The following is a 115,343-nucleotide window of genomic DNA, read 5'->3' as shown; positions in this document are numbered from 1 at the left end:
TGAACACGAAGTCGCAATGCGGACGGGCCGCCTGGGCCGGCGCCGGATCGGCCTCGATGCCGGTGTAGTTGGCCAGCGGATTGCGCACGCGGTAGGCCTTGGCGAAGGCGCCGTCGCCGCAGCCCAGCTCGACCACCTTGACCGCGGCCGGCGGCATGAACTGCAGCAGGTCGGTGTTGACCTCGCTGGTGGCGCTGGGCAGGTCGTAGTGGTAGCCGCCGGTGCGGATCACCGTGCCCTGCCAGTCGTGCTTGATGTAGGTGCGGGTCGGCTCGCGGGCGAAGTCGCCGCGCACCCAGTCGACGCCTTGCATCAGCGCGCTCTGGCCGGCGCGGTGCATGGCCAGCATGGCCGGCAGCAGCGGCGCGCCGTGCTTGATCGGCAGCGGCCACTGGCGCATCACCTCGGCGTTCACCAGCATGCAGGCCGGGTGCAGATAGGGGATGCCGTCGGCCTCGCGGCTGTGGCCCTGCTCGTTGACCCACTGGACGTTGCCCACGCCATACATCTCCGGGCGCAGCGCGCCGTGCAGCGACTCCAGGAAGCCGGCCTTGAGGATCTCGACGTCGGAGTCGAGGAACAGCACCTCGCCCGACAGGCCCAGGTGGTTGAGCGCCCACGCCATGCCGGGGCCGTGGTGGATGTTGTAGCCGAACGGGATGAACTCGACGTTGTCGTAGCCGTCGGTGATGGCGCGGATTTTTTCCGCCACGTCGGGATTGGAGCCGTCGATCACGTACACGCGGTTGCCGTAGAACTGGCGCAGGGTGCGCAGCAGCGCCTCGATCAGGTCGGGCGCGTTGTAGGACACGGTGACGATGGGGATGTCGGCGATGCGCACCGGCTCGGCCGGGGGGTGCTCCGACGGTTCCTGCGGCCGCACCGCGTGTTCCGGCGCGGCCAGGCGCGGCGCGGCCGGCTTGGCGACCTTCAGCAGCGCCGCCTCCAGGTTGCGCACGAAGCGCGGGCTGTCGAACAGCGGGCAGGTCAGGCGGTTGGCGGCCAGCTGGCGCTTCATCGCGGCGATGCGGGCCGGATCGTTGGCCAGCGCCACCGCCTTTTCCTCGTAGTCGGCGAAGTTGTAGGTGATCAGCTGCGGCAGGTCGACCGCGCGCAGCAGGCTGCCGGCCATGCGCGAGGAGAAGGTCTGGCCGGCACAGGTGAGCAGCGGCAGGCCGGCCCACAGCGCGTCGCTGGCGGTGGTGCCGGCGTTGAACGGGAAGGTGTCGAGGAACAGGTCGGCCAGCTGGTAGCGCGCCAGGTACTCGGCCGGCACCGCGCGGCTGTTGAAGATCAGGCGGTTGCGGTCGATACCGGCTTCCTCGGCGTAGCGGTACAGGTTCTCGCGCACTTCCGGATAGTCGGCCACCAGCCACAGCACGCTGTTCGGGACGCGGCGCAGGATGTTCATCCAGATCGTGAACAGGTCGGGCGTGAACTTGAAGTTGTTGTTGAACGAGCAGAAGACGAAGGCGTCCTCCGGCAGGTTGACGCTGGCGCGGGTCGGCTTGGGCGCGATCAGGCGCTGGCGGTCGTTGATCTGGAAGGTGTCGGGCAGGTACAGCGGCTTCTCGGTGAAGTCCTTGGTCATCTCCGGGGTGATCAGGAACTCGTCGGCGATCACATAGTCGACGCCGGGCAGGCCGGTGCTGCCGGGGAAGCCGAGGTAGGTCAGCTGCACCGGCGCCGGGCGGTAGGCCAGGATGTTGGGGCGCGCGCCCAGGGTCAGGCCGTGCAGGTCGACCAGGATGTCGATCTCGTGGGCGCGGATGGTGCGGGCGGCCTGCTCGTCGGTCAGCTTGTCGATGCGGATGTAGTGGTCCATGGCCTTGACCACGCGGGCGCGGATCGGCGAGCCGTCCTCGCGGCTCCAGCTGAAGGCGTAGACCTCGAACTTGCTGCGGTCGTGCAGCTCGTACAGCTCGGCGGTGAGGATGGACACCGCGTGCGAGCAGAAGTCCGACGACAGGTAGCCGATGCGCAGGCGGCCGTGGCCGTAGCCATGCTGGCCGGTCAGCGGCGCGACGGCGGCGTTGACCTTCTCGTTGACGAAGCGGCGGGCGGCGGCCAGCTGCTGGGCCGGGTCGGCCGAGGCGCTGAGCATGGCCAGCGCCGAGGTGCCCTCCATCATGGTCGCGACCGAGATGTGTTCGAGGCCGCTGTAGACCGGCCACTCGCACTGTTTCTGGCGCAGATGGACCCAGTGGGTCATGACGTTGGCCTGCTGCGGATCGACGCGCAGGCTCAGCGCCAGCATGGCCTCGGCCTCCGGGTAGCGCTTGCGGATCTCCAGCAGGCGGCCCAGGTTGTTCAGGGTTTGCACGTACAGCGTCGGATTGGTCTTGATGTCCGGCTGCACCTCGTCGGAGAGGATGGTCTTCCACATGGCCAGCGCGTCGTCGGGGCGGCCGGTGCGTTCCAGCAGCGTGCCCAGGTTGAGGCGGGCCTCGACGAAGCCGGGGTTCTGGGCGATGGCCTTGCGCAGCACGGCCTCGGCGCCGGGGTCGTCGCCCGAGTTGGACAGCACCACGGCCAGGTTGAAGCAGGCAGCGTAGACCAGCGGCGAAGGGGTGTGGTCGATCCAGGCGCGGTAGAGGGCGATGGCGGCGGGCAGTTGTCCGCTTTCCTGCAACACGGCGGCGGCGCCGAACAGATCGCCGATGGACAGCGCGCCCTTGACGGCCAGTGCCATAACGGTGCCCAACGGGCTGGTATCGGTGGGAGCGGCAGGTACTTGAGCGGTCATAGCGGGCGTAGGATGGGATGAGCCATAAAAGGTACGCACTATCATACCTTTTTGTCGCTGGATGAGGGGCAACTTTTGGCACAGGAGCAAGACTGTAAAACGCCACCTGCTCAACGGATAGGCAGTGCTAACAATCAACTTGGGGTCAAGTCTGACATTCGGACACGAGCCCGGCTGTAGCGGCGTGGGGTCAAGTCTGACATTCGGACACGAGCACAACCGTAGCGCCCGCTACGGTTGTGCTCGTGTCCGAATGTCAGACTTGACCCCATTGTGACGGCAGAGGTCGTGTCCGAATGCCAGACTTGACCCCACCGGGGTTAGCGGTTGGGGACGCTGAACCAGTTGCCGGTGTTGTGTTGCTGGTCGTCGGGCTGCTTGGTCAGCGCGGCGGCGGCGCCTTGCAGCGCTTGCCGGCTGCGGTAGTGCTGCAGCGCGTCGGCCATCGCTTGTGCGTTGCTATCGATTGCCGCCGTGCCGGTCTCGCACAACGCCGCTTGTGGCGCCGGCGCTGCGGGAGCGTCGCCGGCATAGGCGGCCAGGGCGTTGCTCAGGCCGCTCACCTGCTGTTGCAAGGTGGCCGCCGCCGTGGCCGCGCTCTTCTGCGCCAGGAACCAGACGTCGGCGCTGGCGTGGCTGCTGCCGTCCGTGCCGGTGTAGCTCGATGTCAGGCCCACCACGTTGCCGTTCTGTTGCGTCAGCGCGTGCTCGGCGCTGGTGCTGATGGCGGCGATGCCCAGCTGCTCCAGCGTCTTCAACTCGCCGGCCTGGCTGATGCCGTCGGAGTTGCCATCCACCCACACCCGCAGCGCGCCGAACGCGCTGTCGGCGCTGGTGATCTGGCCGTCGCCATTGCTGTCGAGCGACTTCAGCGCGGCGTAGCCGTCGGCCGCCGTGCCGCCGTCGGCCAGCCTGGTGGCGCTGCCGAACAGTTCGCCGCCGTCGTTGATGACGCCGTCGCCGTTGCGGTCCAGGGCCAGCAGGCCGTCGTGGGCGTCGACCCAGCCGGTGTGCACGGCCTTGCCTTCGGCGCGGATGTCGAACTGCACCCCGGCCGCGATGCCCAGCGTCTGCACGCCGTTGCCGTCCAGGTCCAGCACCAGCGGCGTGGCGTAGTTGGTGGACGAGGCGTTCAGCGCCATGGTCTGCGTCAGCGACATCGCCGCCACTTGGCCGCCGGTGAAGGCGTTGGCCTGGGCGACGCTGAGCGCGCTCAGCCCCGCCGTGGTCAGCGACGGCACCTGGCCGGCCGTGAACGCGGCGATCTGGTCGGTGGTGAAGACGATCAGCTGGCTGGTCTTCAGGCCCGCCACCTGGGCGTTGCTCAGGCCGGCGATCTGCGCGGTCGACAGGTAGCCGATCTGCGTGGCCGTCAGCGAGCCGAGCTGGCTGGTGCTCCAGGCGCCCAGCTGGGTGGTGGTGAAGGCGTTGATCTGGTCGATGGTCAGCGCGGCGATCTGGGCGTTCTTCAGCGCCGCCATCTGCGTGGTGCTCAGCGCGGCGGCCTGGCTGCCGGTCAGCGCGTTGAGCTGGGTCGAGCTCAGCGTCTGCAACTGCGAGGTCGTCACGGCCTGCAGCTGGTCGGTGCTGAACGCGGCCATCTGGTCCACCGTCAGCGCGGTGATCTGGCTGAGCTTGATGCTGGCGACCTGCGCCGTGGTGAACGCCTGGATCTGCGTGTTCGACAGCGCGGCCAGCTGGGTGGTGCTCAGGTAGCCGATCTGCGTGGTGCGCAGGGCGGCGATCTGGCTGGTGCTCAGCGCGAACATCTGGTCGGCCGTCATCGCGCCCAGCTGCAGGCTGGTCAGCGCCTGGATCTGCGCGGTGTTCAGGCCGGCCAGCTGGCCGACGGCCAGGCTGGACACTTGGAGCGTGCCCAGCGCGGCCACGTCGGCCGTCTGCAGTGCGCCGATCTGGTTGGTCGACAGCGCGACCACGGCGTTGATGCTCAGCGCCGCGGCCTGCTGCGTGCTCAGCGCGCCGATCTGGTCGGTGCTGAGGACGTTGATCTGCGGCACGTCGATGGCGGCGATCTGCGCGGTCTTCAGGCCGCGCATCTGCGCCGTCGTCAGCGCGACGGTCTGGTCGGTGGACAGGCCGGTGAACTGGCTGGCGGTCAATGCGGCCACGTCCTGCGTGTCGAGCGCGGCCACCTGCGCGGTGCCCAGCGCGGCCAGCTGGCCGGCGCTCAGCGTCGGCATCTGCGCCACCGAGAAGCCGGTGACCTGGGCCGCGGCCAGCGCGGCGATCTGGTCGGTGGAGAGGCTGCTGGCCTGGTCGGTGGTCAGCGCGGCGATCTGCGCGGTCTTCAGCGCGCGGATCTGGTCGCTGGTCAGGGCCAGCAGGTTGTTGACGGTCAGGCCGTACGCCACCTGCGCGGTGCTCAGCGCGGCGATGTGGTCGGTGTCGAGCACCGGCACCTGGTTGATCTGCAGGCCGTTGGCCAGCTGGCTGGTGCTGAAGGCGGCCAGCTGCGCCAGGGTCAGCGCGTTGAGCTGGTCGCTGCCCAGGAAGGCGATCTGATTCGTGGTCAGGGCGGCGATCTGGCGCGTGGCGAACGCGGCCAGGTCGGCCGTTTCCAGCACCAGGATCTGGTCGGTGGTGAGCGCCGCCACTTGCTGCGTGCTCAGCGTGGACGCCTGCGCGGTGCTCAGCGCGACGATCTGGGCGCTGGTCAGCGCCTGCACCTGGGCCGTGCCCAGCGCGACGGTCTGCGCGGTGCGCAGCGCGGTGATCTGGTCGGTGCTCAGGGCGGCGATGGCGTCGCTGCCCAGGCCGTAGGCCAGCTGCGCCGTGCCCAGCGCGGCGATGTGGGCGGCGTCCAGCGTCACCAGCTGGGCGGTGCCGAGGCCGCTATTGAGCTGGCTGGTGGTCAGCGCGGCCAGCTCGGCCGTGGTGAGCGCGTTCAGCTGGTCGCTGCTCAGCACGGCGATCTGGTCGCTGCCCAGCGCCACCATCTGGCGCGTGGTGAAGGACGACAGGTCGGCCGTCTCCAGCGCGGCGATCTGCGCCGTGGTGAGGGCGGCCACCTGGCGCGTGGCCAGCGAGACCGCCTGCGCGGTGGTCAGCGCCACGATCTGGTCGGTGCCCAGGCCGCTGGCGACCTGGTCGGTGGTGAGGGCCGCCACTTGCGCCGTGCCCAGTGTGGCGAACTGGTCGGTCAACAGCGCCTGCAGCTGGTCGCTGCCCAGCAGCGTGACCTGGGCGGTGGTCAGCGCGGCCAGGTCGGCCGTCTCCAGCGCGGCCACCTGGCCGCTGGTGAGCGCGGTCAGCTGCACGCTGTTCAAGGCGCGCACCTGGGCGGTGCTCAGCGCGACGATCTGGTCGGTGGCCAGCGCGCTGAACTGCGCGGCCAGCAGGTGGCTGATGGCGCTGGTGCTCAGCACGGCGAACTGGTCGGTTCCCAGCGCGGCCAGCTGGTCGGTGCTCAGCGCCGGCGCCTGCAGCGAGGTCAGCGCGGCCACCTGCCGGGTGCTCAGCTGGGCGAACTGCGCCGCCGTCAGCGCGCCGATCTCCTGCGTGGTCAGGCCGGTGAAGGCGCTGGTCGACAGGGCGTTGAGCTGGTCGCTGGTCAGCGCGGCGAACTGCGCCGTGCTGAACGCGGCCAGCTGGTTGCTGTGCAGCGCCACGAAGTCCATGGTGCTGAGCGCGGCGATGTGGTTGGTGCTCAGGCCGCCGATCTGCAGCGTGCTCAGCGCGCCGACCTGGGCCGTGCCCAGCGCCTGGATGTGCTCGGTGCTCAGGGCGGCGATCTGGTCGCTGCCCAGGCCGGCGATCTGCGCAGTGGTCAGCACGCTGACCAGGTCGGTGGTCAGGGCGCCGATGTTGGCGCTGCCGATGGCGGCGATCTGCGCCGACTTCAGCGCGACGAAGTCGGCCGTCTCCAGCGCGTCCAGCTGGTTGCTGCTGAGGGCGGCCACTTGCGCGGTGCTCAGCGCGGCCACCTGCATGCTGCTCAGGCCCACCATCTGGTCGGTGGTGATGGCGCCGAACTGGCTGGCGTTGAGCGCGCCGATCTGCGTGCTCGACAGCGTGGCGAAGTTGTCGGTGCTGATGGCGGCGATCTGGTCGCTGCTCAGCGCGTTGAGCTGGCGGGTCGCCAGGTTGTCCATTTGCAGCGTGGTCAGCGCGGCGATCTGCGCGGTCGTCAGCGCGGCGGCCTGGGCCGAGGTGAGCGCGTCCATCTGCGCCGTGCTCAGGTTTTGCAGCTGGTCCATCGTCAGCGCGATCAGCTGGTTGGTGGTCAGCGCCTGCACCTGCGCGGTCTTGAGCGCCTGCAGCTCGTCGGTGCCCAGCGCTTGCAGCTGGTCGGTCGACAAGGTCGCCAATTGGCTGGTGCTCAGCGCGGCGGCCTGGGCGGTGGTCAGCACGCTGATGTGGGCCAGGTCCAGCTGCGAGATCTGCAGGGTGCTCAGGGCCTGGATCTGGTTGCTCAGCAGGGCGGCCAGGTCGGCCAGCTCCATCGTGGCCAGCTGGTCGGAACTGAGGGCGGCCAGTTGCGCCGTGCCCAGCTGGGTGTATTGCTGCGTGGTCAGCGCGACGATCTGGTCGGTGCTGAGCGCGCGGAACTGCGCCGTGCTCAGCGCGTTCAGCTGCGCCGAACCCAGGCTTTGCAGCTGGTCGGCGATCAGCGCGTTGAGCTGGTCGCTGCCCAGGGCGGCGATCTGCGTGGCTTTGAGCGCGTCCAGGTCGTCGGTGCTCAGGGCCTGGATCTGCGCCGAGCTCAGCGACAGCAACTGGCTGGTGGTCAGCGCCTGCGCCTGCGCGGTGGTCAGCGCGGCGATGCGGTCGGCCGCCAGCGCCTGCATCTGGCCGGTGGTCAAGGCGGCGATCTGCGCGGTCTTGAGCGCGGCCAGGTCTTCGGTCTCGATCACGGCCAGCTGCTGCGTGCTCAGCGCGGCGACCTGCGCCGTGCCCAGCGCCTGGAACTGCTGCGTGCTCAGGCCGACGATCTGGTCCGAGCCGAGCGACTGCACTTGCGCGCTGCTCAGCGCGTTCAGCTGGGTCGCGCCCAGGCTCTGCACCTGGGCCAGCGCCAGCGCGGCGATCTGGTCGCTGGTGAGCGCGGCGATCTGCGCGGTCTTCAGCGCCAGGATCTCGTCGGTGCTGAGCGCCTGCACCTGGTCGGTGGTCAGCGCGGCGACCTGGGCGGTGGCCAGGCTGGCGGCCTGCGCCGTGGTGAGCGCCTGCACCTGGTCGGTGGTCAGCTGGCTGATCTGCAGCGTCTTCAGCGCGGCGATCTGCGCGGTCTTCATCGCGGCCAGGTCTTCCAGTTCCAGCGCGCGCAGCTGGTCGCTGCTGAGTACGCTGACGCCGGCCGTGCTCAGGCTGCCGATCTGCTTGGTGGTCAGGGCAACAATCTGGTTGGTGCCCAGCGCGGCGATCTGGTCGGTGGTGAGGCCGCCGATCTGGGCCGGCGTGAGCGCCTGGATCTGGTCGGTGGTCAGGTTGTTCAGCATGCCCAGCGCGCTCAGCTGCGCGGCGCTCAGCGCGGCGAAGTCGGACGTGCTCAGCGCGCCGATCTGGTCGGACGACAGCGAGGACAGCTGGGCGGTCGACATGGCGCCGACCTGGCCGCTGGTGAGCGCCATGATCTGGTCCGTGCTCAGCAGCGCGACCTGGGCGGTGCGCAGCGCGTTGATCTGCGCGGTCTTCAGCGCGACGATCTCGTCGGTGTTGAGCGCGGCCAGCTGGCTGGCGCTCAGGCTGGCGATCTGGCCGGTGGCCAGCGCCGCCACCTGCAGCGTGCTCAAGGACGCGATCTGCGCGGTCTGCAGGCCCTGGAATTGCGCCGTGCTCAGCGAGGCCAGCTGGGCCGGGGTCAGCGCCTGCAACTGGTCGGTGCCGAGCGCGTCGAGCTGGTCGGTGCCCAGCGCTTGCAGCTGCGCGGTGCGCAGCGCGGCCAGGTCCTGGGTTTCCAGCGCCTGCACCTGGGCGGTGGTGATCGCCGCCAGTTGCTGCGAGGTCAGGCCGGACACCTGGGTGACGCTCAGGCCGGCGATCTGGCTGCTGTTCAACAGCACGAACTGGTCGGTGCTCAGCGCGGCCACCTGCTGCGTCTTGAAGGCGGCCAGGTCCTGGGTTTCCAGCGCGGCCAGCTGGCTGGCGCTCAGCGCGCGCACCTGGGCCGTGCCGAGGTTGGCCGCCTGCAGCGTGCTCAGCGCGACGATCTGGTCGGTCGTCAGCGCCTGGAACTGGGCGCTGCTCAGGGCCGCCATCTGCGCGATGCTCAGGGCGCGGAACTGGTCGCTGCTGAGCGCGTCGAGCTGGTCGGTGGACAGCGCCAGCACTTGCGCGCTGCGCAGCGCGGCGATGTCGCCGGTGGAGAACACCTGCCACTGCGCGGTGGTCAGCGCGGCCAGCTGGCGCGTGCTCAGGCTGGCCACCTGGGCGGTGGTCAGCGCGGCGGTCTGCGCGGTGCTGAGGCTGGCGATGACGTCGGTGCTCAGCGCGGCGAACTGCGCGGTGCGCAGCGCGGCGAAGTCCTGGCTTTCCAGCGCGTTCAGCTGGTCGCTGCCGAGGGCGGCGATCTGCAGCGTGCTCAGGTTGCTGACCTGGGCCGTGGTCAGCGCGGCCAGCTGGTCGCTGTTGAGGGCGGCGATCTGCGCGGTCTTGAGGGCGGCGATCTGCGCCGTCCTCATCAGCGCCAGGCCCTGCGTGCCCAGCGCCACCAGCTGGTCGCTGCTGAGCAGGGCCACCTGTGCGGTGACCAGGCTGCTCACCTGCACGGTGCTCAGGTTGGCGATCTGCGCGGTGGACAGCGACAGCAGCTGGCTGCTGCCCAGCGCGGCCAGCTGGGCCGTGGTGAGCGCCTGCACCTGCGCGCTGGTCAGCACGTTCAGGCTGTCGCTGCCCAGGCCGGCGATCTGCGCGGTCTTGAGCGCGGCCAGGTCGCGCGTTTCGATGGCGACGATCTGGCTGCTGCCCAGCGCTTGCAGCTGGCGCGTGCTCAGGCTGGCGAATTGCGCGCTGGTCAGCGCGACGATCTGGTCGGTGCTCAGCAGGCCGACCTGGTTGCTGCCCAGCGCGGCCAGCTGCGCCGTCCTCAGCGCGGCCAGGTCGTCGGTGCCGATGGCCAGCAACTGCTCGCTCGACAGCACGGCGATCTGCTGGCTGCCCAGGCCGCTGGCCTGGGCGGTGCTCAGCGCGGCGATCTGGTCGGTGGTCAGCGCGGCCAGCTGCTTGCTGGTCAGCGCGGCCAGCTGCGCCGTCTTGAGCGCCTGCAGCTGGGCGGTGGTGATGGCGGCCACGTCGGCCGTGGCCAGCGCGACGATCTGCTGCGTCTTCAGCGCGGCCAGGTCGGCCGTCTCCAGCGCCTGCAGCTGGTCGGTCGACAGCAGCGCCACCTGCTGGGTGGACAGCGCGCCCGCCTGCAGCGAGCTCAGCGCGACGATCTGGTCGGTGGTGACGGCGGCCAGCTGGTTCGAGCCCAGCGCGTTGAGCTGGCTCGATTTCAGCGCGGCCCAGTCGGTGGTGGTCAGCGCGGCCACCTGCTCGGTCAGCAGGTAGCCGATCTGGGCGGTGGTGAAGGCGTTCACCTGCGCCGTGTTCAGCGCACCCAGCTGGGTGGAGTTGAGCACGTGGATCTGGTCGGACGTCAGCTGGGCGATCTGCGCGGTCTTGAGCGCGGCCACCTGGCCCACCGTCAGCAGGGCGATGGCCTTGGTGCCCAGGCCCAGCAGCTGGCTGGTCTGCAGCGCGGCGAAGTCCTGGGTCTCCATGGCGTTGAGCTGGTCGGTGGTCAGCGCGTTGAGCTGGCCCGGCGTCAGCGCGCCGGCCTGCGCGGTGGTCAGCGCGACGATCAGGTCGGTGCCCAGCGCGGCCACCTGGGCCGTCGTCAGCGCGGCGATCTGCGCGGTCCTGAGCGCGGCGAAGTCCCGCGTCTCGAGCGCGTTCAGCTGGTCGGTCGACAGCGCGGCGATCTCGCGCGTGCTCAGCGCGGCGGCCTGCGCGGTGGTCAGCGCGACGATCTGGTCGGTGGTCAGCGCGGCGATCTGGGCGGTGGTGAAATTGCTCAGCTGGACGCTGGCCAGCGCGGCGAACTGCGCCGTGGTCAGCGCGGCCACGGCGTTGCTGCTCAGCGCGGCGGCCTGCTGCGATTTGAGCGCCACCAGGTCCTGCGTCTCCAGCGCGGCGGCCTGGTCGGTGGTGAGCGCGGCGATCTGCAGCGTGGCAAGCGAGGCCAGCTGCTGCGAACCCAGGCCGGCGACCTGGTCGGTGGTGAGCGCGGCGATCTGGGCGCTGCCCAGCGCGGCCAGCTGGGCCGTCCGCAGCGCGGCCAGGTCGCGCGTTTCCATCGCGGCCAGCTGGCCGGTGGCCAGCGCGGCGAGCTGGCGCGTGGTCAGCGACGCCGCTTGCGCCGTGGTCAGGCTGACGATCTGGTCGGTGCCGAGCGCGCCGGTCTGCTGCGTGCTCAGCGCGGCCAGCTGCGCGGTGCCCAGCGCGGCGACCTGGTCGGTGCTCAGGCTGTGGACGTTGTTGGTGCTCAGGCCGGCCAGCTGCTGGGTGCGCAGCGCGGCCAGGTCCTGCGTGTTCAGCGCGGCCAGCTGGTCGCTGCTCAGCGCCGACAGTTGCAGCGAGCTGAGGGCGTTCGCTTGCGCGGTCTTCAGCGCGGCGACCTGGTCGGTGCTGAGCGCGGCGATCAGGCTGGTGCCCAGGGCGGCCAGCTGCTGCGTCTTCAATGCGGCCAGGTTGGCGGTGCTCAGCGCGCCCAGCTGGTTGGTCGACAGCGCGGCCACCTGCTGCGAGCTCAGGCCGCCGACCTGGGCGGTGTTCAGCACGGCGATCTGGTCGGTGCCCAGCGCGGCCAGTTGCGCGGTCTTCAGCGCGCCCAGCTGCAGCGAGCTCAACGCGGCGATCTGGTCGCTGCCCAGCGCGGCGATGCCGTTGCTGGACAGGGCGGCGATCTGCACGGTGCGCAGCGCGGCCAGGTCCTGGGTTGCCATCGCGGCCAGCAGGGTGGTGCTCAGCGCGGCCAGCTGTTGCGTGGCCAGGCCGGCCGCCTGCGCGGTGCTCAGGCCGGCCAATTGGGCCGTGCCCAGCGCGTTGATCTGGGCGGTGGTGAAGGCCGCCACCTGCGCGGTCTTCATCGCGGCCAGGTCGCGCGTTTCGATGGCCGCCACCTGGTCCGAGCTCAGCACGACGATCTGCGCCGTGCCCAGCGCGGCCACCTGGGCCGTGGTCAGCGCGACGATCTGGTCGGTGGACAGGCCGCGCAGCTGGCCGCTGCGCAGCGCGGCGATCTGGGCCGTGGTCAGCGCGGCGATCTGGTCGGTGCTCAGCACGGCGGTGGTGGCCGTGCTCAGCGCGTTCAGCTGCTGGCTCTTGAGCGCGGCGAAGTCCTGGGTTTCCATCGCGGCCAGCTGGGCGCTGGACATCTGGCCCAGTTGCAGCGTGGTCAGCGCGGCGGTCTGCGCGGTGGTCAGCGCGACGATCTGGTCGGTGGTCAGGGCGGCGAATTGCCTGGTGGTCAGCGCGGCGATCTGCGCGGTCTTGAGCGCGGCGAAGCCGTCGGTGCCCAGCGCGGCCAGCTGGTCGCTGCCGAGGGCGCTGATCTGCTGGGTCGCCAGGCTGCTGCTTTGCGCGGTGCGCAGCGCGGCCATCTGCGCCGTGGTCAGCGCGCCCAGCAGGCCGGTGCCCAGCGCGAGCAGCTGCTGCGTGCCCAGCGCGGCGATGTCGTCGGTGGCTATGCTGGCCAGCTGGGCGCTGGAGAGGGCGGCGATCTGGCGGGTCTGCAGGGCGGCGGCCTGGCTGCTGCTCAGGGCGACGATCTGGTCGGTGCTCAATGCACGCACCTGCGCGGTGTTCAGCGCCACCAGCTGGGCGCTGCGCAGCGCGGCGATGTCGCCGGTGCCGACCAGGGACAGCTGCTGCGTACCCAGCGCGGCCAGCTGCACGGTCGCCAGCGCGGCGAACTGGTCGGTGGTGAGGCCGTTGACCAGCTGGTTGGTGCTCAGGCTGACGATCTGGCCGGTGCTCAGCGCCGCGATCTGTTTGGTGGTGAGGCCGTAGCCCAGCTGCTGCGTGGTGAGCGTCTGCAGGTTCTGGGTGGACAGCGCTCGTAACTGGCTGGTGCCAAAGGCGGCAAGCTGATCGGTGCTCCATGCGGTCATCTGCAAGGTGGACAGCAGCACGATGTCCGCAGTCGTCAGTAAAGCGATCTGATTGGTCTGCAGGCTGGCGATTTGGTCGGTCGTTAAACCAGGTACGAGTGATGGCATGTTAAGTAGTCTCCTTACGGAAATATATAGTACTTCCAAACGAACTCATACGGTAAGCAAAGGGCCAAAAGTAGTTTAAATCTTGGCCTGAAAACAATGACTTAGCGCGCTTTCGGTCATCAAATTGTCATCAATTCTCACGGCCAAAAGTAAGCATTTAGGAAACACTGTAAGATCATGGCTTGCGATAAAACCCGAGCCTCCCCGCCATGCTGCTGACTCCCGCCACATTTACCCCGCTGATCCGCCCCCACGACCATGACGATCCGCTAACTTTCGTGTTCCACCGTGGAGAGTTGCTTTTACGCAACGAAATCCTCGGCCTGCCCGACCATCAGGCGGTGGCTGCGCTGAATCTGCCGGCCGAGCGCTTCCACGCGCTGGGCCGGTGGGAAGGCCGCTACTACCAGCTGGCGTGGATCGACCGGCCGGAACTGCCGGGGCCGGAGTACGGCTACCACGGCCTGCGCTCGCTGTTCGGCGTGGCCGACGAAGGCTTCGTGGCGCTGGCCGGACGGGCCTGCCAGCTGGCCGAGTGGGCGCGCACCCACCGCTACTGCGGCGTCTGCGCCACGCCGATGCGCCAGCTCGAAGGCGAGCGCTGCTACCAATGCCCGGCCTGCGGCATGAGCGCCTATCCGCGCATCTCGCCGGCCATGATGGTGTTGATACGCAAGGGCGAGCAAGTGCTGCTGGCCATGCACGCCAACGCGCCGTACAAGCGCTACACGGCGCTGGCCGGCTTCCTGGAGGCGGGCGAGTCGATCGAGGAGGCGGTGCACCGCGAGGTGTACGAGGAGGTCGGGCTGCGGGTGCACAACCTCAAGTACTTCGGCAGCCAGTCCTGGCCCTTCCCGCATTCGCTGATGATCGCCTACACCGCCGAGTACCTGGACGGCGAGATCCGCGTCGACCCCGGCGAAATCGCCGACGCCCGCTGGTTCGGGCCGGGCGACGAGTGGCCGGACATGACGACCACCGTGTCGATCGCCGCCGAGCTGCTGAACGCCCACCGGCCGCGGCGCTAGCCGGTAGCCTGCCGCGGATTTCTATATACTGTCGGCAATCGTAAAAAAAAGGTGTTTCATCATGTCTCAAAAAGAATTTTCGGAAGGCGACTGGCGCCGACTGATCGCCAGTTTCGGTGAAGATCCCGACCGTCCGGGCCTGCTGGAAACCCCCGCCCGCGTCACCAAGGCGTGGAAACACTGGACCTCCGGCTACGGCCAGGACCCGGTCGAGCTGCTGAAAGCCTTCGAAGACGGCGCCGAGCAGTACAACGAATTGATCGTCGTGCGCGGCATCCCGGTCTACAGCCATTGCGAACACCACCTGGCGCCGTTCTTCGGCAAGGCCACGGTCGGCTACGTCCCGAACGGCAAGATCGTCGGCCTGTCCAAGCTGACCCGCCTGGTGGACTGCTTCGCCAAGCGCCTGCAGGTGCAGGAACGCATGACCATGCAGATCGCCAACGCGCTGATGGAAGTGCTGGAACCGAAGGCGGTGGGCGTGGTGGTCAAGTGCCGCCACCTGTGCATGGAAAGCCGCGGCATCCGCACGCCGGGCGAAGAGACCGTCACCTCCGCCATGCTCGGCGAGCTGCAGCCCAACCTGGCGATGCGCACCGAGTTCCTGGCCCTGGCGCGCGAGTCGTAGTCGGCATGGCGGCGATCGCATGGCAGCACGGCGGCCTCGACGCCGCCTTCGCACTGGCGGCCGCGCAGCAGCGGCCGCTGTTCCTGTACTGGGGCGCGGTCTGGTGCCCGCCCTGCAACCGGGTCAAGTCCGAGATTTTCGCGCGTGACGAGTTCATCGGGCGCACGTCGTCGGTGCTCTGCTACCACCTCGACGGCGACAGTGTAGGCGCGCAGGCGCTGGGCGCGCATTACGGACTGCGCAGCTATCCGACGCTGGTGCTGTACGCGCCGGACGGCAGCGAAATCACGCGCCTGCCGTGCGAACTGGACGGCGAGCTGTTCACCGCCGCCTTCGACACCGCGCTGGCCGTGCACGCGGCCGGCTCGTGCGCCTCGGCCGCGCTGGCGGCGGCCCTGTCCGGCGAGCGCAAGCTCAGCGCCGGCGAATGGTCGCTGCTGAGCCACTATTCCTGGGACACCGACGAAGGCCGCCTGCTGGGCACGCGCGCCTTGGCGCCGACGCTGCTGGCGCTGGTGCGCGCCTGCGACGACGCCGACGCCGGCGCGCGCCTGCAATTGCACGCGCAACTGGCCACGGCCGGCAAGGACATCGACGCCGAAGCCAACGCCGCCTTGCTGCTGAAGGTGTTCGCCGACGCGCGGCTGGCGCGCGCCAACATGGACATCCTCGGCAACAGCGGCATCCACCTGATCAAGTTCGCCACGCGGCGCGAAGAACTGGTGGCCGCGCTGGGCGCGGCTGCCGCGCAATGGGCCGCCGACTTCTGGCTCAGCGCGCCAGACCGCTTGACGGCGGTGCGCCTGCAAATGCGCCTGGGCCGCCTGCTGGCGCCGGCGCAAGGCTTGCAGGAACAGGTGCGCGCGCGGGTGGAGGCAGCGCTGGCAGAGTCGAGCGACCCGTACGAACGGCACACACTGGTCAACACCGCGGTGAGCGCCCTGAACGACGCCGGCCTGGCGGCGCAAGCCGAGCAAGTGCTGCTGGCCGAACTGCCGCGTTCGCATTCACCCTACTACTTCATGTTGAGCCTGGCCGCCAGCGCCAAGCGGCGCGGCGACACGGCGGACGTGCTGGCGTGGTACGGCAAGGCCTGGCAAGCGGCGGTGGGACCGGCGACGCGGCTGCAATGGGGCGTCAGCTACCTGAGCAGTCTGATGGAACTGGCGCCGCAAGACAGCGCCCGCATCGAGCAAGCGCGCGAAGGCCTGCGCGCCGACATCGCCCGCGCCGGCGCCGACGCCCACCACCAACGCAACCAAGCCCAGCTGCAAAAACTCGGGTGGGGTCAAGTCTGACATTCGGACACGTGCTCAGCCGTTGTCTCCGCGTTCGGCAGCGGCGACGGCGCGGCTCACCGTCTTGACCGAGACGCCGAAATGCTCGGCGATTTGCCGCATCGAAAACGCGGTGGAGCGGTAGGCCTCGGCCATCGCGATTTCGCGGGTGTATCGCAATGCATACTCGTCAAGCGACATGGCCAGCGCGCGCCGCTGCACCCGGGCGATTTCCGCCGACCTGGATTCCTTCGCAGATTCCCGGTGCCGGGCGATGAATTCGGCGTCGCCCAATATGCACCGGAAGCGCAACTGCTTGAGTGGGCTTTCCGCGCGCATGCCGGCCGTGACGAACTGCTGGTAAGCAAGCCGCGCCGCCATTTGGTCTTGGCCGAAGCAGGCCAGCAGCCAATGGGTCGCTAGCCACGCGGCCGCCGGCGCCTCGCCCATCATCGCGCGATAGCTGCTCCACTCCCAGTCGCCGGGTGCGCACGCCATGCCGGCACGCACGGGATTCAGAACGATGTAGCGCGCCAGTTCGCGCAAATAGCCCTCCTTCTGCACCAGGATGGCGTGATAGCGGCCCTGCATGACGTGGCCGACCAACTCGTGGCGGCGGTTGTAGTACTGGGAATACGCGCTGTTCAACTGACGCATGCCTTGCCCGAGATTGCCTTCGGGCGTCTCGATCAGCACGTGAAAATGATTCGCCATCTGGCAAAACGCGTGGACGACAAAATGAAAGCGTGCGCAGACGCGTTCGATTTCCGCGAGCCAGGCCAGGCGGTCGGCGCGATCGCGAAAGATGCGCTCGCGCCGGTTGCCGCGGCAAGTGACGTGATAAAGCGCACCGGGGAATTCGAGTCTGAGTGGACGGGCCATCGCCACAATGTAGCGCTTGCGCGCTGGCGCGGCGCTGATGCAACGCAGAAGTCGTCGCAGTCCCGGCCGCCAGATACGGCCGAGCCCGTGTCCGAATGTCAGACTTGACCCCAACGATCTTCAGCAGAGCTCGTGTCCGAATGTCAGACTTGACCCCAAATCAGCGCTTGAATTCGGCGTTGTCTTTCCACTGCGGGCGGTCCTTGCCCTGGGCCACCTGGTAGCCGGCTTTGAACAGCAGCTCGATGTCTTCCAGCGCGCCGCTGGTGTCCCATTTGGCTTGCACCGTGTCGTTGACGGTGTGGTACTGGTGGGCGCTGTAGTTGAGCAGCTTTTCGCGCCCGTAGCCGGCTGCCTTGCCGATGAAGTTGGAACTGCTGCGCAGGTACACCACCGGCACCCCGCCCCTGGCGAACTCGAACTGGTCGCCGCGGTAGAAGCTGCCGTAGTCGGCGTTGCTGTCCGGCCGCACGCTGCGCCCCTGGCCGCGCGCGATGGCCGTCACCAGCTCGTCGGCGCTGGACTTGCCCATGCCGCTGAGCTCGACGTCGCGCGTGCGCCCCCACAGGTTCAGGCCGTCCACGTTGATGTTCAGCAGCGTCTTGTTCAGCGGGTAGGCCGGATTGCGCGTGTAGTATTGCGCGCCCAGCAGGCCGCGCTCCTCGGCCGTGGTCAGCACGAACACGATGGTGCGCTTGGGCGCCACCGGCAGCGCCTTGTAGGCGCGCGCGATCTCCAGCAGCGCGGCGACGCCGGCCGCGTTGTCCATCGCGCCGTGGAAGATCTGCTGCGTGCGCGGCCCCGGCAGGCTGTCGTCGATGCCGAAGTGGTCCCAGTGCGCGCTGTAGACGATCGCTTCGTTCTTCAGCTGCGGATCGGAGCCGGGGATGCGCGCCACCACGTTGTGCGAGCCGACTTCGCGCCAGGCGTTCAGCGCCGTGACGTTGAGCTTGACGCCCAGCGGCACCGGCTTGAAGGCGCGCGACAGGGCCTGCTGCTTGAGCGCGTCGAAGTCCTGGCCGGCGGCCTTGAACAGCTCGCGCGCGCGGTCGCCCTGCAGCCAGCCGGGGATGGCCGGGAACAGCGGGTCGGGCGTCTTGCTCTTGATGGCGAAATTCTCGCGGCCCCAGCTGTTGCGCACCACGTCGTACGGATAGGTGGCCGGCTTGGTCTCGTGCACGATCAGCGCGGCGGCCGCGCCCATCTTGGCCGCCATCTCGAATTTGTAGTTCCAGCGGCCGTAGCGGGTGGTGGCGTTGCCGCCGAACATGGCCGGGTCCAGTTGCTTGGGATGCTTGGGGTCGGGCAGCTGCGGGTCGTTGATCAGCATGACCAGGGTCTTGCCCTTGAGGTCGGCGCCCTTGTAGTCGTCCCATTGGAATTCCGGCGCCTGCACGCCGTAGCCGACGAACACCAGCTCGGAATTGGCGACTTCGATTTTCTTGTCGGTGCGCGCGGTCCAGGCCACGTAGTCGTCGCCGAAGGTGAGCTGCTTGCTCTGGCCATCCTTGACATAGCTCAGCGTCGGATGGCTGGAAATGGCCACCAGCGGCACCGGCTGCAGGTAGGTGCCGTCCGGATTGCCCGGCTCCAGGCCCATTTTCTTGAACTGCTGCTGCAGGTAGTCGATGGTGACGGTTTCGCCATGGGTGCCCGGCGCGCGGCCTTCGAACTCGTCGGAGGCGAGCACGGTGATGTGCTCCAGCAGGCGTTCGCCGTCGATGCGGGGCGTCGCCGCCTCGGCCGGTTTTCCGGCCCGGGGCGCGGCGGCTTGGCCATGGCCGGTGCACAACGCCAGCAGCGCCATCGACAGTAGGTATCTCATTTGGAAATGATTGTTAAGAAGGAATCCCTCATTCTGACACATTTTGTTGCTCAAGAACACTAGCAAGCCAATCGACCACCAGCCGCACGCGCGGCGACAGGTGGCGGTTGTGCGCGTACACGATGCTCAGCGGCATCGGCGCCGGCCGCCATTGCGGCAGCACTTCCTCCAGTTCGCCCGAGGCCAGCAGCGGCGCCAGGCTCTGGCGCGGCATCTGGATCAGGCCCAGGCCGGCCAGGCAGGCGGCCAGGTAGGCCTCGGTGCCGCCGACCGACACCTGGCTGCGCATCGGCAAGGTGCGCGCCACGCCGCCGGCGTCGACATATTCCCAGTCGAGGTCGCGCCCGCTCTGGCTGGAAAAGAAGTTGACCGCCGTGTGGCGGCGCAGATCGTCCAGCGTCTGCGGCCGGCCGTGGCGCGCCAGGTAGGCCGGCGTGGCGACGTTGACCTGTTCCATCGACGCCACGCGGCGCGCCACCAGCGTGGAATCGCGCAGTGTGCCGCCGCGCACCGCGCAGTCTATGCCCTCGCCGACCAGGTCGACGAAACGGTCGTTGGAGCCCAGCCGCAGCTGCAGGTGCGGATGGCGCTGGCAGAACGCCGGCAGCGCCGGGATCACGTACAGGTGGGCCAGCCGCTCCGGCAGGTCGATCCGCACGGTGCCGCTGAGCAGGCGGCCGTCGCCGGCGAACAGGCCGTTCAGGCTGTCGAGGTCGTTGAGCAGGGCGGTGCAGCGCTCCAGGTACTGCGCCCCCTCCACCGTCAGGCTGACCTTGCGCGTGGTGCGCTGCAGCAGGCGCACGCCCAGCTGCTGCTCGATGGCCTGCACGGCGTTGGTGACGCTGGGCTTGGGCAGGTCCAGCCGCTCGGCGGCCTGGGTGAAGCTCTTGCAGTCGGCCACGGCCTGGAAGATCTGCATGGCCTTGAACTGGTCCATGATTGTTATCTCTGGTCGAATAAAGTAATAGGATTTACGGTATTTATTGCTTGAATCGATAATAGCATAATGGCTCCACTCGCTAACCACCCTTGGAGAACGCATCATGCAAACACGCAAACTTGGCCGCACCGGCCCGCAAGTGGCCCAGCTGGGCCTGGGCCTGATGGGCATGTCCGACCTGTACGGCCCGGCCGACCGCGGCGAAAGCCTGGCCACCATCCGCGCCGCCATGGACGCCGGCGTCACCCTGCTCGACACCGGCGACTTCTACGGCATGGGCCACAACGAACTGCTGCTGGCCGAGGCGCTGGCCGCCGGCGGCCGCGACCGGGTGCAGATCAGCGTCAAGTTCGGCGCGCTGCGCGACCCGGCCGGCAACTGGACCGGCATTGACACCCGCCCGGTGGCGCTGAAGAACTTCGCCGCGTATTCGCTCAAGCGCCTGGGCGTCGAGCACATCGACATCTACCGCCCGGCCCGCCTTGATCCCAACGTGCCGATCGAGGACACGGTCGGCGCCATCGCCGAGCTGGTCAAGGCCGGCCGCGTCAAGCACATCGGCCTGTCCGAGGTGGGCAGCGAGACGTTGCGCCGCGCCCACGCGGTCCACCCGATCGCCGACCTGCAGATCGAGTATTCGATGATCTCGCGCGGCATCGAGCACGGCATCTTGCAGACCTGCCGCGAGCTGGGCATCGGCATCACCGCCTACGGTGTGCTGTCGCGCGGGCTGATCAGCGGCCACTGGAGCCGGCAGCGTGCCGGCGAGGCCGACTTCCGCGGCCTGGCCAGCCCGCGCTTCCAGGGCGAGAACCTGGACCACAACCTGGCGCTGGTGGAAAAGCTACGCGCCGTCGCGGGCGAGCTGGGCGTGTCGGTGGCGCAGGTGGCCATCGCCTGGGTGGCGGCGCAGGGGCAGGACATCGTGCCGCTGGTGGGCGCCCGCACCCGCGTGCGGCTGGAGGAGGCGCTGGCCTCGACCCGGCTGCAGCTGTCGGCGTCGGACCTGGCGCGGCTGGAGCAGGCGGTGCCGTCCGGCGCGGCCGCCGGCGGCCGTTACGACGCCCATTCGACCGCGGTGCTGGACAGCGAGAACAGCCGATCCATCGGATAAACGGATGAGTTTAAGCGGATATTTGCGCTTTTATATCTGAAAAATTAATCCTAATATGACTCCATCGACGACACAAAGCCGGTTGGCACCCAGCACTGGGTGCCACACTTAATCTGACAAGGAGCATCATATGAACGCCAAATCCATCCTCGCCTCGGTTTCCCTGCTGCTGGCCGCCGGCGCGGCTTTCGCCCAGGGCCCTGTGGAACAGAACGAAGTCACCGCCGACATCGCCAACGCCAAGCCGGTCGCCAGCACGGTCACCCGCGCCCAGGTGAAGGCGGAAACCATCGCCGCCATCCAGGCCGGCGCGCTGGAGCAGAACGAAGTCACCAGCGACATCGCCTACCAGGCCGCGCGCGGCAAGACCCCCGGCGTGGAAGCGCGCCTGGCCGCCAAGGCGGTCAAGGACCGCAGCGTCCAGTAAATCCCGGCCGCGTTTTTCAGGCGGGCGCAACGATGCCCATCGTTGCGCCTTTTTTTTGATGCACATATTGCAAATAAACGACAGTGTCTAGGACACAATTCGGGTATTCTGGTTTCCACAAGACAATACGGAGACTCTGTACCATGAATAAGTTGTCCTTCCAACAGAAGCTCTGGGTACCGCTGATTTGCAGCCTGCTGTGCATCACCGCCATCTTCATTTACCAGACCCTGCAGATGCGCGAGGTGCGCATCGAGGAACGCCAGATCGACCTGATGAACCTGGACGACGCCGGCCTCAGCATCCTCAAGCTGTACGGCGACAAGGCCAGCTCGGGCGCCCTGAGCAAGGAAGACGCGCAGAAGCAGGCCATGGCCAGCATCCAGGCGCTGCGCTTCGGCAAGGACGGCTACATCACCATCACGCAGGGCACGCGGTCGCTGATGAATCCGTTCAAGACGGAAAACAACGGCAAGGACATGGCCGACTTCAAGGACCCGAACGGCGTCTACCTGTACCGCGACATCGCGGCCGCCGGCGCCCGGCCCGAGGGCGGCGGCTTCGTGCGCTACTCGTGGACCCGGCCCAACACCAAGGATCCGGTGCCCAAGATGAGCCGCGTGGTGCACTACGCGCAGTGGGACTGGGACCTGGTCACCGGCGCCTACATCGACGACATCGACAACGCCTTCTACAGCTCGCTGTACAAATCGGCCGGCGTGCTGGCGCTGGTGTGCCTGCTGCTGTGGGCGGTGGTGAGCGTGGTCAACAAGAGCTTGCGCCACACCATAGGCGGCGATCCGGAATATGTGGGCGAAATCGCCCAGCAGATCGCCGGCGGCGACCTCAGCGCGCACATCAAGACCCATGCGTCGGATCGCGCCAGCATCCTGTACGGCATGAAGTCCATGCAGGCGCGGCTGGCCGACACCATCGGCGAAATCCGCCGCAGCGCCGACACCATCGCCACCGCCTCGGGCGAGATCGCCTCGGGCAATATGGACTTGTCGGCGCGCACCGAATCGCAGGCCAGCTCGCTGGAAGAGACGGCCGCGTCGATGGAGGAGTTGACCTCGACCGTGAACCAGAACGCCGACAACGCGGTGCAGGCCAACCAGCTGGTGCTGTCGGCCTCGGCGGTGGCGGAGAAGGGCGGCCGCGTGGTGTCGCAGGTGGTGCAGACCATGGACACCATCAACGCCTCGGCCACGCGCATCGTCGACATCATCAGCGTGATCGACGGCATCGCCTTCCAGACCAATATCCTGGCGCTGAACGCGGCGGTGGAAGCGGCGCGGGCGGGCGAGCAGGGACGCGGGTTCGCGGTGGTGGCGTCCGAGGTGCGCAACCTGGCGCAGCGCTCGGCCGGCGCGGCCAAGGAGATCAAGGAGCTGATCAACGCCTCGGTGGAAAGCATAGGCGCCGGCAGCGCGCTGGTGGCCGAAGCCGGCACGACGATGGATCAGGTGGTGGCCAGCGTCTCGCGGGTAACGCAGATCATGTCGGCGATCACCGAAGCGTCGAGCGAGCAGAGCACCGGCATCGGCCACGTCAACATGGCGATCACGGAGATGGATTCGGTGACGCAGCAGAACGCCGCGCTGGTGGAGCAGGCCGCGGCGGCGGCGGGCAGCATGCAGGAGCAGGCCGGCCGTCTGGCCGAGTTGGTCAGCCGCTTCAAACTCGATGGCGAAACCGCCGCCAGCGGCAAGCGCACCAGCCGCCTCGCCCTGCGCTAAACCGTGGGGTCAAGTCTGACATTCGGACACGAGCTCGGCCGTAGTGCGCGCACTACGGCCGAGCTCGTGTCCGAATGTCAGACTTGACCCCAATTTTATTTGGCGGGTTCCAGCACCGCCGCTTCGAATACCAGCTTCCTGTCTTCCACCCGGAATACGCCGATCAGCTCGCCCTCGGCGCCCTTGACGTCGGGGTACTGGGTGCAGCTCTGCGTTTCAACCTGCCACATCTCTTTGCCGGCGCGCAGCGTCCAGACGTTGTCGCCGTTCGACAGCAGTTCGATTTCCACTTCGTCGGCCGGCATCTCGGCCAGCTCCACGCGGCGCAGGCAGTCCGGCAGCCGCTGCATGATCAGCTCGACCTTGCTGTCGCCGCTCCAGAAGTGCTTCTGTGCGCGGTGCAGCGTCAAGGCGTGGTTGCCGGTGCTACCGTCCGCGTAGTACGAGGCCGAGTCGTCGACGCATGCCGTCAGCAGCAGGGAGGTCAGGACTATCAGGATCTTGCGCATGGGCCGTGGTTCCATTGGTGGTGAGTGCGAGCGGTTGCCGGCCATTATAGCGGCCTCCGCCGGCCGCCTCGGTTTTGAAGAAGCCCACCACCGCCGCCAGCGCCGCCGCCTGCTCCTGCATGCTTTGCGACGCGGCCGCCGCCTGTTCCACCAGCGCCGCGTTCTGCTGCGTCACCTCGTCCATTTGCGCGATGGCCATGTTGATCTGCTCGATGCCCATAGTCTGCTCGTGGCTGGCCGAGGTGATCTCGCCCATGATGTCGGTCACCCGGTGGATGCTGGCGACGATGTCGCCCATGGTCTGCCCGGCCTCGCCGACCAGCCGCGAGCCGTCGTCGACGTTGGCCACCGAGGCCGAGATCAACTCCTTGATTTCCTTGGCCGCCGCCGCGCTGCGCTGCGCCAGGTTGCGCACCTCGGACGCCACCACCGCGAAGCCCCGTCCCTGTTCGCCCGCCCGCGCCGCTTCCACCGCCGCGTTCAGCGCCAGAATATTGGTCTGGAAGGCGATGCCGTCGATCACGCCGATGATGTCGACGATCTTGCGCGAGGAGCTGTTGATGTTGCCCATGGTGCTGACCACCTGCGAGACGATGGCCCCGCCCCGCGTCGCCACTTCCGACGCGGTGCACGCCAGCGTGTTGGCCTGGCGCGCGTTGTCGGCGTTCTGCTTGACGGTGCTGGTCAACTGCTCCATCGACGAGGCGGTCTGCTCCAGCGAGCTGGCCTGTTCCTCGGTGCGGGTCGACAGGTGCAGGTTGCCGGCCGCGATTTCGTTGGAGGCGGTGGCGATGGTGTCGGTGCCCTGGCGCACCTGGTTGACCACGTTGAGCAGGCTGTCGTTCATCGAGCGCAGCGCGCCCAGCAGGCGCCCCGTCTCGTCGCTGGTGCGCACCTCGATGTGCGAGGACAGGTCGCCCGAGGCCACCGTCTCGGCCACGCCCACCGCAGCCGTCAGCGGCACCGTGATCGAGCGGCTGATGAACCAGCCCACCGCGCAGCCGATCGCCATCGCCAGCGCGCCCAGGCCCACCAGCACGATCTGCGCGGTACGCAGCGCCGCGTCGACCTCGTCGCCGGCCTGCTTGGTCTGCGCGGTTTCGTAGGCAACGATGTCGTCCAGCGCCTTCTGCACGTCGTTCAGGGTGGGGCCGGCCACTTGCGTCAGATAGCTCATGGCTTCCTGGACCTCGCCCTCCTTGCGCAGCGCGATCACCTTGTTGTTCTTGGCCGCCCCGGTCTTGAGCAACTCGTCCAGCGTGGCCAGCATGGCTTTTTCCTTGTCGTCGCGGACATGCTCGAGCAGGATTTTTTTCGCCTCGCCGTAGCGCTTGCGCGACGCGGCTATCTTGTCCAGCTCGGCGTTGACTTCCTCCATGCTGGCGACGACGAGAGTGGTGGTCAGCGACAGGGTGATGCCGCGCACATTGTCGAGCATGCGGTTGGCCGCATCCATCTTGACGTTCTTGTCGTCGATGATGTCCTGCGTGCGGCTGCCGATGCCGTTCATGGAGCTCAGGCCCAGCACGACGATGGCCACCAGCAGCGCCAGCACGATGCCGAAGCCCAGGCTGAGGCGGGTGCCAATTTTGACGTGGTCGAATGACATAGCGATACTCCTCTCGTTGAAGCAAAAAAAAAACGGGCATTCGAGAAAACCGCTTTCTCAAAGTGCCCGTTCCTGTCAGCATGCTGGCAGCCCTGCCGCGGCGCTTACGCCTGCCGCGGTGCTGTCCGCTTAGAATCGATAGCCAACACCAACGCCTACCATCAGCGGATCGACCTTCACGCGGCTGACCTTGGCGCCACTGATGAAGACATCGCTGCGGATTTGCACTTTCTTCACGTCGAAGTTGAGCGACCATTTCTTGTCGATCGCGTAGTCGACGCCCGCTTGCAGCGCCAGGCCGAAGCTGTCATGTTCCAGGCCGCCCTTGCCGCCCAGCAGATCCACCTTGGACATGGTGGTGTAGTTCACGCCGGCGCCCAGGTAGGGCTTGAACGGCGTGCTGTTCACGAAGTGATATTGCAGCAGCAGCGTGGGCGGCAGGTGCTTGAAGGTGCCGATGTTGGCGCCGTCCAGCGACACGTCATGCTTTTGCGGATAGGTCAGCACCAGCTCGGCCGCCAGGTTGGGCGAGAAGAAGTAGGAGACGTCGAATTCTGGAATGGTCTTGTTGCTGACGGTCAGGCGGTCGGAGGCGCCCACGCCGCCGACTGGATCGGATTTATTGGCGGTATCCAGGTGCACGGCGCGCACACGTACCAGCCACGGGGTTTCTTCCGCCATCGCGCTGCTGCCTGCAACCAGGCTCAGGGTGGCCAATACTGCTGCTGCTAAAGACTTGCTCATTTCAACCCTCTTTGTCGTTGTGAAGTAATGAATGCAAGTCTATTGACGCAGCGCAGTAAAAACTTTGATGCAAGTCAAAAAAGAAAATATTTTCCAAATGTGTGTAAGTAATCGCGCCATCGATGCGACAGAGTCATGCAGCACCTACCCAACCTACCTTTTTGGAGAATCACATGAACCACATCACCCGCATCGCCGCCATGGCAGCCACCGTCGCCACCATGGCCATGTCCGCATCGGCCATCGCCGCCACCTCTACCGTCAGCGCCGACGACACCGTGCACTGCGCCGGCATCAACAGCTGCAAGGGCACCAGCGATTGCGCCACCGCGGAAAACGCCTGCAAGGGCCAGAACTCCTGCAAGGGCCACGGCTTCCTGGCCACCAAGGCCGGCGCCTGCTTCGCCAAAAAAGGCAAGATTGTCGATCTGGACAAGTAATCACCGCAGCCCTTATCGCTACCGCGCCGGCACCGCCGGCGCTGCGCCCACCATGACACCTACATTGCCGTCGCCAGGTTACGGACTTGGCCTGCGCCCCGCGCACTACGCCGACATCATCGCCACGCCGCCCGCCGCGACCGGCATCGACTGGTTCGAGATCCTGTCCGAGAACTACATGGTCCCCGGCGGCAAGCCGCTGGCCATGCTCGACCGCATCCGCCGCGACTATCCGATGGTCATGCATGGCGTGTCGATGTCGATCGGCACGCCGCAGGGGCCGTCCGACGATTATCTGCGCGAACTGAAAAAACTGATGCGGCGCGTCGAGCCGCTGTGGGTGTCCGACCATTTGTGCTGGACCGGCACGCACGGCGCCAACATGCACGACCTGTTCCCGCTGCCCTACACCGAGGAGGCCGTGGCGATCGTCGCGCGCAACGTGCGGCGCGTGCAGGACTACCTGGAACGCCCGCTGTTGCTGGAGAATGTGTCGAGCTATCTGTCCTTCGAGGCGGACACCCTGCAGGAATGGGACTTCGTGGCCGCCGTGGCCGAGCAGTCCGACAGCCTGATCCTGCTGGACGTGAACAACGTCTACGTCAGCAGCGTCAATCACGGCTTCAACCCGATCGCCTATCTGGACGCGCTGCCGGCGCGGCGCGTGCAGCAGATCCACCTGGCCGGCCACAGCGTGCAGCAAGGCTGCATCATCGACACCCACGACCAGGCGGTGGCCGATCCGGTATGGGCCCTGTACGCGCAGGCCTTGCGCCGCTTCGGCAAGGTGGCGACGATGATCGAGCGCGACGACCGCATCCCGCCGCTGGCCGAACTGTCGGCCGAGCTGCGCCGCGCGCGCACGCTGGCGGAGGCCCTGTGAACACGGTCGATCAAGTCCAGCGCGAGTTCCAGCGCTACATCCTGGCCGACGACGCGCCGGGCGCCATCCACGCCGCCGTGCGCGAGCAGTACGGCCTGAGCGCCGCGTCGCGGCTGGCGATCTACCACCGCGCCTACCGCAGCCGCCTGCGGCAGGCGCTGTGCGAGGCCTACGACAAGACCTGGACCTACCTCGGCGACGACATGTTCGCCGGACTGGCCGACAGCTACATCGCCGCGCAGCCGTCGCAGCACGCCAACTTGCGCTGGTTCGGCGGCGGCCTGGCCGCGCACGCGGCGCTGGTGCTGGCGGACTATCCCTTCATCGCCGAACTGGCGGAGCTGGAATGGTCGCTCAGCCTGGCCTTCGACGCGCAAGACGCCGCGCCGCTGGCCGCCGCCGACCTGGCGGCGCTAGCGCCCGAAGCGTGGGGCGATCTGCGCTTCGGCCTGCACCCGTCGGTGCATCTGCTGGAGATGCGCTGGAACGCGGTCGCGCTGTGGCAGGCGCTGGCTGCCGGCGCCGAGCCGCCGCCGCCGGAGCAGGCCGCCGGCGCCGGCCACTGGCTGGTGTGGCGCCAGGACGAACAGCCGCGCTTCCGCTCGCTGCCGCCGCTGGAGGCCGACGCGCTGTACCGCATCGCAGAAGGCGCGACCTTCGGCGAGGTGTGCGCGGCCGCCGGCGAGGAAGCGCTGCTGGCGCTGGCGGGCTATCTGCAGCACTGGCTGGCGCAGGGGGTGCTGACGCGTGATAGTTGAATAGTTTTCCCCATGGGAAACATTGGGATGTTGGCATACCAAAAATTTTCAATCGATTCACGCCATGGCCGACGATTTCCGCTCCGACTACACCACCACTGGCCGCCTGGAGCCGGCGCACGGGGTGATCGGCGCGGCCGGCGACCAGGACTGGTTCAAGGTCCACCTGCAGGCCGGCGGCGGCACGCTCGACACCGCCGACCACTCGCCCGCCATCAATCTGTGGATGGCCGACGGCAGCAACGCCGGCTACAGCAGCCCGGCGGTCGGCGAACCGCGCATTTTCTACCACGCCAGCGCCAGCGGCGACTACTTCGTCGACGTGCATGTCAACGGCGGGCTCACCGGCAGCTATACCGTCAACGAAACGCTCACCAGCGGCGACGTCAGCGCGCCGGTGCTGACGTCGAGCTCCTTGCAGAGCGGCGCCGTCAACACGCCGCTGCGGCAGAAGATCGTGCTCGATTACAGCGAGGCCATCATGCTTGGCAGCGGCGGCACGCTCAAGGACGCCGACGGCGTCGACCTGGCGGAAGCGTACCACCAGTCGGTGCTGACGGTGCTGGGCCACACGCTGACCATCGATCCGCACATCTTCCTCAAGCCGGGCATACCGTCGCGCTGCCCGAGGGCGCCGTGCTCGACCTGGCCGGCAACACGCTGCAGAACGTGGAGCGCCTGCTGTTCACCGACCACGCGCTGGCGCTCGACGTCGACGGCGTCGGCGGCCAGGTGTACCGGCTATACCAGGCCGCGTTCCACCGCGCGCCGGCCGCCAGCGGCGCCGGCTTCTGGGAGCACCTGGCAGGCCCGCACGTGACAATTGAATAGTTTTCCCTTGAGAAATCTTAGTATTATGTTACATCCCGAAATCTCACACTATTGCGCATCATGGCCGACGACTACAGCTCCGACATCTCCACCACCGGCCGCCTCGGCGTCGGCGGCAGCGCCAAAGGCAGCGTTGACTCCAACGGCGATGCCGACTGGTTCAAGATCACGCTGACGGCCGGCACCAGCTACCTGTTCCAGATGACCGGCCAACTGGATGGCGGCGGCACCTTGACCGACTTCTCCGGCAGCACGCTCATGGTGTACAACGGCGACAGCGTGCCGCTGGCCTCCAGCTGGTACTCGCCGTCCGGCGGCCACGGCCCGCAGGTGGGCTACACCGCGGACCACAGCGGCAGCTACTACGTCGGCGCCCTCAACGGCTATTACTCGCTCGGCAAGACCTACACGCTCAAGGCGACGCTGGCCGACGCCGACGACTTTGCCGGCGACCGCAGCACCACCGGCGAGGCGAGCGCGGAGGCGACGCTGACCGGCGCCTTCCAGCTGCCCGACGACAAGGACTGGTTCCATTTCCACGCCGATGCGGGCCAGGTGGTGCGCTTCGACAACGGCAGCGGCGCCGGCCTGTCGGAGGTGAGCCGGCGCACCATCTACAACGCCGACGGCCAGTATGTCACCAGCCTGCAGTCCGAGCCGCAGTTCGTGGTGAACAAGTCCGGCGAGTACTACCTGGAGCTGGCCGCCAGCGGCACCGTGGGCGCGTACGCGCAGACCATGCACGTGGGCTACGACGATTATTCCAGCGACGACAGCCGCGCCGGCGCGCTCTACCTGTCGGGCCAGGTAAGCGGCAAGTTGGACTATCAGGGCGATGTGGACCGCTTCACCATGGACATGACGGCGGGCCAGGTCTATACGCTGAGCCTGTCGATGGACGCGGACGCGCGGCAGTTGCCCAACCTGTCCGTGAGCGACGCCAGCGGCGCCTATCGCGGCTACTACAACGCGAACGTGGTGAACGGCACGATGACGGTGCGCTTCCTCGCCGCCAGCAGCGGGACCTACAAGCTCGACGTCGGTTCCAGTTATCCCGACTTCAGCGGCAAGGCCTACACGCTCAAGGCGCTGTCGTCGGAAGCCGACGACCACGGCGGCACGATGGCCAGCGCCACCGCGCTGGCGCTGGGCCAGACCGTCAGCGGCGTGCTGCAGAGCCGGGACGACGTGGACATGTTCCAGATCGACCTGGACGCCGGCGTGACCTACAATATCGCGCTGCCGCAGAACGACGGCTACAACCTCAGCGGCCGGCTGACCGACGCCAACGGCGGGCAGGCCGCGTGGACCTCCAATTACAAGGCCTTCAGCTTTACGCCGACGGTGGCCGGCACCTACTATCTGTCGCAGTCGCCGGGCTATTCGGTCAACGACGCGCAGCCCTACTCGGTGACGGTCAGCGCCGCCGCCGACGACTACGCGGCCAACACCGGCACCACCGGCAAGCTGCTGGTGGGCGGATCGACCAAGGGCGAGCTGGAAGCCGGCGGCGGCGACCGCGACTGGTTTGCGGTCACGCTCAACGCCGGCGGCAGCTACTGGTTCCGGGTGGCCGGCAACAACGAGGGCGCCGGCACGCTGGCCGCGGGCGCCACGGTCAAGCTGTACGACGCCCAGGGCAAGCTGCTGGCCACGGAGGCCGGCGGCTACTACTCGGCGTCGCCGGTGCTGCAGTACCAGGCCGCCACCAAGGGCACCTACTTCGTCGAGGTGTCGTCGCCGAACAATGCCGGCACCTACCAGGTCAAGGCCCAGGTGGCCGAGCGCGACGACTACGGCAGCGACGCGGCGCACGCCAGCCCGATCCAGGAGGGCGTGACGGTCAACGGCAAGCTGGAGCTGACCACCGACCGCGACGTGTTCAAGCTCTCGGCGCTGCAGGGCGCCAGCTACGAGCTGGTGCTCACGTCGGCCACGGCGGACACGCTCTGGAGCAGCTACGCCTCGGTCAGCGTCAGCGACGGCGCCAGCAGCTACACCTCCACCCGCACCTTCTACGGCAGCGACGGCAAGACGCACCTGATGTTTGACGCCGCGCACGCGGGCGACTACTACCTGACCGTGGCCACGTCGCTGCAGGGCGTCGCCGGCGGCTATGCGCTGACCGCCAAGCTGCTGGGCATCGACGATTTCAGCGCCAACGCGCAGACCACCGCCCTGGTGACCCCGGACGCGCCGCTGCGGGGCGCGCTGGGCGTGCCCGGCGACCAGGACTGGATCAAGGTGCACCTGGAGGCCGGCCGCAGCTACGTGTTCGACCTGCAGGGCGCGCAAAGCGGCGGCGGCAGCCTCGATACCGGCGACTACGCGACCAGCATGGTACTGATGGGGAGCGGCGGTTCCTACCTAGCCCAAAGCAGCGCGGCGGCGGGCGAGCCGCGCATTGCCTACCTGGCCGCCAGCACCGGCGACTACTTCCTCAGCGTCTACAACAGCAGCTCCAAGACCGGCAGCTATACCGTCAGCGAAACGCTGACCAGCGGCGACGCCAGCGCGCCGGTATTGCTGTCGAGCTCATTGCAGAACGGCGCCGTCAACACGCCGCTGCAGCAGAAGATCGTGCTCGATTACAGCGAGGCCATCATGCTCGGCAGCGGCTACACGCTCAAGGACGCCAACGGCGTCAGCGTGCCGGCAGGGTACGGCACGCCGCTGTTCAAGGCGCTGGGCCACACGCTGACCATCGATCCGCACATCTTCCTCAAGCCGGGCATGAGCTACACCGTCGCGCTGCCCGAGGGCGCCGTGCTCGACCTGGCCGGCAACAAGGCGGCCGCGCAGAGCTACACCTTCACCACGCTGCCGGCGGTGACCGCGGGCACCGCCGGCAACGACTACCTGGTGGGCGCGGCCAAGGGCCTGTCGCTCGACGGCGGCGCCGGCCTCGACACGGTGTACTACGACGGCACCGGATCCAACCTGTCCATCAGCCGCGACGCCAGCGGCAAGGTGACGGTGCGCGACTACTGGAGCGGCAACGCCGGCGACACGCTGCAGAACGTGGAGCGCCTGCTGTTTACCGACCATGCGGTGGCGCTCGACGTCGACGGCGTCGGCGGCCAGGTGTACCGGCTGTACCAGGCCGCGTTCCACCGCGCGCCGGCCGCCAGCGGCGCCGGCTTCTGGATGTCGGCCATGGATCACGGCGCCAGCCTGACGGCGATCGCAGACCAGTTCGTGCAAAGTCCGGAATTCGCCAGGCTGTACGGCACCGCGGCCAGCGACGGCGATTTCGTCAAGCAGGTGTTCCACAACGTGCTGGGGCGCGATCCGCTGCCGGCCGGCAGCGATTTCTGGACCGGCGCGCTGCACGACGGCGCCTCGCGCGCGGCGGTGCTGGCGGCCATCAGCGAAAGCACGGAAAACGTCGCCCACGTCGCGCAGGTCATCGGCAACGGCTTCAACTACACGCCGTGGGGCTGATCACCAGCTGCCCAGCCACGCCTTGCAGGCCCGCCACTGGGCTTGCGTCTGCTCGGTCATGGCGGCGGCGGCGTTGAGCATAGTCAGGCGCCAGCCGTCGTCGCGGCCGTGGGCGATCAGCTCGTCCGCGCCGGCCGCGCCGCCCCGGCCCGCCGCGCGCAACTGATCCCACGCCAGGTTGCAGCCCATGGTGGCGATCACTTCCTCCAGCCGGCTCAGCTTCTTGCCCCACGCATCGAGCGCCACCCGGTCCTCCGACGGCTGCAGCCCGCGCAGCACGCACGAGCGGCCGTCCAGCGCGACCGCGTGCAGGAAGGCGTGGTCGACCGCCTGCATGCGCTGCTGCGCCGTCACCACGCGGCTGGCCTGGTCCGGCCACGCCGGCTGCTTGATCTTCCACGCGGCCAGGCGCGGCGCCAGCGCCGACGGCTTGCATTCCTTGATGTCGAGCAGATAGTTCCCGTCCGGCGACCCCTTGCCTTCGACCAGCACCACAAAGCGCATCAAGCCCAGGCTGCCGGTGCCGGCGATGCGGCGCGCCGCGTCCAGCATGGTGTAGAACGCCGGCTGCTCCTGCTGCGCGGCGAAGCGCGGCAGGAAGGCCTCCAGCAGCTCGCGCTGGCCCGGCAGCAGCGGCAGCGCCTTCTCGCCGTCGAGGTTCAGGCTGCGGCGCTGGCCTTTGCGCGTGGTGCGCTTGTCGAGGAAGTCGACGCGCTTGCGGTCCTGAAGATCGCACAGCAGGTCCCTGATCAGGCCCACGCTGGTTTCGCGCTCGACCCAGCGCGGCTTGCCGGCGGCCAGCGCGGCGCGGTAGGCGTCCAGGCAGCGGGCGCTCAGCGCGGCCGCCTCGTTGGCCGACACGCGCAGCGCGTCGGCGCCGCACTGGATGCTGGCGAGCAGGCGCACCAGGTCCCAGCTGGCCGGCGCCAGCGCTGCCTCGTCGAAATCGTTGATATCGAAATAGACCTGGCGGTTGTCGCCCTTGTAGCTGCCGAAGTTTTCCAGGTGCAGGTCGCCGCAGCTCCAGGCCAGCGGCGCCTTGCGGAACAGCGGCTGGTCCGGCAGCAGCTCGTCGTAAAACAGGTGGTCGGCGCCGCGCAGGAACAGGAAGGCGCTCTGCGCCATCTTGCGGTATTTCATGCGCAGCAGTTGTGGGTCGCGCTCCTGGTTGTGGGTTTGCAGGGCGGCGATCAGTGCATCGGTATTCATGGGAACCTCCTAGCGGTAGCGCGCCAGTATCTGGTCGATCACGCCCTCCTTGAGCATGGCGTCGATGACCCGGTTGGCGTCGGCGAATGGGACTTGCGATTTGCGCGAGAACGCGCACTGCGCCTTGTAGCTGGAGAACACCAGCTCCGGCCGCAGCTTCAGCGCGGGGTGGATGCGCTGCAGGTAGATCAGCGTGCTTTCGCCGGCCACCGTGTAGGGCGTTTTACCGGCGATCATCTGCTGCACGTTGAGGTCCATGCTGGCCGCATCGACGCGGGCGAAGCGCTTGCCCAGCACCTGCTCGATGCGCGGATAGCGGTAGCCCGCCACGGTGCCGACCGGCTTGTCCTTGAGATCCTTGAGGGAGCGCAGGCGGGGCGCGTCGGCGCGCGCCACCACCAGTTCGGTATCGGGCAGCAGCGGCGCGCTCCAGTCGTAGTCGCCGTCGATCCAGAACGGCATCACGTAGCACATGGCGTCGGCGCGGCCGCCGGTGAGCGCGGGGGTGACGCCGGGCACGTCGACGTTCAGGTAGACGGGACGCAGGCCCAGACGCTGCGCCAGCGCGTCGCCCAGATCCTTGACGATGCCGCCGTCCAGCGCGCCGTTGCTGAAGCGGACGATGGGCATGGTCTGGTCCAGCGGCGCCAGCATCACCAGTTCGCCCGGCCCGGCGTGCGCGGCCAGCGGCGGCAGGGCCGCCATCAGGATGGTGAGCAGGGGCAGGGCGGTTTTCAGCATCGGCATCTTCCAGGACCTGGGGGGATGGATCATTATAGTCGCCGCCGGGTTTAGAGTGCATGCTCTAATCCCGGCGGCCCACCTTTACCTTTTACGCCATTGTGCAAGAATGATCAGCACGAACTCATTGAACGGTAATAACAAAAACATCGTGTTCACCCCACTCGTTAGTGCCCTCGCGGCAAGCGCAGTAAGCCTCCCCCACACCAGCCTTCCATTTGCCTGTCCGCGACGATAGCCGCGCCGGGCTGCTGCATCCACAACTTTATCCACAACCGAAAGGTTCGTATGTTTACCCTGCTTGGCAGTGAAGTAACCGTTGTCGTCTGCATTCTCGTCATCGCCGCCCTGATCAAGTTTTCCGGGGCCATCAAGTACATCCCCAACGACCGCGTCGGGGTCATCGAAAAACTCTGGAGCTCGTCCGGCTCCGTGCAGAACGGCCTGCTGGCGCTGAACGGCGAGGCCGGCCTGCAGCCCGATCTGCGCCGCGGCGGCTTCCACTTCTTCGCGCCGTTCCAGTACCGCGTGCACATCCATCCGATGGTGTCGGTCACGCAGGGCACGATCGCCTACGTGTTCGCCCGCGACGGCCTGGACCTGCCGGCCGGCCAGACGCTGGCCGACAACTCGCGCATCGTCGACTTCCGCAACGTGCGCGACTTCCTGCGCGACGGCGGCCAGAAAGGCCCGCAGCGCATGGTGCTGCGCGAAGGCACGCACATCATCAATCCGGCGCTGTTCGTCGTGATGACCGAGGAGACCACCTATTCGATGTCGCTCGACGCGCTGGAAAAAGCCTACTACCAGCAGATGCGCGGCGTGCTCGACGAGCGCGGCGGCTTCAAGCCGGTGGTGATCAAGGAGGTAACCGGCTCGCACGACTCCGACCAGCTGGCCGTGGTGACGGTGCAGGACGGCCCCGGCCTGCTGAAGGACGAGCTGCTGGCGCCCGACGTCGGCGACAGCCACAACGCCTTCCAGGAGCCGGAGAAGTTCCTCGCCGCCGGTGGCCGCCGTGGCCGCCAGGAGCGCGTGCTGGTCGAGGGCACCTACTTCATCAACCGCCTGTTCGCGACGGTGGAGTTCATCAAGAAGACCATCATCCCGGTCGGCTTCGTCGGCGTGGTGGTGTCGTACACGGGCCGCGTGGGCACCGATTTGTCGGGCACCGAGTACTCGCACGGCGAGCTGGTGGAGACCGGCTGCCGTGGCGTCTGGCGCGACGCGCTGATGCCGGGCAAATACGCCTTCAACACCTACGCCGGCAAGATCGAGCTGGTGCCGACCACCAACTTCGTGTTGATGTGGAAGTCCGGCGAGAGCGGCTCCAACTTCGACAAGAACCTGCGCGAGATCACCCTGATCACCAAGGACGCGTTCGAACCGCAGCTGCCGCTGTCGGTGGTGGTGCACATCGACTACCGCAAGGCGCCGATGGTGGTGCAGCGCTTCGGCAACGTGGCGCAGCTGGTCGAGCAGACGCTCGATCCGATGGTGTCGTCGTACTTTAAAAACGTCTCGCAGACCAAGACCTTCATCGACCTGATCCAGTCGCGCAGCGAGCTGCAGAACAACGCCTCGACCGACATGAAGCAGCGCTTCCAGGCCTACTCGCTGGAATTCCAGGAGGTGCTGATCGGCACGCCGAAGCCCCAGGCCGGCGACAACAAGATCGAGGACATCATGGCCCAGCTGCGCGACCGCCAGATCGCCCGCGAGCAGGTCGAGACCTTCGCGCAGAAGCAGATCGCGGCCGACAAGCAGCGCGAGCTGAACGAGGCCGAACAGCGCGCCGCCAAGCAGAAGGAGCTGACCGGCTCGCTGGTGGACATCTCGATCAAGGAGAACCAGGGTTCGGCCAACGTCAAGGCCGCCGAGAAGCGCCGCCAGGAGATCGAGGCGCTGGCGCAGGCCGACAAGTTCCGCCAGGAGATGGAAGGCGCCGGCCGCGCCTCGGCGATCCGCTCGGTGGGCGAGGCGGAGGCGGCCGCCATCCAGGCCAAGTCCGAGGCCATGCAGGGCGAGGGCGCGGACAAGCAGCTGATGCAGACCGTGATGCTGCGCCTGGCCGAAGCGTTTGAAACGGCCAAGGTGCCGCTGGTGCCGCAGGTGCAGATGGGCGGCGGCGACAGCAACGCCTTCGGCACGCTGATGGGCCTGATGAGCGCGATGAAGGCGGGTGAGCTGACCCAGTCCATCAACGACAAGGGCTGACCGCAGCGGCGCGCGCGGATGGCAGCGCGCGCGCCCTCGGATTTCCTCTCGGCAAACGGGCGCTACGCCGCGGGCATCGGACGTAGACTGGAATGGTGACCGATCTCAAGCGTCTCAACCCAGGAGCCCACCATGACACACACACTGGCAGCCGTATTTGAAACCCGTGCCGAGGCTAACCGAGCCAAGGACGAACTGATCCACAGCGGCTACGCCGCCGACAGCATCACCGTGAGCGATTCCGGCAGCGTGGCCGGCACCCCGCGCATCAACGACAACGCCTCCATCCTGCACAGCATCCGGCAGATGTTCAGCCAGTTGCTGGGGCGCGAGCACGCGGATCGCCACATCTACGCCGAGGCGCTCAACCGCGGCCATGTGGTGCTGACCATCCGCACCCACGGCATGGAAGCGGCCGACCGCGCGGCCGACATCGTCGAGGACTTCAACCCGATCGACATCGACGAGCATGAGACCATGTGGCGCGCCAGCGGCTGGAGCGGCGGCGAGCTGCTGCGCAGCGGCGCCGGCGCGCCGCAGTCCGCGCCGGGCGCGCAGCAGAGCGCACCCGAGCAGCACGGCATCCGCCCGCGCGAGGAGGCGGTGGACTTCGCCCGCTCCGAGCAGGGCTCGCTGGCGCCGGGCTCGATGCAGCGCGGCGAGACGGTGTCGCCGACCATGACCGGCGTGAACGCGCCGATCTCGGAACAAAGCACGGTGCAGCGCAGCGGCATGCGCATCTATCCGCGCGATACGGCCTCGGCCACGCTGGACATCCTGCGCGGCAGCGGCGACGACGACCTGTATTTCCGCAGCCACTGGGAGCAGACCCTGTCCTACAGCGGCGGCACCTACCAGGAGTTCGATCCGGCCTACCGCTACGGCGCATCGATGGCCGGCAATCCCGGCTACCGCGACAAGCCGTGGGACGAAGTCGAACCCGAGCTGCGCAGCGACTGGGAAAGCCGGCATGCGCAATCGAGCTGGGAAAAGTTCAAGCAAGCCGTGCGCGCAGGCTGGGAGCGGGTGACGAAATAGGCCGGAGCGGCGTCCGCCGGGCGGATGGACGATAATGGCGCATTATCCGAACAATAGTGAGCCGTGCACTGCACACCCGACGACATCCGCAGCCGCTTCGACCACACCACCTACAACCGTGGCGCGGACTACCATCGCCGCGACATGGTGCTGGAAGCCCGCGTTGACGGGGGCACCATCCGTGGCAAGGTGCGCGGCAGTTCGGCTGGCCATTACCGGCAAGTGGTCAAACTCGTCACGGACGGCAGGCATGTCGACTTCCAGGGCGATTGCAGCTGCCCTGTGGAGTACAACTGCAAGCCGGCAATGGCCGCCTGCTGCTCCATCTGTGCAAGGGACGCATCGCGGCCGACACCGTGATCCATTACGATCCGTGGTGGAATCCGGTGGCGGAAAACCAGGCCACCGACCGCGCCTGGCGCATCGGCCAGGATAAGCCGGTGTTCGTCTACCGCCTGATCGCCAGGGGCACGCTGGAGGAGAAAATCCAGGAACTGCAACGTAGCAAGGCCCGCCTGGCCGACGCGGTGCTGGCCGGCGGCGAAATGCAGGGCCTGCAGATCACGGCGGAAGATTTGCTGGAAGTGTTGGCTGTCGCAGGAAACTGAAACCGGAGAGAAAATTTTGCACATGAATATCAAACATTGGTCCAGGCTCGCCGTCTTGCTGCTCCCCTTGCTTGCGGGCGGCGCCGCCGGCGCGCAGGACAGTCGCGACAACGCGGACGTGCGCGCCGGGCAGCTGGCGCCATCGAAGACACTGGCGCAACTGGAGCCGTTGCGGCTGGCCATCGATCAACGCCTGCTGCTGGCGCAAGCCGTGGCGCGCGCCAAGTGGAATGCGCGCGCGCCGGTCGAGGACGTGCCGCGCGAGGTGCTGGTCATCCGCGCGGCGGTGGAGCAGGGCGCCGCGCTGGGCTTGCCGGCGGCCTGGATCGACGCCGTGTTCCGCGCCCAGATCGAAGCATCCAAGACGGTGCAGAGGGAACTGTTCGCCCAATGGCGCGCACAACAGGTGGAACGCTTTGAAGACGCTCCCGACCTTGCGAAGACCGTACGTCCCGAGCTCGACCGGCTCACCACGCAGATCCTGCGTTCGATGCTGGACAACCGGGCCGTGCTGCAAGATTCGGAGCGGAAAGCCGACGTGGCGCGCATCCTTGGCGCGCTGAACGCAAGGGCGCTCAGTCCGGCAGCGGTGGCGCAGGCGCTGGCGCCGTTCTAAGCCTTGCTGCACCCGGCGTTGCCAGGTGCAAGCTACCAGGCGATTGTTGCATATCAAAAGCCCGGCATGCGGGCGTGACATCATCGGCAACCTGTGCGGTCAAAATCTGCGACGGATGCCACGATGGAAAAACTGCTGCCTTACTTCGAACGCGAACTGAGCATGCTGCGGCGCACCGGAGCCGAGTTTGCAAGTCGCTACCCCAAGCTGGCAGGCAGTTTGCAGATAAGCGGCGAGACCTGCGCCGATCCGCATGTCGAACGGCTGATCCAGGCCTCCGCCTTCCTCAACGCCCGCATCGCCAAGCTGCTGGACGACGGCTACGCCAACTTCACCGAAGCACTGCTGGGCATGCTGTATCCGCACTACCTGCGGCCGATCCCTTCCTGCTCGATCGCCCGCGTCGATTACGATGGCGCGGCGGCCAACGTCGTCACCAGCGTCACCGTCCTGCCGCGCGGCACGGCGCTGAAGTCGCTGGGACACGGCGCCGTCAGCTGCCGCTTTCGCAGCGTCTACGATGTGACGGTGGCGCCGGTGACCATCAGCGCCGCCTGGTTCGAGCCCTACATCCAGGCGCCGCCAACCCTGCCGCTGCCGGGCGAGGCAGGGTCCGCGCTCTGCATCACCATCGACAGCACGGCCACCGCGCGCGGCCTGGCGTCGCTGGACCTGCCGATCTTGCGCGTCTTCATCGACTGCGACGCGTCGCTGCGGGCCGCCTTGCGGGACATGCTCTTCATGCGCGCGGCCTGCGCCTGCGTGGAGGCGAACGGCCAGTGGCGCCTGCTGGACAGCATGCCGATCGCCCCGGCAGGCTTCGCCGCCGAGGACGCGCTGCTGCCCGCCGCCGCCTCGGAGCACAGCGCCTACCGGCTGCTGAGCGAGTACTTCGCCTTCCCGGAAAAATTCGACTTCTTCGACATCGACCTGTCCGCCTTGCTCGCCGCCAGCCCGGCCGACTGTTCGCGGCTGACGCTGCGCATCGCCCTGGCCGACGTGCGGCCCGACGCGCCGGCAGCGCGCATCCTGCGCACGCTGTCGGCGGAGCACCTGCTGCTCGGCTGCACGCCCGTGATCAACCTGTACCCGCAGCAGGCCACGCCGATCCGCGTCGACCACCGCCGCAGCAGCTATCCGCTGATGCCGGACGAAATGCCAGGCGGCGCGTGCGAAATCTACAGCATCGACACGGTGCAGCTGCTGCGCAAGGCGCCGCAGGGCAACTCGGTCACCGAATTCTTTCCCTACTATTCGCTGCGCCACGGCGAGCAGGACAGCCGCAAAGGCCACTACTGGCTCGCCCATCGCGACGAGGAGCTGGCCGACGCCGCAGCCGGCCACGAATACACGCTGGCGCTGCTGGACCGCGACTTCTCGCCGCTGACGCTGGACGAGGGCACGGCGTCGGTGCGCCTCACCTGCACCAACCGCAACCTGCCGCACGGCTTGCCATACGGCCGATCGGGCGGCGACCTCAGCACCGAAGCGGCCAGCGGCGGCTTCCCGATCCGCCTGCTGCGGCGGCCGACGCTGTCCTGGCGCCAGCCGGGCGGCGGCAACCGATGGGGACTGATCGCGCAGCTGGCCTTGAATCACCGCTCGCTGACGCAGGAAGGCTTGCCGGCGCTGACCGCGATGCTGCGCCTGTATGCCCAGCAGGACAGCGCCGTCTCGCAGCGGCAGATCGACGGCGTGATGGCGCTGTCGCAGCAGCCGGCCACCGCGTGGGTGCGGCAGGCGCGCGGCAAGGCCTATCTGCGCGGCGTGGAAGTGCGGGTGTCGCTGGACGAGGAGGCGTATGCCGGCACCGGCGTGCACGCCTTCGCGCAGGTGCTTGATCACCTGTTCGGCCTGCATGTGCATTTGAACAGTTTCACGCAACTGGTCGTGCTGTCCCACGGCAGTGGAAAGGAGTTGCTGCGATGCCTGCCTCGCAACGGCGCACTGACGCTGGCTTGATCGATGTGCTGCTGGCCGAGCCGCACGGCTTCGAGTTCTTCCAGGCCGTGCGCCTGATCGAGCAGGCGCGGCCGCCGCGCCGGCTGCGCTACCGCAATCGGCTGTCGCTGGCCTTCCCGCCGAACCAGATCGAGAACATCAGCGACGACGGCAACGACCTGATCCGCCTGACGCCTGCCTTCATGGGCCTGCTGGGCAGCCACGGCGCGCTGCCGCTGCACTACTCCGAGCGCATCAACCGCCATGAAAGGACCAGCAACGATGGTGGTCCGCGCGCGTTCCTGGACATGCTGTCGCACCGGCCGCTGTGCATGTTCTACCAGGCGTGGGCCAAGCACCGGCCGGAATGCATGACGGCGGCGGATGGCGGCGACGGTTTTCTCGCGATGCTGCTTGCACTGTCCGGTGCGCATGCCGACGGAGCCGTCGACCGCGAGACGCTGGCGCGCTATGCGATGCAGTTCCGCAGCCGCAGCGCATCGGCGCCGCTGATGGCGGGGATCTACTCGGAATACTTCAACGTTCGCTTCGTGGTGGAGCAGCTGGTGGGGCAGTGGCAAGTGCTGCCGGCCGCGGATCAGGCGCAGCTGGGCGTGGCGCATGTCGACCTGGGCGCGGGCGTGATGCTGGGGGAGCGCATCTACGGTTGCGATGCGCGGGTGCGCCTGCGCATCGGCCCGCTGGATCGGGCGCTGTATGAGGATTTCCTGCCCGGCCACAGCGCCGCGCGGCGGCTGGCGGCGATGCTGGGCCTGCACTGCGGCGTCGGCATGACATATGAAGTGCATCTGATCCAGCGGGCGGAGGATGTATCGGCGCTGAGCCTGGATGGCGGATGCAGGCTGGGCGTCAATGCCCGCCTGGTCGATGGGCCGTCGGGCCGGGACCGGGAAGAGTTGATGTATCTGCTGCATATCTGAGGAGCGATTGTGGAAAGCGATAACGACTTTTTCAGCTTCATGGGCCTGGCCAAGGAACTCGTGACCAGCAACCGGCCGTTGCGCCTGCGGCTGGATCTGCCGGGAGGCGTCAACGACGACATGCTGCTGCCGCAGCGGGTGTACGGCTCCGAAACGCTGTGTGGCGGCATCGAGTACCGCGTGCTGTGCGTATCGGTCAATGCGCAACTGCCGCTCAAGGAGATGATCGCCGTGCCGGCCGCGCTGGACTTCGTCACCGACCGTGGCGACCTGCGCAGCGTGTGCGGCATCGTCACCGAAGCCTGCTCGGGCGACAGCGACGGCGGCCTGGCTAGCTATCAGCTGGTGCTGCGCGACGCGCTGGCGTTACTGGAAAAGCGCAACAACACACGCGTGTTCCGCAACATGGATGAAGTGGAGATCGTGCAACGCATCCTGAACGAGTGGCGGCAGAACAGTCCCATCCTGGGCGTGTGCTTCAAGCACGAGCTGGATGAATTCTTCACCATCCGCGAGTATCCGCAGCGCGAATTCACGATGCAGCACAACGAATCGGACGCGGCCTTCATCCGGCGCCTGTTGAAGCGGCGCGGCATTGGCTGGTATGTGCGCGCCGTGGGCGGCGAATATCCGGTGCATACGTTGGTGCTGTTCAACAACGCCGACAGCCTGCGCCGGAACGCCGCCGGCACCATCCGCTACCACCGCGACGCCGCGACGGAGGAGCGGGACACGATCACCTCCTGGAGCGCGGTGCGCAGCCTGCAAGCGGGCAAGGTGACGCGGCATAGCTGGGACTATCGCAACCCGCTGGGGCGCGACTTCATGATGGCGGATGTGGGCAGCGGCGTGGATCAAGGCCTCCACGGCAACGAGCTGGCCGCCAGCCTGGATGACTATCAAATCCTGGCGCCCCATGCTGGCGCCGATAACGAGGACTTGTGCCGCCTCGGCAAGCTGCGCATGAGCCGGCACGATTACGAGTCGAAATGCTTCCATGGCGAAGGCAGCGTGCGCGACCTGTGCGCGGGGGAGTACTTCACGCTGGCCGAGCATCCCGAGGTGGACCGGCATCCGGCCGAGGAGCGGGATTTCATCGTCACGGCCTTGCAGGTGAATGCGCAGAACAACCTGCCCAAGGTGCTGGCTGCGCGCGTGGAGAGGCTGTTCGCCCGCAGCCGGTGGATGCAGGGCGGCCAGGAGCTGCAGATGCAAAGGGATGTGGCGGACCAGGTGGCGTCGGGGCCGCTGCGCATGCACATCCAGTTCACGGCCGTGCGACGCGGCGTGATCATCGTGCCGGACTACGATCCACGCACCGATCTGCCGCTGGCGCTGATGCAAAGCGCGATCGTTGTCGGCCCAAAAGGGGAGGAGGTGCATTGCGATCAAATGGGGCGAGTCAAAATCCGCTTTCCCGGCACGCGTGCGGCTGACCACGAGCAAGCCGCCGGCAACGGTACATCCGATTCCGACAGGGATTCGGCCTGGGTGCGCGTGGCGTCGAACTGGGCCGGCAACGGACCAGGCAGCCTGCAGCAATGCGGCACTGTCGCCTTGCCCCGCGTGGGGACGGAGGTGCTGATCAACTTCCTCGGCGGCGATCCGGACAAGCCGGTGATCGTCGGGCAGCTCTACAACCAGCAGGCGCAGCCGCCAGCGCTCAGCAATGTCGGCGACCTGCCGGGCAATCGCTACCTCTCCGGTATCAAGAGCCGCGAAATCAAAGGCACACGTGGCAATCAGCTGCGCTTGGATGACACAGAAGGCGAGATTAGCGCGCAGCTGTCTAGTGATCATGGCGCAAGTCAGCTGAATCTTGGTTGGCTATCGCAGCCAAGATCCCTTGGACGCGCGGACCAACGCGGATCTGGTGCTGAACTGCGCAGCGATATGAACGTGGCGGTACGGGGCATACAGGGCGTCCTCATCACCGCTGAACCGGGGGACGCGGCGAATGGCAAGCACCTTGAGCGGTCTGAACTCCTCAGCATTGCGGAGGGTTTGCAGAAGCTGGCCTCTCAGTTAAGCGAACAGGCGGAGCAGCGTGCCGGCGACACAGCGCAACGCAAAGACCTGTTAAACCTGATTGAAAAGTTGAAGAACCTCGAAAATGATGGAGCACCTATTGTTGCGCTTAGCGGCCCGGCGGGGCTGATCTGCGCCAGCAACCAAAATGTCGCAGTAGGTGCGGCTACTACGGTTGATATCGTCAGCGCTTCCGCCATGTCGCTGGCATCGGGCGAGACGGCATCAATACGCTCTGTACAGGCCATGAGCTTGTTCTCAAATGAAGGCGATATCAAGGTGACAGCGGCCAGTGGCAAGGTTGCCCTACAGGCTCAAGACGAGCAGTTGCAAGTGCTGGCCAAGAAAGTGGTAGAGATCATCAGCAATACCGATTGGATCACCATCAAGGCAAAGAAGGGCGTGCGCCTCAATGGCGGTGGCACAGAGCTGGAATTGAGCGCGGATGGAATCAAGGGCTACACCTCAGGCAAGCATGAGATGTACGCATCCGATCATCAAACGTTCCCTGGACAAAGCCGGAATATCTCATTTCTTGGAGATAAGGTGCCGCACAAGATTTGTGTTCCGTGCTTACTGATCGCGGCGGCCGCTCACAGCCCATTTGCCAAATCTGGAACTTAGTCATGACATCAACATATATTCTCATTGACACCACTTTGATTGGTTACCCAAAGGATAAACCGTGGACCAGGAAGCCTCGCAGGCTAAGCTGGCTCGCCTCGTTATACGAGCGAGAGGCGATAGTAGTCAGCCCAATTTTGATTGATATCGAACGCGCCAACATTTGCAATCGTCTTGATGCCGTGATGACGTTAGTTAATGCCCTGCGCCCGCAGTTGGGGATCTCGTTCATCGAGACGAAGCTCACATTGGCCGAGCTTCAGGAGCATCTGCGCCAGTTCATCAATGTCAAGACGGAAGACAACATGGAGCTGACGTTGCGATTTGCGGACTGTGCTGTGCTGGCGGCGCTATCTGTGTGTCTGACCGCCGAACAATGGTCATCGATCGTGGCGCCGTTTGAATCTTGGAAAATTCACGGCCGCGACGGGAAACTGAAATCGCTCCCGATCCTGAAAATGGATGCGCCATTGCCGGCTCCCATATTGCTGAATGATGGCCAAATCGCGTCCCTGAAAAGCGCCATGAGCGTGGATCAGTTGTTGGCGAATTTGAGCAAGATGCGACCAGATCCGTCCCACGATTACTCGACTTTAAAATCGTACGAATACGCTGAGCAGGCACGCCATGCATGGCTTTCCGCGGGACACAAAGAGGATACGGAGCTCTTGCTATTCGTTCGTGATGTATTTGATACCGGTGGAAAACTATTGCGCCACCTCAATTTGAATAAGGTACTTGAGCAAACTGATCCCGTCTTACGGCGCGAGAACCTGCAGCGTATGGCCGGTCTTTATCTAAGGAGAGGTTGAGAGATGAAAAAGTACGTACTTCGCTCCCTGCTTGTTTTAGCCACTAGCGTAACGCTTTACGCTGGATACGCCGCGTATCAATCTTCTTCTAGCGAAAATGAGGCTGTTCCGGCCGTTGTTGTTGGAGTTCAGCATCTCGGTCCTGACCACCTCATATCAGAATTTTATGTAAATAAATACGGTGGAACTGGCGTTGGACGAGAAGGGGGCGGAGGAGGAGAGGTTTGTTGCATTGCGATTCCCTCTCAATGGCGCCCAGGTCTTATCGTCGAAGTCAGATGGAAGGTGGAAGGCTGGCCACCGGAAAGTCGCAAAGAAGTCGAAGCTGGGAAATTTGAGAGCGTCACGACGACGGGTATGTATATCGCGAAAGTGCCGTTGGAGAAATACGAAAACGAAAGATCGGGTGATGTGTATGTTCATTTTTTTCCCAAAGGCAGGGTTCGTGTCGTATCCACACTGTATTCGGTTTTGAGTACAGCGCATCCGGTACGGTATGGTCCGGTCGAGGTGGACCCCAAGGCAACCGCCGGCTGGCCCATCAAGGAAATGTTTACTCAAGCGGAGTTAAATGAGGCGGATCAGAGGAGAAACAAATGGCAATGAACGAGCTAACGGAGAAGTTTGGTGTCACTCGAACGGCTCCCGTTCAAAACATCAGACGTTCAAGACCTGTTCGATATGTCGATGCTTTTGCTTCTACGGGAGGACTAACCTGGCTAGTTATCATTTAAGGGAAGATTGAGAGATGAAAAAGTACCTATTCCGCTCTCTGCTTGTCTTAGTAGCTGGCTCCGCGCTCTACTTTGGGTACTGCGCGTATCACTCTTCTCGCGAGGATGAATTTGTTGCTACCGATATTGTTGGAGTTCAACATCTCGGGCACGACTTCAGTATCACAGACTTTTATGTGAATAAATACAGTGGTTCCGGCATCGGACCGGAGGGGGGCGGTGGAGGGGCGGTCTGCTGCGTAATGATTCCCGTGCGGTGGCGACCAGGTCTTATTGTTGAAGTTAGGTGGGAAGTCGCCGATCGAACGCACGAAAATCGCAGAGAAATAGAGGCTGGAAACTTTGCAAGCATTACGACGAGGGGACCGTATATTGCAAGAGTTCCAGTAGAAAAATATGAAACCCCAGGTGCCCTTTATGTCCACTTTTTTCCGAGAGGTAGGGTTCGTGTCGTGTCCACGATGTATTCGGTTTTGAGTACTGTACATCCAGTTCGGTACGGCCCGATCGATAGTGATCCAATGGCAACGGCTGGTTGGCCGATCAAGGAACTTTTTACTCAGGAGGAATTAAATGAGGCAGACCGGAGGAGAAACAAATGGCAATGAACGAGGTAAAAGGTAAATTTGGCGTCACTCGAACTGCGCCTACCCAGAACATCAGGCCCTCAAAACCTGTTCGATATGTCGATGCTTCTGCTTGTGAGATGACTATGCAGATAGGAATTTTCTTTGACGGGACGGGCAACAATCTTGACATTGATAAGGGAAAGCAAGGGCATTCCAATGTGGCGCGCTTGTACGAATCATATATTGATAGCCCTGAGAAAGGCAGCTATAAGATATATATCCCTGGCCTGGGTACCCCTTTTCCCTTAATAGGAGAAGACACAGAGACCACTGCGGGCGGTGCATTCGGTAGTGGTGGTGACTCGCGCATTGTATTTGCTCTTCTGCGCGTCTTTGATGCTATTCACCAGACTCTTTTTCATGCCGAAATGTTTAGTAAAAAACTACGTCAGGCGCTATGTAGTTCTAGCCCGTCAAAGGTTGACAAAACACAACTTGAAAAAGTTGGACTAATTTCCAGCTTGGTCGATGGTGACGGAAGGAGTCGAAGCGGTCGGTACTTGGGGTTATGTATAAAAAGCATTCAAATGAAAATGGAAACCCAGCGGACTCCTAAGGTTTGTGAATGTCATATTGATATATTTGGTTTCTCTCGCGGCGCAACTGAAGCAAGAGTATTTTGCCACTGGTTGAGTGATTTACTGAGCAGTGCCAAGTTAGTAGGAATTCCGATTCGATTTCGATTTTTAGGTTTAATGGATACGGTTGCTTCGGTGGGCACATGGGAGGGAATCAAAAATGACCAGAAACGTGTCACTGGCGGACATTCCGACTGGGCACCTTCGGAGGCCTTACGGATTTTGCCAGTTGTTGAAAACTGCATTCATTTAATTGCAATGCATGAGTTGCGCAAAAATTTTCCATTGGACACGGTTCTGATTGATCATCATCTGCCTGCTAATTGCGTCGAGTATATTTACCCTGGTTCTCATAGCGACGTTGGCGGTGGTTATAAGCCTGGCGAACTAGGAGTGTCAGCCGTTGACTCACTTAAGCTGTCGCAGATTCCGCTAAATCATATGTTTGATTGTGCTGTTGCGGCTGGCGTTCCATTGTCAAAGGATTGGCCTAATGCCAAGAGTAAAGTTGCCTTCATGGTAAGTGATGAGTTATTGAGTGCCTTCAACCAATTCATTGACAGCTCAACCGAAGCGCCGAAATCATTAGGTGATTGGATGCTTCCTTATCTCGTGTGGCGTTGGCAAACAAGGTCGGTATACGACAAAACGGGACAGGCTATGAGAGCCAATCCCGAGGACCGAGGCTATTTATTGGCGGGAAACCAGCAGTTTTGCTGGCTCGACGAGCAAATGCAAATGTACAACTATTCCAAGACAGCTAAATGGAAGAAAAGACCTTATGATCGTGAAGGTACCCAGGTCGCATTGCCTCAACTTGAGCCAGAGGCTTTGGATTTACGTGCTCGTGTTGCTGCTCAATCTAAAATCTCTCCCTCGCTAGCGGCGTTCTTTGACAACTTTGTACATGACTCGCTTGCCGGCTTCCGCAAGAAGCTTATGGAGCCGACTGGGCATTGGCGCTATCGCCGCTTGTTCCGAGGTTCCGCAACTCCTTACATCGAATGAAAGACACACCTATGAAGAACAGTGAATGCCGCGGAGTAATTCGATTGGGCGACAAGACCACGCACGGCGGCACGGTCATCTCTGCCCAGTCGACCTTCAAGGTATTAGGGAAAGCCGTAGCGGTGGAAGGAGACCTAATCAGCTGCCCACAATGCAAAGGGACTTTTCCCATTCGACCCGAAAATAGTGAGCGGCGCCACCAGGGCCGAGCTGTTGCTTATAACGGTGATAAGGCCGCCTGCGGTGCTGGACTTATTTCGTCAATTTAGATTATTTGGCCGGGGCAGCCGTGAGCGACTCGAAGGGAACACGGGCCGCGAGTTACAATCCAATCCTCACCAAAATCGTGACACCCTTAGATGACAGACTCGCTCGCACAAAACGTACTCAGCTATTGGCACTGCGTTGAATTCTTCAACCACTACGATTTGGACGATCAAATCAAGACCGCCAGAGATGGCAAGCGTCGCGAGTTCTTCCTTTCTCTCCCACGATTGAACGAGGAAGAGTGGGCAAAGCACGAAGGCACGGTACGCTATCTTTACCTGCTCCCCTTCGACGTCAGCCAGATCACCGAAGTGGCGATCGCACATACCGGGGCGGCCTCCGCGCTCGCCAAGCCACGCGATGAGGAGTTTGCTCCGGAAGGCACGACCTGTTTCGCCAAACTGCGCCTGTCCGCCGAAGGCGTCCCCGACTTCAAGACTCTGAGCTTGTCCACGCTGCCGTGGGCCGGCGGCATGCTGTCGCAGGGCAGACTGGATGAATTGCATGCGACCGCTTTCGAAGAGAGCGTTGTCAACGTCAAGCTGAAAATCGAATCCGCATGGTCCTGTCGCACCGATGAGAAATGCACGCCGGAATTCCTGCGCGTGCTCGCGGAGGTGTTGGTGGACTGGGCCGGTTACCGCCCGCGCGGCAACGATATTGCCTGGGTTGACGTGCAAAAGGACGCGCCGAAATTCGTGGCGAAGCAGCCCGCCCAGCCTTCGATCGCGGAAGCCGAGAACCAGGATGACATTCCCGCCCCCGTCGACGAGCTCCCCATTCTGAACAGCTTTTTTTACCACGACCTGAAGCTGGCGGCCGCGGCCATGCGGCAGGCCACCATTGAACCTAACCCGTTGCGCGCCTATCTGTCGGCCGGCGGAATCGACAAGCTCGATCTAGAAACGCCGGCCGGCGAGCAAACCATACACGCGGCGCTCGATCCCGTTCAAACCAACGCCGGCCGTTGGCCTACGGAGCCTGTACTGCTGCAATCGCTGATGCAGCAGTTCGCGCTGAATAAGATGCGCGCCTTGCCGCCTGGTGGATTGATCTCCGTGAACGGCCCGCCAGGTACCGGAAAGACCACGCTGGTGAAGGATCTGATCGCCGACCTGATCATCCAGCGCGCTGACGTACTCGTGAAGTTGAACAAGGCCAAGGAAGGTTTCCCCACGCAGGTGACCATCGGTTTTGGCAACGACGCCGCGACAACGATTCCCGCCCTCGCTCCAGCGCTGACCGGCTTCGAGATCGTCGTCTCCTCGTCCAACAACGGCGCGGTGGAGAATCTGTCGCTGGAGTTGCCGCAGCTGGCGGACATCGCCGCCGACCACATCGAAACGCTGCGTCACTTCGCAGAGGTCGCGACGAAGTACGCCGGCGCGCAAGCGGGCAAGCCGTGGAAACGGCCGGACAAGCCGGTATGGGGGCTGATCTCGGCCGCACTCGGCAATTCAAAAAACCGCCGGCGATTTCAGCAGGTATTCGTCTACACGGCTGCGACGCCTTCGCAGCTCGCCGGTGATCGATTCCTGTCCGCGAACGATGTCGACCACGACGCCTGGGATGTCGAGGGCGCCATGACCTATTGGCGGTTTGTGCGGGCGCGCAGATCCTCTACACCCACGTTCGACAGCGCGAAGCTGCGCTTCCTGGAAGCGAGGAAAAGTTACGCCGGGTATCAAGTCAATCAGATCGCGCTGCGCAAAAAATGGCTGGCCTTTGTGGATGCCTGGACGGCGGCACGGCCGTCGTTGGAGCTGCATGTCGATCTGGAGCACGAGCTGCAACCGCTTGTGGACGAGCTCGACGCGTGCGTCCGTCGCGTCGACCGCCAGCTTGAGCAGTTGGAACTGACACTATGGCCGAGCAAGCTCCGTTGGTTGATGCGCTGGTTCAGCAAACGCAAATTCCTCGCGTGGCTCGAGGCCAAATCGAAGACCTTGAACGCCGCCAATTTGCGCGACGATCTGGAAATAGTGCGCAAGCTTCAGCAGAAAACCGGACAACTGCATTTGTGGGATGGGCAGACGCTGGACAGCCATCGCAATCAGGAGTCCGCGCTGTGGCATGGCAGCGAATACAACGAGCGCCGCAATGAATTGTTCGCGGCGGCGATGCAGCTGCACCAGGCGTTCGTCATGGAGGCGCCGGCCGAGGTGGGCAGAGCGATCAGCAACCTGTTCACCAAACGCGTGACGCAGGGATCGCCGCTGCCTGTGTGGCAATGGTTGTTCATGCTGGTGCCGGTGGTGTCCAGCACGTTCGCGTCGGTGCGCAATCAGTTCCGCGGCGTCGAGCCGGGCAGCTTCGGCTGGTTGATCATCGACGAAGCCGGTCAGGCCATCCCCCAAGCCGCCGTCGGCGCCTTGCTGCGTTCGCGCCGCGCGGTGGTGGTGGGCGATCCGCTGCAGATCGAACCGGTCGTTGGCATTCCCACCAGACTGGTTGAAAAGCTGGGTGAGGTCTGGCTTGGCGATCACGCGGGCGCCTATGCTGCGAATCGTCATTCCGTTCAGACCTTGGCCGACCGCGCTCACGAGTATGGCGTGCGCCATCCCCACCGCGAAGACGAATTTATCGGGATTCCGCTGGTGATGCATCGCCGCTGCGACAATCCCATGTTCGACATCGCCAACAAGATCGCCTATCGCGAGCGTATGCGCCATGCCAAGAACGATCCGGCGTTGGCGCATCCTGTTCTTGGGAAGAGCGATTGGTGGGATGTCAAAGGCCGCTGCACGGAGGGTAAGTACGTGCCTGAACAGGGCTTGTATTTGATGGAGCGATTGGTGGCCTTGTATGTCCATGAAGCCCAGGCCGGCCGCGCTGCGATGCCCAAGGTCTACGTGATCACGCCGTTCCGGGAGGTCAAGCGAGGACTGACGGAGCTGCTGCTGAAGAAGTCCGAATGGGCGCGGCGGCTGACCCCGCAAGGGTTGGCGGTCCCCGATAATCTCGAGGATCTGCGTGACTGCATTGGCACGGTCCATACCTTCCAGGGCAAGGAGGCGGACATCGTGTTCTTCGTGTTGGGTTGTGACGAGGAGCGGGGCGGCGCGATGAACTGGGCCGCGAGCAGCCCCAATCTGCTTAACGTCGCGGTCACCCGCGCCAAAAAGCACTGCTACATCATCGGCGACAAATCGCTGTGGGGAGGCTTGTCCAATTTTGAGACTGCGCTGAGTGAATACGCCAGGTTCAACGCAGGTTGACGGAGCCGGTGAGAATTGATTTCATGCGGCTAGTTGTCGCTGTGGGGGAAGCTGCTCAGAAATTCCTACGGTGCCGCCTTAACCGCGCAGCGATAGGGATGCAATGCCGACAGCTCTAGAAAGCGGTGGCCAGGCGATATCCCACGCAATGCGTTCCTGCTCCAGGCGTAGCGATTGTCCCCAGATATTGGCTTTAAGCGTGCGAAAGACTTCCTACTCCGCCGGGGCCAGCATGGATAGCTCGGCGGCGTCGTGCTGCGACGCTTCGGACGTGCAGGCGCACCTAGATCACCTCGACCAGCATCAGCTTTTTTTGCGAAGCAAAAGATATTTCCAGCTAAATGGAGGTCTAACTAATTTTGTCCTGCAAATTAGAACGTAGCTGATGTGGGGCAAGTTGATGCGATAGTGTCGCGCATCTAAGCGAGGCTTGCCTACGATGGCGCGGCTCAGCCCATATCCTGCTTTCGCGGTTTAAGGTTTATGTGAGGAGTAACCGATGACCAAGACCTCTGTATCAAAGATATTTTTAAACCAGGACGACGCGATTGCCGTCGCTCTCTATGTCATGACGTCGAAAGGAACGATCCAATACGAGTGCTTGCCGGGAGGGCAAGCGCGTATCACGGTTGATCAAGAAAGTGCCGCGTTGCTGAAAGAAAAAACGGCACCGTCATACGTCTACGTGCAAGAGGGCGGTTCGATGTCAGAATTGTATTTGCACGAACACGAGACCAAGTTGGGGGCCCTCGACGGTCGAGTTGATTGCGCATTGGCTGGTGCATATAAGACTGGTGCGGTTGTCGAAATTGCTCCATGTTTGCGGGCATTGGGGAGGGCCTTTTATGCTACAGCAGAAGCGCTCGTCCGCACGGTTCCAGTCCTGGTGCTCTACAGTTAAATAATATAAATCGTTTATATTATTTATTCAACGGTGATCAGTTCCACTGTGCCAGTGAAAAATACCGCTGCATTGGATTCGCAGCCTACAATTTGTTCATCTTGGACATCGAAGATCAGTTCGGATTGAAACTTAGAGAATTTTAAAAACGACGCTCATCGGGCTGCTTCCGGTGTGGTTCTGATAAGTCACCGGGCCGTGATAAATGAACGGCGCCCCCTTGCCGCTCTCCAGCTTGGACTCGCGAACAAATAGGTAGATCGTGACTCCATTTTTTACGTGGTCGATGATGTCGCGGCCTTTTTTGCTAGCTGGCGTAGTCGCATTTTGGCTCTGCCAGTGGAAGGTACTCTCATCGATCCAATGATCCAGATATCGATGATCTTTTTCCTTACCCTGTTTATTGACCGTTACCAGCAATACCATCGCATTCTGTGAATTGAGAGCGACATGCCCTACGTTCCATTTTCCGACGTTATAGGTCTCGCCAAATAACGGTGGAATGTCCTCCCTCATAAATGCCTGACCGATGGCGAGTTCAAGTGGATTGATCACCGTTTTCAACCGGGCCAGCGTGTGCATATCGTCTGTTGCAGCCATGTCTTCGTAGTCCGGATTGCTGGCCCGAAGAACATAGCCTCCATCCGCAGCCTTCACGACATTACGGAGCAGATATTGGAAGCCGTCGCCTGATTCGTCCTGGCGTTCTATGGCCATTACCGAACCTGTGATCGAACCTGCGCTGGTCGGCGTAATATGCTCCAGCAGCAAATAGTCGCCGTCGTGGATCGGATGCTTCCCGCCATCCATAGAATTGCCGGAAGCGCGCGCGATGAAATGGCGCTGCGCATCGAGGTAACCGTAACCGGCACCGAGGGTGCGATATTCCTCCGCATCGGCAGTGCCTGTTTTGAAGTGGCCACAGGCGATTTTCAGATTCGGGAAATACGGAAGCTCTACGCCATCTCTAGCTTTGGTGCTTCGCGTGAATGGGACTACATTGTCCGGAAGGTCGGTAGTGGATCGGCGAATTTCATACGCGGATAGGCGGTAGTCGACCACCTCCTGAACCATCTGCGCAAACTTTTCTTGCATGTCAGCCGGTAGATCGAACAGTGCGCGAAACTTACCATCCTTGACTTGGAAATAGGTGCCTTTGGCGCCAGCTCGATTGCCTCCAATCCAGGCATTGATCGGGTTCTCAGTCCAATAACGTAGCCAGGCATCGCTGGCACCATTTGACAGCTTGCGTTGTGCCGGTGGCAGATCGGCCAGCAGAGCTCGACGTCGCTGCAACACTTCCCACGAACGTTCCGCAAGAGTCGAGGTAGTCGGCGGATTATTCCAGCCATCGAGTTCCTGGAACGCTTCCAGCAGCACCATCTTGAAGCTCTTCGTCATTGCGGTGATCTCTAGCTCGCGCAAGAAGGCTCGGTTTGTCGCCAATATTTCTTGTTCGTCCGAATCGAGATCATCCATTGACTGGACCAACGAGAACCAGTCGCCATACTCGTTCCGCATCATCGGCATGCTGGCGCCAGAACGGTAGAGCTCGGCGAACGAGGGGCGACGTCCAAACGTATCGCGTAGCGCTTGGTACTCGTTCTTGATGCCGTCGCTATCCAACGATTTGAGAAACTCGATCAACTGCAGATCGTAATTGACGAAGCAGCCTTCGGGCAGCTGTAGCTTGTTCGCCTCGGCCTTGCGCGCGAAATCCGCTAGCTGTTTGTAGCTGGCGTCGATTCCCAGCAAGGCCTGCGGCTTATGCAAGAAGCTCTTGTGATTGCCGATGAAGTCGAGGATAACCAGTCGCTCTTTTCCCTCGCTCTTACGCAATCCCCTGCCGAGCTGCTGCAGGAAGAGAATTTTTGATTCCGTCGGGCGCAGCATCATTACGGTATCGATCGCCGGCAGGTCCACGCCTTCGTTGAACAGGTCCACCGAGAATATGACTGACAGGCGGCCGTCGCGCAATCGCTCCAGCGCGTCCACGCGGCTGAGTTTCGACCCTGCATAGACCGCTGCGCAGGACACTCCCGCTTTCTCAAACTGCGAAGACATAAACTCCGCATGCGTGATCGAAACGCAAAACGCCAGGGTGCGCTGCTGCTTGCGACGCTGCCACTCTGCCAGCACATGCCTGGCTCGCGCCAGCGTGGCCAATTTGTTGGACAGCTGCTCTTGATCGAAGCGCCCGCTACGCCAAGGTATTTCGGTATAGTTCACAGAGCTGTCGAAGATGCCGTAGTAATGGAACGGGACCAAGAGCTCGGAAGTAATGCCATCGAACAGTCCCCGATTGAAGACTAGATTGTCATCGCACAGCGACAAAATATCGGACTGGTCGGATCGGTCGGGCGTCGCGGTAAGGCCCAGCAGGAACCGTGGCGAGAAATAGGCTAGCAGGCGACGGTAGGTAGTGGCTGCGGCATGGTGAAACTCGTCAACGACGATGTAGTCAAAATGACCTGTGGAGAATCGCTCCAGATGAATTTCTTGACCCAGCGTTTGGATGGACGCGCATAAGACCTCGACCTCCATGTCCCGGCTTTTTCCTGCATAGAAGCCGACACGAGCGGTTGGCCGGATTCGTAGAAAGGTCTCAGCCGCCTGATTTAAAATTTCCTCGCGATGCGCAACAAACAAAACACGTTGAGCGCCGATCTGAGCGGCATCGAAAGCGGCAAGCCATGTCTTACCAAGGCCGGTGGCCAAGACGACCAAGCCACGGCGGAAGCCTTCGTCTCGGGTCTCGGACAAGGCGAACAGTGCCTCGGTTTGTACGATCGTTGGTTCCGGTGGCGGGTCCTGTTCAAGGCTTCCTGGCTCGACCGTTCTAGGCAATGGAATCCGGCGAGCTTCATACTGGGCTATCCACTCGTCCGACAGTGGGACGCAGCGAGGATGTACGAACAGCTCTTCAAATCTTGAGCGCGCTTCAAGATAGCCGTTATCGCCGGGGTAGTCGATTCGGTAATTCCACTCCAGACCAGTTTGCAAAGCCTGTCTGCTGATGTTGCTTGACCCAATGAAGGCCGTGCCCGTCATACCGCTGGCGCCATCGAGCCGCGCGAACAGGTAGGCTTTAAGGTGGAAGCTACTTCCGGCTGACTCGTAGACTTTGATTTGCGCGCCTTGTGCTTGTAGCAGCATGAGCAGGCGCAACGCCTCGGGGTCCGTGACGTCTAGGTAGTCGCTGGTAAGCACACGGACTCGTGCCGGCTGGCGCTTGGACTCATCGTCGCCTTTGAGGGCGCTGTGGAGGTCGGGCAGCAAGAGCCGCAATCCCGTCGTTTTGACGAATGCAACCGCGAGGTCCACTTCCGATGCTTGGTTAATTGCAGAACTCAGGTGCGGCAGAAACGGATCTTCACCCCCCGTGACGAGATGATTCTTTGGGGTGGTGGCGCGGAACGCGAGGGCGTTCAGCCACTGTTCTGTTCGGCCAGGGCGTTGATCGATCGACGTCCAATATTCAATGCCTCGAACATCAGGCAGCGCGGAGAACCACTCGCTCAATTGGTCTTGGTTCGTGTCAGTGAAATGTCGCCCATCTTGAACGCGTTCGCTCGTGCCAAGCTTGAAACTGAGGTAGAACGTTCCGTCTGGTTTCAGCGCGTTCCAAAGGTGCTCTAATGCTTTGGGGATATCTGCGGGAGCGAGATGCAGCAAGCTAGCACATGCCCAGATTCCATCGTAGCTGTGCTGCTCGTGAACATCGAAGAAACTACGGAGTTGGATATCGATGCCCGTATGCTGACTGGCCAAGTGCACAAGTTCTTCAGATGCATCGAAAGCGGTAACGCGATAGCCTCTGTTATGAAATGCTTTGACATCTCGACCGGACCCGCAGCCGGCATCCAATATGCGGCCTCCGGCGCTTACTGTAGATAAAAATCGATCGTGCAGCGCCGACATATCAACGTTCACGGTATTGCTAAAAAAAGCGGCAGCGTTTTGATTGTAGTAAGTAAGGGTCGATGTCATATGTTCGAAGCTATAGATTTACGCCCATACAGCATCGAGTCTTACGATTCGCCACCGCAGTTGATATTACTTTTGGTCGTTATGCTCTATCTTACTCGGAAATGTTGTTCGAACTGAATTTATAGGTGGCTTCGATTTTGGTTTTTGGCGCAGTAGAAATGAAAACGCCAACCGGGGTGAGGTTGGCGCTTTGGTGCATGCCTGCAGTGTCATGCAAGCGATTATATCGGGCTTAAACGTCGATGTTACCGGCGCGCAGCGCGTTATTCTCGATAAACGCGCGGCGCGGTTCAACATCGTCACCCATCAGCGTAGTAAAGATCTGATCCGCAGCAATCGCATCCTCAATCTGCACCTTCAGCAGACGACGAACCGTCGGATCCATGGTGGTCTCCCACAGCTGATCCGGGTTCATCTCACCCAGACCTTTGTAGCGCTGCTTGGACACCACACGCTCCGCCTCATCCCGCAGCCACTGCATCGCCTGGTGGAAGTCGACCACGGCCGATTCCTTTGTGCGCTCGCCTTCGCCGCGGCGCACGTAGGCGCCTTCGCCGATCAGGCCCTTGAACGTGGCTGCCGCGCTGGCCAGCACGCTGTAATCCGCGCCCTGCACGAAGTCCGCGTCGATCGCGCTGACCTTCACGTTACCGTGATGCATACGCTCGATGCGCAGTGCGTGTTTCTCGGACAGCTCATCCGATATCACCGTCACCTTCACGCTGATGTCGCTGATCTCCGACGCCAGCGCGCGCGCCGACGCTTCCGCCTGCTCTTGCGTATCCAGGTTCAAGGTCACGCCGGTCATGATGGCCGTCAGCGCGGCGCGGTCGATCACGCGCGTCAGGCGCATCATGATGACGTTGGCCAGGTTGAACTGGCGCACCAGCTCGGCCAGCGGCTCGCCGACGATAGGATCGGCGCCTTCGCGCGGCATCAGCGCGGCGGTGTTCAGCGCCACGTTCATCATGTAGCTCGCTTCTTCCGCGTCATCCTTCAGGTAGCGCTCGTCGCGGCCGGCCTTGACCTTGTACAGCGGCGGTTGCGCGATGTAGATGTGGCCGCGCTCGACCAGCTGCGGCATCTGGCGATAGAACAAGGTCAGCAGCAGCGTGCGGATGTGGGCGCCGTCGACGTCCGCATCGGTCATGATGATGATGCGGTGGTAGCGCAGCTTCTCGACGTTGAATTCGTCCGGGCCGATCGACGTGCCCAGCGTGGCGATCAGCGTGGTGATCTGTTCCGACGACAGCATCTTTTCGAAGCGCGCCTTCTCCACGTTCAGCACCTTGCCTCGCAGCGGCAAAATCGCCTGGAACTTGCGGTCGCGGCCCTGCTTGGCGGAGCCGCCTGCGGAGTCACCCTCGACGATGTACAGTTCGCACAGCGCCGGATCCTTTTCCTGGCAGTCGGCCAGCTTGGCCGACAGGCCCAGGCCGTCCATCACGCCCTTGCGGCGGGTCAGGTCGCGGGCCTTGCGGGCCGCTTCGCGCGCGCGCGCCGCTTCCACGATCTTGCCGCAGATGATCTTGGCGTCGTTCGGTTTTTCCTGCAGGTAGTCCGACAGCGTCTTGGCGACGATCTCTTCGACCGGGCCGCGCACTTCGGACGACACCAGCTTGTCCTTGGTCTGCGACGAGAACTTCGGCTCCGGCACCTTGACCGACAGCACGCAGGTCAGGCCTTCGCGCATGTCGTCGCCGGAGATTTCCACCTTGGCCTTCTTGGCGAATTCCTGCTCATCGATGTACTTGTTGATCACGCGGGTCATCGCCGCGCGCAGGCCGGTCAGGTGGGTGCCGCCGTCGCGCTGCGGGATGTTGTTGGTGAAGCACAGCACCTGTTCGTTGTAGGCGTCGTTCCACTGCATCGACACGTCCACCGAGATGTTGGTGCCCTGGTCCGACAGGCGCTCGCCGGTGGCCTGGAACACGGTCGGGTGCAGCACGGTCTTGGCCTTGTTGATGTACTCGACGAAGCCGCGCGTGCCGCCCTCGAACGCGAAGATCTCTTCCTTGCCGGTGCGCTGGTCGGTCAGCTTGATGTTGACGCCGTTATTCAGGAACGACAGTTCGCGGATGCGCTTGGCCAGAATCTCGTAGTGGAATTCGACGTGGGTGAAGATTTCCTCGTCGGCCCAGAAGTGCACGTCGGTGCCGCGCTTGTCGGTTTCGCCGATGACCTTGATCGGCGAGACGGCGAAGCCGTCCTTCTCTTCCAGTTCGCGGTTCTGCGGCACGCCGCGCACGAACTCCATGTAGTGCACCTTGCCGTCGCGGCGGATGGTCAGCTTGAGCAGCTTGGACAGCGCGTTCACGCACGATACGCCCACGCCGTGCAGGCCGCCCGACACCTTGTACGAGTTCTGGTCGAACTTGCCGCCGGCATGCAGCTCGGTCATGACGATCTCGGCGGCGGAGCGCTTCGGATCGTGCTTGTCGTCCATCTTCAGGCCGGTCGGCACGCCGCGGCCGTTGTCGGTGATCGAGATCGAGTTGTCCGAGTGGATGGTGACGTGGATTTCCGTGCAATGGCCGGCCAGCGATTCGTCGATCGAGTTGTCCAGCACTTCGAACACCAGGTGGTGCAGGCCGGTGCCGTCCGAGGTGTCGCCGATGTACATGCCCGGTCGTTTGCGTACTGCTTCCAGACCTTCGAGGATCTGGATCGATGCTGCGCCGTATTCTTCGGTTTTGGCCGGTACTGGTACTGGGTTCTCTTCTGGGATGGCGGACATGTGCTGCTTTCTCTGTTATCGATTACTGGTGTTCTGACGGCGGCTGCAAAAAACTTAGATACGCATCGGCATGACGACGTACTTGAAGTCGGCATTGTCCGGGATCGAGATCAGCGCGGACGAGTTCGAATCGCCCAGCGCGACGTTGACCTGGTCGCACTTCAGGTTGTTCAACACGTCCAGCAGATAGGTCACGTTGAAGCCGATGTCGACGCTGTCGCCGCCGTAGTCGATCTCCAGTTCTTCCACGGCCTCTTCCTGGTCCGCGTTGGTCGAGCTGATCTTCATGCTGCCCGGCGTGATGATGCAGCGCACGCCCTTGAACTTGTCGCTGGTCATGATGGCGGCGCGTTGCAGCGAGCGCAGCAGTTCATCGCGGCCGATCGTGAACTCGTTCTTGTAACCCTTCGGGATCACGCGCGTGTAGTCGGGGAACTTGCCCTCGACCAGCTTGGAGATCAGCTCGATGTCGGCGAAGGTCAGCTTGACCTGGTTGGCGGCGATATCCAGCTGCACGGTCTCGTCGTTCTCTTCCAGCAGGCGCTGCAGTTCGATGATGGTCTTGCGCGGGATGATCACTTCCTGGCGCTCGAACGATTGCTCGGTCTCGACCTGGCAGAACGCCAGGCGGTGGCCGTCGGTGGCCACGGCGATCACGTTCTTGCCGTCCAGGACCAGCAGCAGGCCGTTCAGGTAGTAGCGGATGTCCTGCTGGGCCATCGAGAAGTGCACCATGTTGAACAGGTGCTTCAGGGTCTTCTGCGGCAAGGTGACGGAGGCGCTGTAGCTGTCGGCCTGCTGCACGGTCGGGAATTCCTCGGCGGCCAGGGTCTGCAGCGCGAAGCGCGATTTGCCGGTCTGCACCGTCAGGCGCTTGTTCAGCAAGGTCATCGTCACGTCGCCCGATTCAGGCAGCGCGCGCAGGATGTCGAGCAGCTTGCGCGCGGCCACGGTGGTGCCGGTCACTTCGCTGCCGGAGCCGATCTCGGCGTTGGTGGTGATCTGGACTTCCGTGTCGGTCGACAGGAAGGATACGCTCTCGCCCTCTTTGCGGATGAGGATATTGGCCAGAATCGGCATAGTGTGCCGACGCTCGACAATACCGCTCACGATCTGCAGTGGCCGGAGAAGGGTATCTCGGGTGGTTTTGACCAATTGCATAGATTATCCTCAATAGTAAAGATTAAACGATATTTTTATAACAATGTTGCCTTGTGAGCAGACGTGCTTTTTTGCCTAGATCATAAAGCCAAACCTACTGTCCGGCTAGCCTTTCAGCGTTTGCTCCAGCACGTGCAGCTCGTGGTTGCATTCCGGGTTCTTGGTGCGGTCCAGCGCGATCTTGCGCACCGCGTGCAGCACGGTCGTGTGGTCGCGGCCGCCGAACAGTTCGCCGATCTCCGGCAGGCTCTTCTGCGTCAGCTCCTTGGCCAGGTACATCGCGATCTGGCGCGGCCGCGCGATGTTGGCCGGGCGACGCTTGGAGTACATGTCGGCCACCTTGATGTTGAAGAAGTCCGCCACCGTCTTCTGGATGTTCTCCACAGAGATCTGGCGATTCTGCACCGACAGCAAATCCTTCAGCGCTTCCTTGACGATGTCGATCGTGATGTCCTTGCCGTGGAAGCGCGAGTACGCCAGGATCTTGCGCAGCGCGCCTTCCAGCTCGCGCACGTTCGAGCGCAGGTGCTTGGCCACGAAGAAGGCGACGTCGTCCGAGAACGTCACGCCCTCCTGCTTGGCCTTCTTGAGCAGAATCGCCACGCGCATCTCCAGCTCCGGCGGCTCGATCGCCACCGTCAGGCCGGAGTCGAAGCGCGAGATCAGGCGGTCGTCCATGCCGGTGATTTCCTTCGGATAGGTATCCGAGGTGATGATGATCTGCTTCTTGGCCGCGATCAGCGCTTCGAACGCATAGAAGAATTCTTCCTGCGTGCGGCTCTTCCCGCCGAAGAACTGGATATCATCGATCAGCAGCATGTCGAGCGAGTGATAGTAGTGCTTGAAGTCGTCGAAGCCCTTGCGCTGGTAGGCCGTCACCACGTCGCGCACGTACTGCTCGGCGTGGATGTAGCGGATCTTGGCGCCCGGCTGGTCGGCCATCACCTGGTTGCCGATCGCGTGGATCAAGTGGGTCTTACCCAGGCCCACGCCGCCGTAGAAGAACAGCGGGTTGTATGACACGCCCGGATTGTTGGCCACTTGAATAGCGGCGGCGCGCGCCAGCTGGTTGGCCTTACCGGTGACGAAGCTGTCGAAGGTGAGGTCGGTGTTGATGCGGCTCTGCTCGCGGCGCGGCGCGGCCGAGGCCGGCAGCTCGGGCACCGACGGCACCGGGTCGTTCATGCGCGCGTTGCCGTTCGGGGCGCCGTCGTTGTAGTCGGGCGCCGGCACCACGGTGGCCGGCTTTTTCGGCAGCGCCAGGCGCGGGTCGAGCACGAACTGCACCTCGGTCGGCGCTTCCCAGTACTGGCACGCCAGCGCGGTGATGCGGCTGGCGAACTGGGTCTTGACCCAGTCCAGCTTGAACCGGTTGGGCGCGGCCACACGCAACTTGCCCGCCTCGTAGTCGAGGGGGATGAGCGGTTTTATCCACGCGCTGAACTGTTGCGGCGTCAGCTCCAGCTCCAGCTGGGCGGAGCAGGTCTGCCAAAAATTTTCCATGAATCTTTATCTATTCTTTACTGCTGATCAGGGTGTCGGCGAACCTGGGTTCGCCACACGTAACGCGCTATTCTACTCTCGCCCGCCCAAGTTATCCACAGGCACGACGCTTATTTTCGCAGTCCGGGCGGGCCGCGGCCGGCGGCCGGCGGCCATCAGTTGTTGACAAGCGGGACCGAAATGTTGATAATTCAGGGTTCCCCGCCCGTATTCCTAGTTTATTCACATGAACGTCAATATGGAGTAAGCGTGGATTTAGCGGGCGATGAGATGGACCCAGCTTGTGCCGGTAGCGTTGGCATGGGTGCGCGAAGTGTCATTGGCACCAAAAACTGACGGGGCCACAACCCGATTTTGCATTTTTTTCTGCTTTTAGCGAGACCAACATGAAACGTACTTACCAACCTTCCGTTGTACGCCGTAAGCGTACCCACGGCTTCCGCGCACGTATGGCTACCCGTGGTGGCCGTCAAGTGCTCAACGCGCGTCGCGCCAAAGGCCGCAAGCGTCTGGCTGTATAAGCCATCGCTTGTTAGCTGATCGCGTGGAAAGCTGTATTTCAAGCGGCTCGACAGGCGAAGGTTCACACGACTTCGCGCGCGTTCGGCGTATCGTTAAAACGGATGAATTTTCATCCGTTTTTCGTTTGCGCCCTACCCAAAAAAGCGCGCACTTCGTGCTTTACACCCGTCTGAACGAATTGCCGCATGCGCGGCTGGGCGTCGTTGTGGCCAAGCGATTTGCGCCGCGCGCCGTCACGCGCAACACGATCAAGCGCGTCACCCGCGAACTGTTCCGCCAGACCAGCCTGCCTGCGATCGATTGCCTGATCCGCCTGGCCAAGCCGGTCAACAGCAAGGACGGGCCCGCCACCACTGCCAAGCTGAAAGCGGCTTTGCGGGTGGAGCTGGCGCGCCTGTTCGCCCAGGCCAAGACGGCCAAGCCGCCGAAACCGGCCTTGCCTTCGGCGCCGCCGCCTCCACCTGTGGCATCATGAAAAATCTGCTACGCTTCCTGCTGCGTTTTTACCAGCTGGCCATCAGCCCTCTGATGACGCCGAGTTGCCGCTTCCATCCGAGCTGCTCGAACTATGCGCTGGAAGCATTGCAGGTGCATGGCGCCGCCAGGGGCAGCCTGCTGGCGGTCAAGCGCGTGTGCCGCTGCCATCCGTGGAATCCGGGCGGGCATGATCCTGTCCCCTTGGGGCCTCCGGGTGACAAAAAAAAGAATTCTTCTACGACCGCTTGCGGTTGCAACCACTCCTGACAAATAGCCTAATGGATATCAATAAACGTACCATCCTGTGGATCGTGTTTGCCGTATCGCTGGTAGTTCTTTGGAACAACTGGATGGTCTCGACAGGCAAGCCTTCCATGTTTGCTCCCGCCCCGGCGCAGACCGCCAAGGCCGCGGAAGCGAAGAAATCCGAACTGCCGGCCGCCTCCGCGACCGCAGCGGCTGGCGCCGCCGCACTGCCGGGCGCGCCCGCGGCGGCCGAGGCGTTCAAGAGTGAGCGCATCACCGTCACCACCGATCTGTTCCGTGTCGACGTCGACACCCTGGGCGGCACCATCAAGCGCCTGGAACTGCTGAAGTTCAAGGACGGCGTGGACCCGACCAAGAACCAGGTGCTGTTCGACGTGGACGCCGGCATCGGCAAGACCTATCTGGCCCAAACCGGCCTGATCGGCGCGCCCGGCCTGCCGAACCACCAGACCGGCTTCGTGGCCAAGCCCGGCCCGCGCATGCTCAACGACGCCAACCAGGTGCAACTGGTGCTGGAAGCGGAATCGGCCGGCGTCAAGCTGACCAAGACCTTCACCTTCAAGCGCGGCGACTACACCATCGACGTGCGCCACGACGTGGCCAACGTCGGCGCCGCCCCGGTCAAGCCTGAGCTGTACCTGCAGCTGGTCCACGACGGCAACAAGCCGGCCGGCGACTCCTACTTCAACAGCAGCTACACCGGCCCGACGCTGTACACCGCCGAAGACCACTACAAGAAGCTGAAGTTCGAGACGCTGGAAAAAGAAGCCGCCGAAGCCGCCAAGACCGGCAAGGACGCCGTGCAGGATCACCCGACCAAGGCCGACAACGGCTGGTTCGCGATCTCGCAGCACTTCTTCGTCTCGGCCTTCGTCCCGCAGGACAAGCTGGCGCGCACCATCTTCACCAAGAAAGTGACGACCAACCAGTACGCGATCGGCACCATCCAGCAGCTGGGTACGCTGGCGCCGGGCGCCACCGTGAGCAACGAGGCCAAGCTGTACTCCGGCCCGCAGCAAGCCAAGCTGCTGGAAAAAGTCAGCCCTGGCCTGGAACTGGTCAAGGACTACGGCTGGCTGACCATCATCGCCAAGCCGATCTTCTGGGTCATGGACCACATCCACCAGGTGCTGGGCAACTGGGGCTGGACCATCATCGCCTTCACCATCCTGATCAAGCTGGCGTTCTTCCCGCTGTCGGCCGCCGGCTACCGCAGCATGGCCAAGGTCAAGCTGGTCACGCCTAAGATGCAGGCGATCCGCGAGCGCTACAAGGGCGACCCGGCCAAGATGAACCAGGCCACCATGGAACTGTACAAGACCGAGAAGATCAACCCGCTGGGCGGCTGCCTGCCTATCCTGGTGCAGATGCCGGTCTTCATCGCCCTGTACTGGGTGCTGCAGGCGTCGGTCGAGATCCGCGGCGCGCCGTGGATCGGCTGGATCACCAACCTGGCCGCGCCGGATCCTTGGTACATCCTGCCAGTGCTGTACGCGATCTCGATGTACATCACCACCAAGCTGAACCCGGCTCCTGCCGATCCGATGCAGGCGAAGATGATGCTGTTCATGCCGCTGGCGTTTTCGGTCATGTTCTTCTTCTTCCCGTCCGGCCTGGTGCTGTACTGGGTCGTGAACAACGTGCTGTCGATCGGTCAGCAGTACGTGATCTCCAAGAAGTTCGCGCCGCCAGCGGCCGCCAACTCCTGATCGCCCACTGATGTTGCAGAAAAGCCCGTGTTAATCGCGGGCTTTTTTTTACCTTACAATTCCCCCTATGAATATCGACTCTTCTCCCATCGCCGCCATCGCCACCGCACCTGGGCGCGGCGGCATCGGCGTGGTGCGCGCCTCCGGCAAGCACCTGCAGCCGCTGATCGCCGCGTTGTTCGGCGCTACCGCCCTGCAGCCGCGCCACGCCACCTACATCCCGTTCAAGCAGGCCGACGGCGCGCTGATCGACCAAGGCATCGCCATCTGGTTCAAGGGCCCGCATTCCTACACCGGGGAAGACGTGCTGGAACTGCAGGGCCACGGCGGCCCCATCGTGCTGCAGCTGCTGCTGGCGCGCGTGCTGGAGGCGGGCGCCGACATGGGCCTGCGTCTGGCCGAGTCGGGCGAATTCACGCGCCGCGCCTACCTCAACGACAAGCTCGACCTGGCGCAGGCCGAGGCCGTGGCTGACCTGATCGACGCCTCCACCGAGGCGGCGGCCAAGTCGGCGTCGCAATCGCTGTCGGGCGCGTTCTCGAAGACGGTCAACGCGCTGGTGGACGGCGTGACCGGCCTGCGCATGCTGGTCGAAGCCACGCTGGACTTCCCGGAAGAGGAAATCGACTTCCTGGAAAAATCCGACGCGCGCGGCCAGCTGGCCGGCATCGTCGAGGCGCTGGAGCAGGTGTTCAAGCAGGCGTCGCAGGGCGCGCTGCTGCGCGAGGGCTTGAACGTGGTGCTGGTCGGCCAGCCCAACGTCGGCAAGTCGTCGCTGCTGAACGCGCTGGCGGGCACGGACGTGGCCATCGTCACGCCGATCGCCGGCACCACGCGCGACAAGGTCACCGAGACCATCCAGATTGAAGGTATACCTCTAAACATCATCGACACCGCCGGCATCCGCGCCATCGATGAAGGCGTCGATGTGGTCGAGCGCATCGGCATCGAGCGCACCTGGGGCGAGGTCGGCAAGGCCGACGTCATCCTGCACCTGCTCGACGCCGACCACGGCCCGTCGCGCGCGGACGAGGGCATCGTCGCCGCCTTCCCGGCCGGCGTGCCGGTGCTGCGCATCTGGAACAAGATCGACTTGTCGGGCCACAAGCCGGGCGTCGATCCGATGGAGGACGCCACGCACGTCTACCTGTCCGCGCACGAGCACATCGGCATTGATTTGCTGCGCGCCGAGCTGCTGCGCATCGCCGGCTGGCAGCAGACCGGCGAATCGCTGTATCTGGCGCGCGAGCGTCACCTGATCGCGCTGAAGAACGCCGGCGCCCATCTGGCGCGCGCCGGCGAACACGCGGCGCAGAACGACCAGTCGCTGGACCTGTTCGCCGAGGAGCTGCGGCTGGCGCAGGTGCAGCTGTCCAGCATCACCGGCGCCTTCTCGTCGGACGATCTGCTGGGTGTGATCTTCTCCCGGTTCTGCATCGGGAAATAAGCGGCTTGCCTTCGGATCGGATCGGCGTGGCGACCGCCACGCCGATCGTCCGCATGATTGCGAGAATTCGATAGACTTCGAGTTGTTGACTTTCCTATAATACGGCCAAGATCCCACTCGCGAAACGCCCGTCCATGTTCAAACGCCTCCTGTCCGCCCTGTCCGGTAAAAAAACCGAAGCTTCCGACTCCCCTCCAGTGACGGAAGCCCGCCCGGGCGGCAAGGAGCTGATCACCGTCTATGACGCCTACGGACGCGAACTGAACATCACCCGCAACGAGTGGCACGACAAGATGTTCCTGCCGAACCTGAAGCAGCAGTGGAACAAGCCGGACGAACTCTACGGCTTGATACTCTCGGGCCTCAACGATGGCTTCGCGGCCGATCTGCAGCGGGCGGCGCAGCGCCTGCTGGAAATCGACGCGCTGCCGGAACGCAGCCACACCATGCTGGGTATCGTGCTGTTGAAGAACGGCCAGTGCGACGCGGCGGAGGCCACGCTGCGCGCCGGCATGGAGAAGGTCGGCGCAACCGGTACGCTGCTGACCAACTTGGCCAAGGTCCACGCCGAGCGGGGCGACGAGGCGCAGGCAGATGAAACGCTGTGGCGCGCGGTCCAGGCCGATCCGAACCAGGAAAACGGCTTGATGTGGTGGGCCTCGATCCAGCAGGAGCGCGATGGCGAGGCCGGCTATTTAAAGGCGCTGCAAACCGCCGCCGCCTTGCCGGGCAGCTGGCGCGCGCAATTGTGGCTGGCGCGCCATCATCTCGAGAAGAAGGACTTCGCGGCGGCGCGCGCACTGTACGCGGACGTGCTGAAGGGCGGCCAGTTCGATGGCAACGCGCTGATGATGATGTCCGGCGACCTGGGCAACAGCGGACAAATCCCGCTGATGCTGGAACTGATAGGCCCGGCCTACGATGAGCGCCAGCACGATCCGATGGCCGGCATCAACCTGCTGCGCGCCTGCCAGGAGCTCGGCAAGGTGGACCAGGGCGAGGCGCTGCTGGCGCGCATGTACGCGCTGGGCTTCCCGCCCATCAAGCAGTACCTCGACCAGTTCGCGGCAGTGTTCCAGGAGATGCGTACGCAATCGGCGCAAGCCACGCCGCTGGATGCGGCGGACCTGAAGATCGCCACCATCTCTCTGACCCAGCCGGTCTGGCAATACGGCCTCCACAACGCGGACTGGCTGTTCGCGCAGAAGCCCGAAGGCGCCCCGGCGATCGGTTTCTTCGCGCTGAGCAAAATCACCGACGGCACCGAGCGTGCCGAAGCTCAGCGCGAAGACGATGTGGGCCGCCACACCCGCGCGATTCCCCTGTACCTCGCCGAAGCCGCGCATTACTGGACCGACTACGCAGCCAGCTGCAACATCCTGATCGTGGAGGGCGGCGGCCCGGTGCTGTCGGGCACAGAAACCGACGGCCAGGCGCTCTTCGACATCGTGCCGGCGGGGATGAAATATTTCGTGACCGGCGAAATCGGCTGCACCGGCGAAGGCAAGTCCGCCCGCTGGAGCATCGCCCTGCATCTGTGGGACTGCGGCACGCGGACCAAACAGACCAGCGAAAGCGGCAGCGCGACGCAAGACGAACTTGGCGCCCTGGTGCTGTCGCTGGAAGAGCGCCTGCTGGCGCGCATCGGCCACCAGCGCGGGCAGCCGCTGGACGCTTTCTATCAGCGCCCGACCTTCGAAGCCATCGGCGTGTATTTGACCGAGCTGGGCCAGTCCTTCATGCTGACCTTGCTGGACAACGGGCACATGCCCAAATCCGCGATGTGGGGCGAATGCTCGATGCTCGACTGGCCGCTCACCATGTCGCAGCACTGGCCCACGGCCGAGGTTCCGAAGCTGATGTACCTCTCCAGCCTGGGCAAGGCGCGCGGCTACCAGTCGGACGTGCTGCAGGAATACAAGGAACGCAGCCTGCAACTGCTGCGTGACGCCGGGCAGGCCAACAGCGTGGCCGCCCGGCTGGCGCCGCTGGTATGGGCGCTGTTCGGCATGACGGACGAGCTTGAGAAATTAATCCAGAACCAGCCAGCCGACGCGAGCCCGGCCTACGTGGCCTGGCTGAAGCGCATTGCGGAGTAAGCCATGATCCTTTACCACAGCATCGCCGCACGATCCTTCCGTCCCTTGTGGATGCTGGAGGAACTGGAACTGCCCTATGAACTGCGCATGATGGCCTTCCCGCCGCGCGTGCACGACAAGTCTTACCTCGACATCAATCCCTGCGGCACCGTGCCGGCCTTCTTCGACGGCGACATGCGGATGACGGAATCGGCGGCGATCTGCCAGTACCTGGCCGAGCGCCATCCGACGGCACGGCTGAACGTCGCGCTGGACGAGGCGGACTACGGCGCGTGGCTGAACTACCTGCACTTCGGCGAAGCCACGCTGACCTTCCCGCAAACGCTGGTGCTGCGCTACAGCCGCTTCGAATCGCCGGAGCGGCTGCAGCCGCAGGTGGTGGAGGATTATTCGCGCTGGTTTTTATCGCGTCTGAAGACGCTGACGCCGCGCCTGGAGCACAACGAATTCCTGTGCGCGGGCCGCTTCACGGCGGCCGACGTCTCGGTCGGCTACGCACTGCTGCTGGCCGAGCAGTTGGGGCTGCACACATCGTTCACGCCGGCCGTCGCCGCCTACTGGCAGCGGTTGCGCCAGCGTCCCGCGTTCCTGCGCGCGCAGGCCGCCGAGCAGGCCGCCGCGTCGGCGCAGGGCGTTCCGCTGCGGCCCGCAACCGAACTTCCAACCTGAACCAAGTATTTGATGAAAACAATTTATACCGTTTTGATGGCGGCGGCGATGTCCTTGCCGCTTCCGGCTTCCGCGCTTGTCCCCTGCAGGGATGTTTGCCCGGAAGACAAGTGCTTTTACATAAGCGATCTGGTTGTCGAAGGCGTTATCGTTGAAATCAAGCACGTCAACGAGGAACGGCTTCCCCGGATGTACTCATCGGGGGAACCGACGCCGGCGCCGGTGTATCAAACCTACGTCAGCGAGTTCGTCATTGAACCAGACAAGGTTCTAAAGGGAATTCCTCCCAAGGGAAGAATTGTTGTGAGCAAAGAGCCGTGTACCGAGGCGCCGGTGTTGGGTGACCTGCGAACCAAACGCGTCCGCGCGTACCTGGGTGCCGGCGAGCCATCGACATGGCTGATACGATTTATACGGTTGTGAGCTGGCTGCGAAGGCGAATTCGATCTATGCGACTATTTTAGCTGCTCTGGCCCTCCTGCTCCCGCGCCTCATCGCGCAAGAAGTCTGAGAACCACGTCAGCGCCTCTTGCTCGGTGCGGGTGGGGCGCCAGCACATGTAGTAGGCGCCCTGCGTCGACAGCGACTGGCTGAACGGACTGACCAGCGTGCCGCGCCGCAGATCGTCGCGGATCAGCGCCATGCGGCCCAGCGCCACGCCCTGGCCGTTGAGCGCCGCCTGCATCAGCGCGTTGCTGTCGTCGATCAGCGGCCCGCGCAGCGCCAGCGATGGCGCCAACCCGGCCTGCTCGAACCAGCGTTCCCAATCGTCGCAACTGTCCTCGTGCAACAGCGTGTAGTGCGCCAGATCGGACGGCGCCAGCAACGGCGGGCCGTCCTTCAACAGCGCCGGTGAACAGACCGGCAGCAGCTCGGTGCCGAACAGGCGCTCACACTCCACGCCCGGCCACTTGCCATCGCCCCACCGTATCGCCAGGTCGATGCTGTCCCGACCCAGATCGGTATGCATCACCGTATGCACCAGCCGCACTTCGAGCTGGCTGTGCGCCGCCAGAAAACGGTCCAGCCTATGCACCAGCCAGCGCGAGCTGAAGGCCGGCGTCACCGCCACCGTCAGCCGCTTGCGCGCGCGGCCCTCGCCCTGCGCCAATTGCGCCAGCACGCGGTCGATGCGGCCGAAGGCGTCGACCAGGCTGCGTTGCAAAATCGCCCCCTCGCCGGTCAGCGTGATGGCCCGCGTCATGCGCTTGAACAGCTTGATCTGCAGCGCCTCCTCCAGCGTCTTGATCTGGTGGCTGACCGCCGCCTGCGAGATGCACAGCTCATCGGCGGCACGGGTAAAACTCATGTGCCGCGCCGTGACTTCGAACGTTTTCAACTGCCTCAACAGACTGGAAGAATGAACCATGGCGCGCTCCATGCATGAGTTTTTCTAATGTATCGCATGCATACTGATCATTTGTCAATGTTATTTCGCTCCTACAAGATGGGACATCCCGATCAACAGGAAATGACATGGAACCTGGCAAACCGTTTATCCACCCCTACATCCCCAACTCGGTGCCCGCCGTGCGCGAGGCCATGCTGCGCGCCGTGGGCGCCGCCAGCACCGAGGACTTCTTCGCCGACATCCCGGCCGCGCTGCGCATGCAGGCGCCGCTGGCGATCGCCGCGCCGCACCTGTCGGAGGCGCGCCTCAAGCGCCACGTCGACGGCCTGCTGCGCAAGAACAGCCACTGCGCCGGGCAGCTCAGCTTCCTGGGCGGCGGCTGCTACCAGCATCACGTGCCGGCCGTCTGCGACGAGATCAATGGCCGCAGCGAGTTCGCCACCGCCTACGCCGGCGAACCGTACGACGACCATGGCCGTTTCCAGGCGTTGTTCGAATACTGCAGCATGATGGGCGCATTGCTGGAGATGGACGTGGTCAACGTGCCGGTCTACGACGGCATGCAGGCCGCCGCCACCGCCGTGCGCATGGCGGGCCGCCATACCGGCCGGCGCCGCGTGGTGGTCGCGGGCCACGCCAATCCGGACAAGCTGTCCATGATGAACACCTACGGCCGCGCCGATCTCGATTTCATCACCGCGCCGTTCGAAGCGGATACCGGGCTGCTGGACCTGGCCAAGGTCAAGCGCCTGCTCGACCAGGACACCGCCGCGCTGTACGTCGACATCCCGTCCTTCCTCGGCACCATCGACGACGGCGCCGCGCTGGCCGCCGCCGCGCACGCGGTGGGCGCGCTGTTCGTGGTGGGCGTCGATCCGGTGTCGCTGGGCGTGCTGGCGCCGCCGGCCAGCTACGGCGCCGACATCGTCTGCGGCGACATCCAGCCGCTCGGCATGCACATGAACTACGGCGGCGGCCAGGGCGGCTTCATCGCCAGCCACGACGATCCCGCCATCGTCATGCAGTATCCATCGCGCCTGTTCGGCATCGTGCCCACCAGCGTGCCGGGCGAGTACGGCTTCGGCGACGTGGCCTACAGCCGCACCTCGTTCGACAAGCGCGAGAACGGCAATGAGTTCGTCGGCACCGCCGCCGCGCTGTGGGGCATCACCGCAGGCGTGTACCTGGCGCTGATGGGACCTCAAGGCATGACCGAACTGGCCGCCGGCATCGCCCAGCGCACCGCCTACGCGCGGCAGCGCATGGCGCGCATCCCCGGCGTGCGGATCGCGCACGCGGGCAGCGGCCACTTCCGCGAGTTCGCCGTCAACTTCGACGGCACCGGCCTGCCGGTGGCCGCCATCAACGCCGCCTTGCTGCAGCAGGGCGTCTTCGGCGGCCATGACCTGAGCGCCGCCTTCCCCGCGCTGGGCCAGTCGGCCCTGTACGCCTTTTCCGAAGTCCACACGCAGGAAGACATCGACCTGCTGTGCACAACGCTAGAGAAAGTCCTCCAACAATGAACGCCATGGAAAACATCGCCCACCACCGCAAGCAGCAGATGCGCCGCTACCACCAGGCGCGCTGGGACGAACCTGTCATCTTTGAACTGAGCCAGCCCGGCGAACGCGGCATCCTGGTGCCGGAAGTGGAGCCGGACATCGCGCGCGCCGCCGGCCAGCCGCTGGCCGGGCTGCCCGCCGCCATGCTGCGCCAGCGCGCGCCGGCGCTGCCGGAGATGTCGCAGAACCGCGTGCTGCGCCACTACCTGCGCCTGTCGCAGGAGACGCTGGGCGCGGACCTCAACGTGGACGTGGGGCAGGGCACCTGCACCATGAAGTACAACCCCAAGATCAACGACCAGCTGGCGCGCCAGCCCGGCATGGCGGAGCTGCACCCGCGCCAGCCCGACAGCACCGTGCAGGGCATGCTGGAGGTGATGGACAAGCTGGAAGGCGTGCTGCGCGAAGTGTCCGGCATGGATGCCGTATCGTTGCAGGCGCGCGGCGGATCGCAGGCCATCTTCGCCAACATGGCGATGGTGCGCGGCTGGCACGAGAGCCGTGGCGAAGCGGGCCGGCGCGATGAGGTCATCACCACCATCTTCTCGCATCCGTCGGACGCCGCCTGCGCCAAGCTGGCCGGCTACAAGGTCATCACGCTCTACCCGGACGCGAACGGCTACCCGGACCTGGAGGCATTGAAGGCGGCCGTCTCGCCGCGCACGGCGGCGCTGGTGATCACCAACCCGGAGGACACCGGCATCTTCAACAGCCGCATCCGCGAATTCGTCGACGTGGTGCACGCGGCCGGCGGCTTGTGCGTGTACGACCAGGCCAACGCCAACGGCCTGCTGGGCATCGCCCGCGCGCGCGAGGCGGGCTTCGACCTGTGCCACTTCAACCTGCACAAGACCTTCGCCACGCCGCACGCCTGCGGCGGCCCGGCGGTGGGCGCGGTGTGCTGCACGGCGGCGCTGGCGCCGTTCCTGCCCGGCCCTCTGGTACGGCACAAGGACGGCCGCTACACGTTGGTGGACGGCGCGGCGCAGTCGATCGGCAAAATCAGCAGCTTCACCGGCACCGCCTCCATCATGCTGCGCGCCTATGCGTGGATCATGAACCTGGGCGCCGAGGGCTTGCGCACCGTGTCCGAGATCGCGGTCCTGAACAACAACTACATGATGCACGAGCTGCTGAAGATCGACGGCATGTCCGCGCCCTACGCGGCGGGCAAGCGCCGCATCGAGCAGGTGCGCTACAGCTGGGCGGCCCTCACCGAAGCGACAGGCGTGACGTCGGAGGAAATCGGCCTGCGCGCCGCCGACTTCGGCGTGCATTACTGGACCAGCCACCATCCCTACGTGGTGCCGGAACCGGCCACCATCGAGCCGACCGAATCCTACTCGCGCGCCGACCTCGATGAATTCATCGGCGTGATGCGCCACATCGCCGGCGAGGCGCACAGCGATCCGGATCTGGTGAAGACCGCGCCGCACAACTGCCCGGTGCATCGTGTGCAGGGCGAGATGCTGGACGATCCGGAGCGTTGGTCCATCACCTGGCGCGCCTACCAACGCAAGCTGGGCGAGCGCGGACTGGCATGAAGATAGGACTGGTGGTCAATCCCTGGGCCGGCATCGGCGGCCCGGCCGGCCTCAAAGGATCGGACGGCGCGGCCAGCGTGCAAGCGGCGCTCGCGGCCAGCAGCACGCCGCAGGTGGCCGCGCGGTTGGCCGCCATGTTCGCAGCTTGTGGCGGCGCGGCACACGCCATCAGTTGGTATGCGGCCGACGGCGACATGGGCCAGTGCGCGCTGCATGCGGCTGGCCTGCAGGCGAGCGCCGTGGTGCCGGTTGCATCGCCGTCGCAGGCGGCCGACACGCGCCGCGCCAGCCGCATCCTGGCCGGCATGGGGATAGACCTGCTGCTGTTCGCCGGCGGCGACGGCACCGCGCGCGATGTGCTCGACGGCCTGCGTGATGCCGGTGCGATCGGCAGCCTGCCGGTGCTGGGCGTGCCGGCCGGCGTGAAGATGCAGTCGGCGGTCTTCGCCAACCATCCAACGGCGGCGGGCCTGCTGCTGCGCCAGTTGCAGCAGAACGGCCTGGCCGTCTGCAGCGACGCCGAGGTGATGGACCTCGACGAGGACGCGCTGCGGCACGGCCGCATCGAACCGCGCCTGTACGGCTACCTGCAACTGCCGCTGGCGCCGTCGCTGACGCAGGGCGGCAAGTCGCGCCACGCCAGCGGCAGCGGCGCGCAGCGCATGGCCATCGCGCGCAGCTTCGCGGAAGGGATGGAGGCGCGCTCGCTGTATCTGGTCGGTCCCGGCACGACCACGCAGGCCTTGCTGTCGCTGCTGGGCGTGGAAGGCACTCTGCTGGGCGTGGACGCGGTGCAGGGCGACGGCACGCTGCTGGTGCGCGACGCCTCGCGTCGGGAGCTGGAAGACCTGGCCGGCGATTGGCAATCGCCGCCGCATCTGGTGCTGTCGCCGATCGGCGGCCAGGGCCTGGTGCTGGGGCGCGGCAACCAGCAGATTTCAGCGCGCCTGCTGCGCGCGGCCGGAAGGCGCGGGCTGCACGTGCTGGCGCCGCCGGACAAGCTGATGTCCCTGCACGGCGGCGTGCTGCGCATCGACAGCGGCGACGCGGAACTCGATGCGCAATTCAACGGGTATTTGCCGGTGACGACCGGCTACCGGGAGCGGACCATGTGGCCGGTCTCGGTGTAGTGGCAGCAAAGTAAAACATAACGATAACTATCTGGAGACTCCAAATGAAACAAAAAACCGGGTTGACCCTTTCGGTCGCCACACTGGCCCAGCTGGCGGCCATGCACGGCGCGCAGGCGCAAGCCGCGCCCGACGCGGCGGGCGCCCCCGACAAGGCCGCGCCGATTCAGGAGGTGGTCGTCACAGGCACCACCGCCAAGAACCGCACCAAGCTTGAATCCTCGGTCGCCATCACCACCGTGGATCTGGCCAAGCTGGAGAAGCTTGCGCCGCACAGCCTGGCCGATTCGCTTCAGCAGGTGCCTGGCCTGTGGGTGGAGGCTTCCGGCGGCGAGGTGTCGAACAACGTCTCGCCGCGCGGCTTGAGCGGCGGCGCCGCGTTCCAGTTCATCAGCCTTCAGGAAGACGGCCTGCCGGTGATCTACGACGGGGAACTGGTGGACGTGCTGATGCGCGAGGACGTGACCATCAAGCGCTTCGAGGCGATCCGTGGCGGCACCTCGGCCATCCTGTCCACCAACGGCCCGGCGGCCATCGTCAACTTCATCAGCCAGAAGGGTACGCAGACGCCGCAGGGCGAGGTCAAGGTCACCGTCGGCGACTACGGCATGGTGCGAACGGAGGGCGTGTATTCGGGACCGATCAACGACGACTGGACCTACGCGGCCGGCGGCTACTACCGCGAAGGCAAGGGCGTGCGCCCGATTGGGATCACTGCCGACCATGGCGGCCAGTTCCGCCTGAACCTCACGCGCAAGCTTGAGCGCGGGGAGTTGAACCTGTCGGCCAAGTACGTCAATGACCACAACACCTTCTACCTGCCCATCCCGCTGACCAATCCGGGCAACCCGACTGGCGTGCCGGGCGTGAATCCGCATTACGGCTCGCTGGATGGCCCGGACCTGGCGCGCATCACCAACCAGACCACCAACGGCCCGGTGACCACCGACCTGCACACCGGCTTCCACGTGCTGGCGAAGGTGATCGGCGCCGACTTGCAGCATGAGCTGGGCGGCGACTGGTCGTTCCGTAACAACGCGCGCTACACCCGCTACGACGTCGCGCCGCATTCGGTGTTCAATGGGCCGAACAGCTATCTGGTCCGCGCCAGCAACCGGCTCGATCCCGCGCAGTCCAGCGACGTGGCCGCGCTGCTCAAGCGCTTCGGCGGCACCGCCAAGCTGGCCTACGCCGGCAGCGGGCAGGTGATCAACGATCCGTCCACCTTGAATGGCAACGGCTTCACCACCGACGCCGTGGCCGAGACGCGCTACCGCTCACTGGGCCATTTCATCGACAAGCTGTCGGTGACGAACGAGAACGACAAGAACAGCTTCACCGCCGGCATCCTGTTCGCGTCGCAAAAGCTGTATGACGATTCCGACTACGGCGCCCGCATCATCACCGACGTGCGCGACCAACCGAGCCGGCTCGATATCGTCGCCGTCGACGGCAACAACAAGATCCTCGGCTACCTGTCGGACAAGGGCGTGCTGCGCAACGGCTATTTCTACGAGCGCCACAAGGGTGATTTGAAATCGCTGTCCTACTTCGTCAACGACGAATGGAAGGTCAGTAACAACCTGCGCCTGGACGCCGGCGTGCGTTACGAGGTGGCCCGCTACGACGTGCAGGACGAGGGCGTGCTGGCGGCGGGCGACGACCTGCCGGGCGACAGCCTGACCGGCGGCGCCATCATCCCCGGCGCACTGAACCCGGACGGCAGCGACAAGGACAACATCATCGCCAACAACTACATGCGCCGCGCAGGCACCGGCGTGTGGACGCGCAAGCAGAAGACGATCAAGGAAGCGTCGTACACGGCGGGCTTCAACTACGCCTTCAACGACCATGTGGCCACGTATGGACGCTACGCCAGCGGCACCAACATGCCGACCCTGTACAGCACCGACAGCTTTGTCGACGGCGCCAGCCGGCTCAGTTTCACCGAGGCGGGCGTGCGCTACATCTCGCCGTTCTGGACCACGTCGGCCACTGTGTTCCACACCAAGTTCGACAACCTGTCCTTCGGCGAAACCAACCAGGCCACCGGCGACTTCCGCCAGGTGTTCGTCAAGACGCTGTCCACCGGCGTTGAGCTGGAGGGCATCATCAATCCGTTCAAGCAGTTCTCGCTGGAGTACGTAGCTACGCTGCAGAAGGCCACCATCAACGGCATCGATCCGAATGCGGAGGAGGCTAAGCAAAACGGCAACCAGGTGATGCGCACGCCGAACACGCAGGTGCGGTTGATCCCGACGCTGCATTTCGGCTTCGGCGATGTGTTCCTGGTGTACAGCCATATTGGCAAGCGCTTTGCCGACTTTGAGAACGCGCTGGCGCTGCCTGCCTATCATGTGATCGACATGGGCGCGGAGATCAAGATCGACAAGAAATGGAAGCTGAATCTGAAAGTGAACAACGTGACCAACTCGATCGGCCTGACCGAGGGTAATCCACGCAGCGGCTTTAATCAAAGCTCGAACGGCAGCTTGTTCTACGCGCGGCCTATCCTGGGGCGCAATGCCACGGCTTCGCTGTCCTACCGCTTCTGATGTGCAGGGGCCGGGCGCGACCAGCGCCTGGCCCCATCGTGTTACCCTTCCCGACAACTCGTTTTCATTCCCGCCTATGTCCTCACCTGTACGCAACCTGCTGCTGATTGCGGCATGCTCCGCCGCCTGGGCCGCGCATGCGCAAGCGCCCTCCATCAACCGATACGGCACGCCGATCGCCGTGCGCGATTTCGATGCCGAGCAAAACCAGCGCTTCAATCCGATGTTCGACGCGGGCAGCTGGCATGGCTATCTGCTGCCGGATGCGCCCGCGCTGGCTGGAACCTTCAGCGGGCCGATGGTGATCGCCGAGGAGTACAGCCTGTATATCGCTTCGGCGCTGGAGCGATTGGATCTGACCGATGGCCGCACGGGGCGCGGTTTCCGGCCGGAGCAGGCCCGTTGGACCAGCGCCGCCCATCCCGGCGTGTTGAGCCAGCGGCTGGTGTGGCCGGGATTGCAGCTGGATGTGGACCTGCATTTCGTCAGTTCCAGCAGCGCGGTTGTGCGCTACCGTTTGCGCAATACCTCCGGCCGGGCCATGTCGCTCAAGGCGCACTGGCAGGGAGACCTGATGACGCAATGGGGCAAGGACGGCACCGTGGCGGCGCGTCAGCAGGCGTGGAAACCGCAGCTGGTACGGGATGCTGGCGGCGTGAGCGTCACCTTCGGCAAAGTGCGCGATGCAGGCAATGTGATGACCAGCGGCCGTTCGCGCTACCGCATCGAGCGCAGCGTGCGTGCGCGGGACAGCGTGGACGGCCAGCACTACGACAGCATCGCCGAGCTGCCGCTGCTGCCCTCCGGCCGCCGCCAGACGATCTACAGCGCCTACAGCTACCAGCTCGATGCCGCCGCGCCTCCGCTGGCCGATGCCGCCGCTCCGCCATCGGGCGGTGCCGCAGCCCGGTCACAGGCCGCCGCTGCCGCAGCTCCGCCGCTGGCGGATGCCGCGCGCCTGGAGCGGGCCATCGCGGCGAACGGACGCCGTTGGGCGACTTGGCAAGCCAGGCTGCCCGCGTCCACGCTCGGCACCAAGGCACTGGAAACCCTGATCGGCAACTGGCGCGCGCCGCGCGGCGCCTTCCTGCATGACGCGATGGTGCCATCCACCACCGCGCGCTGGTTCAACGGCGCCTGGACCTGGGACACCTGGAAGCAAGCCTACGCACTGGCGGCCATCGATCCCGCGCTGGCCGCCAACACCGTGCGCTCCCTGTTCGACTACCAGATACAGGCCAGCGACACCGTGCGCCCGCAAGACGAGGGCATGGTTCCCGACAACGTCTTCTACAACATGGACACCGCGCGCGGCGGCGATGGCGACAACTGGAACGAGCGAGACACCAAGCCGCCACTGGCCGCATGGACGGTCTGGGAAATCTACCGCCACTCCCACGACCGCTCCTGGCTGCAGGAGATGCGCCCCAAACTGGAAGCCTATCACCGCTGGTGGTATCGCAATCGCGACCACGATCAAAACGGCCTGGCCGAATACGGCGCAACCGTCCACCCGCTGCACAACGACGACGCCGGCCAGCTGCGCTTCCGCGTCAAGCCTCTGTCGCCCGCACCGCTGGACGGCTGCGGAGCGGAGCAGGAAGGCATGCGCGATTGCCTCGGCCTCGCCGCCTACAGCCGCATCGTCGACACCGGACAATACGCAGCGATTGAACTGCCGGTACAGCAGGCCGCCGGCTACGAATCCGGCATGGACAACGCCGCGCGCTTCGGCTTCATCGAGCCGGCAGCCTTGCGGCGTTACGCGGACAAAGTCCACGCCGGCGACCTGGCCGCCGCGCGCCGCGACTGGCAGGTGCGCGTGGTGGAGAACCGCGACAAGCAAGGCAAGCTGCTGGGCTACTCCATCGACCAGGAATCGGTGGACCTGAACGCCTTCCTCTACCGCGAAAAACTGATCCTCGCCGATGTGGCGCAGGAACTGGGCGACCAAGCCGCAGCGGCCACCTGGCGCGAACAGGCGTCGCAGCTGCGAGACCTGATCAACACCAGCTTCTTCGACCCGGCCAGTGGCTTCTACTACGACCGCAAGCTGGGCGGCCAACTACTGACCATGCGCGGCCGCGGCCCCGAAGGCTGGACCGCGTTATGGGCCGGCGCCGCCGAACAACGGCAAGCCGACGCCGTGATCGCGAAAATGTTGGACCCAGAAGAATTCGGCACACCCGTCCCGATGCCGACAGCGGCCGTCTCCAACCCATCCTACGACCCGGAGATCTACTGGCGCGGCAGGGTGTGGCTGGACCAGGTCTACTTCGGCGTGGCCGGCCTGCGCAACTACGGCCGCGCCGCCGAAGCGGACGCCATCGCCGCCCGCTTCACGGCCGGCGCCGAAGGCCTGCAAGGCGACGCGCCGATCCGCGAGAACTACCACCCCATCACCGGCCGCATGCAGGGCGCCACGAACTTCAGCTGGAGCGCCGCACACCTGCTGATGCTGGCGCGGGATGCGAAACCTCGCAAGTGACAGCGATGCCGCGCTCATACAGGCGGTACTTCCACAACGCCCATCCCAGGAACAGGACCACGCCGCCCACGTTGTAGCCCAGCGTGAGCAGCAGGTTCTGCCCGGCCGGGAAGATGGCCGCGATGAAGGCGACCCCGAAGAAGGCCAGCAGCACACTGGTGATCGCCAGCCCGGCGCGGCGCGATCCCATGCGGAAGTCGCGTGGCAGATGGTCCAGCCGCAGACGCAGATGGAAGTAGGCGGCCATGATGATCAACGGCGGCAGCAACGCGGTGGCCGCCGTCATGTTGATCACCACATTGAGCAGCTGGTTCACGTTGGACGACCCCAGTGCCGGTATCACCAGCAGCGGCACCACCACACAGAATTGTATCCATGCCGCGCGTTCCGGCATGTCGTGGCGGTTCAGCGCGATGGCGCGCTCGCCGAAGATCCCCTTCGGGATTTCAGAGAACAGCGCCTTCACCGGCGCGGCGGTCCACACCATCAGCGTACCGAAGGAACCGAGCAGCATTACCGCGCCCACCAAGCGGTTCAACAGCTGCGGCGATACCTGGTGATGCGCGCCCAGCGCGCCGAACACCTGGAACACGCCGGACGTGTAGCTCAATCTGGACGCTGGCACATACAGGTTCAACACCAGCGCCGAAACCGAATACAGCACGCCGATCAGCAGACCCGCGAAGACGATGGTGCGCACAAACGTCCTGGCTCCGCCGCGCACGTCGTTCAGGAACACGCCCACCGACTCGGCGCCGCCGGCGGCAAACAGTATCCACGCCATGACGCCCATGAAGGCCCAGCTGAAGGTCGGCGTCATCGCGGCGGCGGTGACGGGCGTGGCGGGCGCCACGCCGCCCATCCAGTCGGCCAGGCTCAAACCCACGAAGCCGAACGCCATCACCAGCACCAGCGAGCTGCCGATGGAGGTCACGCGCCCAACCCACGCCGCGCCCTTGGTGGAGACCCAGGTGGCGAACGCAAACAGCACGATCGACAGCAGCACCGCCACCAGCGGTGAGAACTGGTATTCGTAGCCCAGCCAGGCGTAGGACGCGTACACGAGGATATTGGGCAGCACCGACGTGAAGTAGAACAGGTTCACGAACCAGTAGCAGTAGGCGCCGACGAAGGCCCACTTGTCGCCCATCGACGAGCGTATCCACTGATAGATACCTGACTTGGCGTCCTTGTTCAAGCTGACGAATTCCGCGATGATCAACACGTAGGGGATGAAGAAGGTCGCCGTCGCGAACAGGAAGGACGGCACGGCCACCATGCCGATGGCGATATTGCTGTTGACGACATTGCGGATGTTGAAGATCGCCGCCACCGCCATCGACAGCAGCATAAAGCGGCCGATTTTCGCGCTGCTGGAATTCACCATTGGTCTGCTCACTTGTTGTGGAAGGTGGCGCCTTCTATCGTCACCATCAGCACCATTTTGCGCAGATGGTTGGAGCCCTGCGGCTGATAGGCGTAGTCGTTGTCGAAGATGAGCAGTTGGCCGGCGCTGGCGGTGTGGTGGCGAGTGGCTTCGCCGCTGAAGGTTTCCCGGTCGGTATCGTCGCTGTACGGCGCGAGGCGCGTCAGCGACGGCTTGGGCGCGTATGCGATGGTCTCGCCGCCGGACAGGTAGTGGTGGATCTCGACGTAGCGGCGGTTGCCGGTGAAGCTGGCCGCTGCGGCGGAGTGGCCGTCCACCAGCCGGTAGACCAGCGTATCGCCGATGGAGTGGCACACGCCGGGCTTCAGCTTGGGCAGGTTGGCGATGGCTTCCAGACAGCGCTGCCACTTGCGGGCGGAGTGGTAGCGCTGGCGGAATTCGTCCACGCTGTTGAGGATAATCACAGGCGGCTCTCCTTGTTCAGCGGCGACAGGTCCACGCTGTAGCTGAACGCCTCCAGGTACACGCGATACGATTCGAGCACCTCGGAGCCCCAGGAATTGGAACCGAGTCCGCTCATCTTGTGATCGAGGTTGACGGTCCAGCAGTCCTCGTCGCGCAATTCGTTGTCGTGGCGCGTGGCCGCGATCTGCTCGGCGCTGTAAGGCCATACGCTGAAGTGGATGCCTTGCGGCGCGTCGATGCGCAGGCCGTTGCCATGGCTGTCCCGCAGCGACGCCCGTGTCACGTCCTGGCGGTTGCCGTTGTCCTGCGGCTTGGGATAGTGTTCGAACATGTTGGCCGCATTGCTGCGGTAACGGCCGATGATGCTGCATGCCTTGCTGTCCGGGTAGTTCTCGCCAGGACCACGGCCGAAATACTCGACCTGGTCCAACTGGCGGTTCAGTCCCAGCGTCATGCCTATCTTGGGAATCATGTCGCGGAAGCCGCCGTACGGTGTGCCGGACAAGGTTAGCCGCAGCTGGCCGGCGCCGTCGATGCGGTAGTGGTAGCGGCAGCGCATGCCGTAGCCCAGCACCGGCGGCGCGATCTGGCAATCGACGATGACTTCCACCGCAGCCTCGCCACGCCGCACCTCCATGCCGCGCAGATGTTCCTGCATGATGTTCAGGTGCTGCGGCAGCCACAGGGCTTCATTCTCCTGCTTGTGGTTGTCGATGCAGGGTTTGTAAAACGTCAGCTGCGGCGGGCGCGCCAGCAGCGGCGTGCCATGCGCCACCCATTCCTTGAGTTTTCCCGTGAGTTTGCAGAACACCATGTGGTAGCCATGGCCTTCGATGCGGTATTCAAGGCGATGTTCGGTCAGCGCCGGCGGCGCGCCGAGTGGCGGCTGCGGCGGCTGCACCGGCATCGACGGCAGCGCGAACTGGTACACCGCCAGTTCGTGCTGCGCTGCGCTGTAGGCGGTGGCCTGGTCGCGCACCACGCGCACGTTCAGGTAGCGCTGGCCGCCACCCGCCGGCGGCTCGGGGATGCGGAGCTCCTGCTTTTGCCCCGGCGGCAGCGGCGACAGCGGCACGCGCTGCAATCGAAGCGCTTCGCCATCGGCCCTGGTTTCCACCAGCAGCGTGATGCAATCGAGGCTGCTGAACCAGTGACGGTTCTCCACTTCCAGCCTGCCGGCGGCGGCGTCGATGGCGCGCACCTTCACCGGCGCGATCACCTGCTTGTACTCGCGCAGGCCGGGGCCGGGCCGCTGGTCGGGATAGACCAGGCCATCGCAGCAGAAATTGCCACTGTTCGGATAGTCGCCGTAGTCGCCGCCGAAGGCGTAGAAGGGACGGCCCGCCACCTCCGGTTGCAGGATGGCGTGGTCGCACCACTCCCACAGGTAGTGGCCCTGCAGGTGCGGATGGCGGTCCATCACGGCCTGGTACTCGCTCAGGCCTCCCGGCCCGTTGCCCATCGCGTGCGCGTATTCGCACAGGATGCGCGGCTTGGCCATCGGGTATTCGCCGAAGGCGTTCATCATCTGCACGCGCGAGTACATGGTGCTGACCACGTCGCACACTTCGGCGTCGCGGTCTTCCTCGTAGTGGATCAGGCGCGTGGGGTCGATCTGCCGGCAGAGCGCCGCCATTGCGCGGATATTGCAGCCGTACCCGGACTCGTTCCCCAGCGACCAGATGATGATCGACGGGTGGTTCTTCTGCGCGTGGACGTGGCGTTCGATGCGGTCGACAAAGGCCGGCTCCCACGCCGGGTCGTCGGTGATCCGACTGAGGTTGCCGACGTTGACGAATCCGTGCGTCTCCACGTCCGTCTCGGCCATCACGAACAGACCGTACTGGTCGCACAGTTCGTAGAAGCGCGGATCGTTGGGGTAGTGCGCCGTGCGCACCGAGTTGATGTTGTGCTGCTTCATCAGCACGATATCCTGCTCGACGCGCGCCATCGTCACGGCGCGGCCCCGCAGGTGGTCGTTGTCGTGCCGGTTCACGCCGTGCAGCTTCAGATAGCGGCCGTTCACGTACATCAGACCATCGACCACGCTCACCTCGCGGAAGCCCACGCGCAGCGGCACGATCTCCAGCAGTTCGTCGTCGGCGTCGTACAGGCTGATTTCGAGGCGGTACAGGTACGGATCTTCGGCGTTCCACTGGTGCGGCGCGGGTACGTCCACCTCCCACGACAACGCAGTGCCTCCGCCGTGCAGCAGCTGGCGCGGGCCGTCGTACAGCGCCCAGTCGATCCGGTAGCCGCCTTGCGCCGAGACGGCGAGCGCGCAGGACAGGCGCGCATCGCGGCAGGCGTCGTCGAAGCGGGTCCGCACGCACACGTCCTGCACGTGGATGGCGCCTTTGCCGATCAGGTAGACGTCGCGGAATATGCCGGCGGTCCACCACATGTCCTGGTCTTCGAGGTAGCTGGAATCGGCCCATTGCAGCACGCGCACGCTGAGCAGGTTCTCGCCGTCCACCAGCAGCGCGGTGATGTCGAATTCCGCCGCCAGCCGGCTGCCCTTGCTCATGCCGGCATACTTGCCGTTGACGTGGATTTCGAAGTAGGTCTCGACGCCGTCGAAGCGCAGGATCACGCGCTGGCCGCGCCACTCCGGGCCCAGCGTCCAGCGGCGCTGGTAGGCGCCGGTCGGATTCGCCGACGGCACGTAGGGTGGATCGACCGGGAAGGGCATGCCGTCGTCGGTGTACTGCAGCTGGCCGTGGCCCTGCAGCTGCCACATGCCGGGCACCTCGATGCCGCCCCAGTGCGCCATGTACTCGCTGTAGAACTGCGCCGGCACTTCAAGCGGATGGCCGAAGTAGGCGAAGCGCCACGAGCCGCTCAGCGACAGGAAGCGGCGGCTGCGTTCGCGCTCGAAGCTGCGCGCCGATTCGGCGTCGGCGTAGGCAAAGAAGTAGGCGTGCGGAGGCAGCCGGTGTTCCTCCAGCAGCTGGGGGTTCTCCCACTTGTTCACGGTTTATGCCGATCCGGCCAGGCCGCCGCCGTCCACCACCAGCGCGTCGCCGGTGACGAAGGAGGCGCGATCCGATGCGAGGAACAGCACCGCCTGCGCGATCTCGCGCGGCTGGCCCACGCGCATCAAAGGCCGTCCCGCGCCCGCCGCCACCAGCGCGGTTTCCTCAAGCCCCAGCTGCTGCGCTTCGTTGCGCAGCATGGGCGTGTCGGTGTCGCCGGGGCAGACGCAGTTGACGCGGATGTTCTGCGGGCCGTGGTCCACCGCCATCGCCTTGGTCAGTATCACCACCGCGCCCTTGGAGGCGCAGTAGGACACGGCGTCCTTGCCGCCCACCAGCCCCCAGCCGGAGGCGGTGTTGATGATGCTGCCGCCGCCTTGCCGCTGCATCACCGGCACCGCGTATTTGCACATCAGGAAAATCGATTTGACGTTGACCGCCATGACCTGGTCCCATTCCTGTTCGGTGGTGTCGATCACGTTGGCGCGGCGGGTGATGCCGGCGTTGTTGAACAGGACGTCGAGCCGGCCGTAGCGCGACACGGCCGCCGCCACCGCCGCCGCGCAGTCGGCGGCCACGGCGACGTCGGTGCGTATGAAGGAGGCGCGCGCGCCGCTTGCCGTCAGCGCCGCCGCCGCCAGCTCGCCGGCGGCGCCGTCGCGGTCGGCGATCAGCACTGTGGCGCCTTCGCGCGCGAACAACTCCGCCGTGGCGCGGCCGATGCCGGACGCGCCTCCCGTCACCAATGCCACCTTGCCTGCCAGTTCGCCTTGCTGATGCATGTGCCGTCTCCATTTTATGGGTTATGCACTATGTTGCCCTCATTTCGGCCGCGGTGACAAATGAAACCTCTGCATGGCATGCATAAGGCCAGCTAATGCGTTGAACGCCGTCGCGCCCAAGGGCAGGCATGCACGCAGTTGATGGATGGAATAGCCGGAAGGACTATCCCTTCGACGGGATGGTGAACGACACTTCGAATTTTCTCGGCGTCTCCGGCGGGAACGGGACGGACTGGCGTATCGCCTTGGCGGCGGCGTCGTCATAGGCGGAGCTATCCGATGTTCTGAGCATGTTCAGCATAATGATCTCGCCATTGTGGTCCAAGTCCACACGGAAGTTCACTTGATGCGGGCCGTCGCCGGGCGGGTGCACCGGAAGCCGCGGTATCCTGGCTTCGATGGCTTGCACTTGATAGGGCGTCAGGCGCGGCGGCAGGTCCGCCTGCAGCGCTTCGATGATGGACGGCTCGGCTTGCGGCGGTGGCGGTGGCGTGTCTGGTCCCGAATAATTGCTGAATGCGATACGCACCATGTTGATGACGAAGATCGCGGCGGCCCAGGTCTGCCACGCTATCGGGCCTTTGGTTCTGGTGGCTTCGGGCGGGCGCTTTTTCTGCTGCTGCGGTAGTTGTTGATGGCATGTGCGCCAGTGCTCAACCGTCTTCAGGTCGGCCATCATCGAAAGCCAGACGGGGAAGTAGTTGCTCAGGATGTCCAGATAGGGCATGTCGTCCTGCAGCTGGTTGCTGGTCGGTTCGCCGGCGTTGCGCAGCCGCGCGATGATGGAACGATGGATCGCTTGCTGGGATTCCGGCAGCGTCTCGAAGCCTTCGTTTTCCCGGATCGCCTGGTCCAACAGCCTGCCGGGCTGGCCAAGCTGCGCCAGCCGACGCGAGTCTTCGGACCAGTGAAAGACCTGTACGGCGACGGGAAACAGCATCTCGTTGCCTGGGCGCCAGCCGTCGGCCAGCCAGTGGGCGATGTGCGATTCGAACATGGCGCGCGCGGTCAGGTTCAGCAAGCGGTCGTCGTCCAGGCAGCCTTGCAGCGCGGCTTGCCAGCGTGTCAGGTATTGGCCGGGATGATCCCGCTCCAGCGCCGTCGCCGTCTCGATGAATTCGTTGAAGACCGTCAGGCCGCAGCGGCGCGGGTCGTTGTCCGGTGTGGCGTTCGGTGCTGGGCCGGTAGGGATTCCGGTAGGCGGCGTCGGGCCTAACATCACCGGGGTGCGGGGCAGGGCGAAGCTCACGACCGGCGGAGCAGGCTGGGCCACTGGCACCGGCACCGGCACCGGCACAGGCATCGCCACCGGTCCAGGCACCGCCGACGAGGCTTGGTGGCTGGCCCATTGCAGCGCCGCCTCGTAGGCTTCGCGCAGCGCCTGGAAGCCGGCCGCATCCCGCTCCTGGTCGATCAGTTTCAGTTCGCGCGCGTAGGCGCGGCGGATGCTGCGGGCGTCGGCGTCGTCCTCCAGGCCCAGCCGGTACAGAAAGGGGATCGTATCGCGCATGGCCGGCCTCAATCGTCGGAATGGAGCATGCTGTGCCGCTCCAGTTCGTCGAGCAGCTGGGCGAATGCCAGGCTGGCCGGGAGACACTGGTGCTTGTCCTGGCTCTCCAGCGCCTGTTCGAAGCGCACGATCTGCACGCCCAGGTGCTGGCGGGCGTCGCCGCGCAGCTGCTGGTAGAGCCGCTCGCCGCGCGCCAGCAGCGTGCGGTGCTCCATCTGGTCGCGTGGATGGATCTTCAGCGCCGACAGCGCGGCGAAGCGCTGGGCGATCTCCTCGTCCGACAGCAGGCCGGGATTGCCTGCGATGAGCAGCGACACGGTGTCGCCGGTCTTGAGGATGGTCGCCTCCACTTGCAGCAGGCCGTTCACGTCGTAGGTGAAGCGCACGTCGACGCCGCATTCGTCGCGCTCGCCGTCGGGCAAGTCGATCAACAACTCGCCCAGCTTGATATTGTCCGCCGCCATGCGGGCCTCGCCCTGGTACACATTGATGTGCAGCTGGGGCTGGCCATCGTGCAGCGGGAAGTAGCGCTTGACCCGGCTGACCGGCACCACGCTGTTGCGCTCGATGATAGGGTCGAAATGGCCGTGCGAGTAGCTGGCCTGGGTCACGCGCAGCGAGGTGTCTATGCCGAGCGAATACGGCGACACGTCGGTCATCACCACTTCGTCCAGCGCCGCGTCCTTGGCCTTGAGGCCGGCCTGCACCGCCGCGCCCAGCGCCACCACCTCGTCCGGGTTGATCTCGCAGGCGGGGAGGCGGCCGAACATGCGCGCCACCAGGCGCCGCACCATCGGCATGCGGGTGGCGCCGCCGGCCAGCACGACGTTGTCCAGTTCCGCGCTCGGCAGCTGGGCGTCGCGCAGCGCCCGTTCGACCGGATCGCGCAGGCGCGCCAGCAGCGGGGCGCAGAATTTTTCGAACGCGGCCTCGTCGAGCTCCATCGCGAAATCCGCGCCGTTGTCGCTGATGCGTATCGTGGCGCTGGACGATGTGCTCAGCGCGCGCTTGGCCGCCTCCACCTGCGCGCCCAGGCGCTGCATGAAGCCGGCGTCGTTCTTGTAGTGCGGCGACATCTTGTTGTGCTCGAAGAAGCGCTCGACCACGCAGGCCACGAAGTCTTCGCCGCCCAGGTAGTTGTCGCCGGCCGAGGCCCGCACTTCCATCACGTTGTCGAACAGGTCCAGCACCGAGACGTCGAAGGTGCCGCCGCCCAGGTCGAACACCAGGAACTTGGTCTCGCTGTCGCGCAGGTGGATGCCGTAGGCCAGCGCGGCGGCGGTGGGCTCGTTGAGCAGGCGCTCGACCTTCAGGCCCGCCAGCTGGCCGGCCGCGCGCGTGGCCTTGCGCTGGGCGTCGGAGAAGTAGGCGGGCACGGTGATGACCGCCTCGGTGACCTGGCGGCCCAGCGCGGCCTCGGCGTCGGCCTTCAGCGCGCGCAGGATCAGCGCCGACAATTCCTCCGGCCGGAAGCCGCGCTGGCCCAGGGTGATCAGCCGGTCGCTGCCCATGTGGCGCTTGAAGGCGGCGGTGCTGAGGCGGGGGTGGGTCTGCAGGCGTTCGCGCGCGGCGCGCCCGACCAGGATGCTGCCGTCGTCGTCGATGCTGACGCACGACGGCGTCAGCACCTCGCCCAGGCTGTTCGGTATCAGGCGGGCGACGCCGTCTTCCCATACCGCGACGAGGCTATTGGTGGTGCCGAGGTCTATCCCAACGATCATGTGCTGTCCCTGCTGCCGCGTAAAATAATGTTGCCAAGCGGAATCATACAGCAGAAGGCGCGATGTTGGTAATTTGCCAGCGTTTCCGGCGCCGTCAGGCGGCGTTTTCCGCCGGCCGGTCGACGATCACGCAGTCGCGGCCGGCGCGCTTGGCGGCGTACAGGCAGGCGTCGGCGGCGGCCAGCATGGTGGCCGCGTCGAACAGGCGCTGCTTGTCGTAGCTGGCCACGCCGATGCTCATCGTCACGTGCGGGCGGGTGGCGGCCGGCGCGTGGGTGATCGCCAGCGCGGCGATGCGGGCGCGGATCGCCTCGGCGTGCCGGGCCGCCTGCTCGGGGCCGGTGTCCGGCAGCACGGCGGCGAACTCCTCGCCGCCGTAGCGCGCCGCCAGGTCGGCCGGCCGCTGCAGCATGGCGGCGAACGCTTCGGCCACCAGGGTCAGGCAGGCATCGCCCTGCTGGTGGCCGAAGTGGTCGTTGTAGGCCTTGAAGGAATCGATGTCCATCAGCAGCAGCGACAGCTGGCCGTTGTTGCGCTGGGCGCGGCGCAGCTCGCGGTCCAGCGCGACGTCGAAGTGGCGGCGGTTGGCGATGCCGGTCAGGCCGTCCACGTAGGATTGCGCGCGCAGCGCCTCGGCCTGGCCGCGCAGCTGGCGCTCGCGGCCGACGGTGGTGCTGATGTCGCTCACCTCGATCAGGCAGAAACGCTCCCTGCCCTCGGTGAAGGGCGTCACCGACACCGCCTGCTCGACGCGCTCGCCGCCCCAGGTGCCGGCCGGGTACAGCGGGAAGGGCGAGCGGTTCAGCGCCGGCGACAGCTGCTGCGGCAGATTGCTCTGCATCGCGCTGTGTACCGCCTGCTCCAGGCGCTGGCCGCGCAGCTCGGGGAACAGCTCGAACAGCGCGCTGCCCTGCACGCGGTGGGCGGACAGGCCGGAGTGGCTGGCCAGCCATTGGTTCCACATCACGACGCGGCCGCCGGCGTCGAGCACCATCAGGCCCAGGTTGGCCAGCGCGAGCACGCGGCCGGACAGGTGGGCGTGGCTGCCAACGGCAGGCTGGGTGGCGGTGGGGTTTGCTTGCATGGGCTGGGTTCCTGGCATGACCGTGTGGTGACCGTGTAATGTGCCACGATTATAAGCGCTGCCGGGCCGGCGCAGCTCATTGCGGCGCCGCCAGCGGCAGGCGCAGGTGGAAGCTGGCGCCGCCGTCGATCACGCTGAACAGCACGGCGTCGCCGGCGCGCGCGCAACGCAGCACGATCACGCCGTCCGAGTCCGGCGGCGCGGGCCGGGCGTCGCAGGCGTTCATCAGCAGCTGGATCAGCACCTGCCGCAGCTGCAACGGATCGCCCCGGATCGCCAGCGGCTCGGCGTCCAGTTCGGCGCGCACGGTCAGGCCGCGCTGGATCAGCTCGTTGCGCGCGAGGCGCATCACGCTGTGCACCAGCTCGTGCACGTCGAGCCGCTGGCGCTCGATGATGGCGCCGGCGCGCTGGTCCTCGGCCACGATGCCGGCCAGGATCTGGTCCACTTCGGCCAGGCCGGGCGCCGGCTGGGCCAGGCTGGCGACGGCGCCCACCGCGCGCGCCGGCTCCACCAGCGCCTGCCCCGAGCGGGCGATGCGGCCGCCCAGCAGCCACGCCAGGCCCAGGCCGGCGGCCAGCGCGGCGGCCGACGCCGACACCAGCCAGGCCAGCGTGCCGTACTGCCGGGCCGTCAGCTCGGCGCCGGGGATGGCCAGCATGGCGGTCCAGCCGGTGCGCGGCGAGCGGCTGTAGACCACGTAGGCGTCCCGGCCGTCCAGCGCGCGCGTGGCCAGGCCCGATTCGCTGGCGCCGGCCAGCTGCTGGCGCAGCGCGGCGCCGGCTTGCCGGCCGGCGTAGGCGGCCAGTTCGTGGCTGCGGGTGACCACCCGGCCTTCGGTGTCGAGCACGCTGGCGCGCCAGCTGTCGGGCAGCTTCTGCTCGCTCAGCACGTGCAGCAGGCGATCCGGCGTGTAGATGGCGTTGAGCGTCATGACCACGGCGCCGTCGCGCAGCACCGGCACGCCGACGCTGAAGATGGGCTTGCCGTTGAGCGGGCCGATGAACATGTCGGACACGCCCGGCCGGCCGCTGGCCAGGATGCGCTGCAGCAGCGGCGCCCGCCCCAGTCGCGCCAGCGGCGCGCCGTACGGGCGGCGGGTCGACAGCAGCAGCGTGCCGTCGGTGTCGAGCAGCACGATGCTGTCGGCGCCCAGCCGCCCGGCCAGCGCGGCGGCGTGCGGGTGGAAGGCGCGCAAGTCCTGGTCGCGCAGCAGCGTGGAGCTGCTCAGCGTCTGCAGCGCCAGCTGGGCGCTTTCGATGTCGCGCTCGGTGGCGGCGCCGATGGCGCGGGCGCGCGCCACGGCGCTGTCGATCAGCTGTGTCCGTTCCTTGTGGTAGAAGTCGACGATCAGGCAGGCGGCGGCCATGGCCACCGGCACGATGCAGGCGAGTACCAGCAGTGCCAGGCTGGCGCGCACGCCGGGAGCGTGTGGCCGGTGCGGGGCGGGCGCGGGTGTCATGGCGGCGGCTTGCTTATCGGCGGCGTCGGATCGGCGGGGGGATGGTCCGATTGTAAGGATTATCGCCGCCGCTGCCAACGCCGGCCCGGCCGAAGCGCGGCCGATTGTTGCCGGTTGGACTCACTATCATTTTCGACTTTTCCATTAAAAAATATTTCCTCATTCGGCGGGGCGCGGCGCGGGTTCGCCGGGCGTGGTTTTTTGGCGTTTCGGCGCATCGGGCGGCCACGCCGAACCTGCTATCATGGATTGGTTGAGAATTCTCATGCGTGGGATATTCCGCTGAAGTAATCTTGCAACGTTGACCTGTGCTTTGCCTGGAAAGGAGGCGATCGTGGAACCGACACAAGAGAGCGTACCGGACGATGGCGCCGGCGCGGCGCCGCCCGCCACGGCCGCCGCGGCCGCCGCCGCCCGCACCCGCCACAGCCTGCCTCCCAAGGGCGCCTGCTGGTACTGCGACAAGCCGTTGGACAATGTGCGCCGCTTCTGCGACAAGGAGTGCGCCGACGCCTTCGACGAGGAAAAGGAATACACCCGCTGAATTCAGGGCGCGCCGTCCCGCAGCCGCGCCAGCGCCGTTTCGAAATCGAACTGGTGCGCCGCCGCCGTCACCTGCTCGAACACCGCCACCCCCAGGCCGGCCGCCAGCGCCGTCGCCGACTGTTCCAGCACATCGATCGCCGCTCCATCGCCGTCATCGAGCAGGCGCGCCAGCTGCCGCACCAGCGCGCGCGCGCCCGGCGCCGGACGCGCGGGCGCGGCCGGCACCTCCTGCGGCGCCTCGGCCGCCAGCAGCGCGCCGGTCTCGGCCAGCAGCCGCTCCATCGCCAGCTCCAGCGGCGCCAGCGGCGCGGCGCAGCCGCAGGCCTCCAGCGCTCCCGCCAGCCGCAGCACCTGCTGCGCGCCTATCATGCCGGCCGCGCCCTTGAGCGTGTGGACGATGCGCAGCGCGCCGGCCGTGTCGCCGGCCGCCAGCGCCGCGCCGGTCTCGGCCGCGGCGGCGCGGTAGCGCTGGCGGAAGCGGCGCAGGATGTGCAGGTACAGCGTGTAGTCGCCCATCAGCTGCTGCAGCCCGGCGGCCACGTGCAGCACCTCGTCGTCGGCCGGATTCATCGCGTGGTGAAGGACCAGTTGCGGGTGACCGGCACGCCGGCCACCAGGCCGCTGAAGCTGACGTCGTAGACGGTGGCGCTCTTGAGCGGCGCCAGCGGGATGATGGCGGCCACCGTCTCGCCGGTGGCGGCGTCGGTGGCGTGGCTGAGCAGGCGCACGCTGAGCGCGGCGCCGCCGCGCGGCGCCACCGCGAAGCTTTGCACGACGACGCCGACGCCGTCGCGGATGGTGTCGGAGTGGACGCTGATCGGGTAGCCGACCTCGTTCTGGTTGGGCACCGGATCGGGCGATTCGCTGTCGCTGAAGAAGTTGGTGGGCACGCCGGTCTGGTTGGCGGCCGGGTAGGTGACCACGCGGCCCGCACCCAGCCCGGCGCCGTAGCCGCCGACCGCGGTCAGGTCGGCGGTGAAGTAGGTGTAGTTGGCGCTGGTGGTCGCGGCGCCCGTGCCCACCTCCTTGAACACCGGCTCGAACATCACGAAGCGGTGGTAGATGGCCGTGATCAGTTCCTCGGCCTGGTAGAAGCCGGAGGCGTTGCCGGTGGCGGAGATGACTTCGCCGATGGCGTACGGCAGCGGGGTCGCGTAGCCGGCGTTGGTCAGGCGGTCGAGCAGCTTGACGCCGGTGAAGCCGGGCAGGCCGGGCGTCTGTTCGTGGGTGACGGTGTTGTTCAGGCGCTGGTAGTCGGAATGGCCCTGGGCGGCGGCGTCGATGCGGGCGTTGCGCGCCAGCGTGGACAGGCCCAGTTGCGCGCGCCGGTAGTTGATCCAGTTGTAGCCGTCCAGCGCGGTGTTGCCGGTGAAGGCGGGCGCGCCGGGCGACTGGGTCAGGTCGGGCGGCGTGACGGTGGCGGCGGTGCTGGCGCCGCCACCGCCGCCGCCGCAGGCCGACAGCAGCAGCGCGAGCAGCAAGGGGGGCAGCAAGAGGACGCTGCGTCGGCGGTGAGTATCCATGAAAACTCCTGTGCGTTGGGCCGCCGGCCTTGGCTGGCTGTTCCAATTCTATGCCAGATTTCGGTTCGGCAGCATCCGGTAGGTGCAAAGAGGGCGTGCGGTTAAAATGGTAAGCTTGCCGTTTGCCGCCTGGGTTGAAAACGCGGTACTTTTTTTGATTGCCTCCAATTTGAAGCCATTACACCATGCGCGCGTGCAGCGCGCCAAGTTCGCCCTGCCCAGCCTGGTCACCCTGATGTCCATCGCCTGCGGCTTCGGCAGCATCGTCATCTCGGTCGACAACGCCCTGATCGGCTCCGCCCACGACTACCGCCTGGCCGCCGTGCTGCTGGTGCTGGCCGGCGTATTCGACGCGCTCGACGGCATGGTGGCGCGCGCCACCAACACCTCGTCCGAGTTCGGCATGCAGCTCGATTCCATCGCCGACGTGATGAACTTCGGCTGCGCGCCGGGCCTGCTGCTGTACTGCTACGGCTTCGTGCAGCTGGGCGCGCACGAGCCCACGCTGCTGCGGCTGGGCGGCATCGCCAGCTTCTTCTTCGTGGCCTGCGGCGCGCTGCGGCTGGCGCGCTTCAACGTCAACGTGGGCCGCACCGACCCGCGCTATTTCGTCGGCATACCGATCACGGCGGGCGCGGCCTGCGTGGCCTCGGTGGTGGTGGCCTGGCCCGACCCGGCCGCCAGCACGCTGCACGCCGGCCTGGTGGTGGCGCTGTTGTTCGCGGTGGGCGGCCTGATGGTGTCGACCGTGCGCTTCCCCAGCTCCAAGCAAAAGAAGAGCCTGGCCGCGCTGCTGGTGCTGCTGGTGAACCTGGGCCTGCTGGCCTGGCTGCAGACCCTGTACTTCGTGCTGTTCTTCGCCGTCTACATCGCCGCCACGCTGGCGCTGAACCTGGCGTGGAAGTGCGGCTGGCGCGGCATCGCGCCGCCGCTGGTCTACCACGACTGAGCTTACGCCACCTCGTGGCCGCGCGCGGCACGCAGGATGGCGAACCATTGCTCGCGGCTCAGGCTGAACTGGGTGGCCTGCACCGCCTCGGCCACCGCCTCGATGCGGCCCGAGCCGGTCAACGGCAGCGGCCGGCTCGGCAGCTGCATGATCCACGCGAACACCACGCTGCCGAACGGGCGTCGCAGTTCGTCGGCCACCCGCTGGATGGCCGCGCGCACGCGGCTGCCGTCGGCGTCGTCGCGGCTGAACAGGCGGCCGCCGGCCAGCGGCGACCAGATCATCGGCGCCACGCCCAGGTCCTGCAGGCCGTCGAAGGTCTCGTCATACATCGGCGCCACGTGCAGCGGCGAGAACTCCACCTGGTTGGTCGCCAGCGCGATGCGGCGGTTCAGGCATTCGAACTGGTGGCGGCTGAAATTGGACACGCCGAAATGCTTCACCTTGCCGTCCGCGCGCAGGCGCTCGAAGGCGCCGGCGATCTCGTCGAAATCCATCAGCGGGTCGGGACGGTGGATCAGCAGCAGGTCCAGGTGATCGGTGCGCAACTGGCGCAGCGAGTGCTCGGCCGAGGCGACGATGTGGCTGGCGCTGGTGTCGTAGTGCTGGATGGTGTGCGCCGGCCGCGCCGGGCCGACCAGCTTGATGCCGCACTTGCTCACCAGCTGCATGCGCGCGCGCAGCGACGGCTGCAGCGCCAGCGCCTCGCCGAACAGCGCCTCGACGCCGTAGCCGCCGTAGATGTCGGCGTGGTCGAAGCTGGTCACGCCCAGGTCCAGGCATTGCTCGATGTAGCCCACCCGCTGCTGCGGCGTCAGCCGCCACTCGTTCATGCGCCACATGCCGGCCACGATGCGCGACAGGACCGGCCCGCCGCTGCGGGTGGCGAGGGCGGGGCAGGACAGGTCGGTAGTCGGGGCGTAGCTCATGGTCGCGCTTTCAGGAGGGGAGGGATGGCAGGGATTATAGCGACAAGCTTGCAGATTGCTTATGTCGGCGTGTGTTCTACTGGAAATGAATTTTTCGGCAGGGAGCGTTTTTAGCGCGGATTTTCATTGTATGATCGACACAGATCGACGGTGATGGAGGGTACGCAAGTGGGCTTCTTATCGTTTCTGAAATCCAAGCCGGAGTCCGCGCCGGAGCCGGCCGCCGCGCCCGCCAGGACGGCTGCGCCCGTGGCCGCGCCGGCGCACGACGGCGATCCCGAGGCCATCGTGGTGCGCGCCGAGATCGTCGACGAGCGCCACCGCCTGTGCGGCTACCGTTTTTCCGTGCCCTTCGGCGGCAACCGCGCGCCGCTGCCCGAGCCGGTGCAGATCGAGACCCTGGTCGCGGCCCGCCTGCCGCAGTTCGCGCAGAACCGCGTCGCGCTGGTGCAGCTGAGCATGGACGCGGTGGTGTTCAACCGCCACCTGCCGCTGGTGGCGCCGCACACCGTGTTCCTGCTGGACCGCAAGCAGGCCGCCGGCCTGCCGGTGGAGCAGATCGCCGGCCGCATGACGGCGCTGCGCCAGACCGGCTGCAAGCTGGCGCTGCGCGGCATCAGCCTGGACCCGGCCGACGCGCCGCTGCTGGCGCTGTGCGACGTCGCCATGCTGTACCTGAGCGAGCATACGCTGGCCGAATTCCAGTCCCTGATCAAGCAGCTGCGCATGCGCTATCCCGACATGAAGCTGGCGGTGGACGGCGTCGAGAGCTGGGACGAGCAGCGCATGTGCTTGTCGTGGGGCTGCAACTACTTCATGGGCCACTTCCTGACCACCAGCGACAAGGTGGACCCGGACGCCAAGATCGACCAGAGCCGCATGACCTCGATCGAGCTGCTCAACCTGCTGCGCACGGACGCCGAGCTGCCGGCCATGATCGAGGTGGCCAAGCGCGACCCCGGCATGACCTACCAGGTGCTGCAATGGGCCAACGCGCCGAGCAACGGCCAGACCACCAAGGTGACCAGCCTGCAGCAAGCCTTCATGGTGCTGGGGCGCAACCAGCTGTACCGGGGCTTGACGGTGTCGATGTTCCGCCTGGGCGGCGGCGCCAACGCGGCGCGCGACGAATCGCTGCTGGAGGTGGCGCTGACCCGCGCGCGCTTCATGGAAACCTGCAGCCCGCTGCCGCAGGCCAAGCGCGACGAATTGTTCCTGGTGGGTTTGCTGTCGCTGTTCGACGTGCTGCTGGGCGTGCCGATGGCCAACCTGGTCGACAAGATGCACCTGTCGGACGACATCCGCGACGTGCTGTTGAACAGCGAGGGCGTCTACGGCCCCTACCTGATGATGGTGATGCTGCTCGAACGCGACAAGGTGCCGCGGGCGCTGGAGATCGCCGAAAAGCTGGGGCTGGACATGGAGGGCCTGGGGATGGTCGGCCAGGCGGCCTTCAAGTGGGCGCAGGAGTCGATGCAGCACACCCACGCCGACGACGACTAAACGACGTCATTCCCGCTGGCGCGGGAAGTCCTTTCCCCCGGCGGGGGAAAGGGCGATATCACTTCAGCCAGAGGCGGATCGAATCCCAGGCGCGGCCGAAGATCGACGCTTGCTCGACGGTCTCCAGCGCCACCACCGGCAGCTCCAGCAGCGGCTTGCCGTCCACCATCATCTTCAGCGAACCGACGCGGCTGTTCTCGGCCAGCGGCGCGACCAGCGGGTCCTTGCGCTCGAGCAGCGGCTTCATCTTGGCGGCCACGCCCTTCGGCACCGTCACCAGCACGTCGTTGGCGAAGCCGATCTTGACCGCGTTCTTGGAACCCTTCCAGATTTCCGGCGTGGCGATGGCCTGGCCCTTGGAATACAGCTTGACCGTGTCGAAGTTCTGGAAGCCCCAGTTGAGCAGCTTCTGGCTTTCCTGCGTGCGCGACTGGTCCGACGTGGTGCCCAGCACCACCGACACCAGACGGCGCTCGCCGCTGCCGTTCGGGCGGTGCGCGGAGGCGATCATGCAGTAGCCGGCCGCCTCGGTGTGGCCGGTCTTCATGCCGTCGACGGTCGGGTCCAGCCACAGCAGGCGGTTGCGGTTGGGCTGGGTGATCTTGTTGTAGGTGAAGCTCTTGACCGAGTCGATCTTGTAGAACTCCGGGAAGTCCAGGATCACGCGCTTGGCCAGCACCGACAGGTCTTGCGCGGTCGAATAGTTTTCCGGGCTCGGCAGGCCGTGCGGGTTGGCGAAGTGGGTGTTGGTCAAGCCCATGCGCTGGGCTTCCTTGTTCATCATCACCACGAAGGCCGACTCGTCGCCGGCCACCGCCTCGGCCAGCGCCACGGCCGCGTCGTTACCCGACTGCACCATCAGGCCGTACAGCAGGTCGTTGATGCTGACCGGCGTGGCCGGGTCGATGAACATCTTGGAGCTGCTCGAATCGACCTTCCAGGCCTTGGTGGAGACGTTGACCATCTGTTTCAGGTCAATTTTCTTGTCGCGCAACGCGCCGAAGGTGACGTAGGCCGTCATGATCTTGGTCAGCGAGGCCGGCTCGATGCGGGCGTTCGGGTCCTGCGAGGCGATGATCTGGCCGCTGGTGGCGTCCAGCAGCAGCCAGGACTTGGCGGCGATGGTCGGCGGCGGCAGGGTTTGCGCGACGGCGGCGGACATCAACATCACACTGGTGGCCAGTGCCGCGATAAATTTTTTCATGGGGTGCTTTATTCGGTGAAAAGTTGAAGGCGTGGGAATTATAGGGGTTTAATCCGCGCTTGCGGTGTCCGTTTCCGTCTCGGCAACATCGCTCGTGCGGCGCCACAGCTGCGTGACCCAGCCCTTGATGTGCTGCAGCTTGCGGTGGAAGAAGTGGTCGGCGCCGGGGATCACGATGACCGGAATGTCCTGCGGCCGCAGCCAGTCCAGCACGTCGATCAGCGGGATGGTGTCGTCGTTTTCGCCGTGGATCAGGATGGTGTCGGCCGGCACCGGCGCCATCTCCCACTTCTTGGCCGCGCTGCCCACCAGCACCAGGCGCTCGGCCGGCGTGCCGGCGGCGGCCAGGCGCTGCGCCAGCTGCGACTGCACGAAGGTGCCGAACGAGAAGCCCGACAGCGCCACCGGCAGGCCCGGATACCTGGCCGTCATCCACGCGTGCAGCAGGGCCATGTCGTCGGTCTCGCCGTGGCCGTGGTCGTGCACGCCCTCCGAGGCGCCCACGCCGCGGAAGTTGATGCGCGCCACCACGTAGCCCAGGCCGGCGAAGGTGCGCGCCAGCGTGACGGCCACCTTGTTGTCCATGGTGCCGCCGTACAGCGGGTGCGGATGGGCCACCAGCGCGACGCCGCGCGGGGTGCTCTTCGGATAGTCGATGACGCCTTCCATTTGGCCGGCGCCGCCGGCCAGGGTGAATTTTTCGATCTTGTTCATAGCTCTTCAGATTTTCAGACGGTCCACAACCTTGCCCTGCACCAGATGGGTGTCGATGATTTCATCGATGTCGCTGGTGTCGACGTAGGTGTACCAGGTGCCTTCCGGATAGACCACCAGCACCGGGCCTTCCTCGCAGCGGTCCAGGCAGCCGGCCTGGTTGATGCGGACCTGGCCCTGGCCGTTGATGTTGAGTTCCTTGCAGCGCTTCTTGGCGTGCTTCTGCGCGGTCTCCGCGCCGTGGTCGCCGCAGCTGTTGCGGCCGTCGTCACGCTTGTTCATGCAGAAGAAGACGTGGTGTTTGTAGTAGGGCGTATCGCTCATCGCTGTACCTCGGGGAAAATGTAGCCGCTATGATACCCGCTCCGCGCGCGGCAGGCTTAGTCAGGGCTTATTGAGCTTGTGCGAGGGCAGCCACAGGAACCACACCGCGAAGAAGGGCCACAGCAAGGTCAGGAACTGCGCCGCGCCGTTGAAGTTGAGGAATTTTCCCTGCACCCAGGTCTGCAAGGTGGCGACGAAATACGGGTTGGCCGGCGTGGTGTTGACGATCACCAGGCTCAGCAGCAAGGTGGCCACCGCCAGCCGCCGCTGCGCCACGTGCGGCGCGAACGCCAGGCCGGCCAGCATGATGGCGCCGATCAGGAAGCCGCCCTCGGCGCCCGGCGTGACCCAGACGAAGGCGTTCTCCGGCGAGAACAGCAGCGCCGTCGCCAGCGCCTTGACGACGATGGCGGCGCCTATCATGCCGCCCACCAGCAGCCCGCGCGGGGCCGGCTTGCGCAGCAGGCACAGCAGCGTGAGCGCCGCGCCCACCATGCCGCAGGCGGTGATGATGGTCTCCGACAGCCAGTATTGCTCCACCGTCAGGATGGCGTCCGGCCGCACGTAGCTGGCCAGGTCGATCTCGGTGTCGAGCAGCTGCGACAGCCATTCCGACAGGATGGGCAGCAGCTGCCCCAGGCCGAACAAAAAGCTCTGCGGATACATCTGCGCCAGCGGCCACAGCGCCAGCAGCACCAGGCCCTGGCTGGCGTGCGGCGCGAACCAGGCCTGGCGCAGGCGCTGCAGCTGGCTCTGGTCCAGCAGGCGGCGCACCGTCAGCACGCCGGCCACCGCGCCGATCGCGCAGCCGGCGGCGTTGGTGTAGAAGTCCAGGTTGGACGAGACGCGGCTGGGCAGATAGGTCTGCACGCCCTCCATCAGGCCCGACAGCAACACGCCGCCGGCGGCCGCCATCAGCCACGCCACGATGCCCTTGAAGCGCGGGTACAGCGCGTACACGATCAGCGTCCCCAGCGGCATGTAGCCGACCACATTGGTGATGGCGTCGAACTTGGTCCAGTAGCGCGGCATGCTGGTGTTTTCCAGGAAGATCAGCGGCGACAGTCCCTGGTTGTGCCAGCCCGAGAACGGGAACCAGCTGGCGTAGACGATCAGCAGCACATAGGCCAGCAGCGCCGCCCGCGTGAACGGCGACGGCTTGCTGGCCGGCTCCGGCACGGGCGGAACCGGCGGCGCCGCTGGCGTGGCGTCCGTCATTCCTTCTGCGGCGGCAGGGACGCCAGCCAGGCCAGCACGTCGGCGGTGACGGCGTCGGTGGCCTCGGCCAGCGCGCGCGCGCCGCCGGCCGCGTCCGGGCTCGGGGCCGGGCTGCTGCGGCTGAAGGTCTTCTGGTCCACCAGCTTGTGGTTGCGGAACAGCGAGGCGCGCACATCGACCACGCCGGTGCTGCTGGTGGCGCTGTCGAAGTTCTGCGCGAAGTCGTTGACCTCCATGCGCAGCACGGTCGGGCTGGCGGCGGCGTCGGTGGTCGACAGCACCTTGACGCCGGCCTGCGCGATGCGCGCCTTCATGCGCTGGGTCATCAGCTGGAACGGCGTGGCGGTCCACTGGTTGTAGGCGTAGGGGCGCGACTGGCGCGCGTCCGCGTACAGCAGGCGGTATTGCATGCGCTCCGTGTCGAGCGCGTTGGGGCCGGCGATGTCGGCCACGATCAGCGCGCCGATGGCGGCGGCCGGCGCCGGCGCGGGCGCTTGCGGCAGCGGGCCGAAATCGTATTGCGCGGTCGACTGGCCCTTGCTGGCGCAGGCGCCCAGCAGGGCGGCGGCTGCGGCGATGGCGATGGCGTTGCGGATGGCGGAAGTCATCTCAGTGTTCCTTATTGGGACGAAGCGGAAAAGCCTTCTTCGCCGGGGCCGGGCGGCGTGCCGGGCGAACCGAAGATCAGGCTTTGCGGACGGTCGTTAATCTTGTTCATGGTCTTGCGCAGCGCGCGCATCGAGGCCTTGGTGTCGTCGGACAGCGAGTTCACCTGCGGCAGCGTGTCGAGTTCTATGCCGCCGGCCACCGCCGCCACCGAGCCGCCGACGCGGTCGGCGGTGGCGGCGATGCGGGCGAGCGGGCCGTCCGGCGCCTGCAGGTTCTTCACCAGGCGATCCGAATCGTTGGCCAGCGTGTTGAAGGAGTTCAGCGTGTGCTGCGTTTGTTCGGCCAGCGCCGGCAGCCTGGCGATGGTCGGCTCCAGCTTGGACGGCAGCTCGCGGTAGGCGTTGGCGGTGGCGCTGACGTCGGCGAAGGCGCCGATGATGGTCTTCTGGTTCTCGGGGCTGAGCAGCGCGTTGAGCTTGCGCGTCACCTCCTCGGATTGGCTCAGGATTTCCTTGCCGCGCTTTTCCAGCTGGTCGAAGAAGCCGGCGCGCAGCGGAATGCGGGCCGGGTTGTCGCTGTTGGTGGCCAGCAGCGGCGAGCCGACCTTGTCGTCGTCGAGCTGGATGAAGGCGATCCCGGTCACGCCCTGGTAGCCCAGCGTGGCGAAGGTGGTTTTGGTGATCGGCGCGTCGGTGTTGATGTTGAGGGTGACCAGGATCTGGCCGGCCACCTTGGGATCGAAGGCGATGTTGGCGACCTTGCCCACTTCGAGGCCGCGGTAGCGCACCGGCGCCTGCGGGTTCAGGCCCGGCACCGATTGCGCGGTGGCGATCACGTAGGGCAGGCGTTCGACGCGGTCGCGGTTGAACCACAGGCCGAACAGGATGGCCGCGATCAGCAGCGTGATCGTGAAGAAGCCGGTGGTGAGTGCGTGGGATCGGTTTTCCATCAGTGGTGCTCCGTGTTGGTTTTTTCGTCCAGCGCTTCCAGCGCGCGGCGGCCGCGGTCGCCGAGGAAGAACTCCTTGATGAACGGGTGGTCGATGGTGAGCAGGTCGCGCAGGGGACCGAGCGCGATCACGTGTTTTTCGGCCAGCACGGCGATGCGGGTCGACAGGGCGAACAACGTATCGAGATCGTGGGTGACCATCACCACCGTCAGTCCCAGCTCGCGGTGCAGCGATTTGATCAGCGAGACGAAGGCTTCGGACAGATCGGGATCGAGGCCGGCGGTCGGCTCGTCGAGGAACAGCAGCCGCGGTTCGAGCGCCAGCGCGCGCGCCAGCGCCACCCGCTTGACCATGCCGCCGGACAGGTCGGACGGCATCTTGTTGGCGTGCTCCGGGCCCATGCCGACCATGTTCATCTTCAGCAGCACGGCGTCGCGCACCAGGTCCTCGGGCAGCGTGCCCAGTTCGCGCATCGGCTGGGCGATGTTCTCGAACACCGTCAGCGCCGAATACAGCGCGCCCTGCTGGAACAGCATGCCCCAGTGGTTGCGCAGCTGCTGCAGCTGCTCGGAGCCGATCTCGCTGATGTCCTCGCCGAACACGCGCACGCAGCCGCGCGCCGGCCTCTCCAGCCCGAGCATCTGGCGCAGCAGCGTGGTCTTGCCGGTGCCGGAACCGCCGACGATGGACAGGATCTCGCCCTGTTCGATTTCCAGGTTCAAGTCCTGATGCACCACGGTGCGGCCGTACTTGGTCCACAGGCCGGTGATCTCGACGATCGGCACGCTGCCGTCCAGCGTCAGCTCGCCGGTGCCGGGGCCGCAGACTTTTTCGGGAACGAGCGCCTGGTTGGCCATCAGAACCCCACGCCGCTGAAGACGATCGCGAACACGGCGTCGGCCAGGATCACCGCGGTGATCGCCGTGACCACCGAGGTGGTGGTGCCGCGCCCCAAGCTCTCCGTGTTCGGCTTGATGCGCAGGCCGAAGTGGCAGGACACCAGCGCGATCAGGATGCCGAACACCGTGCCCTTGCCCAGGCCTATCATGTAGTTCGCCAGCGGCACCGCGTCCGGCAGCTTGAGGATGAAGTATTGCGGCGACAGGTTCAGCTCCACCTTGGCCGACACCATGCCGCCCAACAGCGCGATGGTGTCGGTCCAGATCACCAGCAGCGGCATGGCGATCGCCAGGGCCAGCACCTTGGGCATGATCAGGCGGAAGCCGTGCGAGATGCCCATCACCAGCATGGCGTCCAGCTCTTCGGTTACGCGCATCACGCCCAGTTGCGCGGTGATGGAGGAGCCGGAGCGGCCGGCCACCAGGATCGCCGCCAGCAGCGGCCCCAGTTCGCGGATGATGCTCATGCCGAGCAGGTTGACCAGGAAGATGTCGCCGCCGAAGTTGCGCAGCTGCTGCGCCGACAGGTAGGAGAACACCACGCCGATCAAAAAGCCGACCAGCGCGGTGATGCCCAGCGCCTGGAAGCCGGCGTGGAAGATATTCGCGGAGATTTCCTTCCACGGGCCGCGCATCGGCGCGCGCGCGAAGCGCCACAGTTCCTGCACCACCTGGCCGATCAGCGAGGTGAGGGCGATCAGGTGTTCGAAGAACAGCAGCATCGCGAAGCCGAGCTTCATCACCCACGTCAGGCGCTGCGGGCGGGCTGCCGGCAGTTCGAGCTTGCCGGTCGATTCGAGGCGGTTGAAGAATTCCTCCTGGCCGGGCGCCAGTTGCAGGTCGGCCGGCCGGGTCTTGCCCCAGGCGTTCCACAGCAGCTGGGCGCCGATGTGGTCCATGCTGTCGATCGCCGTCAGGTCCCATTTGACGCCGTCGGCCTTGAGGGTCTTGATCAGCGCCGTGATGGTGGCCATGGTCTTGCCCTGAGCCAGAGCGTGCACTTGCCAGGTGCCGCCGGCGGCGACCGAAGGCCCCTTGGCGGCACCGGGATTGAGAGTGAGAGTGGGCTCTTTGGCGATAGGCATTGCGTCAGTTTAAGGGAGTTTGGCCCTGGCCGCTACCAGTGCTTGCGCATCGGGTCGCGGCCCCGCTCACGCGGCCAGCCTGCGGGCCTGGCGTTTGGGCGCCGGCGTCTCGGCGGCCTTGGGCTTGGCGCCGGCGTAATCGCTGGCCAGCAACGCCTCGGCGGCGTCCCTGTCCATGCCCTGGCTGTGCAGGTATTTCGCCACCATCGCCACCAGGCGCTCCAGCGCGATGCGGTGGGTGGCGTCGGTGTTCGCGTACAGCCAGTCCGAGAAGGCCATGAAGCGGCCGAAGGCGTCGTCGCCCAGCAGCACCGGCAGCGTGTGGCCGAAGCGGCCGGAGTTGGCCACCAGGTCCCAGTAGCGCGCGAAGCGCACCAGGCGCTGCATGGTCGGGAAGTCGATGTCGCGGTTGGCCAGGATGGTGTAGGGCGCGTATGGCTCGAACACCAGGCCGTATTCCTGCGTGTGGCGGATGATGGGCGTGCCGCGCAGCCGCTTGAGGATGCCGAACTGGATCTCGTGCGGATTGAGCGCCCACAGCTTGTTGAAGCCTTCGGCGAAGCTCTCCACCGTCTCGCCGGGCAGGCCGGCGATCAGGTCCACGTGCATGTGGGCGTTGGAGTGCTCGGTCAGCCAGCGGATGTTGTCGGCCGCCTTCTGGTTGTCCTGCTTGCGGCTGACCAGCGTCTGCACCGCCGGGTTGAAGCTCTGGATGCCGATCTCGAACTGCAGCGCGCCGTGCGGGAATTTGCTGATGCCTTCCTTCAGCGCGTCCGGCAGGTGGTCCGGCACCAGCTCGAAGTGGGCGTAGACCGGATCGTCCGGATTCGCCTCCAGCTTATCGAGGAAGAACTGCATGATCTTCAGGCTGGTCTTGATATTCAGGTTGAAGGTGCGGTCGACGAACTTGAACAGCCGCGCGCCGCGCGCGTGCAGCGCCTCCATCTCGGCCAGGAAGTGGTCGAGCGCGAACGGCCACGCCGTTTTGTCCAGGGCAGACAGGCAGAACTCGCACTTGAACGGGCAGCCGCGCGAGGCTTCCACGTAGATGGTGCGGTTCTTGATGTCGTCGTCGGTGTAGAGCGAGTAGGGCAGCTTGATCTCGGCCATCGGCGGCTGCACGCCGGCGTGGATCTTCATCAGCGGCTTGGGGCCGTTGAGGATCTCGCCGCACAGCCTGGGGAAGGTGACGTCGCCCCAGCCGGTGATCAGGTAGTCGGCCAGCTTGACGATTTCCTGCTCGTTCGATTCGTAGGATACCTCCGGCCCGCCCAGCACCACGGTCACCTGCGGCGCCACGCGCTTGAGCATGGCGATGACCTTGGTGGTCTCCTCGACGTTCCAGATGTAGATGCCGAAACCGACGATCTTCGGCGCGTGCGCCAGGATGCGCTCGACGATCTCGGTGGTCTTGGCGCCGATGACGAATTCCTGCAGGCGGGTCTGCGCCTGCCGCTCCCCCATGTTCGCCAGCAGATAGCGCAGGCCCAGCGAGGCGTGGGTGTAGCGGGCGTTGAGGGTGGTGAGCAGGATGGACATGACGGGCGTATGGATCGGCGAAACCGCTATTTTACGCTTTCGTACCGTGCGCGCTCTTGGTTGCCGAGTTGGCATGTTATTATTTATAACTTATTACTAACTTGGCAATCGTCGTCCATGAATAAAAAAATACTGGTCGGATCGCTCGCCGGGGGCGCGGTGGTGTTGGCCGCGGTAGCCGCCTACCGGCTCCTGGGCTGGAATCTCATGGGGGACGTCAACAGCTTGAAGCTGGACTTGTCCCGGCCGGACGCACTGGTGATGACCAAAAGCCTGTCGTCGCTGCCGCGCGACCTGCTGACGGTGCCGCTGGCGCGCGACGTGCTGCGCGAGGAATTCCTGTTCTATTACGAGCAAAGCGAGGACCGGCTGGGCCTCAAGGGCAGCCTGCGCCGCATCGCCTACGAACATGAACTGGGTTGGGGCGACCAGCTGCTGCGCATGGTGCTGGACCAGCCGGCGGAAGTGGCGCTGTGGCGCGACGCCGACGGTTCGCTCAAGCACTTCGCCATCGCCGTTTCGCGCAACCAGCTGACACGGTTGCTGGAGGAGGCGGGCAAGGTCGCGCTCAAGGACACGCAAATGAGCGTGGCCGGCGAGCTGCGCGTCGATGGCGACAAGGTGCCGGTGTATGCGCTCAACTACGCCTACAACCGCACCATGCTGTTCGCCGCGCACGGCCAGCGGCTGGTGATCCTGTCGCATCCCGGTATGCTGTATGGCGGCGCGCAGGGCAAGAGCGCCGACAGCGCGGCCGGCAAGACCGTGGCCAGCCTGCTGGCGTCGGACCAGTCCAAGCAGAACATCTTCCATCCGCAGTTCCATCTGGACCAGGCGGCGCCGGATGGCCACAGCATCGCCGTCAAGGCGGACTTTCTGTCCTTCGGCTATCAGCCGTTCTTCGGCGCGCTGGAGGCGCTGCGCTTCGATTTCACCAAGGGCGCGTGGCGCTCCGAGGTGCTGGTCAACGCGGACAAGCTGCACAAGGGCGGCTACGACAACGCCGCCTTGTGGCCGGTGCTGCCGCACGATCCGAGCGCCTGCTTCAGCGTGCCGGTGGATTGGGACGCGCTGCAGCCCATGCTCAAGCAAATGAGCGGCAAGACCTCGGAACCGCTGCTGCCGCTGGGCACCCAGCTGCAAGGCCCGGCCGCCGCGTGCTGGTACGGCGGCTCGCGCCTGCACACACCGGTGTTCGTGGCGACGCGCCAGGCGAAAGCGGGCGGCGAGGCGCTGTACGGCAGCCTGTTCACGGCGGCCATCGGCGGCAAGGACGCGGTGCGCAAGTCCGAGGCTAAGGGCGTCACGCGCTGGGAGCGCACCGTGTCCACCGCGATGGGCGAGGCCAAGCCGGCGCTGGCGGTGGCGGGCGACACGGTGGTCTTCTCCGCCGACGGCAAGCTGGTGGACCAGGTGCTGGCGGTACGCCGCAAGCAGGCGCCCGCCGCGTCCGACCTGCTGCCGGATGCCGGCCACACGGTGGGCCTGATCGCGCCGGCCTCGCTGGCGCAGCTGATCCAGCGCGAAGCCTACGACACGCTGCCGGCTGCCAATGAGCCCGTGCTGCGCGCGGCGGCCGACGAGCATCTGGCGCCGCGCCTGGACGCGCTGAAGAAGTATCCACCGTATCGCATGGTGCTCAAGCGCCTGCCGGCCAGCGGCACCGCATGGGAAACGCTGGAATGGCAGGCGGCCCAGCGATGATTCAGCGGCGTGCCACGTTGCGCTGGCTGGCCTGCGCCGGCGCGGCCGCCGCGTCCCCTGCCTGGGCCTTGCGCGAGGCGGCGGAGGCGTCCACGCGGCTGTCGCAGGCGCAGAGCCGCGCCTTCCAGGCGTGGATGCTGCGCATCGTCACGGCGCAGATCGAACGCGGGCCGTCGCCGCGCTGGACCCACCGCGATTGCGCGGGCCTGGTGCGCTTCGCCGTCAACGAGGCGCTGGCCGTGCACGATGCGCGCTGGCTGCGCGCCAACGGCATCGCCAGCGACCGCCGCCTGCCGCCCGAACTGGAGCTCGACGCCGGCCAGGCTGCGCTGCGCAACCGCTGGGTGCAGACCGGCGGCTTGGTCGGCCACTTCGTCACCGCGCTGGCGCTGGTGCAGCACAACAGCCGCTTCGTCGCGCGCGAGATCAGCCAAGCGCTGCCCGGCGACCTGCTGTTCTTCGACCAAGGCGACGAACAACACCTGATGGTCTGGATGGGGGCGCGCATCGCCTACCACACCGGCACCGTTACCCCCGACGACAATGGTCTGCGAACCGTCGATATCAAACAACTCACTACCTGGAAGGACACGCGGTGGCAACCTGCGTCCAACAATCCCAATTTCGCCGGTGTATTCCGGCTGTCATTTCTGTCATGAAGCTGCTGCTCGCCAGTGTGCTATCGCTGTTCCTGATCGGAAGCGCGCTGGCGCAGCCGGAACCGAGCTATTACACGCCGTTCAAGGGCGAGCCGTTCTTCCTGCTGTCCGACGCCAGCTACGGCAGCGCCGACGAGGCGCGCGTGCGCCTTGAGGTGCCGGGGCGCGACATGGGCCGCATGAATCTCGAAGCCTATTCCGGCGCCGACATCGTGCTGTACCGAGTGCCCGAACCGATGGCCTTCCTGAAGAAGCAGAAGAACCTGCACCGCATCCAGGTGGAGGGCAACTACCAGGGCGAGGGACTGGCCAACACGCTGAGCTTCTTGTGGGACAGCTGGTGGAAGCAGTCGCGCCTTTTCTGGCGCAAGCTGTTCTCGGCCGAGGCGCGCCTCTCGGTGACCAGTGAGCATCCCAAGCTGGCCACCAACGACGCGATCCGCCGGCCGACGGTGTTCGCCAATAACCCGCAGTACAAGCCGATCAAGGGCATGGAGTTGGTCGACAGCTTCCGCTATCCGATCTGGCAGGCCGCGCCGATCGCGCCGCCCAAGGGCGTGAAGCTCGATGGATCGAGCAGCGAATTCGTCACCCCCGGTGCCGGCAACGTGATGATCCCGCTCGGCAAACGCAAGCCGGGCCTTTACCTGGTCGAAGCCATCATCGGCCAGCACCGCGCCACCACGCTGGTGTTTGTGTCGGACACGATGGCGGTGACCAAGGTGTCGTCCGGCCAGATGCTGGTGTGGGCCGCGCGGCGCGACAACAGCGCCGCCGTCGCCGGCGCCAATGTGGCCTGGACCGACGGCACCGGCGTACTGCAATCGGCCACCACCGGAGCCGACGGCGTGGCGTCGATGGAGCGCGGCAGCCCCGAACACACCTATGTGCTGGGCGAGGACCGCGCCGGCGGCGTGTTCGTGTCCGAGAACTTCTACTACGACAGCGAGATATATAACACCAAGCTGTATGCCGTCACCGACAGGCCGCTGTACCGGCCCGGCGACGAGGTCAATGTCAAGTTCATGGGACGGGAGTTCACGTCGGCGCGCGCCTCGCAGGCCGCAGCCGCCGCGCCCATCGGCCTGACCGTGTTCGATCCGAACGGTACGCCGCTGTTGACGCAAACGCTGCAGCTGTCGGGCGAAACTGGCGCCGACACCCGCTTCCGCCTGCCCGAGCAGGCCACTGCCGGCGGCTATGAGCTGCGCTTCACCTACAAGGACGGCGTCTATGGCGCGGCCTTCCGCGTGGCCGAATACATCAAGCCTCACTTCGAGATCAACATCCAGCCGTCCAAGCCGGAGTTCAAGACCGGCGAGGCGGTCAAGGGCAGCATCTCGCTGCGCTACCCGGACGGCAAGCCGGTGAAGAACGCCACCATGACGCTGTCGCTGCGCAGCCAGCAAAACAGCATGGTCGACGGCGAGCTGCGTTACAGCGGCTTGTTCCCGGTGGCGCTCAAGACCGAGGAGGTGGTCAGCGATGGCAGCGGCAATGTGGACTTCTCGCTGCCGCCGGCCGCCGATCCGTCGCGCTACATCCTGACAGTGCTGGCCACCGACGGCGCGGCCTACCGCGTCAAGGTCACGCGCGAACTGATGATCGAGCGTTCCAGCACCACCTACACCTTGAAGCCGTCGCGCCAGTTCTCCGATCCGGGACAGAAGGTGCATTTCGACCTGGTGGCTGATGGCCAGGGTTCTGCGCGTCCGGTGCGCTGGGAGATGGTGCAGCTGGAGCGGCAGACCAAGACGTCCGGCGCCTTCGATCCGGCCGCCAAGGGATGGGACGTGACCTTCCCGGATTCCGGCTCCTACCAGCTGTCGCTGCGCGACGAGCGCGGCAACCTGCTGGCGGCGGCCAGCCACTGGGTCAGTGGCGACGGCGTGCAGGCCACGCCGGGCAGCATCGAGATTGTGCTGGACCGCGCGCGCTATCGTCCGGGCGAGACGGCCGAGGCGCTGATCACCTTCTCCGACAAGGTGGACCAGGCGCTGCTCACACTGGAGCGCGACAAGGTTGAACAATATGGCCTGATGGCCGGCAGCGCCGACTGGTACAAGGCGCAGCGCGTGGGACCGAAGCAGTGGCGCGTGCGCATACCGGTGAAGGAGGAGCATGGCCCCAACATGACCTTCTCGGTGGCCTACACACGTAACGGCGACTTCGTGTTCGAGAACGCCGGCCTGCAGGTGATCGAGCCGCGCATCGCGCTGCAGTTCAAGACCGATAAAGAGGTCTACCAGCCCGGCGAGAAGGTGACGCTGGACGTCAAGGCCACGCTGGACGGCAAGCCGTTGAGCACCATGGTGGCGCTGGGCGTGGTCGATGAGATGATCTATGTGCTGCAGCCGGAGATTGCGCCGGAGATCGGCGACTTCTTCTACCATCCGCGCCGCAACAACGTGCGCACCACGGCCAGCCTGTCGTTCATCAGCTACGACATGGCGCAGGGCCGCAGCGGCGGCGCGCCGGCGCGGCACAACTACAATGAGCGCGGCGTCAAGGTGCTGGAGCGGCCGCGCCGCGACAACATCGACACGGCCTACTGGGCGCCGTCGCTGAAGACCGATGCGGACGGCAATGCGCGTATCAGCTTCACCATGCCGGACGCGCTGACCCGGTGGCGCATCACCGGCCGCGCGATGGATGCGCAGGGACGCGTGGGCCAGCGCACCGGCTATCTGCGCTCGGACAAGAACTTCTACGCCAAGTGGACCGCGCCCGACTGGATGCGTGCCGGCGACGCGCCGCGCGCCACGGTGGCGGTGTTCAACCAGACCAGCGCCGCGCAGTCGCTGGAGGTGATCCTGTCCGGTGGCACGCAGCCGAGGACCGAGAAGCTGAGCGCCAAGCCTGGCGTCAATTATGTCGAGTTCCCGCTGGCGGCGGTCTCCGGCGCCTTGCGCCTGGAGCTCAAGCAGGACGGCAAACTGGTCGACGCACTGGACACCACGATGCAAACCCTGCCTGCGGCCTGGCTCAGCCCCCGCACGCTGACGTTGCCGCTGAACGGCGCCGAGACCGCGTTCAAGCTGCCGGCCGATGCGCGCAATATCCGCGTCTCGTTCGCGCAGGGCGCGGCCAGCCATTTCGCGCGCATCGCCGACGATCTGATCGAGTATCCGTATGGCTGCGTGGAGCAGACCGCGAGCCGCCTGATTCCGTTGACGCTGGCCTTGCAAAGCATGCCGGCGGACGCGGCGCCGCAGCGTGAACGCCTGCAGGCCATGCTCACCGCGCAGCGATTGCGATTGGTGGCGATGGCCGGACCTAACGCGGTCTTTGGCTGGTGGGGCAACGCCACGGCCGGCAGCGCGCTGATGACGGGCTACGCCTATTACGCGGACTGGTATGCGTCGCGCGCATTGCGTATCGAGCTGCCGCCCGAGCATTGGAGCAGCTTGTTGACCGTGTACAGCGAGCAGGGGCTGAAGGATGCGCCGATCGACCGCGCGCTGGTGTTGTGGATGGCCCGCGACATCGGCCTGCCCACCAAGACGCTGGCTTCGGGCCTGGTCGACGACATGGCCGCCGTTACGCTGGCAGGCAAGCCGCATGCGGGCGGCGACACCGGCAGCCTGCTGCTCGGCGCCGGCGATGACCGCGAGGCGCAGGCGATGGCGCTTGGCTTGACGTCGGTGGTCGCAAGCCAGAACGGCGTTGCGTTGCCGCCGGCCCTGCAGCAGCAGGTCATCGCGGCATGGAGCGTGCTGCGCTCGTCGAAGGCGCCGGTGGCGCAGGCCTTGCTGATGCTGGCCGGTGAAGTGCCGCCGTCGCAGGCAGACGCGGTTCTGGCCAGCGTGCGCTCGGATATGCCAACGCTGGACCGTTCGATGACGCTGTTGTGGGTACAGAAAAAGCTGGGCGGTGCATCGTTCGGCAAGGCGCCGTCGCTTGCGCTGGACGGCCCGTGGCAAAAACTGGAGAGCCGCAGCGGGCAGCCGGTCTGGCGCTGGAACGACGCCAAGGCCCTGCCGGAGCAGCTCAAGTTGGCGGCGGCAGCGGGCGCCGCGCCTGCGGGCACGGTGGCCGTGGTGCAGTACGACAGCCGCGCAGCGGAAGCGTCCACCTTGCCGGTCACCGTCGAACGCCGCATCCTGCGCATGAAGCAGGGTAAGGACGGCTACACCACGGAACTGGTCAAGCCGGGCGAGGCGCTCAGCACCGCCGAACTCTATCTGGATGAGATCACGCTGAAACCGGCGCCCGGCTCCAAGCACCGCTTTGGCTTGCTGGAGGTGGCGCTGCCGCCTGGCGCGATGGTCGAGTCGAGCACCTGGGGCATGATGATGGCGGGCGAAAAACCGACGCCGCTGGAGCGCGCACGCCATGCCGAGCGTCGTGATGGTTACGCGGTGCCGGTCGATCCGCTGGAGGAGGCCGTGACGGTGCGCCACCTGCTGCGCTTTGCGCAAAAGGGGAGCTACGTGCTGCCGCCGACGCGCTTCCACCGCATGTATCAGCCGGAGCAAAAGGCGCTGGAAGGCGGCGGCAAGACCATGCGCGCGTTGAAGGTGGAATGATGCGCAAGCCGGCGCTTTCCCGCGTGCTGCGGCCGGCGGTTGTATTGGCCTTGATGGCCGTGCAGCCGCTGGCCGTGTCGTCGCGGGCGGCGTCGCTGGACGTGGCCTGGTGGCGCGACGGGAAAACCGAGGTGCTGCAATTGCGGCAGGGCGGCTCCGCGCCGCAGCCTTTCGACGGTAGTCGCCAGGTGCCGCTGGCCAGCTTGTGGAAGCTGTTCGTCTATATCTACGCGGACGACAGCCATGTGGCGATGCCGGACTATCGCTGCGGCGGTCGCGATCCGGAGGAGGTCTATTGCTGCGAGGTGGGGCAGAGCATTGGCCGCGATGCGGCGCTGGCACAGTCCTGCGGGCCGTTCTTCTCGCCGCGCCGGCTGATGATCGCGCCAGCGTCGTGGCGGGAGTATTGGACGCGCCGTCTTGGCGCTGCCCCCTCCGGCGAACTCGCATGGCTGGCCGATCCCGCGAAGTTGACGCCGGAACGGCTGGTACGGCTGGACAGCCTGCTGCGCGCACTTGCCAGCATACCGGCCGCCAGCCGCGCCGATGCCGAAGCGGCGCTGCTGCGCGTGGTACTGGATGGCCGAGGCGCCGGCACTGCGCGCTGGTTCGGCAGCCAGCTGCGGGTCAAGACATACTCCTGGCATCGGCCCACGCAAGCGGGCAAGGAGCGTGAACGCCTCGGCGGCGCGGCGGGCTGGCTGGCCGATGGCACGCCGGTGTGGTTCGGCGGCGCAGGCGGCAGCAGCAACGTGCTGCAGCAGTGGGCGCCGCGGCTTGCCGCCAGTCTGCCGCCGGTGCAGGCGGCCGAGGACAGCGGCTGTGTCGTCGTCGATTACTTCAAACGCTATCCGATCAGCAGCGTGCGCGGCGCGGCAGGTCCGGCTGCGGCGGGCCCGCTCAACGGCCGCTTCCAGGTGCGCTTCGAAAACGGCAAGAACCTGGCCTTGCGCAGCGCGGGCGAGATGATGCTGCAAACCGGTGGCGACGGCCGCCCGCAATTGCGCGGCCGCTTCGGCGTCAACGAATACGTGGCGCGGGTGATCGACCGCGAAGCCAGCGCCGACGAACCGGAAGCGGCCAAGGCGCTGGCCATCGCCGCGCGCAGCTATCTGCGGCAGAATGCGCAGAGCGTGGCTGGCTGCCAGCAGATCGCCGACAGCAGCGCGACGCAGCGCGTCAGCCCGAGTCCCGCCACGCCGGCGGCGCTGGCCATCGCGCGTTGGACCGACCAGTTGATTGTCGACGGCGTGCCGGTGCGCTATCACCGCGACCTGCCGTCCGATGGGACGCTGGTGTGGACCGATGCGGTTCGGCAGGCGAAGCAGGGCAAGCATTACGACGAATTGCTGGCGGCGGCCTATCCCGGCGGCGCGCTGAGCACCGTTGGTAACGCCGGGGTGCGCTGCAAGCGTCTGGCGCAGAACGAGGAGTGGCTGGCACGCGCCGTGCCGCGCTGGCAGCGCGTGCTGCTGGGCGAGGACGGTTATGAGGCGCCGCCGCAGCCGCCGCTGGTCTGCGCGCTGGCTGCCGGCGCGCCGTATTCGGAGCAGTCGCGCAATCGCATCTTCATGCGTGCGCTGACCACGCGCGAGGACCGCATCACGTTGGCCCATGAATACCTGCATCTTGGTTTGCGCCGTCATCCGCGTGGCCAGGATGAAGATTACGTCGAGCGTCTGGCGCGCCGGCTGGTCGACCTTAACCTGGAGACGCTGTGATTTCCCGCATCCGATTGCTCAATGCCGCCGCACTGGTGCTGGCCTGTCAGCTGGCGCATGCGCAGGACAAGAGCATGACCACGCCGATTGGCGGCTGGAACCGCGCCGGCCTGACCGACCGCTCGGAGGAGCTGGCGGTCAACTACCCGTACGCGCTGGTGGACCGTGGCGCGCAGCGTGGACGGCGCATGATCCAGGGGCAGCTTGAGAAGGTCGGCAAGGGCAGGGCCTTCCATAAGCTGGTGGTCAACGGTAATCCGACGCCTCTGTACACGGATGAAGATGGACGCTATGCCCGCGCGTATTCATTCGGCTCCGGTTCCAACAGCGTGGAGATCCGTTCGCCGGACGGCAAGCCGGTCAAGCGCGTGCAGTTTTATGAGGCAGACCGCAGCAAGCCGCAGCCGATGATACGCATCATCGCCGCGTGGGACGACAATCAGGCGGAAGTCGATCTGCATGTGATCACACCGGACGGCCAGCATGCGTTCTTTGGACAACCGGCGCTGAGCAACGGCGGTGGCCTGGATGCCGACACCGTCGACGGGCCGGGGCCGGAGAACTTCGTAATGACGTCGCCGATGCGCGGCTTGTACCAGGTGTGGATCAACTACTGGGGCAACTTCGGCGCCGACGGCTATCACTTCGATGAGAACACGCGGCAGCGGCCCGTCATCACCAGCCGCATCACGCTGGTCTTCAATGAGAACACCCCGCGCGAGCGGCGCGAATCGTTTGTCGTGCCCTTGCGCGGTATCGGCGAGCTTACCCTCGTCAAAACTTTCAGGTACTGACCATGAATCTGCGTTGGCTATTGTTGTTATTTCCGCTTTGGGCGCAGGCCCAGGTCTCCATCGACTCGCCCAAGGGCGGCTGGCGCAATTCCGCCGGCGCGCGCGAGGACTATACGCAGCCGGTGCATTATCCTGCGGCCTCCGTCAGCCTGCAGCCTGGCCAGAGCGAAACGGCGCAGATACGCGGCCGGATCGCCGGCGCGCCCAAAGGCAAGCCGGCCACGCTGGTGGTCAATGGCGTGGCGATGCCGCTGGAAGTGGCGGAGGATGGCACGTACGGACGGCCGTATGGTTTCGGCAGCGGCTCCAATAGTGTGGAGGTGCGCGCGCCGGACGGCAAGAGCCGCGCCCGCGCACAGTTTGTCGACAGCTATCAGGGGAAGACGCAGGCGCGTTTGCGGGTGGTGCTGTCATGGGACAGCGCGGGCACCGATCTCGATTTGCACGTGGTGACGCCGGACGGTGGCCATGCCTGGTACGGCAATCGCGTCCTGCAGGACGGCTCGGCCCTGGATGTGGATGTGACGACCGGCTACGGGCCGGAGATCTTTTCCAGTGCCTCGCCGCAGAAGGGCAATTATCACGTCTACGTCAACTACTTCGGCAGCGGCGCGGACACGTCCACGCTGACCGTCGCGCGGGTCTCTATTATCACCAACGAGGGCACGCCGCGTGAGAGGCTGCAAACCTATCAGGTGCCGATGCGGGCAGCCGGCGAATTGACGCTCGTGAAATCGTTCGTGTTCCCGTAAATAAGCCTTGCGGAAGTCGTAGTGGCTTTGCTATAGTCCGCCCCCTCGCAGAACGCAGCACACGTTGCTGAGTTGGGTGAAAAAAAGTAGGGGTTGACGAAACGATCTAAACGCTTCATACTCTTTCTTCTTCGCTGACGGACACAACGCTCCGCAGCAAGCGCAGTACCGAATAAAGTTCTTTAAAAATTAACAGTCGATAAGTGTGGACGTTTGATGAAAGTGCACAGCAGGCTAGTCCTGCTGATACTTAAAATATCAAATGTTCACAAGAAGTAATGAAATAGGCGCTACGAAAGTAGTGGCCTGTCAGTATTTTGAGTGAGCGACCCGTCAGCAATGACGGTGCTACGAAAGTAGCAAACAAACAGAGATTAAACTGAAGAGTTTGATCCTGGCTCAGATTGAACGCTGGCGGCATGCCTTACACATGCAAGTCGAA

82 protein-coding genes, 1 rRNA gene and 1 pseudogene (1 of these 84 running past the window's edge) are annotated in these 115,343 nt (G+C 65.4%); 49 read left to right on the top strand and 35 right to left on the bottom strand.

Annotated elements, in window-relative coordinates; all coding sequences use genetic code 11:
• On the bottom strand, positions 1-2,692 hold the 5' portion of the coding sequence (locus AC07WS_RS00420) for an O-linked N-acetylglucosamine transferase family protein (protein ID WP_494727199.1). 458 nt of this gene lie to the left of the window's left edge; the window shows 2,692 of its 3,150 coding nt (coding positions 1-2,692); the start codon lies at positions 2,690-2,692; the stop codon falls past the left edge of the window.
• A 374-nt stretch (positions 2,693-3,066) separates the two neighbouring features.
• Positions 3,067-12,966: an SPM autocatalytic domain-containing protein gene (locus AC07WS_RS00415; RefSeq protein WP_494727198.1), complete on the bottom strand. Its 9,900-nt coding sequence runs from the start codon at positions 12,964-12,966 to the stop codon at positions 3,067-3,069.
• Between the two features lie 209 nt (positions 12,967-13,175).
• Here AC07WS_RS00415 and nudC point away from each other — a divergent pair, with 209 nt between their 5' ends.
• From nudC to AC07WS_RS00400, 3 genes are all read left to right on the top strand, one after another.
• Positions 13,176-13,994, top strand: coding sequence for an NAD(+) diphosphatase (nudC, locus tag AC07WS_RS00410; RefSeq protein ID WP_494727197.1), 819 nt, complete (start codon positions 13,176-13,178; stop codon positions 13,992-13,994).
• A gap of 61 nt (positions 13,995-14,055) precedes the next feature.
• A complete protein-coding gene (gene folE / locus AC07WS_RS00405) occupies positions 14,056-14,622 on the top strand; it encodes a GTP cyclohydrolase I FolE (RefSeq protein ID WP_494727196.1) in 567 nt (188 codons plus the stop codon).
• A 5-nt stretch (positions 14,623-14,627) separates the two neighbouring features.
• A complete protein-coding gene (locus AC07WS_RS00400) occupies positions 14,628-15,920 on the top strand; it encodes a thioredoxin fold domain-containing protein (RefSeq protein ID WP_494727195.1) in 1,293 nt (430 codons plus the stop codon).
• A gap of 15 nt (positions 15,921-15,935) precedes the next feature.
• Here AC07WS_RS00400 and AC07WS_RS00395 read toward each other — a convergent pair whose 3' ends face one another.
• The 3 genes from AC07WS_RS00395 to AC07WS_RS00385 form a co-directional block, all read right to left on the bottom strand.
• Positions 15,936-16,781 (bottom strand): REP-associated tyrosine transposase, encoded by an 846-nt coding sequence (locus tag AC07WS_RS00395; RefSeq protein WP_494727194.1) that lies wholly within the window; start codon positions 16,779-16,781, stop codon positions 15,936-15,938.
• A 160-nt stretch (positions 16,782-16,941) separates the two neighbouring features.
• Entirely contained in the window at positions 16,942-18,606 is a 1,665-nt protein-coding gene (locus tag AC07WS_RS00390) for a M20/M25/M40 family metallo-hydrolase (protein WP_494727193.1), read from the bottom strand.
• 28 nt (positions 18,607-18,634) lie between these two features.
• Positions 18,635-19,543: a LysR family transcriptional regulator gene (locus AC07WS_RS00385; protein ID WP_494727192.1), complete on the bottom strand. Its 909-nt coding sequence runs from the start codon at positions 19,541-19,543 to the stop codon at positions 18,635-18,637.
• 106 nt (positions 19,544-19,649) lie between these two features.
• On the opposite strand from AC07WS_RS00385, the gene AC07WS_RS00380 reads away from it, so the two are divergent.
• From AC07WS_RS00380 to AC07WS_RS00370, 3 genes are all read left to right on the top strand, one after another.
• Positions 19,650-20,660, top strand: coding sequence for an aldo/keto reductase (locus AC07WS_RS00380; RefSeq protein ID WP_494727191.1), 1,011 nt, complete (start codon positions 19,650-19,652; stop codon positions 20,658-20,660).
• A gap of 130 nt (positions 20,661-20,790) precedes the next feature.
• The gene (locus AC07WS_RS00375) at positions 20,791-21,087 is read left to right on the top strand and encodes a DUF4148 domain-containing protein (RefSeq protein WP_494727190.1); all 297 of its coding nucleotides are present in this window, start codon (positions 20,791-20,793) and stop codon (positions 21,085-21,087) included.
• A gap of 143 nt (positions 21,088-21,230) precedes the next feature.
• Positions 21,231-22,826 carry a methyl-accepting chemotaxis protein gene (locus AC07WS_RS00370; RefSeq protein WP_494727189.1) on the top strand — a complete coding sequence of 532 codons (1,596 nt, stop codon included), beginning with the start codon at positions 21,231-21,233 and terminating at the stop codon, positions 22,824-22,826.
• 95 nt (positions 22,827-22,921) lie between these two features.
• Here AC07WS_RS00370 and AC07WS_RS00365 read toward each other — a convergent pair whose 3' ends face one another.
• The 3 genes from AC07WS_RS00365 to AC07WS_RS00355 all read right to left on the bottom strand — a co-directional run bounded on the left by AC07WS_RS00365 (position 22,922) and on the right by AC07WS_RS00355 (position 25,688).
• Complete coding sequence (locus tag AC07WS_RS00365; RefSeq protein ID WP_494727188.1) at positions 22,922-23,335, bottom strand: hypothetical protein; 414 nt, start codon at positions 23,333-23,335, stop codon at positions 22,922-22,924.
• Positions 23,253-24,944, bottom strand: a complete 1,692-nt coding sequence (locus tag AC07WS_RS00360; protein ID WP_494727187.1) for a methyl-accepting chemotaxis protein — start codon at positions 24,942-24,944, stop codon at positions 23,253-23,255. Before AC07WS_RS00360 ends, AC07WS_RS00365 begins: the two co-directional genes overlap by 83 nt.
• Before the next feature lie 129 nt (positions 24,945-25,073).
• Positions 25,074-25,688: an OmpW/AlkL family protein gene (locus AC07WS_RS00355; protein WP_494727186.1), complete on the bottom strand. Its 615-nt coding sequence runs from the start codon at positions 25,686-25,688 to the stop codon at positions 25,074-25,076.
• Positions 25,689-25,861: 173 nt separating this feature from the next.
• Here AC07WS_RS00355 and bufA2 point away from each other — a divergent pair, with 173 nt between their 5' ends.
• From bufA2 to AC07WS_RS00330, 5 genes are all read left to right on the top strand, one after another.
• A complete protein-coding gene (bufA2, locus tag AC07WS_RS00350) occupies positions 25,862-26,128 on the top strand; it encodes a BufA2 family periplasmic bufferin-type metallophore (RefSeq protein WP_117015655.1) in 267 nt (88 codons plus the stop codon).
• Between the two features lie 52 nt (positions 26,129-26,180).
• Positions 26,181-27,011: an MNIO family bufferin maturase gene (bufB, locus tag AC07WS_RS00345; RefSeq protein ID WP_494727185.1), complete on the top strand. Its 831-nt coding sequence runs from the start codon at positions 26,181-26,183 to the stop codon at positions 27,009-27,011.
• Positions 27,008-27,769 carry an HvfC/BufC family peptide modification chaperone gene (locus tag AC07WS_RS00340; RefSeq protein WP_494727184.1) on the top strand — a complete coding sequence of 254 codons (762 nt, stop codon included), beginning with the start codon at positions 27,008-27,010 and terminating at the stop codon, positions 27,767-27,769. Before bufB ends, AC07WS_RS00340 begins: the two co-directional genes overlap by 4 nt.
• 64 nt (positions 27,770-27,833) lie before the next feature.
• Positions 27,834-28,589 carry an Ig-like domain-containing domain gene (locus tag AC07WS_RS00335; RefSeq protein ID WP_494727183.1) on the top strand — a complete coding sequence of 252 codons (756 nt, stop codon included), beginning with the start codon at positions 27,834-27,836 and terminating at the stop codon, positions 28,587-28,589.
• Positions 28,590-28,660: 71 nt separating this feature from the next.
• Positions 28,661-32,044 (top strand): DUF4214 domain-containing protein, encoded by a 3,384-nt coding sequence (locus tag AC07WS_RS00330; RefSeq protein ID WP_494727182.1) that lies wholly within the window; start codon positions 28,661-28,663, stop codon positions 32,042-32,044.
• On the opposite strand, the gene AC07WS_RS00325 is transcribed toward AC07WS_RS00330, so the two are convergent.
• Complete coding sequence (locus tag AC07WS_RS00325; RefSeq protein ID WP_494727181.1) at positions 32,045-33,253, bottom strand: DUF2252 domain-containing protein; 1,209 nt, start codon at positions 33,251-33,253, stop codon at positions 32,045-32,047.
• 9 nt (positions 33,254-33,262) lie between these two features.
• Complete coding sequence (locus AC07WS_RS00320) at positions 33,263-33,994, bottom strand: substrate-binding periplasmic protein (RefSeq protein ID WP_494727180.1); 732 nt, start codon at positions 33,992-33,994, stop codon at positions 33,263-33,265.
• A gap of 288 nt (positions 33,995-34,282) precedes the next feature.
• Here AC07WS_RS00320 and AC07WS_RS00315 point away from each other — a divergent pair, with 288 nt between their 5' ends.
• The 15 genes and pseudogenes from AC07WS_RS00315 to AC07WS_RS00245 all read left to right on the top strand — a co-directional run bounded on the left by AC07WS_RS00315 (position 34,283) and on the right by AC07WS_RS00245 (position 52,154).
• The gene (locus AC07WS_RS00315; RefSeq protein WP_494727179.1) at positions 34,283-36,211 is read left to right on the top strand and encodes an SPFH domain-containing protein; all 1,929 of its coding nucleotides are present in this window, start codon (positions 34,283-34,285) and stop codon (positions 36,209-36,211) included.
• A 132-nt stretch (positions 36,212-36,343) separates the two neighbouring features.
• The gene (locus tag AC07WS_RS00310; protein WP_494727178.1) at positions 36,344-37,249 is read left to right on the top strand and encodes a hypothetical protein; all 906 of its coding nucleotides are present in this window, start codon (positions 36,344-36,346) and stop codon (positions 37,247-37,249) included.
• Positions 37,250-37,312: 63 nt separating this feature from the next.
• The gene (locus AC07WS_RS00305) at positions 37,313-37,609 is read left to right on the top strand and encodes an SWIM zinc finger family protein (protein ID WP_494727177.1); all 297 of its coding nucleotides are present in this window, start codon (positions 37,313-37,315) and stop codon (positions 37,607-37,609) included.
• Positions 37,594-37,857: pseudogene (locus AC07WS_RS00300) on the top strand (helicase-related protein); the annotation flags it as partial. The gene AC07WS_RS00305 and the pseudogene AC07WS_RS00300, both read left to right, overlap by 16 nt.
• Before the next feature lie 22 nt (positions 37,858-37,879).
• A complete protein-coding gene (gene aroQ / locus AC07WS_RS00295; protein WP_494727176.1) occupies positions 37,880-38,473 on the top strand; it encodes a gamma subclass chorismate mutase AroQ in 594 nt (197 codons plus the stop codon).
• Positions 38,474-38,596: 123 nt separating this feature from the next.
• Positions 38,597-40,435 (top strand): type VI secretion system baseplate subunit TssF, encoded by a 1,839-nt coding sequence (gene tssF / locus AC07WS_RS00290; protein ID WP_494727175.1) that lies wholly within the window; start codon positions 38,597-38,599, stop codon positions 40,433-40,435.
• Entirely contained in the window at positions 40,399-41,355 is a 957-nt protein-coding gene (gene tssG, locus AC07WS_RS00285) for a type VI secretion system baseplate subunit TssG (RefSeq protein WP_494727174.1), read from the top strand. Before tssF ends, tssG begins: the two co-directional genes overlap by 37 nt.
• Before the next feature lie 9 nt (positions 41,356-41,364).
• Positions 41,365-44,007: a type VI secretion system Vgr family protein gene (locus tag AC07WS_RS00280; protein WP_494727173.1), complete on the top strand. Its 2,643-nt coding sequence runs from the start codon at positions 41,365-41,367 to the stop codon at positions 44,005-44,007.
• A gap of 2 nt (positions 44,008-44,009) precedes the next feature.
• Positions 44,010-44,819 (top strand): DUF4123 domain-containing protein, encoded by an 810-nt coding sequence (locus AC07WS_RS00275; RefSeq protein ID WP_494727172.1) that lies wholly within the window; start codon positions 44,010-44,012, stop codon positions 44,817-44,819.
• Positions 44,820-44,822: 3 nt separating this feature from the next.
• Positions 44,823-45,425, top strand: coding sequence for a DUF3304 domain-containing protein (locus tag AC07WS_RS00270; RefSeq protein WP_494727171.1), 603 nt, complete (start codon positions 44,823-44,825; stop codon positions 45,423-45,425).
• Between the two features lie 142 nt (positions 45,426-45,567).
• Complete coding sequence (locus AC07WS_RS00265) at positions 45,568-46,161, top strand: DUF3304 domain-containing protein (RefSeq protein ID WP_494727170.1); 594 nt, start codon at positions 45,568-45,570, stop codon at positions 46,159-46,161.
• Positions 46,152-47,768, top strand: coding sequence for a T6SS phospholipase effector Tle1-like catalytic domain-containing protein (locus AC07WS_RS00260; RefSeq protein ID WP_494727169.1), 1,617 nt, complete (start codon positions 46,152-46,154; stop codon positions 47,766-47,768). The genes AC07WS_RS00265 and AC07WS_RS00260 overlap by 10 nt, the downstream gene beginning before the upstream one ends.
• Complete coding sequence (locus tag AC07WS_RS00255) at positions 47,765-48,037, top strand: PAAR domain-containing protein (RefSeq protein ID WP_494727168.1); 273 nt, start codon at positions 47,765-47,767, stop codon at positions 48,035-48,037. Before AC07WS_RS00260 ends, AC07WS_RS00255 begins: the two co-directional genes overlap by 4 nt.
• 90 nt (positions 48,038-48,127) lie before the next feature.
• Entirely contained in the window at positions 48,128-51,253 is a 3,126-nt protein-coding gene (locus tag AC07WS_RS00250) for a DEAD/DEAH box helicase (RefSeq protein ID WP_494727167.1), read from the top strand.
• A gap of 499 nt (positions 51,254-51,752) precedes the next feature.
• Positions 51,753-52,154 (top strand): hypothetical protein, encoded by a 402-nt coding sequence (locus tag AC07WS_RS00245; protein WP_494727166.1) that lies wholly within the window; start codon positions 51,753-51,755, stop codon positions 52,152-52,154.
• 132 nt (positions 52,155-52,286) lie between these two features.
• Here AC07WS_RS00245 and AC07WS_RS00240 read toward each other — a convergent pair whose 3' ends face one another.
• The 4 genes from AC07WS_RS00240 to dnaA all read right to left on the bottom strand — a co-directional run bounded on the left by AC07WS_RS00240 (position 52,287) and on the right by dnaA (position 61,545).
• Complete coding sequence (locus AC07WS_RS00240) at positions 52,287-56,144, bottom strand: DUF3427 domain-containing protein (RefSeq protein ID WP_494727165.1); 3,858 nt, start codon at positions 56,142-56,144, stop codon at positions 52,287-52,289.
• A gap of 232 nt (positions 56,145-56,376) precedes the next feature.
• On the bottom strand, positions 56,377-58,881 hold the full coding sequence (gene gyrB, locus AC07WS_RS00235; protein ID WP_494727164.1) for a DNA topoisomerase (ATP-hydrolyzing) subunit B: 2,505 nt from the start codon (positions 58,879-58,881) through the stop codon (positions 56,377-56,379).
• A 54-nt stretch (positions 58,882-58,935) separates the two neighbouring features.
• Positions 58,936-60,042 (bottom strand): DNA polymerase III subunit beta, encoded by a 1,107-nt coding sequence (gene dnaN, locus AC07WS_RS00230; protein ID WP_008453129.1) that lies wholly within the window; start codon positions 60,040-60,042, stop codon positions 58,936-58,938.
• 105 nt (positions 60,043-60,147) lie between these two features.
• A complete protein-coding gene (gene dnaA / locus AC07WS_RS00225; protein ID WP_161096819.1) occupies positions 60,148-61,545 on the bottom strand; it encodes a chromosomal replication initiator protein DnaA in 1,398 nt (465 codons plus the stop codon).
• Between the two features lie 386 nt (positions 61,546-61,931).
• Between dnaA and rpmH the strand changes: the two genes are divergently transcribed.
• The 8 genes from rpmH to AC07WS_RS00185 all read left to right on the top strand — a co-directional run bounded on the left by rpmH (position 61,932) and on the right by AC07WS_RS00185 (position 69,158).
• Positions 61,932-62,066, top strand: coding sequence for a 50S ribosomal protein L34 (gene rpmH / locus AC07WS_RS00220; RefSeq protein WP_040378179.1), 135 nt, complete (start codon positions 61,932-61,934; stop codon positions 62,064-62,066).
• A gap of 35 nt (positions 62,067-62,101) precedes the next feature.
• A complete protein-coding gene (rnpA, locus tag AC07WS_RS00215) occupies positions 62,102-62,542 on the top strand; it encodes a ribonuclease P protein component (RefSeq protein WP_494728026.1) in 441 nt (146 codons plus the stop codon).
• Entirely contained in the window at positions 62,539-62,811 is a 273-nt protein-coding gene (gene yidD, locus AC07WS_RS00210) for a membrane protein insertion efficiency factor YidD (RefSeq protein WP_494727163.1), read from the top strand. Before rnpA ends, yidD begins: the two co-directional genes overlap by 4 nt.
• An 11-nt stretch (positions 62,812-62,822) precedes the next feature.
• The gene (gene yidC / locus AC07WS_RS00205; RefSeq protein ID WP_494727162.1) at positions 62,823-64,520 is read left to right on the top strand and encodes a membrane protein insertase YidC; all 1,698 of its coding nucleotides are present in this window, start codon (positions 62,823-62,825) and stop codon (positions 64,518-64,520) included.
• Positions 64,521-64,587: 67 nt separating this feature from the next.
• Positions 64,588-65,967, top strand: a complete 1,380-nt coding sequence (gene mnmE, locus AC07WS_RS00200) for a tRNA uridine-5-carboxymethylaminomethyl(34) synthesis GTPase MnmE (protein WP_494727161.1) — start codon at positions 64,588-64,590, stop codon at positions 65,965-65,967.
• A gap of 134 nt (positions 65,968-66,101) precedes the next feature.
• Positions 66,102-68,066 carry a tetratricopeptide repeat protein gene (locus AC07WS_RS00195; protein ID WP_494727160.1) on the top strand — a complete coding sequence of 655 codons (1,965 nt, stop codon included), beginning with the start codon at positions 66,102-66,104 and terminating at the stop codon, positions 68,064-68,066.
• Between the two features lie 3 nt (positions 68,067-68,069).
• Entirely contained in the window at positions 68,070-68,735 is a 666-nt protein-coding gene (locus AC07WS_RS00190; protein WP_494727159.1) for a glutathione S-transferase family protein, read from the top strand.
• Positions 68,736-68,747: 12 nt separating this feature from the next.
• Positions 68,748-69,158 (top strand): hypothetical protein, encoded by a 411-nt coding sequence (locus AC07WS_RS00185; RefSeq protein WP_494727158.1) that lies wholly within the window; start codon positions 68,748-68,750, stop codon positions 69,156-69,158.
• Positions 69,159-69,195: 37 nt separating this feature from the next.
• Here the strand turns inward: AC07WS_RS00185 and gcvA are convergent, their stop codons facing one another.
• Positions 69,196-70,104, bottom strand: a complete 909-nt coding sequence (gcvA, locus tag AC07WS_RS00180) for a transcriptional regulator GcvA (protein ID WP_494727157.1) — start codon at positions 70,102-70,104, stop codon at positions 69,196-69,198.
• 107 nt (positions 70,105-70,211) lie between these two features.
• On the opposite strand from gcvA, the gene gcvPA reads away from it, so the two are divergent.
• The 5 genes from gcvPA to ygjK all read left to right on the top strand — a co-directional run bounded on the left by gcvPA (position 70,212) and on the right by ygjK (position 79,365).
• The gene (gene gcvPA / locus AC07WS_RS00175; RefSeq protein WP_494727156.1) at positions 70,212-71,609 is read left to right on the top strand and encodes an aminomethyl-transferring glycine dehydrogenase subunit GcvPA; all 1,398 of its coding nucleotides are present in this window, start codon (positions 70,212-70,214) and stop codon (positions 71,607-71,609) included.
• On the top strand, positions 71,606-73,192 hold the full coding sequence (gene gcvPB / locus AC07WS_RS00170; protein ID WP_494727155.1) for an aminomethyl-transferring glycine dehydrogenase subunit GcvPB: 1,587 nt from the start codon (positions 71,606-71,608) through the stop codon (positions 73,190-73,192). The genes gcvPA and gcvPB overlap by 4 nt, the downstream gene beginning before the upstream one ends.
• The gene (locus tag AC07WS_RS00165; protein ID WP_494727154.1) at positions 73,189-74,322 is read left to right on the top strand and encodes an ATP-NAD kinase family protein; all 1,134 of its coding nucleotides are present in this window, start codon (positions 73,189-73,191) and stop codon (positions 74,320-74,322) included. Before gcvPB ends, AC07WS_RS00165 begins: the two co-directional genes overlap by 4 nt.
• A 44-nt stretch (positions 74,323-74,366) precedes the next feature.
• Positions 74,367-76,877: a TonB-dependent receptor gene (locus tag AC07WS_RS00160; RefSeq protein ID WP_494727153.1), complete on the top strand. Its 2,511-nt coding sequence runs from the start codon at positions 74,367-74,369 to the stop codon at positions 76,875-76,877.
• A gap of 76 nt (positions 76,878-76,953) precedes the next feature.
• Positions 76,954-79,365, top strand: a complete 2,412-nt coding sequence (gene ygjK / locus AC07WS_RS00155) for an alpha-glucosidase (RefSeq protein ID WP_494727152.1) — start codon at positions 76,954-76,956, stop codon at positions 79,363-79,365.
• Here ygjK and AC07WS_RS00150 read toward each other — a convergent pair.
• The 8 genes from AC07WS_RS00150 to AC07WS_RS00115 all read right to left on the bottom strand — a co-directional run bounded on the left by AC07WS_RS00150 (position 79,307) and on the right by AC07WS_RS00115 (position 90,751).
• Entirely contained in the window at positions 79,307-80,752 is a 1,446-nt protein-coding gene (locus tag AC07WS_RS00150; RefSeq protein ID WP_494727151.1) for an amino acid permease, read from the bottom strand. The two genes, ygjK and AC07WS_RS00150, sit on opposite strands and share 59 nt — an antisense overlap.
• A gap of 8 nt (positions 80,753-80,760) precedes the next feature.
• Positions 80,761-81,216 (bottom strand): beta-galactosidase subunit beta, encoded by a 456-nt coding sequence (locus AC07WS_RS00145; protein WP_494727150.1) that lies wholly within the window; start codon positions 81,214-81,216, stop codon positions 80,761-80,763.
• Entirely contained in the window at positions 81,213-84,191 is a 2,979-nt protein-coding gene (gene ebgA, locus AC07WS_RS00140) for a beta-galactosidase subunit alpha (RefSeq protein ID WP_494727149.1), read from the bottom strand. The genes AC07WS_RS00145 and ebgA overlap by 4 nt, the downstream gene beginning before the upstream one ends.
• 3 nt (positions 84,192-84,194) lie before the next feature.
• Positions 84,195-84,974, bottom strand: a complete 780-nt coding sequence (locus AC07WS_RS00135) for an SDR family NAD(P)-dependent oxidoreductase (protein WP_494727148.1) — start codon at positions 84,972-84,974, stop codon at positions 84,195-84,197.
• A 163-nt stretch (positions 84,975-85,137) separates the two neighbouring features.
• Positions 85,138-86,484 carry a TonB C-terminal domain-containing protein gene (locus AC07WS_RS00130; protein ID WP_494727147.1) on the bottom strand — a complete coding sequence of 449 codons (1,347 nt, stop codon included), beginning with the start codon at positions 86,482-86,484 and terminating at the stop codon, positions 85,138-85,140.
• Positions 86,485-86,492: 8 nt separating this feature from the next.
• The gene (locus tag AC07WS_RS00125; protein WP_494727146.1) at positions 86,493-88,205 is read right to left on the bottom strand and encodes an Hsp70 family protein; all 1,713 of its coding nucleotides are present in this window, start codon (positions 88,203-88,205) and stop codon (positions 86,493-86,495) included.
• Positions 88,206-88,299: 94 nt separating this feature from the next.
• Positions 88,300-89,289 (bottom strand): GGDEF domain-containing protein, encoded by a 990-nt coding sequence (locus tag AC07WS_RS00120; protein WP_494727145.1) that lies wholly within the window; start codon positions 89,287-89,289, stop codon positions 88,300-88,302.
• Positions 89,290-89,365: 76 nt separating this feature from the next.
• A complete protein-coding gene (locus tag AC07WS_RS00115; protein ID WP_494727144.1) occupies positions 89,366-90,751 on the bottom strand; it encodes a cache domain-containing protein in 1,386 nt (461 codons plus the stop codon).
• Between the two features lie 334 nt (positions 90,752-91,085).
• Here AC07WS_RS00115 and AC07WS_RS00110 point away from each other — a divergent pair, with 334 nt between their 5' ends.
• Positions 91,086-91,295 (top strand): hypothetical protein, encoded by a 210-nt coding sequence (locus AC07WS_RS00110; RefSeq protein ID WP_494727143.1) that lies wholly within the window; start codon positions 91,086-91,088, stop codon positions 91,293-91,295.
• Between the two features lie 2 nt (positions 91,296-91,297).
• Here the strand turns inward: AC07WS_RS00110 and AC07WS_RS00105 are convergent, their stop codons facing one another.
• Complete coding sequence (locus AC07WS_RS00105; RefSeq protein ID WP_494727142.1) at positions 91,298-91,867, bottom strand: Hpt domain-containing protein; 570 nt, start codon at positions 91,865-91,867, stop codon at positions 91,298-91,300.
• Positions 91,864-92,820 (bottom strand): CAP domain-containing protein, encoded by a 957-nt coding sequence (locus tag AC07WS_RS00100; RefSeq protein WP_494727141.1) that lies wholly within the window; start codon positions 92,818-92,820, stop codon positions 91,864-91,866. The genes AC07WS_RS00105 and AC07WS_RS00100 overlap by 4 nt, the downstream gene beginning before the upstream one ends.
• Before the next feature lie 193 nt (positions 92,821-93,013).
• On the opposite strand from AC07WS_RS00100, the gene pssA reads away from it, so the two are divergent.
• Positions 93,014-93,769, top strand: a complete 756-nt coding sequence (gene pssA / locus AC07WS_RS00095) for a CDP-diacylglycerol--serine O-phosphatidyltransferase (RefSeq protein ID WP_494728025.1) — start codon at positions 93,014-93,016, stop codon at positions 93,767-93,769.
• A 2-nt stretch (positions 93,770-93,771) separates the two neighbouring features.
• On the opposite strand, the gene AC07WS_RS00090 is transcribed toward pssA, so the two are convergent.
• On the bottom strand, positions 93,772-94,698 hold the full coding sequence (locus AC07WS_RS00090; RefSeq protein ID WP_494727140.1) for an aldo/keto reductase: 927 nt from the start codon (positions 94,696-94,698) through the stop codon (positions 93,772-93,774).
• Positions 94,699-94,866: 168 nt separating this feature from the next.
• Between AC07WS_RS00090 and AC07WS_RS00085 the strand changes: the two genes are divergently transcribed.
• A complete protein-coding gene (locus AC07WS_RS00085) occupies positions 94,867-96,201 on the top strand; it encodes an EAL and HDOD domain-containing protein (RefSeq protein WP_494727139.1) in 1,335 nt (444 codons plus the stop codon).
• A gap of 58 nt (positions 96,202-96,259) precedes the next feature.
• Here the strand turns inward: AC07WS_RS00085 and AC07WS_RS00080 are convergent, their stop codons facing one another.
• The 9 genes from AC07WS_RS00080 to AC07WS_RS00040 all read right to left on the bottom strand — a co-directional run bounded on the left by AC07WS_RS00080 (position 96,260) and on the right by AC07WS_RS00040 (position 104,742).
• Entirely contained in the window at positions 96,260-97,405 is a 1,146-nt protein-coding gene (locus tag AC07WS_RS00080) for a D-alanyl-D-alanine carboxypeptidase family protein (RefSeq protein WP_494727138.1), read from the bottom strand.
• 48 nt (positions 97,406-97,453) lie between these two features.
• A complete protein-coding gene (locus AC07WS_RS00075; protein WP_494727137.1) occupies positions 97,454-98,119 on the bottom strand; it encodes an alpha/beta hydrolase in 666 nt (221 codons plus the stop codon).
• A 6-nt stretch (positions 98,120-98,125) separates the two neighbouring features.
• The gene (locus tag AC07WS_RS00070) at positions 98,126-98,443 is read right to left on the bottom strand and encodes a (2Fe-2S) ferredoxin domain-containing protein (protein WP_161086930.1); all 318 of its coding nucleotides are present in this window, start codon (positions 98,441-98,443) and stop codon (positions 98,126-98,128) included.
• Between the two features lie 60 nt (positions 98,444-98,503).
• On the bottom strand, positions 98,504-99,661 hold the full coding sequence (locus AC07WS_RS00065; protein ID WP_494727136.1) for a VanZ family protein: 1,158 nt from the start codon (positions 99,659-99,661) through the stop codon (positions 98,504-98,506).
• Complete coding sequence (locus tag AC07WS_RS00060; RefSeq protein WP_494727135.1) at positions 99,658-100,269, bottom strand: ABC-type transport auxiliary lipoprotein family protein; 612 nt, start codon at positions 100,267-100,269, stop codon at positions 99,658-99,660. The genes AC07WS_RS00065 and AC07WS_RS00060 overlap by 4 nt, the downstream gene beginning before the upstream one ends.
• 11 nt (positions 100,270-100,280) lie before the next feature.
• Positions 100,281-101,219 carry an MlaD family protein gene (locus tag AC07WS_RS00055; protein WP_494727134.1) on the bottom strand — a complete coding sequence of 313 codons (939 nt, stop codon included), beginning with the start codon at positions 101,217-101,219 and terminating at the stop codon, positions 100,281-100,283.
• Positions 101,219-102,076 carry an ABC transporter ATP-binding protein gene (locus tag AC07WS_RS00050; protein ID WP_494727133.1) on the bottom strand — a complete coding sequence of 286 codons (858 nt, stop codon included), beginning with the start codon at positions 102,074-102,076 and terminating at the stop codon, positions 101,219-101,221. The genes AC07WS_RS00055 and AC07WS_RS00050 overlap by 1 nt, the downstream gene beginning before the upstream one ends.
• Positions 102,076-103,203: an MlaE family ABC transporter permease gene (locus AC07WS_RS00045; RefSeq protein WP_494727132.1), complete on the bottom strand. Its 1,128-nt coding sequence runs from the start codon at positions 103,201-103,203 to the stop codon at positions 102,076-102,078. The genes AC07WS_RS00050 and AC07WS_RS00045 overlap by 1 nt, the downstream gene beginning before the upstream one ends.
• 66 nt (positions 103,204-103,269) lie before the next feature.
• Positions 103,270-104,742 (bottom strand): B12-binding domain-containing radical SAM protein, encoded by a 1,473-nt coding sequence (locus tag AC07WS_RS00040; protein ID WP_494727131.1) that lies wholly within the window; start codon positions 104,740-104,742, stop codon positions 103,270-103,272.
• 117 nt (positions 104,743-104,859) lie between these two features.
• On the opposite strand from AC07WS_RS00040, the gene AC07WS_RS00035 reads away from it, so the two are divergent.
• The 7 genes from AC07WS_RS00035 to AC07WS_RS00005 form a co-directional block, all read left to right on the top strand.
• On the top strand, positions 104,860-106,446 hold the full coding sequence (locus AC07WS_RS00035; RefSeq protein ID WP_494727130.1) for a DUF2138 family protein: 1,587 nt from the start codon (positions 104,860-104,862) through the stop codon (positions 106,444-106,446).
• Positions 106,410-107,105 (top strand): DUF1175 family protein, encoded by a 696-nt coding sequence (locus AC07WS_RS00030; RefSeq protein WP_494727129.1) that lies wholly within the window; start codon positions 106,410-106,412, stop codon positions 107,103-107,105. Before AC07WS_RS00035 ends, AC07WS_RS00030 begins: the two co-directional genes overlap by 37 nt.
• On the top strand, positions 107,102-111,634 hold the full coding sequence (locus AC07WS_RS00025) for an alpha-2-macroglobulin family protein (protein WP_494727128.1): 4,533 nt from the start codon (positions 107,102-107,104) through the stop codon (positions 111,632-111,634). The genes AC07WS_RS00030 and AC07WS_RS00025 overlap by 4 nt, the downstream gene beginning before the upstream one ends.
• Entirely contained in the window at positions 111,631-113,355 is a 1,725-nt protein-coding gene (locus tag AC07WS_RS00020; RefSeq protein WP_494727127.1) for a DUF2300 domain-containing protein, read from the top strand. Before AC07WS_RS00025 ends, AC07WS_RS00020 begins: the two co-directional genes overlap by 4 nt.
• Positions 113,352-114,149, top strand: a complete 798-nt coding sequence (locus AC07WS_RS00015) for a YfaP family protein (RefSeq protein ID WP_494727126.1) — start codon at positions 113,352-113,354, stop codon at positions 114,147-114,149. The genes AC07WS_RS00020 and AC07WS_RS00015 overlap by 4 nt, the downstream gene beginning before the upstream one ends.
• Before the next feature lie 2 nt (positions 114,150-114,151).
• Positions 114,152-114,901, top strand: a complete 750-nt coding sequence (locus tag AC07WS_RS00010) for a DUF2135 domain-containing protein (RefSeq protein WP_494727125.1) — start codon at positions 114,152-114,154, stop codon at positions 114,899-114,901.
• A 376-nt stretch (positions 114,902-115,277) separates the two neighbouring features.
• A 16S ribosomal RNA gene (locus tag AC07WS_RS00005) occupies positions 115,278-115,343 on the top strand; the annotation flags it as partial.

It is taken from the genome of Duganella sp. GW821-FHT01E12 (assembly GCF_059422325.1).
This window is presented reverse-complemented; position numbering and strand designations above follow the sequence as displayed.

Excerpts from the sequence above, each read along its gene's own strand:
- AC07WS_RS00415 (WP_494727198.1), bottom strand. The coding sequence starts at position 12,966 with ATGCCATCACTCGTACCTGGTTTAACGACCGACCAAATCGCCAGCCTG.
- nudC (WP_494727197.1), top strand. The coding sequence starts at position 13,176 with ATGCTGCTGACTCCCGCCACATTTACCCCGCTGATCCGCCCCCACGAC.
- folE (WP_494727196.1), top strand. The coding sequence starts at position 14,056 with ATGTCTCAAAAAGAATTTTCGGAAGGCGACTGGCGCCGACTGATCGCC.
- AC07WS_RS00400 (WP_494727195.1), top strand. The coding sequence starts at position 14,628 with ATGGCGGCGATCGCATGGCAGCACGGCGGCCTCGACGCCGCCTTCGCA.
- AC07WS_RS00395 (WP_494727194.1), bottom strand. The coding sequence starts at position 16,781 with ATGGCCCGTCCACTCAGACTCGAATTCCCCGGTGCGCTTTATCACGTC.
- AC07WS_RS00390 (WP_494727193.1), bottom strand. The coding sequence starts at position 18,606 with ATGAGATACCTACTGTCGATGGCGCTGCTGGCGTTGTGCACCGGCCAT.
- AC07WS_RS00385 (WP_494727192.1), bottom strand. The coding sequence starts at position 19,543 with ATGGACCAGTTCAAGGCCATGCAGATCTTCCAGGCCGTGGCCGACTGC.
- AC07WS_RS00380 (WP_494727191.1), top strand. The coding sequence starts at position 19,650 with ATGCAAACACGCAAACTTGGCCGCACCGGCCCGCAAGTGGCCCAGCTG.
- AC07WS_RS00375 (WP_494727190.1), top strand. The coding sequence starts at position 20,791 with ATGAACGCCAAATCCATCCTCGCCTCGGTTTCCCTGCTGCTGGCCGCC.
- AC07WS_RS00370 (WP_494727189.1), top strand. The coding sequence starts at position 21,231 with ATGAATAAGTTGTCCTTCCAACAGAAGCTCTGGGTACCGCTGATTTGC.
- AC07WS_RS00365 (WP_494727188.1), bottom strand. The coding sequence starts at position 23,335 with ATGCGCAAGATCCTGATAGTCCTGACCTCCCTGCTGCTGACGGCATGC.
- AC07WS_RS00360 (WP_494727187.1), bottom strand. The coding sequence starts at position 24,944 with ATGTCATTCGACCACGTCAAAATTGGCACCCGCCTCAGCCTGGGCTTC.
- AC07WS_RS00355 (WP_494727186.1), bottom strand. The coding sequence starts at position 25,688 with ATGAGCAAGTCTTTAGCAGCAGCAGTATTGGCCACCCTGAGCCTGGTT.
- bufA2 (WP_117015655.1), top strand. The coding sequence starts at position 25,862 with ATGAACCACATCACCCGCATCGCCGCCATGGCAGCCACCGTCGCCACC.
- bufB (WP_494727185.1), top strand. The coding sequence starts at position 26,181 with ATGACACCTACATTGCCGTCGCCAGGTTACGGACTTGGCCTGCGCCCC.
- AC07WS_RS00335 (WP_494727183.1), top strand. The coding sequence starts at position 27,834 with ATGGCCGACGATTTCCGCTCCGACTACACCACCACTGGCCGCCTGGAG.
- AC07WS_RS00330 (WP_494727182.1), top strand. The coding sequence starts at position 28,661 with ATGGCCGACGACTACAGCTCCGACATCTCCACCACCGGCCGCCTCGGC.
- AC07WS_RS00325 (WP_494727181.1), bottom strand. The coding sequence starts at position 33,253 with ATGAATACCGATGCACTGATCGCCGCCCTGCAAACCCACAACCAGGAG.
- AC07WS_RS00320 (WP_494727180.1), bottom strand. The coding sequence starts at position 33,994 with ATGCTGAAAACCGCCCTGCCCCTGCTCACCATCCTGATGGCGGCCCTG.
- AC07WS_RS00315 (WP_494727179.1), top strand. The coding sequence starts at position 34,283 with ATGTTTACCCTGCTTGGCAGTGAAGTAACCGTTGTCGTCTGCATTCTC.
- AC07WS_RS00310 (WP_494727178.1), top strand. The coding sequence starts at position 36,344 with ATGACACACACACTGGCAGCCGTATTTGAAACCCGTGCCGAGGCTAAC.
- aroQ (WP_494727176.1), top strand. The coding sequence starts at position 37,880 with ATGAATATCAAACATTGGTCCAGGCTCGCCGTCTTGCTGCTCCCCTTG.
- tssF (WP_494727175.1), top strand. The coding sequence starts at position 38,597 with ATGGAAAAACTGCTGCCTTACTTCGAACGCGAACTGAGCATGCTGCGG.
- tssG (WP_494727174.1), top strand. The coding sequence starts at position 40,399 with ATGCCTGCCTCGCAACGGCGCACTGACGCTGGCTTGATCGATGTGCTG.
- AC07WS_RS00275 (WP_494727172.1), top strand. The coding sequence starts at position 44,010 with ATGACATCAACATATATTCTCATTGACACCACTTTGATTGGTTACCCA.
- AC07WS_RS00270 (WP_494727171.1), top strand. The coding sequence starts at position 44,823 with ATGAAAAAGTACGTACTTCGCTCCCTGCTTGTTTTAGCCACTAGCGTA.
- AC07WS_RS00265 (WP_494727170.1), top strand. The coding sequence starts at position 45,568 with ATGAAAAAGTACCTATTCCGCTCTCTGCTTGTCTTAGTAGCTGGCTCC.
- AC07WS_RS00260 (WP_494727169.1), top strand. The coding sequence starts at position 46,152 with ATGGCAATGAACGAGGTAAAAGGTAAATTTGGCGTCACTCGAACTGCG.
- AC07WS_RS00255 (WP_494727168.1), top strand. The coding sequence starts at position 47,765 with ATGAAAGACACACCTATGAAGAACAGTGAATGCCGCGGAGTAATTCGA.
- AC07WS_RS00250 (WP_494727167.1), top strand. The coding sequence starts at position 48,128 with ATGACAGACTCGCTCGCACAAAACGTACTCAGCTATTGGCACTGCGTT.
- AC07WS_RS00245 (WP_494727166.1), top strand. The coding sequence starts at position 51,753 with ATGACCAAGACCTCTGTATCAAAGATATTTTTAAACCAGGACGACGCG.
- AC07WS_RS00240 (WP_494727165.1), bottom strand. The coding sequence starts at position 56,144 with ATGACATCGACCCTTACTTACTACAATCAAAACGCTGCCGCTTTTTTT.
- gyrB (WP_494727164.1), bottom strand. The coding sequence starts at position 58,881 with ATGTCCGCCATCCCAGAAGAGAACCCAGTACCAGTACCGGCCAAAACC.
- dnaN (WP_008453129.1), bottom strand. The coding sequence starts at position 60,042 with ATGCAATTGGTCAAAACCACCCGAGATACCCTTCTCCGGCCACTGCAG.
- dnaA (WP_161096819.1), bottom strand. The coding sequence starts at position 61,545 with ATGGAAAATTTTTGGCAGACCTGCTCCGCCCAGCTGGAGCTGGAGCTG.
- rpmH (WP_040378179.1), top strand. The coding sequence starts at position 61,932 with ATGAAACGTACTTACCAACCTTCCGTTGTACGCCGTAAGCGTACCCAC.
- yidD (WP_494727163.1), top strand. The coding sequence starts at position 62,539 with ATGAAAAATCTGCTACGCTTCCTGCTGCGTTTTTACCAGCTGGCCATC.
- yidC (WP_494727162.1), top strand. The coding sequence starts at position 62,823 with ATGGATATCAATAAACGTACCATCCTGTGGATCGTGTTTGCCGTATCG.
- mnmE (WP_494727161.1), top strand. The coding sequence starts at position 64,588 with ATGAATATCGACTCTTCTCCCATCGCCGCCATCGCCACCGCACCTGGG.
- AC07WS_RS00195 (WP_494727160.1), top strand. The coding sequence starts at position 66,102 with ATGTTCAAACGCCTCCTGTCCGCCCTGTCCGGTAAAAAAACCGAAGCT.
- AC07WS_RS00190 (WP_494727159.1), top strand. The coding sequence starts at position 68,070 with ATGATCCTTTACCACAGCATCGCCGCACGATCCTTCCGTCCCTTGTGG.
- AC07WS_RS00185 (WP_494727158.1), top strand. The coding sequence starts at position 68,748 with ATGAAAACAATTTATACCGTTTTGATGGCGGCGGCGATGTCCTTGCCG.
- gcvA (WP_494727157.1), bottom strand. The coding sequence starts at position 70,104 with ATGGTTCATTCTTCCAGTCTGTTGAGGCAGTTGAAAACGTTCGAAGTC.
- gcvPA (WP_494727156.1), top strand. The coding sequence starts at position 70,212 with ATGGAACCTGGCAAACCGTTTATCCACCCCTACATCCCCAACTCGGTG.
- gcvPB (WP_494727155.1), top strand. The coding sequence starts at position 71,606 with ATGAACGCCATGGAAAACATCGCCCACCACCGCAAGCAGCAGATGCGC.
- AC07WS_RS00165 (WP_494727154.1), top strand. The coding sequence starts at position 73,189 with ATGAAGATAGGACTGGTGGTCAATCCCTGGGCCGGCATCGGCGGCCCG.
- AC07WS_RS00160 (WP_494727153.1), top strand. The coding sequence starts at position 74,367 with ATGAAACAAAAAACCGGGTTGACCCTTTCGGTCGCCACACTGGCCCAG.
- ygjK (WP_494727152.1), top strand. The coding sequence starts at position 76,954 with ATGTCCTCACCTGTACGCAACCTGCTGCTGATTGCGGCATGCTCCGCC.
- AC07WS_RS00150 (WP_494727151.1), bottom strand. The coding sequence starts at position 80,752 with ATGGTGAATTCCAGCAGCGCGAAAATCGGCCGCTTTATGCTGCTGTCG.
- AC07WS_RS00135 (WP_494727148.1), bottom strand. The coding sequence starts at position 84,974 with ATGCATCAGCAAGGCGAACTGGCAGGCAAGGTGGCATTGGTGACGGGA.
- AC07WS_RS00130 (WP_494727147.1), bottom strand. The coding sequence starts at position 86,484 with ATGCGCGATACGATCCCCTTTCTGTACCGGCTGGGCCTGGAGGACGAC.
- AC07WS_RS00125 (WP_494727146.1), bottom strand. The coding sequence starts at position 88,205 with ATGATCGTTGGGATAGACCTCGGCACCACCAATAGCCTCGTCGCGGTA.
- AC07WS_RS00120 (WP_494727145.1), bottom strand. The coding sequence starts at position 89,289 with ATGCAAGCAAACCCCACCGCCACCCAGCCTGCCGTTGGCAGCCACGCC.
- AC07WS_RS00115 (WP_494727144.1), bottom strand. The coding sequence starts at position 90,751 with ATGACACCCGCGCCCGCCCCGCACCGGCCACACGCTCCCGGCGTGCGC.
- AC07WS_RS00105 (WP_494727142.1), bottom strand. The coding sequence starts at position 91,867 with ATGAATCCGGCCGACGACGAGGTGCTGCACGTGGCCGCCGGGCTGCAG.
- AC07WS_RS00100 (WP_494727141.1), bottom strand. The coding sequence starts at position 92,820 with ATGGATACTCACCGCCGACGCAGCGTCCTCTTGCTGCCCCCCTTGCTG.
- AC07WS_RS00090 (WP_494727140.1), bottom strand. The coding sequence starts at position 94,698 with ATGAGCTACGCCCCGACTACCGACCTGTCCTGCCCCGCCCTCGCCACC.
- AC07WS_RS00080 (WP_494727138.1), bottom strand. The coding sequence starts at position 97,405 with ATGAAAAAATTTATCGCGGCACTGGCCACCAGTGTGATGTTGATGTCC.
- AC07WS_RS00075 (WP_494727137.1), bottom strand. The coding sequence starts at position 98,119 with ATGAACAAGATCGAAAAATTCACCCTGGCCGGCGGCGCCGGCCAAATG.
- AC07WS_RS00070 (WP_161086930.1), bottom strand. The coding sequence starts at position 98,443 with ATGAGCGATACGCCCTACTACAAACACCACGTCTTCTTCTGCATGAAC.
- AC07WS_RS00065 (WP_494727136.1), bottom strand. The coding sequence starts at position 99,661 with ATGACGGACGCCACGCCAGCGGCGCCGCCGGTTCCGCCCGTGCCGGAG.
- AC07WS_RS00060 (WP_494727135.1), bottom strand. The coding sequence starts at position 100,269 with ATGACTTCCGCCATCCGCAACGCCATCGCCATCGCCGCAGCCGCCGCC.
- AC07WS_RS00055 (WP_494727134.1), bottom strand. The coding sequence starts at position 101,219 with ATGGAAAACCGATCCCACGCACTCACCACCGGCTTCTTCACGATCACG.
- AC07WS_RS00050 (WP_494727133.1), bottom strand. The coding sequence starts at position 102,076 with ATGGCCAACCAGGCGCTCGTTCCCGAAAAAGTCTGCGGCCCCGGCACC.
- AC07WS_RS00045 (WP_494727132.1), bottom strand. The coding sequence starts at position 103,203 with ATGCCTATCGCCAAAGAGCCCACTCTCACTCTCAATCCCGGTGCCGCC.
- AC07WS_RS00040 (WP_494727131.1), bottom strand. The coding sequence starts at position 104,742 with ATGTCCATCCTGCTCACCACCCTCAACGCCCGCTACACCCACGCCTCG.
- AC07WS_RS00035 (WP_494727130.1), top strand. The coding sequence starts at position 104,860 with ATGAATAAAAAAATACTGGTCGGATCGCTCGCCGGGGGCGCGGTGGTG.
- AC07WS_RS00030 (WP_494727129.1), top strand. The coding sequence starts at position 106,410 with ATGGGAAACGCTGGAATGGCAGGCGGCCCAGCGATGATTCAGCGGCGT.
- AC07WS_RS00025 (WP_494727128.1), top strand. The coding sequence starts at position 107,102 with ATGAAGCTGCTGCTCGCCAGTGTGCTATCGCTGTTCCTGATCGGAAGC.
- AC07WS_RS00020 (WP_494727127.1), top strand. The coding sequence starts at position 111,631 with ATGATGCGCAAGCCGGCGCTTTCCCGCGTGCTGCGGCCGGCGGTTGTA.
- AC07WS_RS00010 (WP_494727125.1), top strand. The coding sequence starts at position 114,152 with ATGAATCTGCGTTGGCTATTGTTGTTATTTCCGCTTTGGGCGCAGGCC.